Here is a 113,489-nt window from a genome sequence, read left to right as displayed (position 1 = left end):
AAGTGTGTTATATAGATAATTATCTATGGATGTTTTTGTAGATCTGGTAGGAAGAGGGCGCAATGGACGTACGGCAATTAAGTTTTCGCTTGTTGCAGGTGTATATCAAGGTAGTGCAACTGGGCAGTGTTTCCGCGGCGGCGCGGGCACTGCATTTAACCCAGCCGACGGTATCCTTGCAGTTGAAAAAACTGTCTGAGGTGTTAAACGAGCCGTTATTGCAAAGCCACGCCGGTGCCTTACAACCCACGGCTGCGGGCCAGGCGTTGTATCAGGCGGCCTGTGATGTGCTAAGCCGGTTTGATGATTTAGATAGTGAAATAAGTGAGCTGCACGCCGGGCGGCGCGGCAGCTTAAGCATAGCGGTGGTGAACACCGCGCAGTATTTAATGCCGCGCATTTTAGGGCCGTTTTACCGCCGTTTTCCACAGATTGAGGTGACCCTGCATATTGGCAATCGGGCGCAAATTTTAAGCCGTTTTGAGCAGCAACAAGACGATATTTACCTGTTTAGCCACCCGCCCGGTGGTGAGCATGTGCTGGCCACGCCGATAGTGAAAAACCCGCTGCAGCTTATTGCGCCATCAGAGCATTGGGCGGTGGGGCAGCGGCAGCTGAGTTTTGTACAGCTAAAGCAAGAGCGGTTTTTACTGCGCGAGCCCGGCAGTGCCACCCGGATGATGTTTGAAGCCTGGCTAAGCAGCCAGGGCATACAGCTTAGCCACAGTATGCAGATTGAAAGCAACGAAGCAATACGGCTGAGCGTAGCGGCGGGGCTGGGGTTGTCGGTGATTTCCGGCCATACCTTGCTGGAGGGGCGGGAAAAACTGGCGGTGCTGGATGTGGCGGGTTTTCCGCTTAACAGCCATTGGTATCTGGTACGTAATGCCGATAAGCGCTTATCTTACGCGGCGCAGTCGTTAACGCAGTTTATTGCTGCACATTTGCCGGACTGTATTGAGGCCGATTGGCTGTTAGACAAGGTTAAACTGTAACAGCGCTGCCGCGCTAAATGGCGGCAGCGCTAAAACAGGCGTTCAGCTATTTAAGTAGCTCATCAACCGAGCCCTGCGCCAGCGGGTGGTAACCGGGCCGGGCTTTTTCGTACACGGCACGGGCAAAGGCCAGGCCTTCCGGGATGCTGGCCAGCTGTTTATACAGCGGAATAATCAGCTTACGCCGGCCGATATTAACCAGATATTGCTCCAGCGCGGCGGCAATGTCCTGGTAACCGGTTTTCAATGCCAGCAAATACCAGGCATGAGCAATTTCGCTGTTAGTCGATTGCGTCAGGTTAAAGGTGGCGTCCAGCTCTGCCAGTTGCTCCGGTGTAATAGTCAGCGGCAGGTTATTAATAAAATACAGCCATTCGTGCACTGTCCAGTTGGCAGTAGGCAGGCTGCTGAGTTCGCTGTTGCCGGCCAGCCAGTTGTTAGCCTGTTGCTGCACCTGATTAAACGCATCCGACTGCGGATCAGGTGTGCCCGCGGGCAAGCCAGGCTGGTAAATCCAGCTTTTTGCCTCATCCAGCGACACTATGCCCGGGTGTTTTTGCAGTAAGTGGGTATTTAAGTAGGTTACAAAGCGTGCGGTGTCCAGGCTTTGAAACGCATGGTCGTCAAAGTACTGCCGTACGAACGGATCAAACTTATCGCGGCCGAACTTTTGCTCCAGGTAGATTAAAAACAGCTGGCCTTTGGTGTAAGGCACGCCGCTAAAAGCATCGTCCGGATCACGGCCATGCAAGTCAAGGTGCAAAATACTGTCGTTAGCGGCTAGCTCTGCCAGCTCGTCTTTTAAGCCCTGCACCGATAAGGCCTGTTCCATAATGGCGCGATCGGTACCGAATACCTGCTCCATAATGCGGTTTTCGACATAGGAGGTAAAACCTTCGTTCAGCCATAGGTCGCGCCAGGTAGCGTTAGTTACCAGGTTGCCGGACCAGGAGTGCGCCAGCTCGTGAGCAATTAAATTCACCAGGCTGCCATCACCGGCTACTACGGTGGGGGTAATAAAGCTCAGTACCGGGTTTTCCATACCGCCAAACGGGAAGCTGGGCGGTAAAATCAGTAAGTCGTAGCGGCCCCAGCGGTAGTCGCCATACAGCTGTTCTGTGGCGTCGATCATTGCCTGGGTGCTGGCAAACTCTTCGGCTGAGGCGTTAAGAATATAAGGCTCGGCATAGACGCCGGTTTGCTCACTCATGGCTTTAAATTGTAAGTCGCCGGCGGCTATAGCAATTAAATAAGCCGGAATGGCTTGCGGCATCACAAACTGGTAATCACCATCGCGGCTCATGCCAGGTTCATTATTGGCGCTCATAATAGCCAGTACGTCGTCGCGGGTTTGGATCCTGGCGCTGTAGGTCATGCGTACGGCAGGGGTGTCCTGAATGGGGATCCAGCTGCGGGCATGAATTGCCTGGTTCTGGCTGAACATAAAGGGCGTGGTTTTACCGGCGGTTTGCTCTGGCGTTAACCACTGCAGGCCGGAGGCCTTGTCGGTCGAGCTATAGTAAATACGCAGTGTTTGCGCCTGAAAGGTCGGGCTGATTGTGAGCTTGCTGCCCAGCACCGCATCGCGCTGCCCCAGGCTAAAAGGCACTTTTTGCCAGTTGCCGTCGGCCCTTTTGGCGTAAATACGCTCTATAACCAGATCGCGCGTGTCCAAATATACCCTGTTGTCGCTGCTGTTTAGCCAGTTAAGTTGTAAATCGGCAAAGCCGGTTAAGGCTTTTTGCTCAAAGTTAACGGCTAAATCCAGGTGCAGGTGCTTTACCGTTACCGCATCAAAGTTGGCGTAGGTGTAGGCATCGGTTGCGGCCAGAGTATTTGTAGCAACAAAAGCATAGCTGCTGCAGAGCAAAGCAGTGCCAAGAGTAAGCAGGCGTGCAGACATGGTGTTTCCTTAGAAGCGAAAGAGAGCAGAGTGTAAAGGCAAACTCAGGCCAAATACAACTCTACAAATAATGACAACTTAACGGCAGCAGTTTTGCTGTAATGGGCATTAAATCCTGTTCAATAACGAGGTATATATGAAGTTAACTATTTTAACCACAGCTTTAACCACTGTTTTAAGCTTGGGCCTGAGCGCTGCTGTGCAGGCCAGCCCGTTACCGGATTTTCCGTTTATTACTGTCAGTGGTGAAGCCAAACTGGATGTGGCACCGGACAAAGCGCGTATTCAGTTTGTTATCCGCCACACGGCAGCTAAAGCCGATGCCGCCACCGAAGCGGTATATAAGCAAGGCCGCGATCTGATGCAATTTCTGGCCGCGCAGGGCGTTAGCGAAGCCGATATAGATGCCTCACAAATTAATAAAGAAGCGCTGTATAAAGATTATAACGACAGAACCATTACCGGCTATGAAGCCAGCCAGCCGATCACAGTAACGCTGAACCAACTGGGCAACTATGTGGCAGTGATGGACTACTTGTTTAAGCAGCCGCAGATATTCTCGATTCAGGGCAGTTTTGACAGCAGCCAGCGCGAGCAGCACGAGCTTAAACTAAGCGAACAGGCCGGTGCTGATGCCCGCCGCCGTGCTGATCATCTGGCCGCCGCCCAGGGCGTAAAGATCAGTAGCGTATTTGCTATCAGCGACAGCGCAGGCTGGGGCGCGCTGGCCGGTGATTTTGGTTTTGCCGGCAGTGCCGTCAGCTTTGGTGCTATGCGTAAAAATGCTGAAATGGCCGACAGCAGCGCCAATTTAGTGTTGCCACGGCATATTACGCTGCAAAAATCAGTGAATGTGATCTACAAAATTAAACCCTGAACCGTTTTGAATAACGTACGCCCTGCCTTGTGATCCGGCAGTGCTTTGGGTATGTTGTTATTTATCTTCGTTAATTGTACTAAAAGGCCCGAATCATGGTATCAAAGTGGGGCTGGCAATTATTACAGTTAAGCCGCAAGTTGTGGGTTCGTACTGTATCTTTTGCCGTGCTGGCGCTACTATCGGCCGGGCTTGCGGTAGTGCTGCAGGATCACATTCCTGACGCCTTAGCCGATATTATCGGTGCCGGTGCGGCCGGGGAAATACTGACGATTCTGGCCTCCAGCATGCTTACCGTTACCACTTTTTCGCTTAGTGTAATGGTAGCTGCTTACAGCGCGTCTACCAACAATGTGTCGCCGCGTGCCACCAGGTTGTTAATGGAAGACAGCACTACGCAAAATGCGCTGGCCACCTTTGTCGGCTCGTTTTTATTCAGTATTGTCAGCATTATTTTGTTAAACACCGAACTGTACGACAAACGCGGCGAAGTGGTGTTGTTTCTTACTACCATCCTGGTGGTGGCATTAATAGTAGTGATGATGCTGGTGTGGATCAATCACTTATCCGGCCTTGGCCGGGTGGGCGAAACGGCAAATAAAGTAGAAGACGAGGCCTATGCGGCGTTAAAGCGGCACAACGCGGCGCCCTGGTTGCAAGCCGCGCAGCTGAGCAGCCTTGACGATATACCGGCGAACGCCAAACCGCTGTTAAGCAACTGCATCGGCTATTTGCAGCACATTGATATTAAAGCACTGAATAAATGGGGTGCTGAGCATAACTGCCAGCTGTATGTCAGTGTGCGGCCCGGGGTGTTTATTGAACCCAGCCGGCCGTTGTTGTGGCTAAGCCCGGCTCCGGCAACTGACAACACGGCGCTGTTGGATGCATTTTGTATCCGCGATTACCGCACCTTTGACCAGGATCCGCGTTTTGGCTTGCTGGTACTGGCCGAGATTGCTTCGAAAGCCTTATCGCCGGCCATTAATGACCCCGGCACGGCGATTGAAATTATCGGCCGCGGTATGCGGGTATTAAGTAACTGGCAACAAACTGCGCCGCAGCAAGCCGAAGTGACATATCCGCAGGTATTTGTGTTGCCGCTGCAACTGAGCGAGCTGTTTGACGATTTTTATACCCCGATAGCCCGTGATGGTGCCGCCATGCTGGAAGTACAAATTCGCCTGCAAAAAAGCCTGTTGGCGTTATCCGGCCAGCACAGCGAATTTCGCCCGCATGCACTGCGCCAGTCTGCTGCGGCCCTGGCCCGCGCCGAACATGCGATGGCTTATAGTGAAGATATTAAAACGCTTAAAGCGTTGCACCAGCAACTGCGTGACAGCTAGCGCTATAGCTTATGCCCCATTTAGCGCCATAAGCGCACTGCATCGCCCCACTGCAACTTGCGCTGCAGTATCTTCAGGCTGCGCTGCTGCCCGGCCGAGCTGTCATTTAACCAGTAAATAAATACAGCGACAAACAGGCTGCTTAATGCCAGCTCCTGGCCAATCCTCGCTGTGCCGCTGGCAGTTAAGCCGGCCGCCTCACGCAGCCACTGCACAGTGCGGCTGATGCGTAAAATACCGTCCAGTTGCAAATGAATATGGCCCGGTTCCAGTTTATACAGCAGCATCTGGCCGGTAAGTTTATGGTAGGGCGCAAGCGCCGCCAGCCAATGCTGTATTGCCTGTTGCAGCCGGGTTGTGGCAGGTAACTCTTTACTGATCTGTGCACTTAGCAGCGCCAGATCGGCCCGGTCAAACCAGGCATCGACTAAATCATCCTTTTGCCGGTAATGCCGGTAAATATCCGCCAGGCTGATATGCAGCGCAGTGGCAATCTGTTGCAGCGTTAGCTGCTCCCAGCCGGTTTTCGCTGCCAGTTGCAGTGCGGTATCAAGGATCTGTTGGCGCATAAGCTTTACCTTTATCTGCTGCAGCTTTTAAGTATAGATATGTCTGCGTAAACGGCTGGTAAAGCCATATAAAAGCGCTATAGTTTTGCTGTGTCTACGCTAACAAGAACAATAGGTTATGCAAAAATATCTGACAGAAATACGCTGGGGCTTTATTTTTACTGCGGTAATGCTGCTATGGATGTGGGGCGAGCAGTTAGTCGGCTTACATGGCCGGCATATTGCGCAGCACGCTACTTATACCAACCTGTTTGCCATACCGGCGATACTGGTTTATGTACTGGCGCTTAGGCAGAAAAAGACACGCGATTATAACGGCACTATGAGCTGGAAACAGGGCATGCAAGCGGGGCTGCTAATTACGCTGGTGGTGGTGCTGTTAAGCCCGGCAGCGCAGTGGCTAACCCACAAGGTAATTACCCCGGACTATTTCCCCAACGTGCAGGCTTATGCCATAGCACAGGGCATGATGAGCACAGAGCGGGCTGCGGAGTATTTCAGCTTAAACAACTATATGCTGCAAAGCGTGATAGGCGCTGCCATTATGGGCGTGCTAACCTCAGTTATCGTCGCGTTTTTCCTGCGCAGTAAAGGTTAACCCTGATGCTTAATATCGCTCAATTAATGAGTACCAAACCGGTTAGCGTATCGCCGGATGATGCGCTGACGGTGGTAAAGCAGATTTTTGACCATGTAAAGTTTCACCATGTGTTGGTGGTGGAAAATGGCATTTTACTTGGCGTGTTATCTGATCGTGATTTGTTTAAAGCGCTGAGCCCGCATATAGGCACTGCCGCCGAGACGCCGCGTGATTTAGCGACGCTAAACAAGAAAGTGCACCAAATAATGCTACGCCAGCCGGTTACCTTGCAGCCGCAGGCTAAGGTAATGGATGCCATTCAGCTATTTAATACGCATGGCGTATCTTGTATTCCGGTGGTAGACAGCCAGAACCGGCCGCAGGGTATTTTAAGCTGGCGCGATATTATCCGCGCGCTGGACCGCACCGATAAGCGTACTGCGTCATAACCCTTTTACAGCTTTCCCGCCACCCGGCAGTGAATAGCGCATAATCCTCAGAAATACCGTGCTGTACTGGCGCACAAAGCTGCCGCTGTTGTACGGAATAGCATATTTTGTCGCTATAGCCTGCACCTGTTTCGCCATAGCAGGGTAGTGCCGCGCCGGAATATCTGGAAACAGATGGTGCTCTATCTGGCAGCTTAAATGGCCGGTTAAAATATGCAGCCAGGTAGGGCCGGTAAAGTTTGATGAACCCAGCATTTGGCGATAATACCACTGACCACGGCTTTCGCCTTCGCACTGTGCAGCGTTGAAGGCATACACTTCTTTGGTAAAATGGCCGCAGAAAATTACGGTTGAAGTCCATAAGTTGCGGATTAAATTCGCCAACAAATTGCCACACAATACCCACAGCCACATTGGCCCCGCGATAAGCGGGAAGAACAGATAATCTTTTATCAACTGGCGGGCACCCTTGCCAAAAAAGGCTTTTTTTAGTTCGCTGTCGCTAACCTGTGAATGGCGATCAGCCTTCTTTTTGCCGGCGAATACCCGCTGCGCGGCCAGCTCGTGATACGACACGCCCCATTGAAACAACATGCTTAGCAGCAGGTAAGTGCCGCCTTGCCATAAGTTACGCAGCCGCCAGCGAAAATCGTTACTTAAGCGCAGCAGGCCGTAACCAAAGTCGCGGTCTTTGCCAATAATATTGGTGTAAGTGTGGTGCTCAAAGTTATGTGTGCGCTGCCAACTTCCGGCATCGCAGGCAATATCCCATTCATAGCGTTTGGAATGCAGCACCGGGTCGTTCATCCAGTCGTATTGACCATGCAGCACATTGTGACCAATTTCCATATTGTCGAGTATTTTTGCCAATGCTAACAGCAACACACCTGCCAGCCAAAGCCAGGGCGTAATAAAGCCCAGCACCAGCAAAATACGCCCGCTTAGTGCACTTAAGCGCTGCACCAGCAATACCCGACGGATATAGCGCGCATCGGCATCACCCAGTTGCTGTTGTACCTGTTGTTTTACGCTATCCAGCTCTTGCTCAAGCGCGGTAAATTGTGCAGTGGAAAGTTTCATCAATAATCCTGTTACAGCTTAATCACTAATTCGGTTACCGGTTGGCTTACACACAGCTGAATTTGCTCTGCACCATGCCCGCTTAGGGCGCCGCTGCGCAAATCGCGCACCTGGCCGGATACTTTGTCGCACACACATTGAAAACATACGCCCATACGACAGCCGAAGCGCGGCGCCAGGCCATGCTGCTCGGCGTTTTGCAATAAGCTCTGCTGTGGGTTCAGTGTTACCTGCGTGCTGATGCCGGCGCGGATAAAGCTGGCCGTCAGTGGTGTTGCATCATTGCTGTGTCCGGTTGCTAAAGGCATGGCCAGGCCAAATTGTTCCTGCTGTATTTGCGCCGGTTTAACAGCGCTACTTAGCAGCGCAGTGCGTATTTGTTGCATAAAAGCCGCCGGGCCGCACAGATAAAACTGCTTGTCGTTGCTATCAGTGAGCAGCTGTTGTTGCAATGTTTCCGCCGGCTCAGTGCGGCTGTCAGACAACATTAAGCTAAACAGCGGCTGGCGGGCTGCCAGTTGTGTCAGTTCGCTTAGCAAGGCCGCGTTTTCACTGCCGCGACAGCGGTAGTACAGCGTTACCGGTGCCAGCCAATGGCGTTGGCTCAGCAGCATAGAGGCGATGGGCGTAATGCCGGAGCCGGCGGCGACAAACAGGGTGGGCAGTGTAGGTTGCTGCCGGCAAAAATCGCCCTGCGCCGCGCTGATATTTACTACAGTGCCGTTTTGCAGCTGTTGCAACAGCGGGGTAAATTCACCCGCGCTGTTGATTTTGCAGCACAGCTGTATCTGCCGGTGGCTTTGCCACAGGCTAAACGGCGAGCAAATACTGAACGGCCGGCTGATATAGCGGCCCTGGTGCTGCAGCGTTATTAACAGATGTTGGCCTGGCAGAAAACCCGGCCAGCGGCCGGATACCTGAAAGCTTAATTGCAGCATATCTGCGGTTTGCCACTGCTTGCCAACCAGCCTTGCGCGGTATTGCCCCGGTAAAAAGCCCGGCCAAAGCCGCTGCAGCAACGGCAAAAAATACAAGGTTAACGAACTCTGGTTGCCCAGCATTAAACAAAAGCTGCGCCAAAGGCGGCTGAAAAATGGCTTCACTACAGGTTCACGCTATCAGTTTATTTCAGCGCACAGTTGTACACTAAGTTATCTGGTTTGGCCAGTTTTGGTTTTTGCTTTATAGTTTAAATTTTGTTATCTGATTGAATTTAAAAATAATTAAATTTTGCACTGAAAATGGTTCAGGGGTTTATTCAGTGAACACTTGTACACTTTGTTCCGGTTTGGTTAAGCGGGTACTGCGTTATTTACGCTCTGTGCGATAACGCACAGTAATCTTAGCCGGCAACTTGTATGCTCAGGCCATTTCAAGCCGCGCCGGCAAGGTCTGTCGTGACAGCGTTAATTAAGAGGTATTGAAATGTCAGCAGAACCCAAAGTGAACAGAGATAAACGCACCGGCAAACGCTTGTCGCTACACAGTGTGCTGAAAAAAAACGAAGCGATAAAGAAAGATATCAGCACAGCGGCAGGTGAGCTGGGTTCGGTTAATGATGCGCTGAATCAGGACCAGGCGCCGGTCGCTGTGATACAGCAGGCGCTGAAGCAGAATGAAGATGCGGAAGTTATTGTGGCCAAAGCAGCCAATGACTTAAAACGGGTGAATATAAAACTGACCAATGAAATAGCCACCCGTATTGGTATTGAGTCGGAGCTGGATGAGGTGAAAACCGATCTGGCAAGCATGCGCGACGATTTACTGTTATCGAAGCAGACTGAAAAAGCCGCATTGCACAGTGCGCTTACCGACAAACTTACCGGCTTGCCTAATCGTGCCTCCTTTGACCAGGCGCTGGCCCATGGTCTGGCGCAGGCTAAGCGGCATGGTTGGTCGTTGGCGGTATTATTTATTGATGTCGACAAATTTAAGGGCATTAATGATGCCTACGGCCACGAAGCCGGCGACCAGGTATTGCTGGCCGTAGCCAGCCGGTTACAGGCCTATATTCGCGACGGCGATATAGTAAGCCGCTGGGGCGGGGATGAATTTGTCTGCTTGTTACTGGAAGTAAAGCAGGAAAACGACGTATTGCGCCTCGCTAAACAGCTGGTTGAGCATGTGGCGCAGCCTTTTGCGCTGCATCAGCAAACCCTGCATATTCATATCAGTATAGGTATTGCCATAGCGCCGCAAGATGGCGACACCGCACAGGAGCTGTTAAAGCGCGCCGACAGTGCGATGTACCAGGCCAAAGCAGATACACAGCAGGTTGCACTGTTTGGCCAACACTGAGCTGGCACAACTGAGCAGTTAGCCTGCCGCTTGCTGCTCTGCCTGCTCCAGAATAACCGGCCCGGTACCTTCAGCGCCCAGTACATCATCCGGGTTATACAGCGGGCATTTGCTCATGCTTAAACAACCGCAGCCAATACAACCGGTGAGGTAATCGCGCAGCCGTTGCAGGTAAGCAATGCGCGCATCAAGCATTTTCTGCCAGTTGCTTGATAACAGCTGCCAGTCTTCCACCGTGGGTGTACGGCTGTCGGGCAGGGATAAAAACGCTTGTTTTACTTCTTCCAAACTAATGCCGACTTTTTGCGCCGCTTTAATCACCGAAATACGCCGTAGCACCTCCGGCTTGTAACGGCGCTGGTTGCCGTCATTACGCCAGCTTTTAATCAGGCCCTTTTGCTCGTAAAAGTGCAGTGTACTGACCTTCACGCCGCAGCGTTTTGCTACGCGCCCGACACTCCAGGTTGCATCAGTCATCTCAAGCCCCTTCATTTTTCTGCCATTTTTTTCAAAAAAACACTTTACCTTAACTTAGGTTAAGGTTTTAACCTACCGGTCGACTTAATGCAAGGAGACAACCTATGTACTTAGAACACGTTAATTTGGTGGTGGCCGATATTGATGCCATGCTGCATTTTTACCGCGCGGCCTTTCCGCACTGGCACATTCGCGACGAGGGCCGGGGTGAATGGTATGGCAAGCCGCGCAAATGGCTGCACTTTGGTGACGATTCTCACTATCTGGCACTGAGCGATCATGGCGAAGGTGAAAACCGCGACTTGGCCGGACACAGCGTTGGTTTTGCCCATTTTGCCTATGTTACTAACAACCTTGATGCGGTTATCGCCAGGTTGAATACCGCCGGCTATGCCATTGCCAAGCCTGGCGCCGATGACCCTTATCGTAAAAACGTCTACTTTGTTGACCCGGCCGGGTTTGAAGTAGAATTTGTGCAATACCTCAGTGATCTGCCGGCCGAGCGCAACTTAAACCAGGACAAAGCCCGCAAGGAGGTGTTATGAGAATTCTTGCATTTGCCGCCAGTAATAATCCGCAATCTATTAACCAGCAACTGGCGCTTAGCGTGGCGCGGTTGCTGCCGCAGGCAGAGGTTATCAGCTTAAATATTGATGATTACGAGCTGCCGATTTACAGCGAGCAGCGCGAGGCTGAGCTGGGCGCACCGGCAAAGATAGCCGCGTTTTTGCAGCAAATAGCCCAAGCTGACGGCCTGATCGTATCTTTTGCCGAACATAACGGCACCTTTACCGCTGCGTTTAAAAATTTGTACGACTGGGCTTCGCGCAGCCAACGGCATATTTTTCAGCATAAACCGGCGTTGTTTCTCTCTGCTGCACCCGGGGCAGGCGGGGCACAAAGTGTGCTGCAGGCGGCGGTGCAAGCCGCACCTTTTATGGGTGCCAAGCTTACCGGTACAGTGTCGGTGCCCAACTTTCACCAGGTGTTTGATGCGCAGTACCAACAGGTAAAACACACTGCGCTGTTTTTGCAACTGCAGCAAGCGGCCCTGACACTGCACCAGCATATTATGCAAAGCAAAGCCGCTTAACTACGGCTTTTTTAAACCAGCTAATGGAGCAATAACGCTTTGATAAAGATCGCATTGATAAGGATGGCAGTGATAAGGAGGATTCAGTGATAAAAGTCGCAGTGGTGTTTCACTCCGCCGGCGGTACCACCAGGCAACTGGCCACAGCGGTGGTAGCAGGTGCAGCTACGGTGCAGGGTGTTACTGTTATGCAGGCTGAAATTGCCGGCGCCGATATTAGCGCAGGGCGGTTTCGCAATAACCCATTGCTTGAGCAATTAGACAGTGCCGATGCAATAGTATTTGGCTCACCCACTTATATGGGCTCTGTGTCGGCGCAGTTTAAAGCCTTTGCCGATGCCACCAGCGAGCGCTGGGAGCAGCAATTGTGGGCCAATAAAATTGCCGCCGGCTTTACCATTGGCAGTAATTTCAGCGGTGATCAGCTGCATACCCTGCAGTACCTGCAAATTTTGGCCAATCAGCAGGGTATGTTATGGGCGGGGCTGGATCTTCCCGGCAACCACAACGCCGCCGGACTTAACCGGCTGGGGGCGCAGTCCGGTGTTATCGCCCAATCCGCCGATGGGTTGTTAAATGAAACCGATTTACTCAGCGCACGCTACCTGGGCCAGCGCGTCGCGCAGCTCAGCAAAAGGTTTGCCGCATAAAGGCGCAGATATGCGCCAAGCGGCGGTGTTTTTAAAATAAGGGGAAAATATGTCTGAAGCATCTGCTGGTCAGCTCAGGTAGGCTGATGAGTGATGAACACTTGACCGGGACATAAAAAAACCGCTGCAGGGCAGCGGTTTTTGCGTTACTTGCAGGAGATTATAAACCCAGCTTAGTCGGCATGGCCGGAGCTTTGCTGTGATCTTTTGGCGGGTTGGCTTTGAGCTCTGCCAGGGTGTGCTCAACAGCACGTTCCAGCTGCACATCAATGCCTTTATTTACCGCTATCGGATCCAGCTCTACCTCGATATCCGGTGCTACGCCTTCGTTCTCTACCCGCCACTGCCCATCCGGCGTGTAGAAGCGGAAAAACGGCACAACGTGGAAACCACCGTCGATCATCGGCGGGTTGGCCGAAATACCAATTAAGCCACCCCAGGTGCGGGTGCCGATGGTTTTACCTAAACCCAAACGCTTAAAAGCCCAGGGCAGGAAGTCGCCGCCTGAGCCGGCGTCTTGATCGATCAACATGGTTTTCGGGCCGTAAATACCGCCGCCCGGTGTGGTAAACACTAAGCCGTCACGGTCTTTCCAGCCGGATAAAAACGGCCGGCCGAGAATTTCGGTAATGTAGTTTGCCGCCTGGCCGCCGCCGTTTTTACGCTCGTCCAGAATAACTGCCGGTTTGTCGGTTTGCGCGAAGAACATGCGGTTAAAGAAGTAGAAACCACCATCGGCAGTGTTAGGCAGGTAAACGTAGGCGACTTTGCCGTCGGTTTTTTCTGCCACCAGTTGGCGGTTTTGCTCTACCCAGTGCCATAAACGCAGTTGGCTGTCGTTGGCCACCGGCTCTATGGTGATATTGCGCCGGTTTAAGCCTTTGGCATTGTCGGCAATGCTCAACACCACTTGTTTACCCAGCGTATTGTCGAAAAAGGCAAACACATTATCTTTGGCGCTAAGCTCACGGCCGTTTACTGCTAACAGGTAGTCACCGGCTTTGGCGGCGGCGCCGGGCACATTTAGCGGAGCTTGCAGGAACGGGCTCCAGCGATCACCCCGATACACGGTTTTAAACTGATATTTGCCGTTGTTGATCACAAAATCAGCTCCTGGCAGGCCCACTTTGCTGGAGCCTTCCTGGTGCACATCGCCACCGCCAATGCGGTTGTGGCCCACCTGCAGCTCGGCAATCATCTCTACCAACACCTCGTTTAAATCTTCGCGGCGTTGTACATGCTTCAGCATTGGCTGGTATTTGTCGTAAATAGCCTGCCAGTTAATGCCGTGCATTTTTTCATCATAAAAGTACTCTTTTTGCATGCGCCAGGCGTCGTTAAAGATTTGCTGCCATTCCTGCGCCGGGTCTACAAAGCTGCGTACTTCAGCCAGGCTTACGGCTTTGGCGTCCGGTTTGGTTTTGGCATCGCCTACCTGCAGGCTGTTAGGGGCGCTGAGCAACAGCAGCTTTTTACCGTCGTTGCTCAGGTTGTAACCGGCCAGGCTGTCTTTAACCAGCTCGGCTTTTTTCTCTTCAAAGTCAAAGCGGTATAAGCTGCCATTGTTGTCGTTGCGCTGTGCCGGCGGTTCGTTACTGCTGCCCGGCTGGCTGCGCTCGACATAAAACAGCGCGCCGTCTTCGGCCACGCTTAAGCTGTCGTAGTTACGTTCGGCCAACGGCAGGGCAATAATGCGGTTTTGTAACCCGGCAAGGTCGATTTTCACTGCTTTTACTGCTGGTTTATCCTCGTCCTTATCTTTTTTCGCTGCTTTATCTTCAGCTTTTTTCAGCGGTTCATCACCGGTTTTCGGCAGTAACGGCGATTTACCATCGTTTGCCAGCACATAGCCATAGATGGCTTTACGCACCGGCCGCTCGCGGGTGGATAAGTCCAGCCCCACCTGAGACGGGCCGGTATTTACCGAGGCGGTAAAATACAGATAGTCTTGGGTAAATACCGGGTCGTCGGCATGGCTCATGCCATCGGTAATAGCTGTAGTTTTATTACTGCTAAAATCAAATAATTTGATTTGGCTGAAGTAGTTAGCCGCAGATACGGTATAAGCTAAGTAACGGCTGTCCGGCGAAAACGACACCTTAAAGCCGTCGCGCCGCGCGGACGTGTCCAGCTTTTGGCTGCGTTTGCTTTTCAGATTATACGCGTACAGGTTTAAATGGTTGTCGTGATAGACAATAAGGTTGCCGTCCGGCGAGAAGCTCAGCAGATTAAAGTAGCCGCTGTCGGCCAGGGCAAATACCTCGGGCTGGCTTAAGCCATCCTGGCTTTGCAGCACCAACTGGTGTTTATTGCCGGCGTCAGAAATGTAGGCTACTTTGCTGCCGTCCGGGCTCCACAGGCCATCGAATTCGCGCACACCGCTGCTTTGCGTCAGGTTGCGCGTGCTGCCGTCTTTTACCGGTACAGTAAATATATCACCACGGGCGCTCACCACTACACGCTGGCCGGTAGCGGACAAGCGGGCAGCAGTGAGAGTTTTGCCGGCATCTTTCCATTGCGGCCGCAGCTGGGCCGATTGGCTGTTTATGTCAACGCGAATAGGCGTGCTTTGGCCGCTGGCAACGTCAAAGCGGTGCAGGTAGCCACCGGCTTCGTACACTATGCTGTTACCATGGCCGGTCGCGCTGCGTAAATCCCAGTCGGTGCTGTTAGTCAGTTGCTGTACTTGTTTATTGGCGTAGCGATACAGGTTTACGGCGGTGTTGTCGCGATCTGACAGGAAATACACGTTATCACCAAGCCAAAACGGGTTAAATTCATTGGCATTAGGGTGGGGGATCTTCTCCAGCTGCTGTTTTTCCAAATCGATGATCCACACCGGTGGCGTGCTGCCGCCACGATGTAAACGCCAGCCACTGGCGCCGCTGTAGGCCATATTGTTGGGCCGGTACGCCAGTTTTTTGCCATCGCTGCTTAAATCGCCCTCAAAGGCCACGGCTTGCATCAGTTTTTGCGGGTAACCGCCGTCAACACTTACCTGGTATAACTGGTTGCTGCGGCTGTTGGCAATTTCGCGGTTAGAGGCAAAGATCACACTTTTACCATCCGGGCTCCAGCCGTTTACCGTATCCACGCCCGGGTGGAAGGTCAGCCTTGTGGCCGCGCCACCGCTAACCGGCATAACGTACACATCAGTGTTGTTGTCATACGCGGCGGAGAAGGCAATCCAGTTGCCGTCCGGCGAAAATTTCGGTGCAAATTCACTGGCCGGGTGGCTGGTTAAACGGCGCGGATTTTGCCCGTTGCTGTCGCTCAGCCAAATATCGCCGCCGTAAACAAAGGCTAAATGCTCTGCCGAGATATCCGGCTGGCGCAGTAAGCGCGTGCCGTCGCTGGCAAAGGCAGAGCCGCTGGCCAGCGCGTAAAGCAGCGCAATATAACGTGGTTTAAACATAAGAATTCCTTGTTGTTCTGGTTCTGAATCGACAACAAGTAAAGCACAGAGCGTGCTGATGGCAAAATATCTGTTTGTAACATGGTGTTGCAAAAACAAAAGCAACGCTGGGAGCGTTGCTTTTTTATATCGGAGGCCTGATTTACTGCGTTAGCAGTGACCAGATTGCAGTCCAGTCATCGTCTGCGCTTACGGCGCCGATAAAGTCAGTGCTGCTAAAAAAGTTATCATCAGCCGCTAAATTATAGGGTACCGTGTCAGTTATACTGTAGATGTTGTCCAGCACCATATCTCGGCCGGACATAACGGCATTACCCGGTTGTGACAGGAACCACTGTTCAGTATCAAAACCGGTCACCGATTTAAAGTTTTCGCTATTTTCACAGGCCATCACACTGTGGCTAATGCTGGTTAAACCGGCATTGGCCGCGGCAATGCTGCTGTCGTCTATTTCCAGGCATTCGCCCATCCCGGAGGTGCCGGTGACAATGACGTTGGTGAAGTACGCCTGGCTGCCATATCGCAGTAATATGCCCTCGGCATCATCATCCCCATCATAGTTATTGCCGATGATCGTCAGGTTGGCGATGGTGGGCCTGGAGATAGGTGTTGCTGCCGGGTCAGTTTGATAGTTGTCCGCTTCAATAGCGCGGTTGGCGGCAGAGTGATCTTCCGCATGGCGCAGCAGCACATATTGCATTTTACCGCTGTAGCCATGTTGCCAGTCCACGCTATCGTCTATCGCATTGGTAACAATAATATGGCTTAAACGCGCCGTGCCGCCATATATGGCGATACCGTCGCCTGCTACTGCATCGACATGAATATGCTTGAGCGAGGTACCTGCACCTACACCAAATAAACCAAGCCCTGCATGCGTTGCACTAAGAAAAGCATCTTCACCACCGGCATATTTAATTCGTACATATTGCAGCTGGCCTGAATTGTCATTTTGTTCAGCGCCGCTATAGTAGATACCGGAAATGCCGATAGGGGCCTGCAGATCGCAAGCCGTATCCGGCCCGCATAAATTGGTAGATGCTTTGCCCAGCACTAAAATGCCACCCCACTGTGCTGCGGTGGTTGTCAGGCTATTGACGTCTTCATCTGAAGTAAAGGTAACAGGGCTGTGGTGATAGCCGGCGGCGATTAATTGAGAGCCGCGGCTGATGAGCAGCGTATCTGCCGGATTTTGTATGGCGACAGTACTGCCCGGGCTTACGCGCAGTGTAGCGTTGGCGCTGTTATCCAGACCAACCTGTAAGGTTTTCGCCAGTAGATACCAGGCATTTTCTGCTGTGGGCGGTAAATGCACTTCGCCGCCACGGATAATAATACGCTCGCTATCTTCGGTAATGGTGACACCGGCAGGGGCGATGCTTTGCAGATAAGCCTGGTCCAGATTGATAACCTGGTCGCGATAGATAACAGACTGTAAATTGTCATCTTCAGTATCTGCGATGCCGTCATTATCGCGGTCGGTATCAGCATTATTGCCAATGCCGTCACTGTCGTAATCTGATGATTCTGCAGGGTCCAATGGGAACGAATCGTCAACGTCGGCTACGCCGTCACCATCATCATCCGGATCAGCATTATTACCAATGCCATCGCCATCGGTATCCAGCCATTCTGTGGTATCTAACGGAAATGCATCTTCAGTATCCGGGTAGCCATCGTTGTCATCATCCGGATCAGTGTTATTGCCAATGCCATCACTGTCGGTATCCAGCCACTCAGCGGCGTCACGCGGGAAGGCATCCGATTCATTGTTGTAACCATCGCCATCAATGTCTGGATCCACACTGTCCGGATAGCCATCATTATCTAGATCGGCGCCAAAAGAGCGAATGGCCAATTGCGTTGCAACTGCGTTTAGCGCGCTGGTTTCAATCGGGCTGTTAAGTTGTGTAGCTTCAGCTTGCAGCAGCACTGGCAATTGCTGCAGAGTAAGGTCTTTGTTGTCGGCAGATAATGTAGCAGAGCCCGGAATCGTTAAATGACGCATAGCCGCTGTTTGCCAAAAGGTGGTGTAATTTGGCAGTTGACTAAGAATACTCAGCGCTTCGCCATGCTGCCGGCCGTCTAATTCGGCATCGGAAATGTCTTGTGCTAAGGCATTCAGGGCAGCTGTGAAGCTGACATCTGTGTCTTTGATCTGATGAAACAGCATTACTGCTACCGTTTCGTTGGCTTGCCGGAAACGAAAGTCGCTTTGTAATGTCGCATTGCCGATAACCAACGGTGATGCGCTTAGCAGATCGTCTGCGGCGGTAAGGTTAAAACCAACGGTAGATAAAATGTTGTCTGTGGCGTCAGCCAGTAGTGCCGACACTGCGGCATCAGCGTTATCTGCCAGGCGTAATGACACCAGCTGTGTTAGTAACGTTGACAGCGGCGTAATGTAAACAGCGCTGTTAGCTTCCAGTTGAGCACGGCTTACGATAGTGCTCAATACGTTGGTATACGGTACACCACCGATGGCCAGTTCAGTAGTTTGGGCGTCAGTTGTTGCTTGCAGTAAGTAATAATCGGCCTGTAAACCGGTAACAGTGAGGCCCTGAAAGCGTGCATCTGCACCGGAGCGGCCACTGGCCACTGCTGTGCCTTTTAAATCTGCGGCAGTGCTGTTGAGTTCATATAACCGAACAATGGCATTCTGCCACGGGCCTTTAACTGCCGCACCTGACAAGGTATAACTTGTTGGTTGCGGAGTAGGCGGGGTACTGGTGTCAGGGTTGTTGTCAGTGCTACCGCCAGAACCACCACAACCCGTTAACGCCAACGCTACCGCAATGGCTATCGTTCGATATAACAACATTCTCTGATTTTCCTTATAGTTTTGAGGCACCTATTTTGTTAATGGCAGATGACATTAAGATGACAGGGTGCAGGGTGACAGAGCGTTTTGATGGAATTTTTTGTAGTGAACAGAGTCTGAGCAATGGATATAAATATTAAGAGGCAAGATGATGAATACAAAAGGATTGCTGGATCAGTTATTGCAACAGGGTTCGCAGTTACTGTCGGGTACCGGCAACAGTGGGCTAAGCAGCGGTGGTTTGGGCGGCTTGTTATCCGGTAAAGCCGGCGCTGCGCTGGGTGGCGGCGCTTTGGGCTTGCTGCTGGGCAGTAAAAAGGGCCGCAAAATGGGTGGCAAGATCCTCACCTACGGTGGTTTGGCCGCGCTGGGCGTGGTGGCGTATAAGGCCTACAGTAACTGGCAGCAACAGCAGGGCAGTGCTGTGTCTCAGGCCCAGCCGCAAACTATAGATCGCTTGCCGGCGCCGCAGGCCGAACAGCACAGCCATGCTATTTTTCGCGCTATTATTGCTGCGGCAAAAGCCGATGGCCATATTGATGAGCGTGAGCGTGAACTGATTGATAACGAAATAGCCCGGCTAACCAGCGACGGCGAGCTGCAGCGCTGGTTTGATAACGAACTGAAAAAACCGCTGGATCCGGCAGAAATTGCCCAAAGCGCTACGACTCACGAAATGGCGGCGGAAATGTATCTGGCCAGCGTATTGGTGGTAGACGAAGAAAACTTTATGGAACGCAGCTACTTAACCGAACTGGCACGGCAATTAAAGCTGGAGCCGGCATTAAAAGCTGAGCTGGAGCAACAAGCCAGACAAGCGGCAGCTTAACTAACATATCCAACCTGCTTTACTGTCAAACCGGCTTTGACGCGTAAACCGGACCCCGGCGACAAATTTTCTGTCGCCGGGGCTTGTGCTGTAACACAATAGTGCCCATTATGCCTGAACGCTGTACTGCCTTGCAGATCGCAGCTGATAGTGGCAATGAGGTGTTATGCGCTGGCTGAGTAGTGTCGCCATACTGTTTTATCTGAGTTTATTGTGTACGCCGCAAGCCTTTGCCGTGCACGATGTGCGCTTATCACCATTGGCCGACAGCCAGCTGTATGCTATATCGCCGGCGTTGCCGCAAGCACTTTTGAGTGTCACGCCGGATGCGGATGATGCCCCACCGGCCGCGTTGCTACCGGCAGCGCTTAATGTGGCGCACTATGGCACTTCCATAGTAACTGTTAGCCCGGTAACGCCGGTTAACAGCCAAGTTCTTACCAGTCCGCAAGCACGGGCGCCACCGCTGTTTTCTTCACGTTAAACCCAAAACCCGCGGCAGCATAGCTGCCTGTGTTTTTGCTTATCCGGTATGGCAAAGCTGTACCGGCTAAGTCTATGTGAAGGAACAACCATGTTGAACAAAAACCCGCTTTGGCGCTATATCCTGGTGCCGGGCTTACTATTACTGGCGCTGCTGTACGCCTTGCCAAACTTATACCCGGAAGACCCGGCCTTACATATCAGCGCCAGCCGCGGCGGCGTGGTAACAGAGCAAACACGGCAGCAACTGCAGCACAGTTTCACTGCACAGGGCATAACGGTAAAATCGCTTGAGCTTAGCAACGGCCAGTTGCTGGCGCGCTTTAACAGTACCGAAGCGCAGCTGCAGGCGCGTGAAATTGCCAATAGAGAGCTGGGAGCCAATTATATAACGGCGCTGAACCTGGCTCCGGCCACCCCGCACTGGCTTGCCGCTATCGGCGCCAGCCCGATGAAACTGGGGCTGGACTTACGCGGTGGCGTGCATTTTTTACTGGCGGTAGATATTAACGCGGCGCTGGAGAAAAACCTTACCGATATGCAGCAAAGCTTTCGCGCCGATTTGCGTGAAAACAATATCCGTTATCGCAGTATTCAGGCCGACCCGGTCGCAGGCCAGGTGCAGTTGTTGCTGCGCTCGGCAGAGGATGTAACCAAAGCCGAAGCACTGCTGAAACAGCGCGACCGCGAGCTGGTATTCAGCCTCAGCGCCGACGAGACGAGCTTACAGGTTGGGATCAGTGAGCTGCGCATTAAAGAGATCCGTGACTACGCGCTGGAGCAAAACATTACCATTATCCGCAACCGCGTCAATGAAATTGGCGTAGCCGAACCCTTAGTGCAGCGCCAGGGCGCAGACCGCATAGTAGTGCAGCTACCTGGTGTACAGGATACGGCGCAGGCAAAAGAAATTCTCGGCGCCACCGCCTCGCTGGAATTTCGTCTGGTGGATACCGAAGGTGATATCGGTGCTGCTATAGCCGGCAGAGCTCCGGTGGGATCGTCGCTGTTTTACAGCCGCGATGGCCGGCCGGTATTGCTGGAAAAACGCATTATGCTGACCGGCGATCATATTACCGGTGCCAGTTCGGGTTATGACGAATACAGTCGGCCGCAGGTGCTGATTAAGCTGGATGCCAAAGGCGGCGCTATGCTGTCCGCGGCCAGTAAAGATGCTGTGGGCCGGCGTATGGCGTCGGTGTTTACTGAGTACAAACCCGGCACTGAGATAGCGGCTGATGGCAACCGCGTACTGTTGAAACAGCAGGAAGTGATTAATGACGCTACCATCACCATGCGGTTAGGCCGCGATTTTTCCATCACCGGCATTAACACATCGGCTGAAGCACAAAACCTGGCCACGTTATTACGCGCCGGGGCGCTGATAGCACCGGTGCAAATTATTGAAGAGCGCACCATAGGGCCCAGCCTGGGCCAGGAAAATATCAGCCTGGGCCTTACCGCTATCGGCTGGGGTATGGCGGCGGTGCTGGTATTTATGGCGGTGTATTACAAGGCCTTTGGCATGGTGGCCAATGTGGCACTGCTGGCCAATCTGGTGTTGATCATCGGGCTGTTGTCGTTGATCCCTGGGGCCACCTTAACCTTACCCGGCATGGCCGGCATTGTATTAACGGTGGGCATGGCAGTAGATGCCAATGTGCTTATTTTTGAGCGGATCCGCGAGGAGCTGGCGGAGGGTAAGTCGGTGCAGCAAGCCATCCATTTGGGCTACGACCGTGCCTTTGCCACTATTGCCGATTCCAACATAACCACCTTATTAGTGGCGTTGGTGCTGTTTGGTATTGGCAGCGGGCCGGTAAAAGGTTTTGCGGTTACCCTGGCAATCGGCATTTTAACGTCGATTTTTACTGCGGTAGTCGGCACACGGCTGTTGGTTAACTTAATTTGGGGTGGCCGCCGTTTGCAGTCACTGCCGGTATAAGGAGCGTTGTATGCAGGTATTTAGCTTTACCCGGCCACTGAATTTTATGCGGCTGAAATGGCCGGCGGTGCTGTTATCCATGCTGCTGTTAGTTGGCTCGCTGGGCTCTTTTGCCCTGAACGGTATTAACTGGGGGTTGGATTTTACCGGCGGTACCGTCATTGAAGCCGGTTTTGCCCAACCGGCGGATCTCGTTGCCGTGCGGCAAACGCTGGATGGTGCCGGCTATGGTGATGCGGTAGTGCAGCTGTTTGGCACCAGTCGCGATGTGCTGATCCGTATACCGCTGCGGCCCGATATTGCCCAAGCGGTGGTAGGTGATACGGTATTGCAGGCGCTGAATGCACAACAAGCAGAACCAGTAACCATGCGTCGGGTGGAGTTTGTCGGCCCCAGCGTAGGCGAAGAGTTAAAGCAAGACGGCGGCCTGGCCATGTTAGCCGCGCTGGTCGGTATTTTGCTGTATGTGGCGATGCGTTTTGAATGGCGCTTATCGGTAGGTGCCGTTGCGGCGCTGGCACATGACGTGATCCTGACGCTGGGGCTGTTCTCTGTACTGCAGTTGGAGTTTGACTTAACCGTGCTGGCGGCCATTTTGGCGCTGATAGGTTACTCGATTAACGATACTATAGTGGTGTTTGACCGCATTCGTGAAACCTTTCGCAAATTGCGTGACGGCAGCACGGCGGAGGTGATCAATACGGCCATTACCTCCACACTTAACCGCACCGTTATTACCTCGTTAACCACCATTTTGGTGCTGGTAGTGCTGTTTTATCTGGGCGGGGCGCTGATCCATGGTTTTGCTACCGCGCTGTTGTTCGGCATTGCGGTGGGCACGTACTCGTCAATTTATGTCGCCAGCGCCATTGCCGAAATTCTCGGCATCAGCAGGGAAGATATGTTGCCGCCGCTGCCGATAGAGGTGGATGGCGAAAACGGCCACGGCCAGCCGTAATCTGTACTGCAAAATGCCGGCCTGCGCCGGCATTTTTTTACCGCTGCAATAGAGTTAGTGCTAACAAACAACAGCTTGCGACCCGGATGCGGCGGGCACATTTTTTTACAATTCTTCATATTTATTCCATTCCGATCGGTAAAAAATATGTTATTTTACTGCGATCCATTCTTATTACCGCTGTTTATTGCATAACAATACCCTGTGAACCTGCCGGCGCCTGTCTTATTGCCCGGTACGGACACCGGCCAGCTCAAAGGTGCTTTTATGACAAGCAAGTCATTCTGTTCGCGTACGGTTTTAGCCGGCGCTGTGCTGTTTTCGTTAGCCGGGTTAGCCGGTTGTTCTGAGCCCTCTGCTGCAGCCGATCCCGGCATGGCTGGCATGCCACCGGCCACCGTAAATGTGCTGACGGTTACCCCGCAAAGCGTACCTTTGTTAATTGAATCACCGGCATTACTGGCCGGCTCACGCGAGGTAGAAATTCGCGCCCGGGTATCCGGCATTTTAGAACAGCGTAACTTTAACGAAGGCGCCACGGTAACAGCAGAGCAAAGCTTGTTTAGCCTGGATGCGGCGCCGTATCAGGCTGCGGTTAACCGCAATAAAGCAGAATTGGCCGCAGCGCAGGCGCGTCAGGCCCAAGCCGGACGCACGTTAAAACGCCTGGAGCAACTGAGTAAAGACGGCGCGGTATCACAGCAAAATTATGATGATGCCTTATCTGCCGTTGATGTAGCCAAAGCAGATGTGAAAACCGCGGAAGCTATTTTGCAGCAGGCGCAGTTACAGCTGAATTACACCGAAGTGCGCTCGCCTATCGCCGGTGTGGTTAGCCGAGAACTGGTATCTGAAGGCACTTTGGTGCCGGGGCCGGAGCTACTGCTGACTAACGTCACGCAATTAAACCCGATGTATGTGCGCTTTTCGGTTGCAGAGCGTGACCAACTGCAACTGCGTGGCGAAGCAAAAAATGGTGCGGTAGACCTGCCGCAGCAGTGGCAGGTAAAGCTGCTGGCCAACGGTGAGGTATATGACCAAACCGGCGTGGTCGATTTTTCTGACGTACGCATTAACAGCCAAACCGGCACCAGCGAGATGAAAGCAGAAATTGCCAACCCCGATTTATTACTGCGTCCGGGCCAGTTTGTCCGTATTCAACTGGAAGGTGCCGTGCGGCATAACGCCATAGTGGTGCCACAAAAAGCCGTACTGGACGGTGGCAGCGGTAAGTTTGTCTATGTGCTGGCCGACGGTGAGCAGGGTGGCAAAGTCGCCCTGCCGGCACCGGTAGAAGTGGGGGAATGGGTGAAGTTAAACGGCGACAATGGCTGGGTCATTAAAAGCGGCCTTAAAGCCGGTGATGTGGTGATCACCGAAGGTATGGCGCGTATTTTCTTCCCGGGCATGCCGGTGCAACTGGCGCAAGATACCGCGGCTAAAGGCTAACAGGCAAGGATCAAGCATATGTTCTCCCGTTATTTTATCGACAGGCCTATTTTTGCTTTTGTGATAGGTATTTTTATATGTTTGGCTGGTTTAGCTGCCATGCGCAGCCTGCCGGTAGCGCAGTACCCTGAAATTGCGCCGCCGGTGGTACAGGTGATGGCAATGTACCCGGGCGCGTCGTCAGAAGTGCTGGAGCAAACAGTGGCGGCACCGTTGGAAAACGCCATTACCGGGGTGGAAGGCATGATGTATATGTCATCTACCTCTACCAGCTCCGGCGTTACCACCATTTTTATTACCTTTGAAATTGGTACCGATGTAGATCAGGCCGCAGTTAACGTGAATAACCGCGTTAGCAAGGTAGAAGCGCGCTTGCCGGAAGAAGTACGCCGCCAGGGCATTACGGTAGAGAAGGGCTCATCCAGCTTTTTGCAGGTACAGGCGTTTTATTCGCCTGATGGCAGCCGCGATGATTTATGGACCTCAAACTATGTCACCCTAAACGTGCTGGACCGGCTAAAGCGCATTCCCGGCACCACCAATGTGCAGATTTTCGGTGCTAAAGACTATGCCATGCGCATTTGGCTGCGGCCGGATCAAATGAGCCAACTGAAAATTACCGTACCGGAAATTGCTGCGGCGCTGAGTGAGCAAAACGCCCAGTTTGCCGCCGGTAAAATTGGCGCTACGCCCACGGCCGCTGCTGCCCAGGATATGGTGTATACGGTAACGGCACAGGGCCGTTTTTCCAGCGTGGAAGAGTTTGAAAATGTGATTATCCGCGCTAACCCCGACGGCAGTACGCTGCGGATCAAAGACATTGCCCGGGTTGAGCTGGGCTCGCGCGATTACGACTTTATCGGCCAGTACAATGGCCAGTCATCTACCCTGGTGGGTATTTTTCTGCAGCCCGGTGCCAATGCGCTGGATGTGGCGGCCGAAGTTAACCGTACCGTGGCCGAATTAGCCGAACGTTTCCCCAGCGGCCTGGCGCAGGCCACCCCTTATGACACCACGCGTTTTGTTGAAGTGTCAATCAGTGAAGTGGTAAAAACCCTGGTTGAAGCCATGTTGCTGGTGTTCCTGGTGGTGTACTTATTCCTGCAGAACTGGCGCGCTACTTTAATTCCGATACTGGCGGTGCCTATCTCTTTACTGGGTACCTTTGCCGGCTTGTATATGCTGGGGTATTCCATCAATACCCTGACGTTATTTGGTATGGTGCTGTCAATTGGTATCGTAGTAGACGATGCCATAGTGGTACTGGAAAACGTTGAACGCATTATGCACGAAGAGCATTTGTCGGCGCGCGATGCGGCCATTAAAGCGATGCAGGAAGTGTCCGGCCCGGTAGTGGCAATAGTGATGGTGCTGTGTGCGGTGTTTGTGCCGATCGCATTTTTAGGCGGTTTAACCGGCGAGTTATTCCGCCAGTTTGCAGTAACGATCTCCATTGCCGTCAGTTTGTCCGGTGTGGTGGCGCTGGTAATGACACCGGCATTGTGTGTCGCCATTTTGCGCCATGAACACAAGCAAACGGCGAAGTTTTTCCTCTGGTTTAACGATTTTTTCCGGCGCATTACCGGCAAATATGTGGCGACGGTAGGGTTTTTCTTACGCCGTGGCTTGCTGGCACTGCTGCTGGTAGGCGGCATGATTTTTATCACTGCAGGGCTGTGGCAGGCCACGCCCGGTTCATTGGTACCTGATGAAGATCAGGGCTTTTATATAGCAGCGATTTTTTTACCGGACGGCGCGTCGCTGGAGCGTACCCAGCGTGTTACCGACGAGGTGATCGCCGCTATTCGTTCTAATCCTGCCAACAAAGATGTGATCAGCTTCGCTGGTTTCGACTTTATCGGCGGCGGCTATAAAAACAGTGCCGCGACGATCTTTGTTACGCAGCAAGATTGGAGCGAGCGCGATATCAGTGCCAGTGATCTGGTGAACGAACTGTTTATGAAAACCGCCAATATTAATGAAGCCCTGGTACTGGCGTTTAACCCGCCACCTATTTTTGGTTTGGGTAATACCGGCGGCTTTGAGTTTTATCTGCAAAACCGTGGTGACGGTGGTGCAGAAAAACTGGCCGAAGCCATGGGCATCATGCAGGGCGCGGCAGCACAAAGCCCGGTGCTGGCCGGAGTGCAAACGCTGTGGCGGCCCAATACGCCGCAGCTGAAAGTAGACCTGGACCGTGAACGCGCCAAGGCGCTGGGCGTGCCGGTAAATGATGCCTTTAATACCCTGGCCGGTACTTTGGGTACTTACTACGTTAACGACTTTAATAAGTATGGCCGTGCCTGGCAGGTGCTGATGTCGGCGGATGCTGAGTTTCGGATGAAGCCGGAAGACATTAAGCATATTTATGTTAAAAGCCAAAGCGGTGAGATGATCCCGATGTCAGCGCTGGCGAATATTCAGTACAGCTCGGGGCCGGACAATATGGAACGCTACAACAACCTGCCGGCGGTAAAACTGCTGGGTAATGCTGCGCCGGGTTACAGCTCGGGCCAGGCTATTGCTGAGGTGGAGCGGATTGCCAATACCATGTTGCCACCGGACATCAGCTACGACTGGACCGGCAGTGCCTTCCAGGAAAAACGCAGTGGCGGTACCACCGGGCTGGCGTTGGGTATGGCGGTGGTGATGGTATTCCTGATTTTGGCTGCCTTGTATGAGAAATGGTCGCTGCCGTTATCGGTGTTGCTGGCGATGCCGTTTGGTATTTTCGGCGCTCTGGTGGCGGTGTGGATTGCCGGCTTAACCAGTGATGTGTACTTTCAGATTGGCCTGGTCACCTTGCTTGGCTTAGCGGCAAAAAACGCCATCTTAATAGTGGAATATGCGCTGATGAAAACGCAGCAGGGCTGGAGCACCGGTACTGCGGCCCTGGAAGCGGCACGGTTGCGGTTCAGGCCGATTATTATGACCTCACTGGCGTTTATTCTCGGCGTAGTGCCACTGGCGTTTAGCAGCGGCGCCGGTGCCGGAGCCCGGCACAGCGTGGGTACCGGGGTTATGGGCGGCATGATGGCAGCAACCTTCCTTGCAGTGTTCTTTGTGCCGTTGTTTTTCTTCTGGTTAACCGAGCGGCGTATTCGCGAGCAGCGCTCTAAACAGCAGTTAGCCGATGAAATTGCTGAGCATCACCGTCAGGAACATTTGGATACCCAAGAGGGGCTGCTCTGAACTGTGCTGATACAGTGAACAGTTGACCCAATGGCGCTGCCTTATGCTAAGGTAGCGCCATTGTTTTTCCCCAACCTGCTAACTATGCCAAATCACTCTCAAGCAAATTACTCTGAGCCAAATCAATCTCCGCAATCTGAATCGCAGCAACGGGGCTCAGCGCAAAAACAATCGCTGTTTGGCCCTGCCACCTTAGTTACCGCCGCTTTTATCGGCCCTGGCACTGTTATTACTGCCTCGCTGGCCGGGGCAAACTATGGCTACGCCCTGGTATGGGCGCTGTTGTTTTCGGTGTTTGCCACTATGGTGTTGCAGGAAATGGCCGCCAGGCTGGGCATTGTTACCGGCCGTGGCCTGGGAGAGAACCTGCGCGACCTGGTACAGCAGCCGCTGCTACGCTGGCCGTTACTGCTGTTGGTGATTGCCGCTATTGTGGTTGGCAACAGTGCTTACCAGGGCGGCAATATCAGCGGTGCGGCGCTGGGCGCCGATGCACTGTTTGGCGATGTCGACGTGATTAACAGCTGGCGCAAAGCCACCGGCATTAACTTGTGGGCGCTGCTGTTGGGTCTTATTGCCGCAGCGGTATTGTGGTTTGGCCAATATAAACTGATTGAACGCTGCCTGATTGCGCTGGTCTTGCTGATGAGCCTGGCGTTTATCGGCACTATGTTGCTGACACGGCCGGATATATTAACCTTGCTGCAGGGCGCATTTTGGCCGGTTATTCCGCCCGGTGCCGTGCTTACCGTAGTGGCGCTGATAGGCACTACAGTGGTGCCGTATTCACTATTTTTGCACGCGGCCGCCGCGGCGCAAAAGTGGCCGCAGGCCGGCATTAATACCGGGCAGGCGCTGCGTGCCTCGACGCGGGATATTGCTGTTGCTATTCCGCTGGGGGGCTTGATATCGATTGCCATAGTGTCCACCGCTGCCGCGGCATTTTTCGGTAAAGAGCAACAGCTGGATAATGTGGCGCAACTGGCACAGGCGTTGTCGCCGTTATTCGGCAGTGCCGCCACCTGGTGTTTGGCGCTGGGGTTGTTGGCGGCGGGGCTATCATCGGCCATTACTGCGCCGTTGGCGGCGGCGTATGCCTTAGCCGGTATTTTCGGCAAGCCACTGGATTTACAACAACCACTGTTTCGCCTGACCTGGCTGGTTATTATTATCTGTGGTGTAACGCTGGCATCAATGGGCGTGCGGCCGGTGAGTGTAATTTGGTTTGCCCAGGTAGCCAACGGCATTTTACTGCCGCTGATTTGCCTGTGTTTATTGCTGGCAATGAACTTCAGCTTGCCGGCGCAGTATCGCAATAACCGCCGGCAAAACGTGCTGGGCACAGTAGTGTTGCTGGTAAGCCTGGTGCTAAGCGGCCGCAGTTTGGCGCTGGCGTTTGCCTTGTTATAGCGCCGCTCTGTTACAGATAAAACGGATGCAGCCCGGCGGGTTTTAAGCGCTGTACTACGCTACTGTAACGCCAGACTTGTTGCGTGGCCGGCTTAGCAGCCAATATTGGCCAGGCTTGTTGCGGGCCGTCCAGCCAGTCGGGGTGTTGCAATACATCCAGCCGGCTGTGGAAATACGCCGCTAAGGTGCCGACATCACGCCAGTAATGCGGCAGGCTTTGCTCGCAGGGTAAACGGTTGCTACTGAAATCGTAAACACAGGCTTGTTGTCGCGCAAACAGCGCCGGTAACAGATCATGGCCAAAATCACAGGGCACGGAGGGGTCGATATTATCCAGCAATTGATACAAGCTGACAGCGTTAAATAAGTAGTTACCCATTGATGCCAGGGCAAAGCCCGGCCGGCCCGGGATCTGTGGCACCGCGCCCTGCGGTTTTTCGACGAAACCGGTGATAGTAAAATGATCATCTACCACAAAAATACCAAACTGCCGCGCTTGCGCCACCGGCACGGCGATAGCGGCAACGGTAACGGCAGCCTGCTGCTGTTGATGCCAGGCCAGCATTTGGCGGTAATCCATTTTATACACATGGTCGGCACTGAGTACGGCGATAACATCGGGCCGGTAATCGCGAATTTTGCTTAATTCGGCAGCCACAGCACCGGCGGTGCCCTGATTTAGTTGTTCAGCGGCCTGACACAGCTGTAAAAAGCCATCGCGGCCAAATACCGGTTGCCACAGTTGTTGCAAATGCCGGAGCAGGCTATGTGGTTTGTATTGGGTTAGCACCAGCAATTGTTTAAAGCCGGAGTGCCACAGGTTACTTAATACAAAGTCGATAATACGGCGGCGCTGTACAAAGGTTAACGCCGGCTTGGCCTGCTTTAATGTTAACGGTTGCAATCTTTTACCGGCACCGCCGGCCAGCACTACACTCAGCACTTTTGTCATGATGAGCTCCGTGTTTGTGGCTTGGTTGATAAATGTACACTATGGCAGGCAAGACAGCTTGATATGTATCAAATGAAACTATGATAACGCCAACAGCACGGCTGTAATGCTGTTGGCGCCGGTTAATTTACTCGCCGATACGGGTTTTTATCACATCCACCAATGCTGAGGCTTCGAGACCGTTGCTACCGGCCCAGGCGGCATAATCAAACTCAGCCAGAGTTTTCGACGGCATTTGTTTAACAATAAAAGAGCCGCTTTCAAAGGCGTCATGGCGAATGGCAAACTGCAGCATAGACTCGTTATTGCATTTAATGCTGCTGTATATATTACGCACGTTAAGTTTGTTTTCAGACAGGGTTTTGCGCAGCTGATTACGGTTGTCTTCTTTTATATAACCGCACAGGGTTTCGGCTATCTGCTCATTTGCCATTGCTGTGTTTATAACGCACAGTGCCGCCAGGGTTAACACGATTTTTTTCATAGTACCGCTCCGTGATGGTAGTTGCAGCTGAAGTATAGCCAGCACTACAAAAACTGCGCAGGGCAGGATACATTTATTTCTGTTTGATTATTTTCAGTTAGTTAGCACGATTAACGGTCAACTGAGGCTATAATGGCGCAATACATCAGCGCAGTATGCTGAAGCAGATTTGCAGGAGAACACATGTCGACGCCGGAATATATGTTGTTAATGTTATTGCTGGTTGCCAGCAGTGCGTTTTTTTCTATTTCAGAGATTGCGCTGGCGGCGTCACGTAAAATGCGTCTGCGTTTAATGGCGACCGAAGGCAATGTGAATGCGGAAAAAGTGCTGGCGTTGCAGGAGCATCCGGGAAACTTTTTTACCATAGTACAAATTGGCCTAAATGCGGTGGCTATTCTGGGGGGTATTTTGGGCGAGTCGGCCTTTACACCTTATTTCAGCTCATTATTGGCATTATTTTTTCAGGGTAGCTGGGTCGCCAACGCCGGCTTTGCCTTATCGGTATTCTTTGTTACCTCGTTGTTTATCTTATTTGCCGACTTAATGCCCAAGCGGTTGGCGATGATTGCGCCGGAAAAAATAGCTACCCGGGTAGTAAGCCCGATGCTATTTTTAATTACCCTGCTCAAGCCTTTTGTCTGGTTATTTAACGGCCTGGCAAATTTGTTTTTCAGCCTGTTTAACGTGCCGACGATGCGTAAAGACGATATTACCCCTGAGGATATTATTGCCATGATGGAAGCCGGCGCTCAGGCCGGGGTGTTACAGGAGCACGAGCATCAGCTGCTGGAAAACGTGTTTGATATGGAGTCGCGCACGGTAACCTCAGCGATGACGGCACGTGAAAGCTTAATTTTCTTTACCAATAATGAATCCCAGGACAATATCAAAGCCAAAATTGCCGAGCATCCGCATGCCAAATTTATTGTCTGCGACGAGGTGCTGGATAAGGTAGTGGGCTATGTTGATACGCGCGATATTCTGATGCAGGTATTGCACGATCAGCCCATTTCGCTGAAAAAAGAAGGCATAGTGCGGGCGCCGTTAATCATTCCCGATACGCTGTCGCTGTACGAGGTGCTGGAGCACTTTAAATCGGCGGGGCTTGATTTTGCCATTATCATGAACGAATACGCGCTGGTAGTAGGTATTATTACGCTGAAAGACGTAATGAGCATAGTAATGGGTGAGTTGGTAAACTCGGAGGAAGATCAAATAGTAGCGCGTGATGCCAATTCCTGGCTGGTGGAAGGCTTAACGCCGCTGCAGGATGTAATGCGGGTGCTGGATATTGATACGTTTCCCAGCCCGGAGAATTACGAAACCATCGCCGGCTTTATGATGTACACGCTGCGTAAAATCCCGAAACGGACCGATTTTGTGCTGCATGGCGGCTACAAGTTTGAAGTCGTCGATATCGACAGCTATAAAATTGACCAGTTGCTGGTAACCCGGATAGCGACAGCCGAGCCGGCAGATAAACCCTAAGCTACAGCACCTGCAGCCTTAGCCTTAAGGCTGCTGTCAGGCGGTGTCTTTATTGCCATTGTCGGCATTGTCATCAGCAGCAGGCGGGTTAGTGGCCATCTCCAGCATCTTTTCACGGAAGCTGGTTAAACCCTGCATTACCAGGCTGTAGGTTTTATCCACGCCGCTTTCCACTTCGCCTTCATACACTTTTAAGCCTTTAAGAATGTCTTTGGCGTCGTTAAAGCCGGTTTCAATGCCACCGCCGATGATGCCGAGAAATTTATCCAGCGTTTCTTCCTCTGATGCGCCCGGGTTGAGTTCTTTATAGCGGCTGTAAAAACCGGTAGCAAAGGCCACGATGCGATCGGCGGTGGCTTCTGGTGAGGTATCAATACCGGAGTCATAGATTTTTTGCGCGGCGTTTTCACCCAGTACCGGTTCCAGTTCGGCGTTAATGCCTTCCAGTGCGGTTTTGTAGAGTAAACTGAGCGAATCGTTATTGCTGCGCAGCGACACCTGCTCGTTGGCGCGCAAAATCGCGGTGTTTTGCGCCTGTTTAGCCTGAGCCGCAACATCTTTAATGCCACGGTTATCTTCGGTTTTTGCCGTTGCGCTATTTTGCTTTGCTGCGCCAATAGCTGCGGCGTTGTTAGCTGAAGTGCTGCCGGAAGAAATACTCATATCGTGACTCCTGAAAGTGTGGCTTTAGTATAGCCCGTAGCCGGTTATCGGCCGCAGCAGTTGAAACTTTAGTCAAAATGATGCTTTTTTGCTGTCGGCTACCGCGGCGTTGGTAGCTAACTCGTTTGTCTGCAGAAATAGCTTTATACTGGCCGCCATTGGCAACAGCTAAACTGATAAACCAAGGCCCTGTGTTGTGATCGAGTATAAAAGCCCGGCGTTTTACCGTACCACTTTTGCTCTGTGTTTAGCGGCAATGGTGGTGTTTGCTAATTTGCATTTGCTGCAGCCTTTATTGCCGGTGCTTAGCCGCGAGTTTGGTTTAACACCGCTGCAAACCAGCTGGGCCTATACCATCGGCACCTTATGCCTGGGCTTGTCGCTGCTGGTGTATGCTGCGTTATCCGATGCGCGCGGGCGCAAGAATATCCTGCTGTTAACGCTTAGCGGTATGACGCTGAGCACCCTGGCGCTGACACAGGTAGAGAGCTATGGTGCTTTATTGTTTTGGCGCGCGCTGCAGGGCATTTTTCTCGGTGGCCTGCCGGCCGTGGCGATTGCCTATATGGGCGAAGAGTACAGTAAGCCGGCGCTGGTTGCGGCAGTGGGGTTTTATATCAGTGCCAATTCGTTAGGCGGTATCAGCGGGCGTTTAATGGCCGGTGCCCTGGCCGATATTGGCCACTGGCAATGGGTGTTCTGGCCGATGGCAGCGCTTGGGGCATTAAGTTGTTATCTGATTTGGCACTATTTACCGGCGGCAAAAGGCTTTAGCGCCAAGCCGTTTCGCTTGCGTCAGGCATTGGCCGATAACCTGTTCCATTTACGCCAGCCGCTGTTATTACTTACTTATCTGATTGGCGGCCTGAGCTTTTTTATCTTTTTAAACCAGTACACCTATATTGCTTTTGTGCTGTCGGATGCGCCTTACAATTTGTCCAGCTTCTGGATTGGCCTGCTGTTTATAACTTATTTTACCGGCACCGTCGGCTCGGCCATTTCCGGTAAGGTAGCGCTTAAAATGCCGGTACCGCTGGCAATGGCGCTGGGGGTGCTGATCTTAATGTTGGGTACCTTACTTACCCTGGGCAACAGTTTATGGCTGATTGTCTGCGGCTTTTTTATTAATGCCTTTGGTTTTTTCTTGTGCCACTCGCTTGCCAGCAGTTGGGTAAACCAGTGTGCCAGCCGTGCTAAAGCCAGTGCCAGCGCGCTGTATCTGGTGTTCTATTATGTTGGTGCCAGCACAGGTGGCCTGTATTTGCAGCCATTCTGGCAGTGGTTGCAGTGGCACGGTGTGGTAGTGGGGGCGTTGTTAATGTATGGCGTTACTTTACTATTATGCCTGTGGTTGTGGCAGCGTGCCAGGCTGGCGCAGCTATGTTAAACCGGCGCAGCTGTGCTAAGCAGTTGTGTTAGCTCAGTTTCACTTAGCTCGCGCAGCTGTGCAACTGCCAGCCCGTTCAACTGTAAATTAAGCAAACGCTCGCGCTGCAGCGCGGCAACCTGGTAGCCCAGTGCTTTGCACATATAGCGGATTTGCCGGTGCAGGCCTTGCGTTAAGGTTATATAAAATTGCTGCGCGCCGCTTTGCTCTACTTTACAGGGCCTGGATTGGTACAGCTTTTCACCCAATTGCCAGCTGACACCGGCGGCCATGTTGGCAATAAAATTTGCTGTAATGGCTTTGTCGGTATCTACGCGGTAGCCTTTCTCGTGATCATAGTCCGGGTGCAGCAGGCGTTGGCACAGCTCACCGTCGTTGGTTAACAGCAGTAAACCGCTGGAGTCTTTATCCAGCCGGCCAACGGCAAATAAGCGCTGCGGCAACAGCTTTAATACCTGATACAAGCTGGCCGGGTCTTGCGACCGGTTGTTGCAATCTACCCCCACCGGTTTGTGATACAGCATATAGCACAGTGGCGGCGGGCCGGCCAATGGCTCATCGTTAATACAGACCCTATCCAAAGCGCTGACGGCATCGGTATGTTTGGCCACAGCGCCGTTAACGCTTACAGCGCCGGTCGTGATTAAGCGCTCAGCCGCGCGGCGCGAGCAATATCCGCTTTGCGCTATCCATTTGGCTATGCGGTGTGTGGCCCGGGTAGTCATGTCGTTGCCTTACAGTGTAGTTATTGAAGTGGCTAATGGTAACCGATATGACGCAAACAAATCATCAGCTTGTAACATAGCTGCGGCAAAGTGAGCTGGCCTTTACAGGCAAATCTGTTCCTCCAGTGCTTAACGTTTGCCGGATCTGTGTATCCGGCTTTTTTTCGCCGCTAATTTCATAAAACGGTCGCGCTTTTGTAACACAACTGACATTGGCCAGCGTCATACTGCGTGCCGTTACACCTTCCTTCCTGGATTATTATTCACTATTTAGTGGCGGGAGCCTGGCTCCCGGTTTTCTTTTCCCCCGACGTTTAAAAAATATCAACCCCGTTTAAACCTTTCGCTATACGCTATCGACTAACCTGACAATAGCAACAATAACAGCAGCCAATTAAGGGCGTTTATGGCAATGGAGCTTGCGCAAGCAATCGCAGCGGCACAAAACGGCGATAAGCAGGCGTTTTACAGTGTGTACCAGCAGTTTATCGGCAGAGTCTATGCAGTGTGTTGGCGCCTGCTGGCCAATAAACAAAAAGCCGAGGACGCCAGCCAGGAAGTATTTATTAAGGTGTGGCAACAACTGCCGGGTTTTCGTGGTGACAGCAGCTTTGCCACCTGGTTACACAGCATTGCCACCCGCACTGCGATAGATTTATGGCGTCAGGAAAAGTACCTGCGCCTTACCGACAGCAATGACGAGTTGGCATTGGCAGAGCCAAGCGTGGCCTGCAGCAGTGATGACGCGCCGTTAGAGCAGGCGATACAGCGTTTACCGGCCCAGGCTCGGGCCGTATTTGTGCTGTTTGCGCTGGAAGGCTATCAGCATCAGGAAATAGCCGCACTGCTGGGTATCGCTGAGGGCACCTCGAAAGCACAGTATTTTCGGGCCAGACAATTGTTACAGGAGTGGTTAGCTGATGAATGAACACCAACTTGACCAGGCAATTAACCGCCTGACACAGCAAATTGCCCCGCAGCGTGATTTGTGGCCGGAGCTTGAAAGCCGGCTGGCTGCGCGCAGCACACCAGAGAAGCCGCCACTGTGGCAATGGGCCACCGCAGCCATGTTGGGCCTGGTCAGTTTAATTGGCTGGCAACTGGCGTTATTGCCAGATGCAAACAACAAGCAGGCCAATATGCCCACCGCCGAGCTGATGCTGCTGCAGGTGTACGAACAGCAAAAGGCCAGCCAACTAAGCCAGGTAGTAGCAGTAAGCGAGGGTTTTGATAACTGGCAGCAGCAACTACATATTTGGGATCAGGCCATAGCGCAGGTACGCCAGGCATTACAATTTTATCCGGATGAACCGCAGCTGTTAGCGCAGTTGCAAAGCTTATATCAACAGCAGCTTAGCTTTATTCAGCAAGCGACACTGCAACAACCTTTAATAATCAGTTAGGAGAGTAGCATGCAAACAGTAACCAAAACCCGGTTAACCGGTCTTGCAGGATTAGTATTGCTGGCCGTAAGCCAACTGGCCTGGGCCGATGCGCGGGAAACAGTCGATGAAAGCCGCAGCGTAACGGCGAATGAGAAAATTTACCTTGAAGTAATGAGCGGTGAAGTAACGATTAAAGCCGTTGACAGCAACCAGTTTAAAATTGTGGGCAAACTGGATGAAAAGGCCACCGGTTATACGTTGGATTCAAAAGATGGCTTTACCCGATTTGAAATGACCATGCCACGCCAGGTGAATTACCGCGGCAGTGAGAAATCTAACGGCGCTGATTTACGTGTCGAAGTACCTATCGGCAGTACCTTAGAGTTTAAAGGCGTAAACAGTGACGTAAGCCTGAGTGGCATTACCGGTGGCAGCAAAATAAGCACAGTGAATGGCAAAATTGCCGCGACTAAGCTGGAAAATCTGGTGCAGTTAAGTACGGTAAACGGTGAAATTGGCAGCAAGGACAACAGTGGCCAAATTGAACTGAGTTCAGTAAACGGTGAAATTGTTGACGTAGGCTCATCCGGCCGGTTGGATTACAGTGTGGTAAACGGTAGCATTGAAGCCAGAACCAGTGCAGAAGAAATCAGTGTGAGCACGGTAAACGGCGATGCCGAATTAAAAATGACCGGCACGCAAAGCCTGAAGCTGAGCACTGTTAACGGTGAAATTGATGCCGAACTGGCTAACTCAGTTAGCCCACGTATCAGCGGCAGCAGTGTAAGCGGTGATATCGAGCTGAAACTGGATACTACTGTCAGCGCGCGGTTTGATATTAAAGCCTCTGCCGGTGGCAGCATCGACAATAAACTCAGTAACGACAAAGCCACTAAAGCCAAATACGGCCCGGCCCGCAGCCTGCAGTTCACCCTGGGTGGTGGAGATGGCAGCGTAGAGCTAAGCACAGTAAGCGGTGATGTAGAGCTGGATAAGTTATAAGCTTAGCTAGTATGTTATGTTGCTCAAACAACCAAAGGCTGCTGTTGCAGCCTTTGCATTTACAAAGGAATGAACATGAAAAATCTGATTCTGCTGCTGGGGCTCGTACTTATTACGTTTGGCTTTCAGGCAGTGGCGGCTGATGCTAAGAAAATTTTGATCGTCGCTTCAAACCTGGAGGACATGGGCGACCCCGATAAGCACGATGCCAGGAACAACCTGTGGGAATACGCGCCGCCGTATCATATCTTTGTTTCGCATGGTTATAGTGTCGACTTTGCCTCTCCTGATGGAGGCACAGTGCCGTTTATGATGGACCCGTTGGGCATCAGCAGTTACACGATAAAATATGAAGGGTTTTTAGATAAGGCTAATAGTTCATTGGTACCGGCGCAGGTTAAGGCTGCAGATTACGCAGCGGTTTATATTGGTGGTGGCTATGGCACCTTATTCGATGTGGCGGCCAATAAGCCGCTGTTGGATATTATGGCGGCTATTTATCAGAACGGCGGAGTAATCGGCAGTAGTGGGCACGGCGCCGGCGCTTTTGCCAATGTAAAGCTGCGTAACGGTAAGTTTTTGGTGCAGGGCAAACGCGTGGCGGGCTTTCCGGATTCTACCGAGAAAGAAAAAACCTGGGCGAAGCAGGGCAGCTTGCTGCCGTTTTTGGTTGAAGCACAGCTGCGCAAAAATGGCGCAGTTATAATCAACAAAGACAATATTGCCGATAAGCATGATGTGATTATTGATCAGCGCATTGTCTCGACCATGTTTTTGCCATCAGCAGCCCTGGTAGCAAAAGAAATGCTTATCTTGCTGGAGCAAGACAGCAAGCCTGATAGTTCAGCGCAAGCCCTGGCTGATGTAGAGCGGAAGCGGTTATAGACGGCTCTTTAGCTTGATAAAAAACCACCTGCGGGTGGTTTTTTGCTTTGTTACTTATTTATCTTCAGCGGCGTAGTTCAGCATCAGGCGGCTGAAAAAGCCGAAATACACGATGCCAATGATCGCAACAAATAGTTTTTCGCTGTTATCAGTGTCTGTAGCTTGGTAAAGCTGCACGCCTTCGTAAGCAACAGCTATAAGTGCAGCACCTAATAACAGATACCAAAACTTGCCAAAACCAATAATCTTGCGCCAGGCATAACCATAACCGGCGGCTGCAGTTAGTACGGCAAATGCCAACATCAACAACCAACCAAGGATTTCGCTGCTATCCATAGCGACAGGTTGTTGGGTTGCTTGCAGGAAGCTGAAAGCGCCGAGCAGCAGGTAAATCAGAGTGAGAATAAAGAATAGCTTCCAGCCGGTGCGATTTGTCATTAATGGTCCTTAGTGCCAGTGGCCAAACAGGATGTCACATATAGTTCTGTTTGGGTTCGGTAGCTACAGCATCTTTTATGCGACAAAAAGTACCATTCCTGGTTATCTGCCTCAACAGAAAATTAGGTATAGCGACAAAAGCTGATACAAGTTAAAAATGCTTGATTTACATTTAGATAGCAGCATAGACTGGATTCAATTTTGGAACTTTCCTCGGCTGTTATGAGCTCTCCGTTCCTCAGAGTGTTACCCTGAATGGCAAGTTTTTAATCAGGTTTATTGATGAATATTGAAAGTGTAAATAAAACAGAGTACCCAAAGCTTATCAAAATTTGGGAAGCGTCGGTTAGAGCAACGCACGACTTCTTATCTGAAGACGATCTGCAGGCACTTAAGCCGCTAATTCTTGGGCAGTATTTTGATGCTGTTAACCTAACCTGCGCTAAAACCAACACTGGTGCTATAGCAGGATTTTGCGGTGTGCATGATGGCAATATTGAAATGCTGTTTATCGCACCGGAAATGCGCGGCCAGGGTATCGGCGCCTTGCTGGCGTCTCATGCTATTGCCGCGCAGAATGCCACAAAAGTGGATGTGAACGAACAGAACCCGCAGGCATTGGGGTTTTATCAGCGTATTGGCTTTGTTGTAACCGGGCGCTCGCCAACTGATGGCCAGGGTAAGCCGTATCCGTTGCTGCATATGACATTACAAAAAATGCAGAAGCCGGCATGGTAGAAAAAATCTCTGAGCAGCATATAGCCCGTAAGTCAGTTTGCTGGCGCATCTATGCATGGGTTATTGTGGTTCAGGCCGTTGGTGCCACTATCGCCACCCTTTACTACGACGATTATGGTGTTAAGGATGTAGTGGACCTGGCTTTTATTGTAACCGGCGTTGTTGGCTTGATGGCATATGCCTATGGTTTGCGTATTGGCGCGGCAGGATTCTGGCGGCTATTTCTGCCAATGTTTGTGCTGTGGGATCTGTTTTTTCGGTTGGTCATAATGAAACCGGCCCCTGAGGGTGACAGTGTTTCCCATTACTTACTTTTATGCGCGCTGTTGTTGTTACTTGTTCCGCAGTACATCGCCATCTATCGCTATCAGCAAAATATAGCCTTGAGTTAACGAAGAGTAATTAAAAGAACATGCCGCAGCCGCAAGGGTTAAACCAGCGCACTTATGCGGCGCGTGCTGTGAAGAATCAGAAAATGGAGTTTGCTATGAAAAATAAGTTACTTGCCGCTTTTGCGGTTGTTATGTCGCTATCGGTATCCGCAACCGGGACAGAAATAGACTTGAATGCTTTTGCACAGCAGTACTTTAAGGCGATGGTGGCGACCCAGGCACCTGACGCGACAACACAGGATCTGGAAAATTACCTGGCGCTGCTAACCGACGATATCGGCCATTCTCACTTACCTTATGTAACCGACGATTCGCGTGAGCCCGGTGGTAAACAGGCGATGCGAAAGGGCATGACGTTTTATTTAGGCGCCCACACCGAGCACAAAGCTGAACTGCTGGATGTATTTACCTTTAATCAGTCCGCTGTTGCCATCCGCTATAGCAACAGCGCCAAAGGTATTCACCCGCAGCATAAGCAAGCCATTTCTTACAGCCAGATCATGATGGAAGTACTGGAGATGGAAAACGGTAAGGTGGCGGTGATCCGTAAGTATCATCAGTAATATACAAGGTTTAAAGCAATAGCAGTTGAATTAGTGTTGTGCTTAGGAATACACCATTGAAGTATATATTTTTGCTTAGCATGCTTTTTTGTAGTCAGCTTGTGGCAACAGAATATCAGGTGCTTAACGACACTCAAACACAGCGGGATATTCCCATTCACATCAGTTACCCGCAGAACACTGCTGTCTGCAGCAGAAAAAGTCCTTGCCCTGTGGCGCTGTTAAGCTCCGGTTATGGTGTGGCTTATAACAACTATATTAACAGTGGTCTCTCTGTAATAAAAACGCAGGGAGACGTGGTTCGGCGTATTGTTATATTACACAACTTAATAATGATAACGCAGTTGCGCTATCAGCAGGCTGTCTGCTGACACGGCATATACCATACGATGTTCATCATTGATCCGCCGTGACCAATAGCCTGATAATGCGTGTTTTAAAGGTTCAGGTTTGCCGACACCGCTAAAAGGTGAGCGCATTACTTCTTTGATTAGGTTGTTGATACGCTTTTGCAGTTGCTTGTCGGTTTTTTGCCAGTACAGGTAATCTTCCCAGGCTTGCTCTGAGAAAATCAGCTTCACTCCTGTAATTCCCGCACCTGACCTTTGCCTTGTTCCAGCTCTGTTATTGCAGCAATAAGCCGGCGGGCGTTTTTCGGGCTTCTGAGCAGGTAAGCTGTTTCTTCCAGGCTTTGATAGTCTTCCATAGAGATCATCACTACGGCGCCTTCGCCTTTACGGGTAATGGCAATAGGGGCATGGTCCTCGCAGACCTTGTCCATAGTTTTTGCCAGATTACTTCTGGCTGCAGTGTAGCTGATACTTTGCATGGTTTAACCTGTACATGTACATAAAAACGTACCGATGTTACAGTGTGCCGCCCGGTGAGTCAATCGGCCAAAATACCGGTAGTGTAGTCGTAGCAGGGGCCGCAGAAGCAAACCTTGGCTTTAACAGTTTAAGCGGCTCCGTCGTGCAACAACGGCATTGGTGGAGGGACTTTTTTTAATAAAGTAAACGGAGAATTCCTGTTTTTAGTTTATTTGTTTAATCCTGCAGAAGTTCGGGGGAAGATAATGCTCGGAAATGAGCGATATGACGTCGAACGAGGCAGATGAATATGGCTTTTTTCAATAATTATCGTGATGTTACAGATTGTCTTGCAGGCGGGTAAATAAGTTGTTTCCTAATATCAGGAATTCTATTAGCATTTGTTTTGGAACGAAAAGGTCAAACTTAGCCGTTCGCCAGGCGTTTACCTTCGGATAAATGGCCTGTCACATTATCAGAAAAAGCATCATATATTTATCAAAGGAAATAAAATGATAAAAAACATCCTGCTGTTAGTGTTGTCTTGCTGTTTGGCTGCCTGTAGTTCGATGAAGGTTGCCCAGCTTGATCCAAATACCGGGCGCTTTCCAACTAAAACGACAGCCACCGTTATTAAAAGTGAAAAAGTTGATCTGGATTCTTTTAAATCTTTGCTGTTACTGCCTGACAACGATTTTGTAAAAGGACAGATCGCCAACGTGAAGTACTTCGACAAGACCATGACGCGTGATGACTTAGAAACTTTGGTTATTACGAATAATCTTACTGATAAAGTACCTTCTGTCAGAGATAAAATAGGAATTAATAAGGCGTATCATGCTTATAAGCCATTTTTGTGGCTTCGGTTTGAAACACGCGAAGATAATGGGAAAACGTACGGTCAATTCGTACTTACCAAGCCTGATACTTTAGAAGATATTTTTATTGTTGAAAAACATTTCGATTATGTTTGGGCTGGTGTAAACGATCAAAACACTTGGTACCCAATGTTTAATGCAATAGTTGATTATATTGATGAAAACTCCAATACGTGGTCATTTAAATAGCCGGTAAATTCAATTTGCAAAACAGGCCCGCAGCAGCGGGCTTTGTTTTAGCAGTGTAACGCGGCTTGCTCAGCTGTTCATTGGACTATCAGGCCGTAGTCTTTATCCAGTACGGCGATAATCTCTGCCTTAGGATCGGCTGATAAGGTAATTTTACGGCCGATCACTTTTTCAGCAATACCCAGATAAGTGCGGGAGATATCCAGCATCACGCTCGTGGGCAGGGCGTTATCACGTGCCAGCGCTTCGCGCTCGGGCATGCGGTCTTTATTCAGCAGAATGTCCGGTTCGGGGAAGTTGTTCAGCAGCCACTGGCGGAAGCCTTCTTTAGATTGCTCAACAATGTTGCCGTTACGCCAGCCGGAACCATCCCAAATACGTGAGCTGTCCGGTGTGCCGACTTCATCCATATAAATCAGTTTGCTTTGGCCGTTGGCATCTTTAACGTAGCCAAACTCAAATTTGGTATCGACAAATATCTGGTCCAGTTTCGCCAACGCGTCGCTTATTACGCCAAAGCCTTGTTTTAACAGCTTTTCATACAGGTCGATGTCAGACACTTGCTCAAAACCAAAGGCTGCGCTGTGGCGCTCGATATCGGCGCGGGAGATATTAACGTCATCGGCTTCGGGTACACCGGCCAGCCCGGTCAGAATGCCTTTGGTAGACGGGGTAATTAAAATCTCCGCCAGTTTTTGATCTTTCTTCAGGCCTTCAGGCAGGGTAATGCCGCAAAACTCGCGCTCGCCCTTGCTGTAAGCGCGCCACATTGAGCCGGTAATGTACTGCCGCGCTATGGCTTCAATTTTCACCGGCCGCGCTTTTTGTACTATCCATACCAGCGGGTGCGGAATATCCAGAATATGGCTGTCGGCCAGGCCGTGTTGTTTAAACAGCGAAAACCAGTGATTGGATATCGCATTTAACGCGGCGCCTTTGCCGGGCACCCCGTTTAAGCCGTTTTCGCCATGCCAGATGCAGTCAAAGGCTGAAATGCGGTCACTTATTACCATAATGGCCAGCGGGGTATCAGGGGCGACCGGATAGTTTTTTTCACGGATAAGCCTGGCGCTGTCAGCAGCGGTTAACCAGTATACGCTGCGCACCTTGCCGGAATGTACCGGTAAGTCTGTACGAATTGGCAGATCGTCATTGACCGCCAGAACCTGAGTTGCAAGAGTCATCTTCACTTCTTCTGAGGCTGAGAAAGGCGCGCAGAGTGTAGCAGAATCTGTGGCTTAACTGAATCGGTCTGCGCGTTTGTTTGTTGCGGCAATTGCGGTGCACGTGCCAGGGTGGGCTATAAAAATGCCGGCATTTGTAACTAAGCGTAACCAACTGTTTTGAATGGTAAAGCGCCATGGTGTTCTGCATGGTAAATCCTTACCCTGAGCCGGTATTACACTACCCTCAGGAAGGATCACATGAAATCAGTTTATTCCGTATCGCTGCTGGCCTTAGCCACCGTATTTGGCCTGGCCGGCTGTGGTGGCAGTAGCAGCAATGACGATGCTACTGCAGACAGCTACATTCAGTTTTATAACGGTGCTGCAGTATCGGCGAACACCTTACTTAAAGCCGGTGACACTAATGCCGGCACGGCAACCTTTGGTGATGTCAGCACCCTTACTGCTTTTAAACCGGATACTTACACTGTAGAGCTGAGCGATGTGGCCAGCAACAGTGAGCTGCTTAGTGATGAAATAACCCTGAGCAAAGGTGATAAAACATTGTTGCTGTTAACGCAAACTGATGAGCAGTACGACTATTTAAGCCTGAGCTTTAAGCGCGATCAGGAGCTGGATAAGCAATTTAACCTGTATTTGGTGAATTTATCCGATCAGTATCCGCAGTTAGATGTGCATTTTGCTGCTGAAAATAAGCCCTTTGCTGATGCGGAATTAGTTGACTCATTAAGCCGGCATGAAATCAGTGCTGTAGTAACCAAAGACACCGGCAAGTTTAATATCTTCCTTACCTTGGGCGGCGCAACCACCCCGTTATTTATGGCTGAGGCGGTAAACTTTGCTTATGAGAACAGCTATGTGTTGGTTATTCGTGACAAGCATGGCCCTTTAGCAGATCAATTGTCAGTAGATTTGGTGCTGAATTCATCCAGTGTACTGGCGTATAACCATGTTGATGCCGGTGCGCAATTCCGGGTTTATAACAGCCTGGCACAGCCGTTAGAGGTGGCACTGGATAACAATGCCGTTGCCAGTCTGGCTGCGGGTCAGTTAAGTGATTATATTACCGCAGAAAAAGGCGATTACAGTGTGTCTGCACGCGATGGCGCCGATGCATTGTTATTAAACAGTGCGTTGCTTAGCCTGGCGGCGGGCGAGAGTAAAACGGTGCTACTGTACAACGACGCTGATGCCAATACCGAAGCGCTGAGCGTAACGGAAAAAGACAGCCCGCAACTGCAAACTCATGATGTCAGCGTAGCCAACCTGGTGCCGGATTTTGAAAAGTTGCAGGTGTATTTTGTGCGCCAGAATGAAACCATTGCCAATGCTAAACACCACATTAAAAACCTGGAGTTTAAAAAGCAGCAATACATCAGCCTGGCAAAAGATTATTACGCTATAGCGCTGGTGCATGTGGCCGAAAACGGCAGCACCACGTTGCTGGATAAAACCGACAGCATGATGCTATCGCCCGGTGAGCATTATTCTCTGCTGGCCGAGCAAGATGCTGCTGCGCCATCCGGTTATAAGTTAAAGCTGGTGCATTAAGCCGGCTGCTTAACAACAAAAAAGGCGATCAGATGATCGCCTTTTTACTTTTTATAACCAGTCAGGTTTAGAAGCTGTAATTAGCCTGAATAGCAAACAGCTGGCCTTTATTGCTGTAATCAGCCTGGTAGCCGCTGTTATACAAGGCTTGGTCCTGCACATTGTACTCACGCTCATTTACGTTAACATCGCCGGTAAACAGGTAACCGTAAGCAAAGTCCAGGCTCAGGTTATCAGCAAGTTGCCAGTTGGCACCAACCGTTAGCCATACGCGGTCATCGGTGGGGATGCGGGCGGTTTTATGGCTTTGGCCAATCGGGTTTTCATCATAAGCGACACCGGCTTTTAACGTTACATCGGCTTGGTAGACATAGGTAGCACCAACTGCGAACGACCAGCTGTTTTGCCAGTATTCCGGAATATAACCAATGTAGCCTTCACTGTTCAGGTTTGGTGGCAATTGCGTATTTAAAGAAATGCTTGGGTTGGCATCGGTGCTGACAATATCAATGCTCTGAAACTCGCTCCACTGGGTCCAGGCGGCGCTGAACTGTAAAGATAACGCTTCGGTAACCTGCTGATCCAGGCTAAAGGCAGCGCTGGCCGGTGTAGTCAGGTTAAGCTGGCTGCTTTCGGTCAAACGGCTGTTGGCAGCCAGTTTACCGGTGCTCAGATCAATCGCCGGCAGGTTAGGCGCAACTACAGCAAAGTTTGGATTGCCAACCACGTTGGCACCGGTAATCGGCGTATTGGTGATCACTGAATCACCTTTTAATGTATAGCGCACCGCTGAGTGCCAGGTTAAGGCTAACCGTGTGCCTTTTACCGGTTCACCATGAATGCCCAAGGTGTAACCAAAAGCAATATCGTCGCCTTCCACTTCGTAGTGGCTGTTGCAGTACGCATCGTTATACACCGGCATACCAAACATGGCATTGGTGGTGGCTTCACCCAGTTCACATAAACCGCTGTGATCTTTAAATTTAGATAAGGTACCTTCAGCGCGGTTGATGGAAATACCGGCACCAACCGACCATTGCTCATTCAGTTTATAACCGATGGCAGGTTGCAGGCTTAATACCTGTACGGCGGTTTCATCGGCAAAATAGCGGCCGACAAAGTCGTCGTCGTAATCAGATGACAAACCAAAGGGCACATAAAAACCGATACCCCAGCTTAATTGTTCTGACACTTTGTCGCTGTAAAACACAAAAGGTACCAGTTCGTTCAAACTATTTGCGCCGTCAGTACGACCAACTACAGACTGGCCGTTAGCGCTTTGTGCGCTGGCATTGCGGTAATTGGTTTTAGCGCTGATCAGGTTTAAGCCTCCGGATAACTGCGCACCGTCCAGTTGGGTAAGGGCCGCAGGGTTGGAGTACACCAGACTGGCGTCGGTAATTTGCGCGCCACGGCCGGCGTAAGCATTACCCATGCTGCTGACCGATTGTTCAAACAATTTATAGCCTTCAGCGTGCGCCGGCACACTGACAAGCGCGGAGATAACGGCTAAGGAAACGGCGGTTTTTCTAATCATATATACATACCCTGTTGAATGTAAAAAGACGGCAGTATAAACAGGTCAGACCTTAGAGTACATGCTCCAGCCCGCAATTATTTGTGGCTTGGTCCCGGTAGCAAATGTAAATGTTATCAGCCTGATAATGATTTAAACGACTAATAGTTAGTGATTTTGACCAAATTTAATTGGCAGACTAAGCGAATATAAAAATGAATTTATTTTATGTAGTTGAAATTATTAATGAATTAGCGATAATCACGGCTGGCACGGCTGCTGCATTAGCAATCTTAACTTGCTCAGTTTTTTGTTTTCCAAAGGATGAATAATGAAAACTTCACACCATTTTAAACTTACCGCTGCTGCTGTGATGCTGGCCAGTGCGTTATTAACCGGCTGTAACCAGGCTAACAGCTCAACCAATGCTACCGAAGCCGAAGCAATAGTGGCGATTCCGGTTGAAGCCGCCCTGGCACGGCGTGGCGAGATCAGCAGCAGTTACCACACCACCGCCACCCTGGAAGCCCGGGCTGAAGCAGAAGTGATCAGCAAAGCTACCGGCATAGTGCAGCACATTTTGGTGGAAGAGGGCGATAAAGTAGAAGCCGGCCAGTTGTTGGCGCAGTTAGATAATGAACGCCAGCAATACAGCCTGAACAAAGAAAAAGCCGAATTAAGCCGCCTTGGCAGCGAGTTAAAGCGCATGGAAGAAATGTATCAGCGCAAACTGATCAGTGCCGATGTGTTTGAAAAACTGCAATGGCAATATGATGCGCTGCAAGCCACGGTAAATATGGCCGAACTGGCCTTAAGAGAAACCGACATTCGCGCACCGATCAGCGGTGTTATTTCGCGCCGTTATGCCAAAGTAGGCCAGCTGGTTAATCAGCATGCTACGCAGTCGTTATTTCATGTGGTGTCGAATCAGCAGTTAGAGGCCGTAGTGCATTTACCGGAGCAGCAACTGGCGCAAGCACGGGTTGGCCAAAACGCGGTATTACAGTTTGCCGGCATGACACCGTTTAACGCAGAGTTGATCCGTATTTCTCCGGTAGTAGATGCGTCATCCGGTACCGTGCGTGCCGTGTTAAAAGTGGCCAACACCGGCCAGCAGTTAAAACCCGGTATGTTTGCTCAGGTGCAGTTGCAGTTTGATGTAAAAACTGATGCCTTGTTACTGCCCAAGCGCGCACTGATGACTACCGACAATACGCAAACCGTGTTTGTGATCAGCAGCGACAATAAAGTAAGCCGCAAGCAGGTGCATTCAGGTTATCAGTCTGACAGCGCAGTAGAGATTTTATCAGGCCTGGAGCAGGGCGACCAGGTGGTCATTGCCGGCCAGTCAGCGCTGAAAGATGAGGCGCTGGTGAATGTGGTTACCGTAAGAGAGTTCTGATCGTCTAAACCGGTTCTTAGTTAAGTGATTTAATTAAACAACAAAAACAATAAACTACGCTCACAGGACATGACGCTATGAAGCTGGTAGATACTGCCGTAACCCGCCCCGTTACCATCTGGATGTTTACACTGGGTATTTTACTTTTTGGTCTGGTGGCCGCCGGCCGCCTCGCCGTGAACTTGCTGCCGGACTTATCTTATCCGTCGTTAACCGTGCGTACTGAGTTTATCGGTGCCGCCCCGGCCGAAGTGGAACAACTGGTTAGTAAACCTATTGAAGAAGCAGTCGGCATTGTTAAAGGTGTGCGCAAGGTACAATCGGTATCGCGTTCCGGCCGCTCTGATGTGGTAATGGAATTTGAATGGGGCACAGATATGGATCTGGCCGCGCTGGAAGTGCGCGAAAAGCTGGATGTGTTGTTACTGCCGCTGGAAATAGACAAACCACTGCTGCTGCGCTTTAACCCCAACCTCGACCCGATAGTGCGCCTGGCATTAAGCCGTGAAAATGCCGGCGAAGCCTTAAACCCGGCGCAGCTGGTTAGCTTGCGTACCTTTGCCGAGGAAGATTTACGCCGTGCACTGGAATCCTTACCCGGCGTGGCAGCCGTGCGGCCCGATGGTGGCTTAAGCCAGGAGATCCAAATTCTGGTCGACCCGCAAAAGCTCAGCCAGCTGCAGTTGGACATCAGCCAAATTACCAACCGCTTACGCGAAGAAAACCTGAATCAGGCCGGCGGCCGGTTGGAAACACCTGCCTATGATTACTTAGTGCGCACCATTAACCAGTTTGCCGATTTACGCCAGATTGAAAACCTGTATGTCGCTCAGGTTAATAACAGCCAGGTGCGGTTAAAAGATATTGCCGAAGTACGCGACAGCTTTGTCGACCGGCAAAGTATTACCTATGTTGACGGCAAAGAAGCAATAGAAGTCGCCATTTATAAAGAAGGCGATGCCAATACAGTACAGGTAGCGAAAACCCTGTTGGCGCAACTGCCGCAATTGGAAAAAGCCTTACCGGCTGGTTACCGTTTAACCCTGGTGTATGACCAGTCAGAATTTATCAAGCAAGCCATAGACGAAGTAAAATCTGCCGCTGTTATCGGCGGTTTACTGGCGATGCTTGTGCTGTATCTGTTTTTGCGCAATGTTTGGGCCACGCTGATCATCTCGGTATCGATCCCCGTGTCGGTTATCGCCACCTTTAATTTGATGTACGGTCAGGGTATTACGCTGAATATGATGAGCCTCGGTGGTATCGCACTGGCAGTGGGCTTGTTGGTGGATAACGCCATAGTGGTGCTGGAAAACATTGCCAGGCATAAAGAGCAGGGCAAAGGTGCCTTTGAGGCGGCAAAAGCCGGTACCAGTGAAGTAGCGATGGCGATTACCGCATCTACTTTAACCACGGTAGCGGTGTTTTTTCCGCTGGTGTTTGTCGAAGGTATTGCCGGCCAGCTGTTTCGCGACCAGGCCTTAACGGTAACTTTCGCGTTGTTGGCTTCCTTAGTGGTGGCGTTAACTCTTATTCCTACCATGGCGGCGCGTGAGCGCAGCGCTAAAACTAACGCTGAAGCTGCGGTTTCGCAAAGTAATGCAGTTGAAATACGTCGCTGGTATTACTGGCCAACCTGGCCACTGCGGATGCTGGGGAAGGCTTTACGCGGCCTGCTGTTGCTGCTGGTTACCGCCTTAACGCTGCTGTTTCGTTTGATCAGCCGCAGCTTAGCGCTGCTGTTTAAACCTTTGCTGATAGCTGTACAATGGCTGTTAACCGGGCTCGAAGCCATCTATCGCCGTGCTCTGGCCGCTGCGCTGCAGTTAAAAGGCCTGACCATTGCTGTAACGCTGTTGGCAGCCGGATTGTGCTTTGCGTTGTTACCGCGGCTGGGCGCAGATGTGATACCCGCCATGAGCCAGGGCGAGTTCTATGTTGAAGTGCAGTTACCGGTAGGCAGTGCCATTGAGCAAACCGATAAAGTACTCAAGCAGCTGGCAGTCATCGCCGGCGAACAAAGCGTGGTAAAACGCAGTTATGCCCAGGCCGGTACCGGCGCGCAGATGACAGTAGACCCGGGCATTGGTGGCAGCCACTGGGGCCGGCTGAATATTGTCTTGCAGCCGGGCAGCAGCACTGAGCAGGAGCAAGTGGTGGTTGCTACGCTGCGTGATTATTTGGCGCAGCAGCCGGATATTACGGTGAAAATTGACCGGCCACAGCTGTTTAGTTTCTCTACACCATTGGAAGTGGAACTGTCGGGCTATGAGCTGCCACAACTGAAAAGCGCCGCTGATAACCTGGTGGCGGCACTGGAAGCGGACGGCCGTTTTACCGATGTTAAAACCAGCCTGCGGCCGGGCCAGCCTGAGATCACGTTGTATTTTAACCATGGTCTGTTATCCCAGCTGGGGATGAACTCGCATGATGTCGCCAAACGGGTGGCGGCCTATGTCGGCGGTGAGCTGGCCGGGCAGTACTCGGTGAACGATCGTAAAGTGGATATCCGCGTGCGGTTAGCCGAGCAGTATCGTCAGACTGAGCAGCAGCTGGCGCAGCTGATCATTAACCCGGGCAGTGATAAACCGTTGCCGCTGTCGGCAGTAGCTGAAATAAAACGCGAAACCGGCCCCAGTGAAATTACCCGCATTGGCCAGCAGCGTGTAGCTGTGGTTAGCGCTAACCTGGCCTTTGGCGATTTAGAACAGGCAACACAAAGCGCCACGGCTATAGTAGCAGCGCAAAGCCTGCCATATGGTGTAACGGCAGCAGTAGTGGGCCAAAGCGAAGAGATGCAGCGCGCTTATACCTCCTTGACCATGGCGTTATTGCTGGCGGTGTTTCTGGTGTATTTAGTTATGGCGTCGCAGTTTGAAAACCTGCTGCAACCGCTGCTTATTCTGTTTACAGTGCCACTGGCCGGCGCCGGCGCCATTTTGGGCCTGTGGCTTACCGACACGAGGTTATCGGTCATTGTGTTTATCGGTTTGATTATGCTGGCCGGTATAGTGGTGAATAACGCCATTGTATTGATTGACCGCATTAATCAACTGCGTGCAGAGGGTGTAACGCTGACGCAGGCGATTATTGAAGCCGGTGCCAGCCGTTTGCGGCCGGTATTAATGACCACTTTAACCACCATATTGGGCCTGTTGCCGATGGCACTGGGTACCGGTGATGGCAGCGAAATTCGCGCGCCTATGGCCATTACCGTGATCTTTGGCCTGGCGCTGGCGACGATGCTGACATTGTTGTTTATTCCGGTGCTGTATGCGCTGGTCAGCCGTGACGAGGCCGTAAAAGTGCACGCAGCGGAGGCGACAGTATGAATCAGCAACCGTTGTGGCTGACACGGCTGGCGCTGACACGGCCGGTCACTATTTGCATGCTGTTTTTGTCGATGCTGGTATTTGGCATTATCGCCAGCCGCATGCTGCCACTGGAGAAGTTCCCGGGCATTGATATACCGCAGATTTTTATCAATGTGCCGTACAACAATGCCACGCCAACCGAGATTGAGCGGCTTATAACGCGGCCGGTGGAAGAAGCGCTGGCCACGGTAACCGGGGTAAAGGAAATGCGCTCCTGGTCAAATGAAAACAGCGCTGAAGTGTCGCTGGAGTTTAACTGGGAAGAAAACATTAACAGTAAAAGCATTGAAGTGCGCGAGCGGCTGGACAGCATCCGCCATTTGTTGCCGGACGATGTTGAACGGGTACTGGTGTTTCAGTTTAATACCAACGATATGCCGATTTTTCAGCTGCGTATTTCCAGTGAACGCGACCTGGCCATGGCCTATGATTTGCTGGAGCGACAAATAAAACGCCCGCTGGAGCGGGTGCAGGGCGTGTCTAAGGTTGAACTGTACGGTGTGGAAAAACGCCAGGTGATTATCCGGCTGAACCCGGACAAGATGCGCGCGTTAAATATTGATGCGCAAAGCATAGTGCGTACCTTGCAAAGTAATAACTTTGCCATGACGGCCGGCGAGCTGCGTAACAGCGAAAACAGCATACTGATTAAGCCGGTGGGCGAATATCAGCAGTTGGAAGAAATCGCCTCGTTACCACTGCGGCCGGGCTTGAGCCTGCGTGAGGTAGCCACGGTGCAACTGGAGCTGCCGGAGCGCGAGGATGGCCGCCATCTGGATCAAACCTATGCCGTGGGCATGAACGTGTTTAAAGAGTCCGGCGCTAACCTGGTCGAGGTTGCCCGTGCGGCGCTGGCGGTAGTAGAAGCGGCAGATAAAGATCCGGCGTTTAACGGTATCAGTTTATACATTATGGATGATACGGCCGATGGCGTAACCACCTCGCTGGCAGACTTACTCAGTGCCGGCGGTATTGGCGCCTTGTTATCTTTTGCCGTGCTGTATCTGTTTTTACGCCATATCGGTACTACCATGGTGGTGGTGCTGGCGGTGCCGGTGTCGATTTGTATTGCGCTTGGCGTGATGTATTTCTTTGGTTACAGCCTGAATATTTTAAGCATGATGGGCCTGATGCTGGCCATAGGTATGCTGGTGGATAACGCTGTGGTGGTAACCGAAAGCATCTTTCGTGAGCGCTCACTGGGCGGCGATGTAAAAACCGCCACTGCACGCGGCGTGCGCCGTGTCAGCCTGGCTGTGGTAGCCGGTACTGCCACTACGGCTATTGTGTTTTTGCCTAATATTGTCGGTCAGAAAATGGAGTTGACCATCTTTTTAGAACATGTGGCCATTGCTATCTGTTTGTGTTTGGCGGTCAGTTTACTGATGGCGCTAACCTTGATCCCACTGTTAACCACGCGGTTAAATATGCAGGCACAAAAAGAGCATCAGGCCGGCGCTTTTGAACGCGGCTATCGTAAGGTGCTCAGTTGGGTGATGTACCACCCGCGCTGGTCGGCATTTTTTGCCATAGTGCTGCTACTCAGTATTGCCATTCCTATGGGCGGTGTATCAGGCGGCGATGAAGACAATGAAGATAGCGACCGCATCTTTTTAAATTACAACGTGCAGGGCAATTATGCGCTGGCAGAAGTGGAAGCGGAAGTCAGCACCATGGAAACCTATCTGTATGCCAACAAAGACAAGTTTGATATTGAGTCGGTGTACAGCTATTACCGCTCCGGGCATGCCATTTCTATCATTATTTTAAAACCGCAGCTTAGTCAGCCGATGGCCGGGTTAAAAGAGGCGATTCGCAAAGACTGGCCGCCGCTGGTGCGCTCGAAGCCGTCCTTTGGGTGGGGCAACAATGGTGGTATGCAGGTGCATCTGCTGGGCAGCTCCACCGAAGTATTGCTTGAACTGGCGGGCGATATAGAGCCGATGTTAGCGGCCGTTACCGGGCTGGAAGATGTCAGCTCGGAAATTGCGTTGGGCCAGCAGGAGCTGCAAATAACGCTGCAGTTAGAGCAACTGCAGCGCCATGGCTTAACCGCGCAGCAGGTCGCCGGTGCGGTAGCGTTGGCACTGCGCGGTACTAATTTGCGTACCTACCGCAGCCAGGAGCAGGGCGAGCTGTTAATGCGGGTGCTGTACGATGAAAAAGTCAGCCATTCGCTGGCAGAGCTGTCGGCGTTGCCGATTTTAAATAAAGATGGTGTGGTAATAAGCCTGGAGCAATTGGCGAAGCTGACGTTTGCCCCCAGGCTGGATCAGATCCGCCGCTTTGACCGCCAAACCGGTATTGCTATCCGGATGAACCTGGCTAAAGACTACAAAATGGATACCGCACGCGAAGACATCAAAAAGGTGATGGATCAGTTAGCGCTACCTGCCGGGTATCGTTGGTCGTTTCAGGGCAGTTTCCAAAGTCAGGACGAGTCGCAACAGGTGATGCTGGTGAATATGTTGCTGGCGGTGGCAATGATTTATATCGTGATGGCCGCCTTATTTGAATCCCTGCTGTTACCTACGGCAGTAATTGGCTCATTGTTGTTTTCGCTGGTGGGGGTGTTCTGGACCTTCCTGTTTACCGGCACCACCATGGGTATTATGGGCATGATAGGCATGCTGGTACTGATGGGCATAGTGGTAAACAACGGCATAGTATTGGTAGACCGGATAAACCAGGACCGGCAGGAGCAGCCGGAGGCGTCACTGCGAGAGCTGATTATTCATGCCAGTGAGTCGCGCTTACGGCCAATACTGATGACGGTATCCACCACAGTGCTGGGCTTACTGCCACTGGCGCTGGGCGGTACGCAAATTGGTGGCGACGGCCCAAGTTATGCGCCAATGGCAATTGCCATTATCGGTGGCTTGCTGTTTTCTACCTTAACCAGTTTGGTGCTGGTGCCGCTAACCTACTGGGGCCTGGTTAACCTGACCGCCGGCTGGGCTAACTGGCGCGGCCATGCCAAACGTTGGGCCGATAAAGTCTGGGCCTGAGGATAGCTCTGTCCTGATTAAGCATGACCGGTTTGCTCTAAATCAACCGTTGGAGGCCATGGATGGCCGGAATCGAGCCTCATGGATGATTTATGGCGTGTTGATGTGAGCAAACCGCGTCATGTGCGACCTGCTGATTAGCGCTTTACAGCAGTGGGCAGACTGATTAGAATGCGCGCGTCCTTAAGGGAGTAATCTGCTGCTGTGTTACACCGCAGCGCTATGGTCAACATACTTGTGCCACCTGCACATGGCCTTAGCGTTCAGCGCCTGCTGAATTGATGAGACTTAAGACACAATACCGGCCCACTGCGGGAGCCGGTGCTGTGTCTTATAGTTATTCCCGCTAAGGTGTTGTAGATGGAAGCCTTATTCTCCTCGTTTACTGCTGTTGCTATTGCCGAAATCGGCGATAAAACTCAGTTATTGTCGTTATTTCTCGCCGCCCGGTTTCGTGCCAAAGGCGCTATTATTGCCGGTATCTTAGTCGCAACTTTACTTAATCATGCTGCGTCAGCCTGGCTGGGTGTTTGGGTAGCGCAGTTTATTCCGGCCAACTGGCATAACTGGTTGCTGGGCGGCAGTTTTATCGCGGTTGCGCTGTGGTTGCTTATTCCGGATAAAGACGACAGCGAAGACACCGGCGTATTGCGCTATGGTGCCTTTGCCGCCAGTTGTATCTTGTTTTTCCTGGCTGAAATTGGCGATAAAACCCAGATTGCCACCGTGTTGCTGGCGGCCAGCTTTAACGATGCCGTCTGGTGGGTCATTTGGGGTACCACTTTGGGCATGTTGGCGGCAAATGTGCCGGTAGTGTATGCCGGCAGTTGGTTGATGCAGCGCATACCGTTAAATATCGCCCGATACTGCGCCTGTGCTGTGTTTATGGTTATTGGTTTGCTGATTATTGTTCTGTGAGAAAAATAGCAGGCGTGCTGCGCTGCGCCTGCTTTATTTGTTACATTTTTCGTCATAATCTTATCGTTATCTTGTTGTAGAATAGCGGCCGCTATTATTGTGCTGATCTTGTTACGCATTAGCGCTGTATTAATGCAAACACCCTTGTCTATTAGGTACTATCTGGTTGAATTTATGAATAAAATCAAAGCTTTTTTTATCGCTGTTGTACTGCTGCTTGTGGTGTTTGCTGTACTGGCCGGTGTAAAGGCTAATCAAATTATGATGATGATTGAGTCGGGTGAGCAATTTGTGCCGCCACCGGAGTCGGTTAGTGTCACCGCAGTAGAGCGGCAAAGCTGGAGCAATCATTTTTCGGCTACCGGCACGGTATTGGCAGACGAAGGGGTAATGATTTCTGCCGAAGTGTCCGGCAAGGTGAAGAAAATCAGCTTTAAAAATGGCGCTTACGTTGAGGCTGGCACTGTACTGCTGGAGCAAGAGTCCGGCAACGAGCAGGCTCAGCTCAGAGCCGCATTGGCAAGACTGACGTTGGCGCAACAAAACTATAATCGTTTGCTGGAGCTGCGCCGCGATAAAATTGCCACCCAAAGCGAGATGGATGGCAGTAAACAACAACTGGATTCTGCGCAGGCCGATGTGGATAGTTTGCGCTCTACCTTAGAGAAAAAAGTGTTGCGTGCGCCGTTTTCCGGCCGGTTGGGCATTCGGGTGGTGGATGTGGGCGCCGATTTACAGCCCGGCTCAGAGGTTGTATCGCTGCAAGCCAGTAATGCCGTAAGGGTTAACTTTCCGGTACCACAGCATAAGCTGAAGCAAATACGCATCGGCCTGCCGGTTAGCGTCAGCATTAATGACGCCGCTGTGGTGCTGCAAGGTGAGGTTACGGCCGTTGCGCCTGAGCTTAACAGTGCCAGTCGCAATGCTATTGTGCAGTCGGTGTTAGCTAACAAAGATAATGCGTTGGTGCCCGGTATGGCGGTTGCGGTGAAAGTGACGTTAGCGCAGCCTTCGGATGTGTTGGTTGTGCCTGCGACAGCGCTGATTTATGCCCCTTACGGTGACACGGTATTTATTGTCGAAAAAGCGGCAGAAGGCGAAGGCTTGGTGGCCAGGCAGCAGTTTGTGCGCTTGGGGGCATCCCGCGGCGATTTTGTTGAGATCCTCGACGGCGTAAAAGCGGGCGACGAAGTGGTGACATCAGGTGCCTTTAAACTGTTTAACGGCCAAAGTGTGATTAAAACAGACAGCCCGGCACCAAAGTACAGCACCACACCTGCACCGGCTGATGCCTGATATCGGTTAGCTTAAAAGTAGAGCATTGAGATAATTATGAAATTCACCGATATTTTTATAAAAAAACCGGTATTGGCTATAGTGGTAAGCCTGCTGATCTTACTGGCGGGTTTTCAGTCGATGAGCAATATGACGGTGCGGCAGTATCCGCGCTCTGATATTGCCGTGATTAAAATTACTACTGTGTATGTTGGCGCGAATGCGGAACTTGTGCGCGGCTTTATTACCACGCCGATAGAGCGGGCTATAGCCTCAGCCGGTGGCATAGATTACATCGAATCGCAAAGCACCATGGGGGTGTCGACGGTTACTGCTCACTTGCAGCTGAATTATGATCCGCTAAAAGCGATGACGGAAATCAGCGCCAAGGTAAACCAGGTACGCGGTGAGTTACCGCCGGAGTCTGAACTGCCGTCTATTGCCGTAGAAGCCGCAGACAGCCAGTTTGCCTCGGCGTATTTAAGTTTCTCCTCCGATATTCTGGAGCAAAACCAGATTACCGAGTTTTTAAGCCGCTCAGTGCAGCCGCGTTTAATTGCCATTGCCGGGGTGCAAAAAGCAGAAATTTTAGGCGGCCGCACCTTTGCTATGCGGATTTGGTTAAAGCCGGAGCAAATGGCGGCGTTTGGGGTAACGGCGTCAGATGTGCGCCAGGCGCTGGGCGACAACAATGTGCAGGCTGCCATTGGCCAGACGCGCGGCGCTTATACCCAGGTGAACTTGCGCGCCAACACCGACATGAAAACCGTGGATGAATTTAAGCGCATAGTGTTACGCCAGAATGCCGACGGTGTTATCCGCCTGTCCGACGTGGCAGATGTCGAGCTGGGGGCAGACGATTACAACACTAACGTTAACTATTCCGGCGAGACAGCGGTGTTTATGGGCGTGTTTGTGGCGCCTACTGCAAACTCGCTGGATGTGATTAAAGCGGTTACCGAAGAGATGGCGCTGATCCAGTCGGAGTTACCCTCCGGTCTCACCGGTGAAGTATCTTACGATGCCACTAAATACATTCAGGCCGCAATTGATGATGTGCTGAAAACGCTGGCCGAAACCTTGCTGATTATCGTCATAGTGATCTTTTTGTTCCTCGGTTTCAGCCGTTCAGTGTTAATCCCGCTGGTAGCTATTCCACTGTCACTGATTGGTGCGGTGTTTATTATGAAGGTGTTTGGCTTCTCGCTAAACTTGCTGACCTTATTATCCATTGTGTTAAGCGTAGGCCTGGTGGTGGATGACGCCATTGTCATGGTAGAAAACATTGAGCGGCATATTCAGGATGGTTTAAGGCCGTTTAAAGCCGCCATAGTGGCTGCACGCGAGCTGGGCGGGCCCATTATTGCCATGACAGTTACCCTGGTGTCTGTTTATGTGCCTATTGGCCTGCAAGGTGGTTTAACCGGTACCTTATTTCGTGAATTTGCCATTACGCTGGCCGGTGCCGTGACTATTTCCGCCATTGTGGCGATTACGTTATCGCCGATGATGGCGTCGAAAATGCTCAAGCCGCACAGCAGCTTAAAAGCACCGTTGGATGGCATTTTTAACCGCTTTAAGCACTTTTACAGCCGGCAGTTGGATAAAAGCCTGAATAACCGTATCGGCGTTTATGTGTTCTGGATTGGCATCAGTGCGCTTTGTGTGCCGTTGTACAGCATGTCACCAAAAGAGCTGGCGCCAACCGAAGATCAGGGGGTTATTTTCGGTATTGTCGACTCGCCGGCCAACTCCACGGTTGATCAGTCTTCCTTCTATGGTAAGGCGGTAAATGAAGCCTTTATGTCGGTAGAAGAAACCGACTTTACCTTTCAAATTACCTTCCCCACCGGCGGCTTTGGCGGCATGGTAACCAAGCCCTGGGATGAGCGTGAGCGCACGGTATTTGACATGATGCCGGAGGTGCAGCAAAAACTGTCGCAGATTGCCGGGGTACGAATTCTGCCTATCACGCCGGCAGCATTGCCCGGCGGCGGCAATTTTCCGGTTGAGTTTGTTATTACCTCCACCGCCAACTCAAAAGAGATATACGAGTATGCGTTGCAGCTGGAAAAAGTGATGCGTGAAAGCGGCACCTTTCCGTTTCAGCTGATTGATATGAAGGTGGACCAACCCGAGTATCTGCTGAATATCGACCGCGAAAAAGTGGCCGATTTAGGCCTGAATATGCGCGATGTAGTCAACGATCTGGGTACCTTATTAGGCGGTGGTTATGTAAACCGTTTTAATATGGCCGGGCAAAGCTACAAGGTGATACCTCAGGTAAAACGCAGCGAGCGGTTAACGCCGGAAAGTTTAACTGATCTATACATTACCGGCCCGGCCGGAGAGATGATTCGGGTAGATCAAGTAGCCAGCCTTAGCCACAGCACAGTGCCGCGCAGTATTAACCGCATGCAGCAACTTAATGCAGTTAAAATCAGCGCCGTGACAATAAAACCGCTGGATGAAACGCTGCAATACCTGGAAGCGGAAGCGAAGAAGATTCTGCCGGCCAATTATTCTGTTGACTATACCGGTGAGTCGCGGCAGTTAAAGCGTGAAGGTAATACCTTTTTGCCGGCGTTCCTGTTAGCCATTACGATGATTTTTCTGGTGTTAGCGGCGCAGTACAATAGCTTCCGTGACCCTATGGTTATTTTGTTAGGCTCAGTACCAATGGCATTATTTGGTGCCCTGGTATTTACCTTCTTAAAAATACCGGCGCCGATGCCGCACTTTACCGATGCCTTTACCAGCACGTTAAATATTTACTCCCAGGTAGGGTTGGTGACGTTAATCGGCCTGATCGCCCGTAACGGTATTTTGGTGGTGGAGTTTGCCAATAAGCTGCAAGAGCAGGGCAAAGCCAAGCTGGACGCTATCCGCGAAGCATCAGTATTACGCTTGCGTCCTGTTATGATGACCAGCCTGGCAACCATTGCCGGCCATACCCCGCTGATATTTGCCACCGGTGCCGGTGCCGGCGCGCGTAATTCAATTGGTATAGTGTTGGTACTGGGTATGACTATCGGTACCTTGTTTACGCTGTTTGTATTGCCGTCGGTATATATGTTGATTGCCAAAGATCACAGCAAAGACCGCACAGTAACAGAAGATGAAGCGCAGCTGAGCGCAGACTCTGTCTGATACCGCTTTAGCTCTGAACAGCCCGGCAATGCCGGGCTGTTTTATTTATCCGGCGCTAAATATTCCCGGTCATAAAAGGTACGCAGCCAGTGCGGCCGGTAAATGGCCATCAGGGTAACAGCACTGCCGTTGAGCAGCGCTTCGGGAAACCAGATCAGCAGGGATAACAGGGTGTAGTTATCCCAAATAACCCGCCAGCTGTAACGACCTTCCAGGCCAAACCACAGTGATGTCAGGCCAATTTGCAGTACTATCGTCAGCGCTGCGGCGAGAAAACCGGCGACAAAAATATACACAAACAAGTGCCGGCTTAAATAGCGGTAACTGGCCAAAAACACACCATAGCTAAATAGCCCGGGCAAAATAAAGCCGCTGAGGGCAAATAAGCCGGCGTCCTGCCACGGCAGTTTGGCAAAGCCAATCAGCATCAGGGTTGGCAGCAGGCAAATCCATATTGCAATACGCCAGCCATGGCACAGCACCAGGCTGGTTAACAACAGAAAATGCAAATTAAGCCCATCTTTAATACCGGCCTGCACACTCCAGAGTAAACTCAGCGCCACCACCGATGCGAAGACAAAATGCTGATAACCGGGCTCAGTACGCAGTTTTGTCAGCAATTCCCGCGGGTAACAATACAACATTAGCGCCAGTGCCAACACGGCACCGGCAAGTTGCCAACTGCTCATCGCTTGTTGCTCCGCTTATATCTGATGCAACTATTGTAACGGCAGCGGCGGGTTCAGTCACCGGCCTTATCGTTATCAGCCGGCTCCAGATAGCGGCCAACGCCGAATGCTGTACTGAGCAATAACACCGGTATGGCGAAAAAATGCATCATCAGCGATAACTCAGCGGCGAAGTTAATCCAGAAAATCAGCAACCAGCTGAGGGCCCAGACTGCAATGGTCAACCATTTGGTTGTTAGGTTTTTCATACTGCCTCCTGCATTAAGTGATTAGATACTGCAGTGCCAGTCTAGCGCTTGCCAATTGTTGCTTGCAGTGTCACTATTGATATAAATAAGGTGGATAGTGACAAAGTGCATAGCAGGATAAAACATGAAGCAGATAGCCATTCTGGCGCATCACAACAGTATCAGCAGCGATTTATTTGCCTTACTGGATTATTTCGAATACTGCAATGTGCTGTGGGCATTGCAACAGCCGCAAGCGGTAGCCCCGCTGTTTCATTGTTATCTGGTGTCACCCGATGCCAGGCCGCTGACGCTGAAGCAGGGCGTGCAATTGATGGTACAACCGCATGCCTGGCAGCAAGCCGATGCGCTGATTTTACCTGCAGCCTATGCATACCGGCGCACTGAGTTGGCGGCATTAGCGGCGCAGTCGGCAGCCTATTACCCGGGATTACGCCAGGCGGCGGCAAACGGCAGCTTAATTGCCGCCAGTTGCACCGGTACTTATAGCCTGGCCGGCAGCGGTTTATTGGATCATCGTAGCGCTACCAGCAGCTGGTTTTTTAAAGACGTGTTTCAAAGCCTGTTTCCTGCAGTGCATTTACAGCTGAATAAATTGCTGGTGCAGGATGGCAATCTGCTGACAGCCGGCGCCACCACCTCTTATATTAATTTATGCCTGGCGTTAACCGAGCAGTTAGCCGGCGAGCAGTTTGCCAGACAGATGGCGAAAATTATGCTTACCGATCCTAACCGCACCTCGCAGGTGCCTTATATGGATTTATCCATCGGCCAGCAACATAACGACACCCTGATTAAACAGGTACAGGCACATCTGACAAGCCACCTGGCACAGCCTTTTGCATTGGAGAGGCTCTCAGAGCAATTTCATCTGACCAAGCGCACTTTGCTGCGGCGTTTTAAAGCAGCACTGGATGATACACCGCTGAATTATCTGCAGCGCTTACGGGTAGAGCAGGCCAAGCGCCTGCTGGAAACCACTAATGCGCCGATAGAGCAAATTGTGCTGCAGGTGGGTTACGAAGATGTCAGTTCGTTTCGTAAATTGTTTTTGCAATACACAGAGTTAACCCCTGGCCAGTACCGGCAAAAGTTTACTCAGGGTGAGAGTTTTAATTGTTGCCCTGCAGAACAAGTTAGCCGCATCGGCAGAAAATAATTTAATCAGCAGCTTGCATGCATCAATTACATCTGTAATAGTAGTTGTATTACAGGCGTAATCGATGGGGCAACTTATGATCGAAATCAGCAATGCCGAGCTTAGCGTAATGCAGGTACTGTGGCAGCGTCAGCCGTTATCCGCCAATGAAGTGGTGGCGGCGCTGGGCAACGCGAAAGACTGGCATGAAAAAACGGTAAAAACCCTGCTGAACCGCTTGGTGAGCAAAGGCGCTTTGGGTTTTGATAAAGATGGCCGCGCGTATTCGTATTATCCGTTAATTGCACAACACGATTACCAACTTGAGCAAAGCCGCTCTTTTGTTGAGCGCTTGTTTGCCGGTCGCGTTGCGCCGCTGGTGGCGGGGTTTGCCAGCCAGAACAAACTCAATGCCGATGATGTGCAGCAGTTAAAGCAATTAATTGCTGATTGGGAGCAGGAGCAGAATAATGACTAATTATCTGCTGCAACTGTCACTGCCTTTATCGCTATTGTTGCTGTTATTATTGCTGGCGCAGAAAGTGTTACTTAAACCCATTGGTGCCCGCAGCGTTTATGCATTGTGGGCGGCGGTGCCGCTGTTGTTACTGAGCAGTGCTTTCACGCCGTTGCTACCTCAGGTTGTCAATACTAACGCCATTAAGCGCTATCAGGTGGGAATACAGCAACTGACAGCCGCAGCAGATACAGTTAACTGGTTGTTCTGGTTGTGGTTGGCCGGCGTATTACTGTGTAGTGGATTTTTGCTGCTGAGTTATATCAGCGGCCGCGCACAGTTTAACCGTGCAGCAGCCTTAACCGGCAACAGCATGCCACCGCACTGCCGCCAGGCCAACTGCAATGCAGGGCCTTATATCACCGGTTTAATCACACCGCACATTTTGCTTCCGAACGATTTTTTCCATCGCTTTGATGCCACCCAACAGCGGCTTATTTTGCAACATGAGCTGACACACTGGCGCCGTGGCGACTTACATCTGAATTACCTTGCGCTTGCCATTGTCAGCCTGTTTTGGTTTAACCCGCTGGTGTGGCTGGGCTATCGTCAATACCGCCATGCGCAGGAACTCGCCTGCGATGCGTTGGTAACCCAAGATGCCGGTAAGGCAGAAAGAATTGCTTATGGTTATGCCTTACTAAGCAGTACACAGCAGGCACCATTGTATTGGTCGCCGCTTACTCATCATTACGGAGACTTTAATACTATGAAACAACGTATTATGCAGCTGCAACGCCAGCAGGGCTTTGCTAAAACATGGGTGCTTAGCGCTATGGCATTGGTAATTACGGCGACGTTTTTACTGCAACAGCCGGCATTGGCCGGCGCTGACAAAACGCAACAACTGACGGCGGTGATGCGCATTGAACCGCGTTACCCCATTGCCGCCGCGAAGGACGGTATCGCCGGTTTTGTCCAGCTTAAATATGACGTTAGCGCTGATGGCAAAGTAGAAAATGTTAGCGTGGTTAAATCGAGCCCGACAGGCATATTTGACAAAGAAGCTGTATATGCGCTGCAACAATGGCGGTATACCGCTACCGGCCAGCGGCATCAGGCACAATTGGTTCAGCTGGATTTTGAACTGGATCCGGTGCAGACAGATATGGAGCGGATTAGCGTAACACCGCCAGCGAAAAAAGGCTGATACTGTAGCAAAGATGTTGTGCCGGATGCGGTACTGAAAGTGCAATAAAGCAGCGTTAAAACCGCAGTGCTATTTAATGGTGCTGCTTTATTGCATTTTGGCGACGGCGTTTTTACCAGCCAAATGCCAATACGGTCTTGTGCAGCACTTTGTTGTTAAACAGCACCTGTGCGGTACTACCTTTGGCGGCACCAAAGCACACGTGCAGCGGTAGCAGGTGCTCTTCGCGCGGGTGCATTAACCGCGCGTCAGGCGCTTGCTGCCAGTTAATCAGCCGCTTCGCCTGTTCAGCATAACTGTACTGTGGTTGCAGACTGTCGATAAAATATTGATTAAATGCCTCTAACTGCGAATCACTAACCAGGTTGGCATTAAAAAACGCCTGCATATTATGAAAGCTCATACCGGAGCCAATAATCAGCACGTTTTGCTGCCGTAAAAAGCTGATTGCTTCACCCAGGGCAATATGCGTTTTGGCGTCAAGCCCCTTTAGTAATGATAACTGCAGCACAGGAATATCAGCCTGCGGCCGCAGTAACAGTAGCGGCACAAAAACACCATGATCCCAACCGCGGCCGGGGTTTAATTCTGCCGCAAAACCGGCTTGCTGCAGTTGCTCTGCTATTTGAACGGCCAGTTGGGGGGCGCCCGGGGCAGGGTAGCTAAGCTGATAGCTTTGCGCCGGGAAGCCGGAGTAATCAAACAACAACGATGGGTTTTCCGCGGCAGTAAGCGCCGGTTGGGGGCTTTCCCAATGCGCACTTATTACCAGTATGGCCGCCGGAGTGGCCAGCTTATCGCCAAGCTGAGTCAAGAATTGTGTCAGCGCCCGGTGGTCTGGATCGCCAAGTAAGGGTAACGGGCCGCCGCCGTGCGGCAGATATAATACCGGAGCCAAAGAAGATGTCATGGTGTTATGCCGTGTGGCTAAAGAGTAGGGCTAGGCTACGCGCCGCCACCTTGCGATGCAACAGGTTAAATGCTGCGAAATATCTGCGTATCTTACAAACAAAATCGAACGGTCTGTCACTGCTAAACCAGGCTGGACTCGGCCTGGTGCGCTGTGTTTTTTAACTGTGTTAACCAGTGGCCTACCGGCATAGGCTTGGAAAAAAAGTAACCTTGCATAATTTGTGCGCCTAGCCGTTGCAAAAAACGGCGCTGAATATCGGTTTCCACACCTTCGATCACCAGTTGCAGCTTCAGTGTTTTCGCCATTTGCATTACCGACTGAATTAACTGCGTTTGCCGTTGGTCATCCGGTACCTTATGCAAAAAGCTTTTATCTAATTTAATGCAGTTTACCGGCAGCTTGCTGAGAATACTCAGGGATGCCTGGCCGATACCAAAGTCATCCAACGCCAGTTCAAACCCCAGCCGGTTTAACACCTGCAACTTATTAAATAACGGCTGTTGATGGCTGACAATACTGTTTTCGGTCAGCTCCAGCGTTAGCATGCGCAGAACTTCAGGTTTATGGGTGGCGACATCAATCAGGGCGTTATAAAACTCGTTCGACAACAAGTCAGAGCCAGCCAGGTTAATAGCAATCGGGTAACGGATATTCTGTTGCTTAAACTGCTCAATGATCTGCAGCACCTTGCGCAATACACAGCCGGATAGCTGCACAATAAGGCCATACTGCTCTGCCAGTGCCACCAAAATGTCCGGCGCCACATAGTTGCCGTCCTTGTCTTGCCAGCGTAATAAGGCTTCAAAACTGATAATGCGGCCATCCGGGTGCACTTTGGGTTGGAGCCACAGCTCCGGCGTATCGAGCTGTAAGGCTTTTTTCAGCTCGGCCAGTAAGCGCAGCTCATTGTTGCGCTGCTGCAGTATGTCGGCCTGATAAAACGACAGCGGGTGAATGTAAGCCTCTGCTGACTCTAATGCCGACTCACACTGCTCGCGCATAATCTCCGGCACCGGCAGCGGCTGGTTCGAGATGCTCACGCCCATTTCATATATCGGTTGTATAGTGCCGACAGACAGTTCTATTACTTTGGGTAATAATTGGCTGATGCGCTGAGCTTCTTCGCTAAATGAGGTGCTGTGCTCAGACAGCGGGCACCATAAAATAAACTTTACGCCACGCAACCTGGCACAGATAACATTCTCCGGCAATGCAGAGCGCAGTTGCCGGGCGAAGGCGGCTAACAGTTCATCGCCCTCATGGTAGCTGTGCTGATGGTTAAAGGCTTTGATATGACACAACCTTACTATCATCATCAGGCTGCCGGCCGGGCATTCGGCATATTGGCTGACCAAATGCAGAAAAAAGCTGTGGCAGGGCAGCGTAGTAAGCGGATCGTAGTTACGCCACAAATCTTCTTTTTGCGTATCGGCAGACAGCTTTTGGTGCAGCTGTTTTAACGGCGTAATATTGTCCAGTTGCACCAGATGATGTTGCTGCTGCGTATGACAAATATGGTCCAGCAATATATAAGTTGCCGGGCTGGTACGCAGGGTGCTTTCGGTTTCATGCCCCAGCCAAAACGCGCCCTGGCCTGGTTCGGTGGCTTTTAGCAATTCAATAATATTGCGGTGTTCGGCATTGGTTATGCCAAGAATATTTCTGGCTCTGGCATTGGCTTTTAAAATAATGCCGTCGCTGGTTAGCAACAGCGTGGCTTTGCTATGGTGATTAAAAATATCCTGGTACAGCTGATTGCTCTCATTCATCAGCATATTTTGCTGTTGCAGTGTGGCAGCATTACGTTTTAGGGTGCTGATCACCCTCATTACCGCAAGCGGAATACACAGATTAAAAAACAGAAACAGCAGGCTATGTAAATATTCTGCTGTGGCCGGCAGGGTAATAGAAATATTAAACAGGTTGACCGGGCTGGTGCCATACAATAAATACAGGTAGGGCAACACATTCAGCAGCATTACCGCCAGGGTGATACGGGCGGAAAAAAACAGCAATGCAATTAGCGGCGCGGTATAAACAAAAATAACACCGAGTTTAGACAGCTCGAAGTTATCAATAAACAGCAACATACAAAGCCCGGCGCAGAACACTGTGGTAAGTAACAACAGTTTACTTAATGCTAAAGACTGTGCGGAGAAGTAAAGCGCCAGCAGCAGTACCAGATAAAAAACAGAGGTAATAGCGATGATATACCAGGCGCCAAGCTGGTAAGCTTGCCACGAGCTGTGCAGGGCAATGCCGAGCACCAGCAACAGGCCGGAGGTTAAAATAATTCTTAAGGTACTTTGCTGTAACAGCGCAACAGAGGTGGAGTTAAGATCTGACTCAGTTAAAAACAACAACTGCTTAATACGACTTAACATAGTATTTCCGTTATAAAGGGCTCAGGCCAGATCCGGATAGCAGCTGTTCCCGGTAAAATATGCAACTATTTCCTTGTTTATCTTAGCTATCCTAATAAAAACACTGTAATGATACAACTTGTTCTGTGCTGTTTTTCGCTACAGTGTTTATTTAAAACGCTTGTATGATATTGGCGAAGTTTGCAATAAAAATGCGGCCATGGTGACAAAGTGGTGATTATTTTGCGTATTTTCAGTGTTTAATTTTGCCATATTGCAGAAGATGTATTGTTAGAGTTAAAAATAAAGTGAGAGTGCTATGACGCCGGCAATTGAACTGCTAAGAAAACACGCGATAAACCACCAGCTGCATCAATATCAGCATGACGCGGCCGCCGCCTCTTATGGTTTGGAAGCGGCAGAAAAACTGGGGTTGTTGCCACAGCAGGTATTTAAAACCCTGGTGCTGAGCCTGGATGCAAAACAGTTGGCGGTAGCCGTGTTGCCGGTAGACCAGCTGTTGAGTATGAAGCAGGTTGCCAAAGCACTTGGCGTGAAAAAAGCCGAAATGGCCACTGCCGCCGATGTAATGCGCAGCAGCGGCTATGTATTGGGTGGCGTAAGCCCGCTGGGGCAAAAAAAGCTGTTACCCACTTTAATTGACAGCTCGGCGCAGCAGTTCGCTACTGTTTACGTTAGCGCCGGGCGGCGTGGGTTGGAAATTGAGCTTAGCGCTGAGGATTTACGCCGGCTGCTTAATGCGCAGTTTGTGCCCTTGTGTCAGCAATAATGTTGCGCCAATAAAAACGGGCGCAGTATATGCGCCCGTTGTTTCAGCTGCGGCTAATTTGCCACAGCATTAGTGCTGTTAGCGCAGATCAAAACGATCGGCGTGCATTACTTTGGTCCAGGCTTTAACAAAGTCTGTGACAAACTTCAGTTTAGCGTCGCTGGCGCCATATACTTCGGCGATGGCGCGCAGTTGCGAGTTAGAGCCAAATACCAGGTCAACACGGCTGGCGGTCCATTTAACCTGACCGGTTTTACGGTCGCGGCCTTCAAACCGCTGCGCCTCTGCTGATACCGGTTGCCACTGCGTATTCATATCCAACAGGTTAACAAAGAAATCGTTGCTCAGCGTGCCGGGCTTATCAGTAAAGACACCATCTTGCGTCTGGCCGTAATTGGCGTTAAGTGTACGCATACCACCGACCAACACTGTCATCTCCGGCGCGGTTAGAGTAAGCAGTTGTGCTTTATCCAACAGCATTTCTTCCGCCGATACGGTGTAAGCTGTTTTCATATAGTTTCGGAAGCCATCTGCCACCGGCTCCAGTACATCGAACGATTCGGCATCGGTTTGCTCGTCTGTGGCATCAGTGCGCCCCGGGGCAAAAGGCACGGCCACGGTTACACCAACGTCCAGAGCGGCTTTTTCTATGGCAGCGGCACCTGCCAGCACAATAATATCGGCCAGCGAGACCTTTTTATTGCCGCTTTGTGCAGCATTAAAGTTCTGCGCAATGCTGCCAAGCACACTCAGTACCTGTTGCAATTGAGCCGGCTGGTTTACCTGCCAGTCTTTTTGCGGCGCTAAGCGGATGCGGGCACCGTTGGCACCACCACGGCTGTCAGAGCCACGGAAGGTCGACGCGGACGACCAGGCGGTATACACCAGTTGCGATACGCCTAAACCGGACGCCAAAATAGCGCTTTTCAGCCTGGTAATATCGGCATTGTTAATCAGCTCATGATCTACTGCTGGCACCGGATCTTGCCAAATCAAATCTTCTGCCGGCACTTCCGGCCCCAGGTAGCGTGATTTTGGCCCCATGTCGCGATGGGTTAATTTAAACCAGGCGCGGGCAAAGGCGTCGGCAAATTCGGCCGGGTTTTTGTGAAAATGCTCAGAAATTTTGCGATAGGCTGGGTCTTCACGCATTGCCATATCGGCGGTTGTCATCATAATCCCTACGCGGACACTGGTGTCTGCCGCATCCGGCGCATGATCTTTGCCTGCCAGATTAATTGCTGCCCATTGGTGAGCGCCGGCCGGGCTTTTTACTAATTTCCACTCGTAACCAAACAGCACGTCAAAATAGCTGTTGTCCCATTTGGTTGGCGTCGGGGTCCAGGCACCTTCAATACCACTGGTAATGGTGTCGCGACCTTTGCCGCTTCTGAAGCTGTTTTTCCAGCCAAAGCCCATTTGTTCAATAGGCGCGGCTTCCGGCTCGGCGCCAACATGGGCGGCATCACCGGCACCGTGCGCTTTACCAAAAGTGTGGCCACCGGCGGTTAGCGCAACGGTTTCATAGTCATTCATCGCCATCCGGGCGAAGGTTTCGCGCACATCACGGCCGGAGCCCAGCGGATCCGGGTTGCCATCCGGGCCTTCCGGGTTAACGTAAATCAGGCCCATTTGTACCGCCGCTAGCGGGTTTTCCAGGTCGCGCTCGCCGGAATAACGGCTGTTGGCCTTGTCGCTGGTGGCCAGCCATTCGGTTTCCGCACCCCAGTAAATATCTTCTTCCGGCTCGAAAATGTCGGCACGGCCGCCACCAAAACCAAAGGTTTTAAAGCCCATAGATTCCAGTGCTACGTTACCGGCCAGAATAAATAAGTCGGCCCAGGATAGCTTGTTGCCGTACTTTTGTTTTACCGGCCACAGCAGGCGGCGGGCTTTGTCCAGGTTGCCGTTGTCCGGCCAGCTGTTTAGCGGTGCAAAACGCTGGTTGCCGGTAGCGGCACCGCCACGGCCATCACCCATGCGGTAGGTACCGGCAGCATGCCAGGCCATGCGGATCATAAAAGGCCCGTAGTGGCCGTAATCTGCCGGCCACCAATCTTGCGAGTCGGTCATCACATGCTCAAGGTCTTTTTTAACTGCCGCCAAATCAAGTTTGTTAAATTCTTCGGCGTAGTTAAAATCCTCCCCCAGCGGGTTCGATTTTTTGTCATTTTGGTGCAAAATTTTCAGGTTCAGCTGGTTAGGCCACCAGTCCATATTTTTCGTGCCGGCGCCGCCCACTTTGGTATTGCCGCCATGCATCACAGGGCATTTTCCGCCTGAGTTGTTGTTGTCCATATTTTACTCCTTGCAACGTGGATTTTCGTAGGGTGTACTGCATATACCCGCTTTGACAGTGCATTGACTATAGACCTGAACATCAGGCGGCGAAAGCCGGATTTGCCTATCGTGTTAATCGCTTTTTTGAATCAGGAATTGCAATGTCAGTTAATAATTGCAGTAAGTTGGTCTGTTACAGGGCGGGATGGTTCAATTAAAAAGCCTTTGCTTTATAACGTAAAAACGGTTGCAGCTTACTGCGTTGCCGGTTAGCTTAGCTGTTTTGCTATCAGAGGCCTGCCATGATCGGCGTTACTATCCTGGTAGATGTACAAAACATCTACTACACCAGCCGTGAGGCGTATCAGCGCAATTTTGACTACAACGCTTTTTGGCGCCGCGTAACGGCCGGGCGTACTGTAATTAAAGCTATTGCCTATGCTATTGATCGCGGTGATGAAAAACAGCGCCAGTTTCAAAACATCCTGCGCGCCATTGGCTTTGAGGTAAAACTTAAGCCGTTTATTCAGCGCGCCGATGGCTCTGCCAAGGGCGACTGGGATGTGGGTATAACGCTGGATGCTATTGAATATGGCCAACACAGCGATGTACTGGTATTGGCCTCCGGCGATGGCGATTTTGGCCTGTTGGCAGACAAACTTACCACTAAGTACCAAACTGAAGTAGAGGTATATGGTGTGGAGGGTTTAACTGCCCAGGCCCTGGTAAAAGCCGCTACCCGTTTTATTGCTATTGACGAAACCTTGCTGTTGCCGAAGTAAATAAACGTTTGCTGAATATAAGCAGTAATAACAATAAGGCGCCCATTCCGATACTGCCGCCGCTGTAACCACGCTGATAGCTGAGTTGTATATCTTGTGGTTGCTGCTTTAAGCGTTGTTTAAATTGTTCTAACTGCAATTCAAGGTTCGCTGTCATGTTATTGCTGGCTTGCATAAAGCCTTGCAGACTATCCTGACGTAATTCTTCCTGCAGATTAACCGGCGTTGAACGGCCTTTCAGTTGACTGGTACCCGGTGCCCGAAACAATAATTTGCGACTGTCTATCGCATATACAGCGGTGTCCATCAGCGTATTACTGTCATTTTTCTGACCAGCCACCAGATAAGCTCCCACCAATGTCCAGTAACTCAACGATAACTTACTGTCGTCAGTAAATTGCACCTGATCGTAGGATACCAGCGCAATTACATCTATATTAAACATAGCTTTAAGCTGGTCCAGATTAGCAAAGCTACCACCTGGTGTCAGATAAGCAGAGGGGATAATCTCGATATGCTCAACGAAAGACTGAGTAGTAAAATGTGCGGCAATATTATTTAAAATCTGTACTTTGTGATTCTCTGTCAGTTCATTATTGTGCACCTCTACCCAGGGTATTGATGTGCTGCTGCGGCGAGCGGATGACGCAGGAACAAATGCAATACCCATGCGCAGTGGCAGCGTAAGGTGGGGGATCCCGGTTGAATTTTCCGGCACGGTTTTATCCGGATATAAATAGTTCACCACGCTGCTGCGGCTGCCGGTTTGCTGCGTAGCACAAGCGTTCAGAGTTAGTATGATAATCAACACCACTAATAAACGGGTTTGGTTGTACATAGAGCATTTCCTTTGTGCGATGAATAATTGCTATGCAGCCTAATTTGAATAAATATAAATTAATACTTTATATGCTAAAGTAGTGCGTTATCACTGTTTTGGTATCGCATTTTGATACCTTTGGAGATGTGTGTCGCAAATTGACCTAATGCTTAGCTGTGTGAAAAAAGCACTTAAACAACACGGCATAAGCTATGTGCAGGTGGCTGTGCATTTACAACTGACAGAAGCCAGTGTGAAAAGGCTGTTTTCACAAAAGCAGTTCACAATGCAGCGACTGGAACAGGTTTGCCAGCTGATGCAACTGGAGCTGGCAGACTTACTGCAGTTGATGAGTGAACAACAGCAGCAATTGCAGCAGCTAAGCTATGAGCAGGAAGAAGAGATCACGCGTGACCTTACGTTGTTGCTGGTTGCGGTGTCAGTACTTAACCGCTGGAGCATGCAGGATATTCTGGACTGGTATCAGTTGTCCGAACACGAATGTATCCGTAAGCTGGTGCAATTAGACCGGCTTAAGCTGATAGAGCTACTGCCAAACAATAAGATCCGGTTACGGGTATCCGCCAATTTCAGCTGGCGTGAAGGCGGGCCGATACAGCGCTTTTTTCAACAAAAAATTGCTCAGGAGTTTTTTCAGGCCCGCTTCAACAGCAAAGCCGAATGCCTGCTGGTACTAAATGGTATGTTATCCGCCGCCGGCAACGACGAATTTCAGCGCAAGCTCAGGCGGCTGGCCAGTGAGTTTAATGAACTAAACCGGCAGGAAGCCAGTTTGCCACTGGCGCAGCGCAATGGTGTTAGCATAGTGCTGGCGATGCGCGACTGGCGGTTTGGCTTGTTTAAACCACTGTTGAAAAAGTCGTGAACCACGGATTACGCCTGGTTGATGAAAGGAGCTGATATGACAGACGGAATAACTAACATTGCCGGCAATTTGCCGGAATTATGCGCTGTTGCTATTGAGCTGTTGGGGATTGCTATTATCAGCGTTATTGCGCTTTACGCGCTGATGCATGGTGGTTGGCGGCTGCTCAAAGGTGATTCGCTAAGTGATATTCAGCAACAGATGCGCCAGCAACTGGGGCGCGGCATTCTGCTGGGGCTGGAATTTTTAATCGCGGCCGACATTATTCATACCGTCGCCGTGGAGTTAACATTTGAAACGGTGGGCGTGCTGGCGCTGGTGGTGCTAATCCGTACCTTTTTAAGCTTTACGCTGGAGCTGGAATTAACCGGTAAATGGCCCTGGCAGCAGGGCCGTTCCGGCAAAGAATAATTACGCCGGCTGTTTTAGCAGGGCATCATCCAGTTCATTAGCCTTAATGGCCGCTTTGCGCGCTTGCAGCCGTTGTACATAGCGGGTGAAAGCCGGCCGCGGCTCTAAGGTTTCAAACATCATGCCCCATTCAATATGGCTGCCCACATACACATCAGCAGCGGTAAATTGCTCACCACAAATATAAGGGCCGTTAGCTAAGGCGGTTTCCAGCGCGTTCAGTGTGTCCGCGTATAAGCCAGCACCCACGGCTGCTGCGTTGTCGGCATCAATACGCCAGCCAAAGGCTTTGGCGCTGGTGGCCATTTCCAGCGGGCCAGCGGCAAAAAACAACCAGCGATAATAGCTGGCGCGCTCTGGGCTATCCGGCGCCGGGGCCAGTTGCTGGTCGGCAAACTGATCGGCCAGGTAGGCACAAATGGCGGCCGCTTCGGTGACTACCACATCGCCATGGGTAATTACCGGCACTTTGCCCATTGGGTTCAGCGCTAAAAAATCGGCGGCTTTCATTTCAGGGCCATACTGCAGCACCTTTACCTCGTAAGGCACACTCAGCTCTTCCAGCATCCAGCGGATAATGCGGCCACGCGATTGAGGGTTGGTATATAAGGTTAATGGTTTCATGTTGTTTATTCCTTGTTGCCACTAAAAGTCAGGGTATTGGCGGATGTTTTCCGCCGCCAAGGCAGAATAAAACCCATATAGGGCAGAATACGTCCTAATTATCGGTTATATTTTGTAACTTGTAGCAACAGCGGCAATAACAGTGACTACAACAGGGGCAACTGATGAAAAAGCGCAGCTACCGATGAGCGGCCCAACTATTCGCGTGCTTAGCCTGCTTGAGCTGCTGCAATCTCACGGCCGCTTAAGCGGCACTGAGTTAGCGACAAGGCTGGGCGTAGATAAGCGCACGGTGCGCCGTTATATTCAGGCGCTGGAGCAGCTGGGTATTCCGGTGACTACCGAGCAGGGCTGTGACGGCGGCTATATGCTGGTGGCCGGTTTTAAATTGCCGCCAATGATGTTTACCAATGACGAAACCCTGGCGTTGTCGCTGGGCTTGTTAGCCGCGCATAATCTTAATCTGGCCGATACACAAGCGGCTATCAGCAGTGTTCAGGCCAAGCTGGAGCGGGTAATGCCGGCTAAGCTGAAATCCCGCTCCCGCGCTATTGCCGATACCATTAAGTTAATATTGCCTGCATCTGACGCTGAAACACCGGGCCAGCATTTAGCACCATTGTTAGATGCACTGGAGCAACAGCGCTCGGTCACTATCCGTTATGCCGCTTATCAGCAAGCGCCGGTGGCCAGGCAAGTTGACCCTTATGGTTTGCTGTTTCGCAGCGGACGCTGGTATATGAGCGGCTATTGTCATCTGAGGCAGGAGCTGCGTACCTTCCGGCTGGACCGTCTGCAGCATATCGGGTTACTGGACCATAGCTTTACCCGACCGGACAGTTTTGATTCGGCTGAACATTTCACCCAAAGCCTGTATGGCATGCCGGGTAATATAGATGTGCAGGTTGTGTTGCATACCGATAAACACACAGCAGCACAGGCGATGGGTGAAACGGCATCAATGTTAAAGCCACTGCCAGAGGGCTTACTACTTAGCACCCGTACCGACAGCTGCTATTGCTTAGCACAATGGTTAAGCCAGCTGCCGTTTGATTTCAGCATTATTGCACCGCCGGAACTAAAGCAGGCGTTAAAGCAGCAGGCAGAGCGCTTAATGCTTATCGCCGGGCGTTAAAGTCAGCGAAAATATGTTTAACATTGCACTTGGATAACCGGCGGCGAAAAATTATTTTGCCGCAGTAAATCCAAAGCGCATCCGGCGTGCATCTAAGTTTCAGATTAACTCACCGGAACTTATTATGACGCTCAAAACATCTGTTACCCGTTATTGCGCTGTTTTATCCAGCAGCCTGCTACTTACCACCGCCGTGTTTGCCGCACAGCTGTCGGCTAAGCCGGCAATCCAACCACACCAAAGCTTGCACGACGAGTTGGCATTAAAAGATGCTGAGTTTTTTCAGCGCGGCTTTAACCAGTGCGATTTGGCTTACCTGGATGCCACCATCAGCCCGCAGCTGAAGTTTTATCATGATCAAGGCGGCTTTCAGGATAAAGCCTTGTTTATGCAAAACACGCAAAAATACATTTGTGGTGATATGGCGCACAAGCCCATTCGCAAGTTAACCGTGGGCAGCTTGAGCACATTTCCGCTGTATCGTGACGGCATCCTGTATGGTGCAGTGCAACATGGCCGGCATCAGTTTTATTTGCGTGAAGAGGGCAAGCCAGACCAGCTAACCGGTACCGCGCGCTTTACTTCGGTCTGGTTAAAACAAGGGGATGCCTGGCAGCTTAGCGATGTGCTGAGTTATGACCATCAGCCGGCTGAGGCCGGATAACCTGTACTTGAACAACTGCTGTCGCAGCTGTACCTTGGTGCAGAATTGTGGCAACGAAATTAAGTAAATAAGTATGAATGGACAAGAATGGGCAGAAATTTTGGTGCCGCTTATCGTCTTCAGCGCCCTGGTCGCGCTGATGGGGTTAATACTGCTGTATAACTACAAGAAAAAGCGCCTGTTTTTACAGATGGTGGAACGCTCATTACAACAGCAGCTAACCTTGCCGCCAGAGACGATCCGTGAAGTGGCGCTGCACTTTTTTTCCGCCAACCGCGATACCCGTAAAGGGGTATTCTTGTTGGTGCTGTCAGGCAGTATTCTGGCGTTTTCGTACTTTGCCGATTTTCGCCAAAATGGCAATTTGGACTTAAACGACGCATTAAACGGCATTGCCATTCTACCGGCGTTGTTGGGGCTGGCGTTTTTACTGCTGGCCCGGCTTGATCGGCAAAGGCTGAATTAAGATCATGCTGTGTCGCTAACACAGGCCTCGGTTGAGCAACTGGTTGCCATAGTGCAGGTGTCGGGAGATGCGGCGGCATTTAATGAGCTGTTCAGCCGCTATGACACTAAGTTGCGCGCCTTTCTGGCGTTTAAATCTGCCGGTCAGCGCCACGACATCGATGATTTGGTGCAGGAAACTTACGTTAAAGCCTTTTTAAATATTCAGCAGTTTCAGCAACAAGCGCAGTTTTCTACCTGGTTACTGCGGATTGCTATCAATGAAATGCTGCAGGCTAAACGCTCGGGTAATATTTTCTCCAGGCTCAAAGATCGCTGGTTCGCTGCAGAGCCCGGTGCGCTAAGCCATACCGACAACACTGCCGCGCAGCTGGATGCCGCTACGCTGATTGCGACGTTATCAACTATTCAACAACAAGTTTTTGTTTATGCTGAGTTTTATGGATATTCACAAACTGAAATCGCAGCTAAACTACAGATCCCGCTGGGCAGTGTAAAAACCTATATGCTGCAGGCACGCAATACGCTGGACAGGAGTAACGCCTCATGCTGAAACTGACATTACGGCAAAAAATCAGGCTTTGGCTGTGGCAGCACCGGCGCAGCCTGGTCATCACGCTGTTTAGCCTGCCGGCAGCGGCACTGTTGTTTGGCTATAACAGCTTGCTTACGCATGACACTACGCTATTACCGCTGCTGACGTTAGCGCAATTGGCCGCCGGTGCGCTGCTTGTAGTAGTGGTTATTATTCTGAGCGACTAGCGGGCAGGGTAGTCTGTAACAGGCTATTTAGTCTTAGGTTTATTAAGCAAAGCTTTTAAATCAGCAAAAGGGTTATGGGTAGCCGCAGCCACTTTTTGCTCTGTAGTACCGCCATACAGCACAAATTCGTGGAATTTATTGTGCTCGTTATCATGGCAATAAATACACAAAAGCTCCCAGTTGCTGCCATCTGCAGGGTTATTGCTGTGGTTGTGGTCGATATGGTGCACGGTTAATTCACGCAAATTGGAGTGTACAAACTCGCGGGCACAGCGGCCACATACCCAGGGGTACATTTTCAGCGCTTTATCGCGATAACCTTGTTCCTGCTGCTGATAAGCCTGGGCGCCGCTGTTGGTTTTGCTCATACTTGTCCTGTTTAAACGTGGTTGCACGGCAGCCTTACCGCTCTTGCACAGATAATGACGCTTTGTACACTGCCGGTCAATTTTAACAGTCTTGTTTGTTCAGGCAATGCCATAGGCGTCTAGAAAAGTTGCTGGAGCCTGCGAATGTTATCTATTTGAAGGTTGATGATATTTGTTACAGGCATTATTTCGATTGGGGAATAATTTTTTGGCGCCCGGAACAGGACCCTCCAAAAGAGTATGCTATGGAAGAACTGGATTTATATGTCAAAGTCACTGATTTAGCCGGACTGTCCCATGCTCGGTGCTAAAACTGATTTAGTAGCCGTCTTAGCGGTCAGTCTATGTGCAAATCCCAATTTAACTTAACCCCCCCCTTGAAATGCCGTTACACTAACCCTATATATCGTTTTATCGCGATATTTAAATTTAACGATGAACAACAAATGACACTTACCCCAAAACAGCTGGACGACATTATTAAGGCGCTGGCGCATCCGGTGCGGCGTGACATTTTGCACTGGCTGAAAACGCCGGAGCAGTATTTTGCTGATCAGGAGCATCCGCTTAGCCTTGGCGTGTGTGCCGGTAAAGTGGAGCGTAAAACCGGCTTGTCGCAAAGTACCGTATCGGCGCATTTGGCTACCTTGCAGCGCGCGGGGCTAATAAGCAGCCAGAAAGTAGGCCAGTGGCATTTTTTTAAACGTGATGAAGCGCTGATCCAACAGTTTCTGGCGCAAATCAGCAATCAACTCTGACATACATCAATTCAGTATTAACCAACAGGATCACATTATGACCAGTTTATTCGAGCCGATAAAAGTAGGCGATTTACAGTTACCTAACCGCATTATTATGGCGCCGTTAACCCGCTGCCGTGCCAGCGAGGGCCGTGTGCCAAATGAACTGATGGCGGAATACTATGTGCAGCGCGCCAGTGCCGGCTTAATTTTAACCGAGGCTACCTCGGTTACCCCTATGGGCGTAGGTTACCCCGATACGCCGGGTATTTGGTCTGACGAGCAAGTTGCCGGCTGGCGTAAGATAACGGCTGCGGTGCAACAGGCCGGTGGCCGTATTATGTTGCAACTGTGGCATGTGGGCCGTATCTCGGATCCGCATTATTTAGATGGCCAACTGCCGGTGGCACCCAGTGCTATTGCGGCGGATGGCCACGTTAGTTTAATGCGGCCGAAAAAAGCCTATGTTACGCCGCGCGCGCTGGAAACTGCAGAGATTGCCGGTATTGTCGAGGCGTACCGCAAGGGCGCAGAAAATGCGAAAAAAGCCGGTTTTGATGGCGTGGAAATTCATGGTGCTAACGGTTATTTGCTTGATCAGTTTTTGCAGGACAGCACCAACAAACGCAACGACAACTATGGCGGCAGCATTGAAAACCGTGCCCGCTTAATGCTGGAAGTAACCGATGCGGTAGTTGCCGTATGGGGCGCCGGCCGCGTAGGTATGCATTTAGCACCGCGCGCCGATGCGCATACTATGGGCGACTCACACCGGGCCGATACCTTTGGCTATGTGGCGCAGCAACTGGGCAAACGTGGTATTGCTTTTATATGTGCCCGTGAAGCACAAGGCGACGATAGCCTGGGCCCGCAACTGAAGCAGCAGTTTGCTGGTGTGTATATTGCCAATGAAAAATTCACTAAAGCCTCAGCTGAAGCGGCACTGGCGGCGGGCACCGCAGATGCAGTGGCCTTTGGTATACCTTATATTGCTAACCCGGATTTGGTGCAGCGTTTTGCCAAAGATGCGCCATTAAATACGCCTAAACCAGAGCTGTTTTATGCCAGCGGGGCAGAGGGCTATACCGATTATCCTGCGCTGTAATCTATAAGAGGTTACGGATACAAAAACACCGGCGCTTGCCGGTGTTTTTTATACAGCATCAGCCCCGGTACGGGTTATTGCTGATACGGGCAAACTGCGACAGCAGCAATACCGCGGCAACAGCGGCATAGCCCCATAGTGCAAATGCACTCCAAAACGCCATACTTTCACCTAAAAACTGCCAGCTGGTATCGCCACAGCTGCCGGTAGGCTCAAACACCGCCGGTAGCCATTTATCCAATGGTAACCAGGTTGGAAACTCGGCAAAGAGGGCACAGCTGAAAAAGCCGCCTTCAGCCAATAATTGTTCAATTTCAAGCAGTTCGTACGCTTGCAGTATGCCAAATATTGCAGCGGCCAGCATACCGGCCAAAGCGACAATGCGCAGCAGGGCAGTCTTGGGTGCCAGCAAGCCAATAATGCCGGCCAATAAGACGCCGGCAAAGGCACTGCGGACATAGATGCACTTAATGCAGGGCTGCATATTCAAACCATACTGAAAATACAGCGCGGTGCCCAGCAAGGCCAGGCAAGACAGTACCACCAGGCCCCAACCCCAGGGTTGCATAGATAAACGTTTGATTTTTTGAAGCATTTTATATCCTTCTGACGGGAGTTTTTTATCTGCCAGCGTTAATCTACGGCATTTGCTGTTAATGTACAATCGGGCTGAGTGGGAGCGCTATTTTAGGGCGGTGACTTGTTAACTGGCAGCGCTCTGGTACAATCAGTCCAAATTTTTTTGACCAAGAAGACGGACAGATCCGCATGACTAATCTGATTAAAGCGCAAAGCCCGGCCGGGTTTGCTGAAGAGTATATAGTAGACTCTATCTGGAACGGTAAATTTGCACCCGGGTCTATTTTGCCTGCAGAGCGCGAACTGTCTGAGTTAATCGGTGTTACCCGCACTACTTTGCGTGAAGTATTGCAGCGGTTGGCCCGTGACGGCTGGCTGACTATTCAGCACGGTAAACCAACCAAAGTGAACAACTTTTGGGAAACCTCAGGGTTAAATATTTTGGAAACCCTGGCGCGGTTGGATGAAGATCAGATGCCGAAACTGGTGGATGATTTATTGTCGGCCCGGACTAATATCAGCGCCATTTATATTCGTGGCGCGATAAAAAACCATTCACCTCAGGTGATCGAGCTGTTTGCCGGTGCAGAAGCACTGGAAGATACGCCGGAAGCCTTTGCCGAGTTTGATTACAACCTGAACCATGAACTGGCACGTTACTCAGAAAACCGCATTTATGTACTGATTTTGAACGGCTTTCGTGGTTTGTATAACAAGATTGCACGGTTTTACTTCTCGCACCCTAAGGCGCGCGAATTGGCGCGTAAGTATTATCACCAGATTAAACTCTATGCTGAAAACGGTAAGTTTGATGAAGTGGTATTGGCGGTGCGCAAATACGGTAAAGAAAGTGGTTTGGTGTGGTCAGAGTTACGGCCGCAAATTCCCAAAGATTTGGTCGAGTAACCTGCTGCAAACAAACCGCCTTTTGGCGGTTTGTTGTTTTTGGGCGTTGAACAAGGCGCAGCGTGAGCTTAGCTGTGCCCTTGAGCTTAGTCGTATTGCCGGTTATTATTGCGCGGAATAACATATTCTTTTGAGTTATAACGGGAGCCGGTAATGTCCAGCCAGTCGCATCGCGAAATTTACCTCGATAATAATGCCACTACGCCGGTGTTACCGGTAGCGGCAGAGGCCGCCATGCATGCTATGCAGCGCGGTTTTGGTAACCCCAGCAGCAGCCATGCAACCGGCATTAAAGCCAAGGTCGAACTGGAACGCACCCGCGCTTTGGCCAGGCAGCTTATCGGCGCCGACACCGGTGATATAGTCTTTACCTCCGGCGCTACAGAAGGTATTCAAACCTCTATTGTGTCGGCGTTATTAGCGGCGCGGGAACGCGGCCTTAGCGGCGCGAATACACTGCTGTTATATGGCGCCACAGAGCACAAAGCCGTACCCGAGAGCCTGAAGCACTGGAACAAGGTATTGCAGCTTAACGCCACGGTGCAGGCTATTCCGGTGGATCAGCACGGCCGGCTTGACTACAACTTTATCAAAACGGCCTTGCCACAGGCGGCGATGATTTGCACCATGGCCGCTAACAATGAAACCGGTGTGAAGCAGGATTTATGGGCGCTGGAGCAGCTGATCCGCAGTGTTAACCCGCACGTGTACTGGATGGTAGATTGTGTGCAGGCGCTGGGTAAGATGGCGCTGCATATTGCCAACACCAGTATTGATTACGCGCCGTTCAGCGGCCACAAACTGTATGCGCCCAAAGGTGTGGGGTTTTTATATGTGCGCCAAAATACACCTTATCAACCGTTTATTGCCGGCGGCGGCCAGGAAAGCGGCTTGCGCTCCGGCACGGAAAATCTGCCCGGCATAGCGGCGTTACATGCGGTGTTTACTGAGCTGGCAAAGCCTGTGGGTTCGGTGTTTCAGCGCGAAGAGGTGTTGTGGCAATACCGGCGCGACATACTGGCGGCCTTGACACAGGTGTTTCCGGGCTTAGTGCTGAACAGCGATGTGCCGCATGTGGTGCCCACTACTATTAATTTCTCGGTGCCGGGTTTCTACAGCAAAGACATTATGGACTTATTTGACGCCGCCGGTATCCGTGTCAGCTCCGGCTCGGCCTGCAGCTCTAAAGTGCCAACCAGCTTTGTATTAGACGCGATGGGGCTGGAGAGTTGGCGCTCGCAGGGCGCTATCCGGCTGTCTTTTGGCCCGGCAATGACAGCGGCAGAATGCCACCAGGCCTGTGAGGCCATCCGTGCGCTGGCTGCTGTGGTGTCAAAGCACTGTTTGGTATTAACCGATGCTACACCCACGCTGGAAATTCATGCCCGCGGTTTGCTGCAGCTAAAACACGAAGCATTATGCAGCTACGTGCTGATTTGCCCGCATAGCCGCGAGGCGGTGGTAATAGATCCGGTGTTACCGCTGGCCGGGCGTATTGCCAATATTATTCAGGGCCAGGGTTTAGCGCTTAAAGCCGTGCTGGATACGCATTTGCATCGTGACCATGTATCGGCGCGACAGGAGTTGTTAGTGTTGCTGGGTAACCCTTGCGGCCAGATACCCTGTGATGTATTGGGCTGGCCGCAGCACAGCGACGCTGTGGCTTGTGGTCAATACCGGCTGACAAAGCTGGCAACGCCCGGCCATACGCCTGAGGCAGTAAGCATTTTGCTGCAGCGGCAACAGCAATTAGTGGCGGTGTTTACCGGCGATGTATTGCTGCCGGGTGGGGTTGGCCGCACCGATTTAGCCGGTGGCGATATGGCTGCTCTGGCCGGCAGCATTCGCTTGTTGGCGGCTAATGTCAATGCCGACACGCTGATCTTATCCAGCCATGATTATGCCCAGCGCTTTTTTACCCATCTGGTATTGGCGCAACAAGAGCAACCCTTGTTGCAGGCCTTGCTGCACAGCAGTGCCGACAGCGATTGGCAACCACAACTGCAGCAGCAAGCGATTACATTACAGCAGCAACATCAGCATTTGTGCGGTTTGGTGGAAGTAAGTTTATCTGATGCCACTGATGTTATTGCACCGCAGCAACTGGCAGCTTTTATGCAGCAGTGGCCGGATTTACAGATAGTGGATGTGCGTGAGCCGCATGAACAAAGTGCCGGCGCCTTATCGCAATATTTAAGCCAGCCTTATCCGGTACTGGAAATTCCGCTGTCGAAACTGGCCGATGCCCTGATTAACCAACAGTTGCAACGCCAACAAGCTTTATTGCTGGTGTGTCGCTCCGGTAACCGCAGTTTGGTGGCCTGTAAAGTGCTGGGCCGGATGGGCTTTACCAAGGTGTTTAATCTTAAAGGCGGCACAGCGCTGCTAAAATAAGTAAAACAATAAAAAAACGCCGGCAAACGCCGGCGTTAAACTACTTCCTGCTAACTTACAGTGTTGTTGCTCAGTAGAAGAACTGTTGCAGCGGGTTGAGTAACCGCGTCAGACCCTTTTTAAACTGCAGCGGGGCGCTCAGTACTGACAAACATAAACAGTCCTCGTTTGCCAAAGTGCGCGGCGTGTGCGTGTCATCGGGCGAATTAATCAGTAAATCGCCGGCGCAGTACTCGCCGTTTTCATCGACAATTTTGCCGGCTAACACCAACGTCATTTCCAAACCCAGATGGGTATGCTGCGGCACTTCAGTATCTTTGCTGATGTAAAGCAGCGACACATGATGCTCAGCGCCGGCCGGCAGTTTTGCTGTGGCAATACCGCCTAAATGCAGCCATTTACCATGGTTAGCGGCAAGGCGCTGCAGAGCACGGGGCAGCACAAACTCGCGCTGGTTTACTATTATCGGCTGCGTTGCTGCCGGCATAGCAGGGCCGGGTTTGACTTGCTGTGGCTGGGCAGTAATAGCGGCCAGCATATCACTCCAGTCGTCAGTGCCGGCTTTCACCGGTTGTTTTTCCAGCTGAGCCGCCAGGTCAACGGTAATATCGTGGCTTAAACGCTGGCAATGCGGACACAAATCTATATGGGCGGCAACCGCCAGCGCTACATCGGCCGTTAAAGTGCCTTCGGCATATTGTTCCAGCAAAGACATGCCCGGGTGAAATTTAATTGCGTGTGCCATCTAATGCCTCTCTTAATCTGTCCAGCGCCAGGCGGATGCGTGACTTTACCGTGCCCAGTGGAATGGCCAGTTCGTCTGATACTTCCTGATGTGTTTTTTCCTGTAAGTAAACTTTTTCCATTACTTCACGCTGCGCAGGCGGCAAGCGGTTGAAGTGCGGCGCCAGTTTTTCTGTCAGCAATTGGTTGTCCCATTGCCCGGCATCACTGTCAGACTCCGGCTCGGGGTATTCACCGTTGAGCCATAAATCGTCGGCACTGATATCGTCTTTGCGGCTTTGCTTTTTGCGCAACATATCAAAACGTACGTTGCGCGCTATGGTAAAAATCCAAGTGGAAGCGCAGCCGCGCGATGCATCAAATAAGGCGGCTTTTTTCCACACATTGAGCATGGTGTCCTGCACCATTTCCAATGCCTGCTGTTCATTACCAAACATCTTCATGCCAAAGGCTTTGAGCCGTGGCGCAAAGTAACTGAACAAATCAGCATAAGCGCTTTTGTCGCGTTGCAAGGCAACAAACGTCAGAGCGTCTTCCCATTGCGTATTGCTGCTTTGTTGCTCTGTCATAGCGGCCTGAGTATCCGTAAGAGGTTTAAGCCCTCTATCATGCCTTGGTACGCTGACTGACTTCAACATGTTTCATGTTCCCGATTAGGTCGCTCGCCGACGTTGATACTGCATTGTGGCTTTATTTACGCGCCAGCCGCGGCGGTGGATTGGTTATTTTATAAATTAAAAAATAGAAAGATATGTGCGTTTTAATCTGATTTTCATCCTAAAAAATTACTTTATTATGAGCTAACTGAAAAGCAGGAGATTATGATGAAACAGATTTTAGTAATTAACAGTTCTATAAACGGTGATAAAGGCCACTCAGCTCAGTTAGCGCAGCAATTTATTGCACAGTTACCGCAAGGCGGTTTTAAACTGGATACGCTGGATTTAAACGCCACTCCGGTACCACACCTGGAGATGAGCGAAATTGCCGCCTGGATGACGCCGGCAGAACAGCGCAGCAGCGCTCAGCAACAGCTGGCCGCCATCTCAGACGACATTATTGCCCTTATTAAAGCGGCAGACGTGATTGTTGTCGGCGTGCCAATGTACAACTTTGGCGTACCATCGCAGTTAAAAGCCTTGTTGGACCGCGTTGCCCGTGCCGGTGTGACCTTTAAATATACCGAGCAGGGACCGGTGGGTTTGCTGGACGACAAACCGGTGGTTATTTTTGCTACCCGCGGTGGTGTGTATCAGGGCACCAGCCTGGACAGCCAGACCCCGTTTTTACAGACTTTCTTTAACTTTGTCGGCTTAAAAGATCTGCATTTTGTTTATGCCGAAGGACTAAATATGGGAACTGACGCACAACAGGCGGCGCTTACCGCAGCCAGTGCCCGTTTGGTGCAGATCAGCGCTAACATAGCGGCTTAACTTCTCCACAGCTGTTCGAATACCTGTTATTCACGCTGTTTTTGACCGGCCCGGTTTGGGCCGGTTTTTTTTATGCCGTTTAATCTTATCTGCTCTGCTGTCAGCCGCATTATTGCACTGCTGTGTTGCGTTAAAGCGCCGGGCTTTGTATAACAGGGCGTCTTTTATCATTATAAGAATCTTGCTATGAACATGACCCGCTACTCTGCGCTGGCTGTGGCAATGTGCAGCCTGGTGCTGGCCGGCCCGCTGCAGGCAAAAAAAGCCGAATCGCAAACCTACACTACCACCAGCATCAGTGTTCCTGCTGTGTATCAGGCCGACAATAGTATTCAGCTGACGCTGGAACAAATTATGGCCGACCCCGATTGGTTAGGCCGCCAGCCGGAAAGTGCGCACTGGAGTGCAGACAGCAGCCTGGTGTATTACCAGCGTAAACGCGAGGGCAGTGAGCTGCGTGACTGGTATGTCAAACCTGTTGCAGCAATTAATGCGGGGGCAAACGGCGATACAGCAAACGGCACTGCCGTAGCGCTGGCCAACCTGCATGAAACCGGCAGCGCTCAAGCGGTGTATAACAAAGATCGCAGCTTGCAGGCGTGGGTATTTGAAGGCGATGTATTTGTCCGCGCTGTTAATAACGGTGGCAACGGTGCTGTTACTCAGCTTACCCGCGACAATGCCGTACAAAGTGCGCCGGAGTTTTTGTTGGATGGCCGGCTGGCCTACCGCGAAGGCTGGACCTTTTATGCTCAGGATCTGGCCGGCGGCACGCGTACAGAGCTTGCCAGCCTGAAACTGGCCGATAAACCCAAAGCTCCGGCAATACCTGGCGGTTATCTGGCACAGGAGCAGCAAAAGCTGATTGAATTTGTTGCGTTGCAGCAAAACGCTGCACAGCAGCGGTATCAGGCTAAGCTGCAATTACAACAGCAAAATGCCAGCCTGGCGCCAACCGCGTTTTATTTAGGTAAAGATATGCAGGTGGTAGCTGCCAGTTTGTCGCCTAAAGCCAACTATTTAATGGTAGCGGTACGCAAGGCGACTAAGCGTAACGATAAAGACATTATGCCGAACTATATTACTGCCAACGGTGATATTGCCGCCCAGCCGGTACGGGCGCGGGTAAACGATGTAACGCCGCAGCCACAGCGTATTTTATTGCTAAACCTGCAGGATGGCAGCAGCACAGAGCTGAGTTACACCAGTTTGCCGGGGTACAACGAAGATGTGCTGGCAGAGGTGAAAGCCGAAAATGCCAAAGCGCGCGGCGAAAAGTACAAATCGGCTAAAGTTATCCGCGATATCGGCCTGATGACCGACTGGTACTGGAGCCAAAGTGCTATGCGCTGGCACAGCTCCGGCGACCAGGTGGCGTTGATGTTAAAAGCGCTGGACAATAAAGACCGCTGGATAGCGACGGTAGACTTAGCAAAGAAAACCCTGGTACCGCAGCACCGCTTGCACGACACTGCCTGGGTTAACTATGCCTTTAATGACTACGGCTGGTTAAATAACAGCGACAGCCTTTACTATTTATCAGAAGAGAGCGGTTACTCGCATCTGTATGTTAAACCGGTGAAAGGCAAAGCTAAAAAGCTGACCAGCGGCACTTTTGAAGTAAGCGATCCGGTGCTGAGCAGTGATGATCAGTTTATTTATTTCAAAGCTAACGTAGCACACCCCGGTAACTACGAAGTTTACCGTGCCGTGCTGGCCGACGGTACAACCGAACAGTTGACGCAGTTAGGTGGCCACACCGATTTTACCCTGTCGCCGGATGAGCAAAAGTTACTGTTAAATTTCTCCACTAACTTACTGCCAAATGAGTTGTATCTGGCAGATGCCAAACCGGGTAGCACGATAACGCGGCTTACCGATACCGTTTCAGCGCAGTTTAAACAGTTGCCGTTAGTGGCACCCCAGGTAGTGGCTGTACCATCAAGCCATGGTAAGCAGCCGGTATTTGCCAAGGTATATTACCCGGCTGATTATCAACAGGGCGAAAAACGCCGTGCAGTTATTTTTAACCATGGCGCCGGCTATCTGCAAAACAGCGATTTAGGCTGGTCGGGTTATTTCCGCGAATTTTTGTTCCACAATTTGCTGACGCAGCAAGGCTATGTGGTAATGGATATGGATTACCGCGCCTCTAAAGGTTATGGCCGTGATTGGCGTACCGCCATTTACCGTCGCATGGGCACGCCGGAAATTGAAGATTTAGCCGATGGCGTAGACTGGCTGGTGGCTAATGCTAATGTTGACCGCAACCGTATTGGTACTTACGGTGGCTCGTACGGTGGTTTTATGACCTTTATGGCATTGTTTACCCAACCGGATTTATTCCAGGCCGGCGCTGCGCTGCGGCCGGTAAGTGACTGGGCCTACTACAACCATGCCTACACCTCTAACATTCTGAACACCCCGGCGATTGACCCTATTGCTTATGAACGCAGCTCGCCGATTTACTTTACGCAGGGCCTGAAAAAACCACTGCTGATCAATGCACCTATGGTAGACGACAATGTGTTTTTCCAGGATGTGGTGCGGTTGGTGCAGCGTTTAATTGAGCAGGAAAACAGTAATTTTGAAACGGCAATTTACCCGGTAGAGCCGCATGGCTTTCGTCAGCCCAGCAGCTGGCTGGATGAATACCGGCGGATTTATAAGTTATTTGAGCAGAATTTATAACGCTGTAACTATACGGTCGCAATACCCGCTCTGGCTCGCCGCAGCAACTCGCCCTACTGCCTGCGGCAGGGCTCAGACACTCTGCGCCGACCAGATCGGGTTTCCGACCTCCTTTCCGGGCGCATCGAACAATAAAAAACGTCTCAGCAAGAGACGTTTTTTATCCAACCAACATCACTTAAGCAACGTTACGGCTTTTTCAGCAAATCACGAATTTCGGTCAGTAATTTAATATCTTCCGTTACTTCAGCAATTGCTGCCGGCTTGGCTTCTTCTTTTTTCTTCATCGAGTTCATCGCTTTAACGCCGACAAATACAGCAAAAGCAATAATGATAAAATCAATAATAGTTTGCACAAACATGCCGTACTTGATCACTACCTCGGCCTGAGTTTCTGTTGCTTGCTGAATTACCAGCGCCAGATCGCGAAAGTTAACGCCGCCCAGTAATACGCCAATCGGCGGCATAATAACGTCATTAACAAAGGACGATACAATTTTACCGAAGGCAGCACCAATAATAATACCTACCGCCATATCCACTACATTGCCACGCATGGCAAAAGCCTTAAACTCGTGCAGCATACTCATTGCTAAGCTCCTGTTTTATTATCATTATGCACTGCCGGTTTGCTGATATCGCGCCAGTCAGCAGCTTAAAACACTATAGCTGGCAAAATACAATTTACCATTACCACGGCAGGCAATTTTGTTGCTGGCCCGGGGTATTAACTCAGAGGATCAGTACACCTTGGGCGCTGACAAAATCGCTGTCGGCGTCAAAGCGCAGCCTGCTGCCGTTATACGGTTGGTTCAGCTCCAGGCTGGCAGCATGCAACATCAGCCGCGGCGCGGCGGCTAAGGCCTCTGGCGTGGCATAAAACGCATCGCCCAGAATAGGGTGGCCAAGCTGCAGCATATGCATACGTAACTGGTGCGAGCGGCCGGTAATTGGGATTAATTCTACCAGGGCACGGTCGGCCAGTTGTTGCAGTACTTTATAGTGGGTAATAGCGGCTTTGCCGCCGTTAAAGCAGACTTTTTGTTTTGGCGGGTTATTGCTGTCGGCGATCAGCGGTAAATCGACAGTGCCTTCGGCCGGTACGGGCTTACCCCAGACCAATGCCAGATAACGCTTGCTGACCCGGCGTTCGGCAAATTGCTGCTTCAGCGCCGCTTCGGCTTTGCGTCGCAGCGCCATTACCACTATGCCGGAAGTGGCTAAGTCCAGCCGGTGCACCAATAACGCCTGTGGATATTGCTGCTGCACGCGGCTGAGCAAACAATCGGCCAAATGCGCGCCGCGGCCCGGGTTAGTTAGTAAGCCGGCGGGTTTATTCAGCACAATAAGGTCTTTGTCCTGATACAGGATATCCAGCGGGATGCCGGTGGGCGGGCGATAAATAAAGGCGTCGGTCATGGCATGGTAAACTTAGCAATAAAGTGAGTAGCTTAGCTGAATTTATCCGGCAGACGAAGGGCTTTTACGGCATAATGGCCGGTGTTTATCCAGCGGAGAGCCTTATGAGTAACAGTGTAGAAGAATTGGTAGTATTGCCAGCCAGCAGTGAGCCATACCAGATAGTGTATGAAGATGATGTGCTGCTGGTGGTAAATAAACCGGCCAAACTGTTAACGGTGCCCGGTCGCCATCCGCAAAATCAGGATTGCCTTATCCGCCGTGTACAGCGCGAATTTCCCTTTGCTGAGGTGGTGCACCGCCTGGATTACGACACCTCAGGGTTAGTGGTATTACCGCTGACCAAGCGGGTGTTGTCGGATATCAGTAAGCAGTTTCAGGCCCGTAGCGTGCAAAAGCGCTATGTTGCCGTGGTAAACGGTAAGTTGGACAAAGCCAAAGGCGTGATTGATTTACCGCTGGCCGCCGACGAGCAGCAGCGGCCGTTGTATAAAGTGTGTCAGCAACAAGGTAAGCCGTCGCAAACCCGCTATCAGCTACTCAGTTATAACACGGCGACTAATCAAAGCCGTGTGCAATTGGAGCCGGTAACCGGCCGCTCGCATCAACTGCGGGTACATATGCTGGCACTGGGCCATGCCATGCTGGGCGATACCTTATATGCGCCGGCTGATATCGTAGCAAAAAGCCCGCGCTTACTGCTGCATGCAGAATATATCCGCTTTGTGCACCCGCTGAGTAAAGCGGTACTGGAGTTTAACGCGCTGGCGTCGTTTTAAAACTGCGTTGGTGTAAGTTGCAGCGTTAGCAGGAGCAAGGATGAGCCCATTACAACTGATCACTGCGTTAATGCCGCTGCTCAGCGTGTTTAGCTTATTGGTGCTGCTGCGCTTACCGGCGCGCAGGGCGATGCCGCTTAGCCTGGTGTGTACCGCCTTATTAGCATTCTTTGTCTGGCAGATGCCCTTACTGCAACTTAGCGCAGCTATTGCCGAGGGGCTGGTGATAGCGCTGACTATTCTCTGGATAGTGTTTGGCGCCATTTTACTGCTCAAAGTGCTGCAACAAACCGGCGCCATTGACACTATTAAACAGGGCTTCAGCCGCATCAGCACCGATAAACGGGTGCAACTGATTATTATTGCCTGGTTGTTTGGTAGCTTTTTGGAAGGCGCGGCCGGCTTTGGTACTCCGGCAGCTATTGCGGCGCCATTATTGGTAGCGCTGGGCTTTAGCCCGCTGGCGGCCGTGGTGCTGGCATTAATTGCGGATTCCAGCGCGGTGTCTTTTGGTGCTGTGGGCACACCGGTGTTAGTGGGATTGGCGCAGGGCGTGCCCGGCATCAGCGCGACAGAGCTGCAACAGGTGGCGGTGCTGGCCATCAGCATTGATATTATGGTGGCCTCAGTGCTGCCACTGATTATGTGTGTATTGTATTGCCGTTTTTTCAGCGCTACGCCGGGTTGGCGTGCCGGTTTTGCGATGGGACCCTTTGCGCTGCTAAGCGGCCTGGCGTTTACGCTGCCGGCCTATGGCGTGGCGGTATTGTTGGGGCCGGAGTTTCCCTCGGTGTTGGGGGCGTTAATTGGTTTGGCGTTAGTTTGCACTATGGCAAGGCGCGGCATCTTACTGCCAGCGCCATCTGAACCTGCCGCAGTGTCTGCAGTTACCTCTAACCAGGCAGTGCCCGGCCTGCTGCGGGCCTGGCTGCCTTATATTATCGTGGCGTTATTGTTGGTGCTGAGCAGAGTGCCGCAATTGCCGTTTAAGGCGGCATTGCAAAGTGTCAGTGTCAGTTGGCCGGATATTTTCGGCTCGGCCATTTCGGTTAGCGTTATGCCGTTATATTTGCCGGGCAGTTTATTTATTGTTACAGCGCTTATAGCCATGTTGTTACAGAACGGCAGTGTGCGGCAACTGAAAACCGCCTTGCAACAAAGCAGTACTATGCTGTGGCCATCCTTTATTGCGCTGGCGGCAGCGGTGCCGATGGTGCGGATTTTTCTGCACTCGGATATTAACAATGTCGGGCTGGCGGCAATGCCGCTGGCACTGGCAGAGCAGGCAGCCGTGCATTTGAGTGGTGTCTGGCTGCTGATAGCGCCGTTAGTTGGCGCGCTGGGGTCTTTTATTGCCGGCTCGGCGACCTTTTCTAATTTAATGTTCGGTAGTTTTCAGCAAGCAATGGCGCAGGATGCCGCCCTTGACGGGGGCTTAGTGCTGGCGCTGCAAATGCTCGGCGCTAATGCCGGTAATATGATTTGTGTGGTTAACGTTGTTGCCGCGGCCAGTGTGGTAGGGCTGAACGGCCGCGAAGGCGAGATTATCCGCTATACCCTGGTGCCGATGTTGTATTACTGCCTTGCCGCCAGCCTGGTTGCCTGGCTATTATTTCTTTAACCGCTGTTGCGCTGCAGCGGCCAAGCCAATAACAATGCCGCTTAGCAAGCCATATAAATGCGCATCAATAGCAACGTCGGCGTTAATCAGTGCAGCCAATTCGGCGTCCGGCCCTTGCCATTGCTCCCACAGTACCTTGCCCGCGAGGCCGGCCAGCAGCAACCAGCCACTGAACAGTTTACGCTGAATATCCTGCAGTGCGCCCAGCGTCAGCATGGCGTGTAACAGCCCGGACAGCCCGACATAAATCTGCAGTTGCGGGCTGAATGCATACATTAGCAGGCTGATGGCCAATGCACAGAGCAACCAATAGCACAGCAGTTGACGGTAACTGCAGTAACGGCCGTGCAGCAGCATGGCCAGCAGTAAACCGCCCAGGTTCAGCAGCAAGTGCCAGTAATTTGAATGCAGCAAATGGCCACTGAGTAAGCGCCAGTATTCGCCCTCAGCAATAGCGCCGCGATGGTACTGCAGCAGTTGTTGCCAGCCGGGCGGTAATATTGCCAACAGCACTATTACAGCGCTGAGTAACAGGTAAGGCCAATAGCGGGATGGTAACGGCAAAAAGCTGGGCAAGGTCAAGGTCGTCTGGTTAGGGATCAGGGAGCCTATGCAAAACGATCCGCTGCTTCGGGTCAAGTAAAATCTACACCTGCGCGCTGTACTGCCGGGTTAAACGGCAAAGCGTCAGGCTAAGCAGACCAGTGGCACTGACGCATATTGATCTTACGCGGCTAACCGGGTAGGGTGTGATCACTTCAGTTTTACCAGTGTATTTGCTATGAATGTTGCTCCGTTACTGTATCGCGCTGCTGTTGTGGTGTGTAGTTTCAGCTTTTTTGCGTTATCTGCCCAACAGGAAACCCGTGAGCCGGAAGCGGCAACCGGTATTTATCAGCAACAACTGGTCAGCGCCAAAAGCTATATGGTGGCAGCCGCCCATCCGCTGGCGGCAGAAGCCGGCCGTGCAGTGTTGGCCAAAGGCGGCAGTGCGGTAGATGCAGCTATTGCCACCCAGCTGATGCTGGGCCTGGTCGAGCCGCAAAGCTCCGGTATCGGTGGTGGCGCCTTTATGCTGCACTGGCAAGCCAAACAACAACAGCTTACCACCTTTGATGGCCGCGAAACGGCACCGGCAGCGGCGACGCCGTTGTTATTTACTGAGCAGGGCAAGCCAATGAATTGGCGTGAGGCCTATGTTGGCGGTAAATCGGTTGGCGTGCCCGGGGTGGTCGCTTTGTTAGCAGAGGCGCACCGGCAATATGGTAAGTTGCCCTGGGCTGAGTTGTTTGCTGACACCATCAAGGCTGCGGAACAGGGCTTCCCGGTATCATCGCGCACTGCTAATCAGCTGGCAAAGGGCTGGAACAAAGGCATAACGCAGTTTTATGACAGCAAGCAGTATTTTATGCCCAACGGCCAACCGCTGCTTGAGGGCAGTTTGCTGAAAAACCCCGCTTATGCCACCACGCTGAAGGCTATTGCCAGCCGGGGGCCGGATGCTTTTTATCGCGGTGAGCTGGCCAAAGCTATCAGTGAGCGGGTGCAAACAGCGCCGGTAAATCCTGGCTCGCTTAGTGTTGATGATTTAGCCAATTACAAGGTGCTGCAGCGCGATGCGGTGTGCATGGCGTATCGGGTGTACAAGGTATGCGGTATGGCGCCGCCCAGTTCCGGTGGTATAGCGGTGCTGCAAATATTAGGCATATTACAGCAGTATGATTTAGCTAAAGTAGCGCCGGACAGCGTGCAGGCTACCCATGTGCTGGCGCAAGCGGCAAAGCTGGCGTTTGCTGACCGGGAGCGTTACCTGGCCGATCCGGCTTTTGTCCAGGTGCCGGTAGAGGGCATGTTAGCGCCGGATTACCTGGCGCAGCGGGCGGCTTTAATTACGGCCAATAAAGCCGGTAAGCCGGCACAAGCCGGGATACCTCAAGGTGCGCCGGCGTTACTGTCAGCTAAATCGCCGGAGCTGCCCAATACCAGCCATTTCTCTATTGTTGACAGTGACGGCAATGCGGTAAGCATGACCACCAGCATTGAAAACGTATTTGGCTCCGGCCTGATGGTGGGTGGCTTTTTATTAAATAACCAGCTGACCGATTTTAGCTTAAGCCCTGAAGTTGACGGCCATTTGGTGGCAAACCGGGTGGAAGGCGGCAAACGGCCGCGCTCGTCAATGGCACCAATGATGGTGTTTGATGGCAATAATAAACTGAAACTGATAATAGGCTCGCCCGGCGGCAGCCGCATTATTAACTATGTGGCACAAAGCATCGTAGCGGTGCTGGACTGGCAGTTAGACGTGCAGCAGGCACTGAATTTACCGCGTATTACCCATCGTAACGATTATCTGGCATTGGAAAAAGGCACTGCGCTGGCGCAGCAACAGGCAGTGTTGGAAGATATGGGCTACAAAGTACAACTACAGGATTTAAACAGCGGCCTGCATGCCATCATGGTTACCGCGGACGGCTTACAAGGTGCCGCCGATCCGCGCCGTGAAGGCAGCGTAGCGGGCAAATAATCAGGGATTAATCAGGGAATAAGCATGAGTGATATTGTACTGCAGCGCCATAACAGCGTGCTGCAAATTAGTCTGAACCGGCCGGCGAAGAAAAATGCTTTAAGCCAGCAGATGTACCGCGAACTGACCGCCGCCCTGACGCAGGCGGCAACAGATAGCAGTATTAATGTGGTGTTGCTGCAGGGCAGTGCCGACTGTTTCAGTGCCGGTAATGATTTACAGGATTTTCTTGGCGCCGGTGAATTAAATGCGCAGCACCCGACGGTGCAGTTTTTGTATCAGCTGGCACAATTTCCCAAGCCGTTAGTGGCCGCCGTAGCCGGGTTGGCCATAGGTATCGGCACCACAGCCTTACTGCATTGTGATCTGGTGTACGCCGCCGATAACAGCCGGTTTCAGCTGCCGTTTACAAAACTGGGGTTATGTCCGGAAGCCGGCTCCAGCGTGTTATTGCCCAATGTGGCCGGTTATCAGCGCGCGGCGCAGTATTTATTGCTCGGTGAAGCCTTTGATGCCGGGCAGGCGCAGCAAATGGGGCTGGTGAATCAGGTAGTAAGCTCTGGTGAGGTTGTGGCCTTAGCGCTGGAAAAAGCCACTGCGCTGGCGGCCTTACCGGCAGATGCGGTACAAAGCAGCAAGGCGCTGCTCAAGCCGCAGCAGAGCCTGACCTTGCAAACTATTGCCAATGAGTTAGTTGAATTTCAGCGTTTGTTAAACGGGACTGAGTGTCAGCAGCGTATAGCGGCGTTCTTTCAGCGCTAACGGGCGCTGCTGGCAAACTTATCTACTTTAACGGCCTGCACGACCCAGCGGCCGTTATCTTTGATCATCTCAACCACGCGCAATTCGTCAACCTGTTTACCGTCGTGCGGGCCGGTAAGTAGCAGTGTAATATCGGCGCGATTATCATATTGCTCGCGTAAATTGCCGCCACTGCGGTTTACGCGAATATCCACCTGTTCAAATGACATATTCATTAAGGTGCGGCCAACCTGGCGCACAGTGCCATAAGATTCCATTAAATCGGCGTAGTCTTTGGTGCACAGTTGTTTGGCTTTATTCAGATCTTTCTCGTTGTACAGCGCATGAAAAAACTCGGTTGCTATGTACTCCGGTGTACCCCACTGGGCATTCACTTTGGGGCTATCGTCGCCGCAAGCAGCCAACAACAGGAACAGCGGTAGCAGAAAATAGAACTTCATCGGTACAATCCGGTTGGTAAATATGCTCCTCAGTGTGGAACCTTTTGCCCGTGCTGTAAAGTAAAAGGGCTGCAAAAGCAGCCCTTTATTATATCTAAGCGCTTGATTAAGGCTGTAATTCCTGTTCGGTAAACACTTCAGCAAATAACGGGCTGGTTAAATAACGCTCGGCGGCGCTGGCCAGAATGACCACGATATTTTTACCGGCGTTTTCCGGTTTTGCTGCCAAACGCTGCGCGGCCACCAGGGCTGCACCGGAGGAAATACCGGCCAGAATACCTTCTTCGCGCATTAAGCGATGCGCACCGGCAATGGCTTCGTCGCTGGTAACGCGCTCAACGTCATCCACCAGAGCTAAATCCAGGTTGCCCGGAATAAAGCCGGCACCAATACCCTGAATTTTATGCGGGCCGGGTTTTAACTCTTCACCGGCTTTGGCCTGAGTGATCACCGGCGATTCTGCCGGCTCTACGGCTACGCTTAACAGTGGCAGCTTTTTCTCGTGTTTCAGGTAGCGGCTTACACCGGTAATAGTACCGCCGGTGCCAACACCAGCAATGAAAATATCGACCTTACCGTCTAAGTCATTAAAAATTTCCGGTCCGGTGGTATCAAAGTGAATTTGCGGGTTAGCCGGGTTTTCAAACTGGCCTAAAATTAAATATTTATCCGGGTCAGATGCCTGAATTTCTTTGGCTTTTTCAATGGCGCCTTTCATGCCCTTAGGGCCTTCGGTCAGCACTAAATTGGCGCCTAACGCTTTTAGCAGCTTGCGTCGCTCTAAGCTCATGGTGGCCGGCATGGTTAAGGTGAGTTTGTAGCCGCGGCTGGCCGCCACAAACGCTAAGGCAATACCGGTGTTGCCGGAGGTAGGCTCGACAATTTCTTTATCAGCCGTTAAGGTACCTTTTTTCTCGGCATCCCAAATCAATGCAGCGCCCAGGCGGCATTTTACGCTGAAGCTGGGGTTGCGTGCTTCAATTTTGGCGTAGACATTAGCACCGCCTTCAATAGTCCGGTTTAATTTGACCAGCGGGGTGCGGCCGATAGACAATGAGTTGTCTGCATAGACGTTTGCCATAAAAAAACTCCGTTTACGATAAATTGGTTATAAGAATACGCCAGCGTGGCAAAAATTACAGTAGCTTTTGGCTATAAGATATTACGTTTCACCACAAGCCTGACGGGCTTTAAAATAACAGTAGAGGGTAGTAATGGCTTTTGTAAGCACCGACAACTATATAGTGTCTGACGAGCTGGCATTAGCGGTAAATGCCGCAGTAACGCTGGAAAAACCGCTGCTGATAAAAGGCGAGCCGGGTACCGGTAAAACGCGGCTGGCAGAGGAGCTGGCGGCAAGCCTCGGTACAGAGCTTATTCAGTGGCATGTTAAATCTACCACCAAGGCACAGCACGGCCTGTACGAGTACGATGCGGTGTCGCGCTTGCGTGACAGCCAGTTGGGCAGCGACAAGGTGCACGATATTAATAACTATATTCGCCCCGGCAAACTGTGGCAGGCCTTTACCGCCGCTAAACGCCCCGTGCTGCTGATTGATGAAATAGACAAAGCCGATATTGAATTCCCCAACGACTTACTGCACGAGTTGGACCGGATGGCGTTTTACGTGCACGAAACCGGCGAGCAAATAAGCGCGGTTGAGCGGCCGATAGTGATCATCACCTCAAATAACGAGAAAGAGCTGCCGGATGCGTTTTTGCGCCGCTGCTTTTTTCACTATATCCGCTTTCCGGATGCCGATACCTTGCGCGCTATTGTCGCTGTGCATTTCCCGCAGATCCAACAGCAGCTGTTAAGCACAGCGCTGGAGGTGTTTTTTGAACTGCGCGAGCTGCCCGGGTTAAAGAAAAAGCCATCCACGTCAGAGCTGCTCGACTGGTTAAAGTTATTGCTGGCCGAAGATATTCCGGCAGAAGTACTAACCGATAAACAGCAAAAAGGCGGTTTAATGCCGATGTTTGGCGCGCTGCTGAAAAACGAGCAGGATGTGGCTCTGGTAGAGAAACTGGCGTTTTTGGCAAAAAGGCAGGGACGCTAGAGGATGTTTGTGTCAGGAGTTTTATTCGCCGTGGTCGACTATGGCAATCATGCCAGCGAAGGATCAGAACCTTGTTTCGGTCGGCGCAGAGTGTCTGAGCGAGGGCGCCAGCCCGAACGAGTTGCTGCGACGAGCCGGGGCAAGTGTTGTGAGCCGCAGCGGGAACAATACTGCGGAACCTGCACATGCTAATCGACTTCTTTTTTACGCTGCGCAAATACGGCTTAAAAACCAGCATTACCGAACTGCTGGATTTACTTAATGCGTTAAAACAACAGGTGATCTTTGCCGACACCGAAGCCTTTTATCAACTGTCCAGGCTGTGTTTGGTAAAAGATGAAACCCAGTACGATAAATTCGACCGCGCCTTTGCTGATTACTTTGAGGGTGTCGCCGAAGTGGACATAGCCGCCGGCATATCGCCCGAGTGGTTAGTGCCGGACGTGCTGCGTAAACTCAGCGAGGAAGATAAAGCCAAACTGCAGGCTTTAGGTGGGCTGGACAAACTGCTGCAAACGTTGCGCGAGCGCTTGGCTGAACAGCAGAAAAAACACAGCGGCGGCAATAAATGGATTGGTACCGGTGGTACCTCACCCTTTGGCGCTTATGGTTATAACCCGGAAGGTGTGCGCATAGGCCAGCAGGGCAGTGGCGCGCGTCGCGCAGTAAAGGTTTGGGATAAGCGCGAGTTTAAAGATCTGGACACCGATAGCGAGCTTAATAACCGCAGCATTAAACTGGCACTGAAACAGCTGCGTAAATTTGCCCGCAGTGGCGCAGAGATCGAGCTGGATTTACACGGCACTATTCAGGCTACTTCGGAGCAAGCCGGTTGGCTGGATTTACGCTTTATGCGCGAGCGGCACAATGCCATTAAACTGCTGGTGTTTTTTGATGTCGGCGGTTCAATGGATGACCATATAGAGCAATGCCAGAAACTGTTTGCTGCGGTGAAAAGTGAATTTAAGCATTTGGAATTTTTCTACTTTCATAACTGTGTGTATGAAGGTGTATGGCGTGATAATAAGCGCCGCTATACCGAACAGGTAAAGGTAGACGATATTATTCATACCTATGCCAGCGACTACAAACTGATTTTTGTCGGCGATGCCACTATGGGGCCTTACGAGATAGACTACCCGGGCGGCAGTGTCGAGCATTACAACGAGCTGCCGGGCAAGGTATGGCTGCAACGGTTGTTAACGCAATATCCCAAAGCGGTGTGGCTCAATCCGCAGCCGCCGCAGTGGTGGGAGCACTATTATTCGATTGATATTATTGAGCAGTTGATGCAAAAGCGCATGTATGCCCTGACACTGGAAGGCTTGGGGCAGGCAATAAAAACATTGTTGTAATATCGGCGTGCTGCTGGACAGCACGCCGGCCCGGTCTTATATTGGCCGCGTTTCGCCAAACTGTATTGTTGTAAGGACAGGATTTGACCCGCCAAACCATCGACACCGACAAAACTACGGACATACAGCAGTTGTATGCTGCCCAACCTATTTTCGACCGTAAGCAAAAGCGCTATGCCATTGCCTTGCTTAACCGCAGTGGTGCCGGTGTCAGTACTTTGCTGCTTAGTGATGCCGGGCTCTGCGACGCTCAGTTGCAGCAGTTATGTGCTGATATCAGCGCGCAAAGTGCGGTATATAAGGCGCCGTTGTTTGTTGCGCTGGCCGCTGATTTTGTCTTATCAGGCCGTGCTCTGCCGCTGGCACCGGACACTGTTGTGCTGGAGCCGGTAATTCCGCCGCAGCCGGATGCAACTTATATTGGCGCACTAAAGACATTAAAAAAGCAGGGCTTTCGGCTGGCATTGCATGATATTGCACTGACAGAGGCCGCTGCGCAGCAGTTGTTGCCGTTGGCTGATATTGTCCGGCTGAATGTGCTAAACAGCAACCTGGCCGATACAGAGCGCTATAAAGCCCAATTTGGCCGCCCCGGCTTGTTGTGGTTGGCCGAGCCGGTAGAAACGGACGAGCAGTTCGCGATTTTTAAAGCGCTGGGCTGTGATTTATTTCAGGGCTATTTTTTAACCAAATCGCTGCTGGTGGCCGGCAAAAAAATGGAACCCAGTGCACTTAAAGTAGCAGAGATCATCAGTTGTTTGTTTGCTGCCGAGCCTGATATTGCTCAGTTGTCGGCACTGCTGAAAAACGAGCCAAACATTGTCATGGGCTTGCTGAAAATTGCCAACAGCCCGCTGTACCGCAGAACGCGTGCAGTGAGTTCTGTTAAAGAAACCGTTACCCGGCTTGGCCTGGAGCTAACCCGCAAATGGCTGCTGATGTGCGCAGTGCTCAGCGGCACTTCACCTGCGGCAGCAATAACGGTATTAACCCGGGCCTATACCGCACAGCATATCGCGCAGCAGTGGCAACTCAGTGCCGTGCAGTGCCAGCAGTACTTTTTGGCGGCGTTGATCTCCGGCACAGATCTGCTGTTTGATATCCCGTCAGAGCTGTTTTTACGCCATGTTAATCTGCATAAAGATATAAAAGCTGCGATTAAAGGTAACCGCGGCCGCATGGCAGGGGCGCTGGCAATAGTGCGCAGTATAGAGCGGGGCTATGCGCTGAAGCTGGCAGCCAGTGACGCTGAGCTGCCCTATATAGCGCTGTATAACCAGCAGTTATCTGACGTGCAGCAGCGCTTGCTGACACTGGAGTAGTTGCTGGCACAGAATATGAAAAAGGCAGCTGAAGCCGCCTTTTTCATTTCGCTACAAGGTTATTACAGCCGTTATTCTGCAACTGAGGCCCAAAGGTCATATTCATCGGCTTCTTCTACCACGGCCTCGATAATATCGCCCGGTTTTACGCTGGTTAAGCCGTTCAGGTAAACGGCACCGTCAATTTCCGGCGCGTCGGCATAGCTTCGGCCAATAGCACCTTCGTCGTCAACTTCGTCGATCAGCACCTTAATGGTTGTACCAATTTTTGCCTGTAGCCGTGCGCTGCTTATCGCTTGCTGGGTTTGCATAAAGCGGTGGTAACGCTCCTCCATTACTTCTTCTGCTACCGGGTCTGGCAAGTCGTTCGCTTTGGCGCCTTCTACCGGGCTGTATTTAAAACAGCCGACACGGTCCAGCTGGGCTTCTTGTAACCAGTCAAGCAGCATTTGGAAGTCTTCCTCGGTTTCACCCGGGAAGCCAACAATAAAGGTAGAGCGGATGGTTAACTCAGGGCAAATCTCACGCCATTTTTTAATCCGCTCTAATACGCGGTCGGCCTGGCCAGGGCGTTTCATCAGCTTTAAAATCCTCGGGCTGGCGTGTTGAAACGGGATATCTAAGTACGGTAGTACTTTGCCCTGCGCCATCAGCGGAATAATGTCATCCACATGCGGGTAAGGGTATACATAGTGCAAGCGCACCCAAATACCCATCTCGCCTAAGGCTTCACACAGTGATTGCATTGAGGTTTTTACCGGTGAACCGTTCCAAAAACCGGTGCGGTGTTTTACGTCAACGCCATAGGCGCTGGTGTCTTGCGAAATAATCAGCAGCTCTTTAACGCCGGCATTTTTCAGGCGCTGGGCTTCATCCAGCACTTCACCTACCGGCCGGCTGACTAAGTCGCCGCGCATCGACGGAATAATGCAGAAGGTACAACGATGGTTACAGCCTTCAGAAATTTTTAAATAAGCATAATGCTTCGGCGTTAGCTTAACGCCATGGTCCGGTACCAGCATGGTAAATGGATCGTACTTTGGCTTAGGTACAAATTCATGCACCTGCTTTAATACGTTTTCATAGCTGTGTGGGCCGGTAATGCCCAAGACATTCGGGTGTACCTGGCGGATTTCATCTTCGCGCGCGCCCAAACAGCCGGTCACAATCACTTTGCCGTTTTCGGCCAGGGCTTCGCCAATGGTATCTAATGACTCTTGCACCGCAGAGTCGATAAAACCACAGGTGTTAACAATAACCAGCTGCGCATCGTCATAGCTTGGCACTATGTTATAACCCTCGCTTTTCAGCTGGGTAAGAATGCGCTCTGAGTCGACGAGGTTTTTCGGGCAGCCCAATGACACAAAACCTATGGTGTTACCTTTACCGGCACCGGCTTTAGCCTGCTCTGCTAAGGCTTTGGCAGGAGTGTCCAGAGTGGTGGTTTGTGTCGGGTCAAAGGTTTGTACTGTCATAGTGTCTCTTAAAGTTGGCCGTGCCGGAAAAAAGTCGGCGGATTATACCTGAAAGCTGCGCAAGAAACAGGTGTTGCTGTACAAATAGTGAGCGCCTTGCGGTTATTTCCGGGCAGGCGCACAGATCTGGTCAATACTGTTAGCTGTATAGCTACACAAAGTGCTACACCGTAACCTTGCAGGAGAGAATATGATTAACGCTTACGCCGCACCGGAAGCTAATGCCAAGCTGGTGCCTTGGCAATATGAGCCCGGGGCACTTGGCCGCGATGACGTGGAAATAGACGTCGATTACTGCGGCATTTGCCACTCAGATGTGTCAATGTTAAATAATGAATGGGGTATGTCGGCTTACCCACTGGTAGCCGGCCACGAAGTGGTAGGCCGTATCAGTGCGGTGGGCTCTGCTGTCAGCCATCTTAAAGCCGGTCAGGTGGTGGGTTTGGGCTGGCATTCAGATTACTGCAAAGTGTGCAGTAGCTGCGGCAGCGGCGACCATAACCTGTGCAATAAGGCGCAAGGTACCATAGTGGGCCGCCATGGTGGCTTCGCCGACAAAGTAAGGGCTAATGCGGCCAGCGTTGTGCCATTGCCGGATGGCATGGATGCGAAAACAGCCGGGCCGCTGTTCTGCGGCGGTATTACTGTATTTAACCCGCTGGTGCAGTTTGATATAAAACCAACCGATAAAGTGGCAGTAATCGGTATTGGTGGCCTTGGCCATATTGCGCTGCAGTTTCTACGCGCCTGGGGCTGTGAAGTGACCGCTTTTACTTCAAGCGACAGTAAAGCCGCAGAAGCACAAGAGCTGGGTGCGCATCAGTGCATTAATTCACGCAGCAGTACCGAAATTGAGCAGGCGGCAGGGCGCTTTGACTTTATTATTTCTACTGTCAATGTGGCGCTGGATTGGAATTTGTACCTGTCGACATTAAAGCCCAAAGGCCGGTTGCACTTTGTTGGCGCCACGCTGGAGCCGCTAAATATCGGCGTATTTGGCCTGATTATGGCGCAGCGCTCTGTGTCTGGCTCACCGGTTGGCAGCCCGGCTACCATTGCCAAAATGCTGGAGTTTGCCGTGCAACACAATATTAAACCGGTAGTGGAAATGTTTAAGTTTGCGCAAATAAACGAGGCACTGGCGCATTTAAAAAGTGGTAAAGCACGTTACCGTATCGTGTTAGAACGCTAACACGGTTGACACCTGAAACAACAACGCCGGGTTATTTGCCCGGCGCTTTTATGTTAGGCGTTAAGATTTATAAGGCATGGCACCAAGATAATCTTTTTTACCGACCTCAACACCATTGTGGCGCAAAATGGCGTAAGCGGTAGTGATATGGAAGTAGATATTCGGCAGTACATGCTGCATTAAAAACTCTTCACCGGTTACATATTTACCTTCCCAGCGCGGTTGGCTGATTTTCTGCGTGGCGGCGTTGGCAAAATCAGCTTCGCTGAACGTTGCCAGATAAGCCTGAGTGTCGCTGATACGTTGTTTTAACTCTGCCAGGGTGGTTTCGTCATCGGCATGTTTTGGCGCGCTATCTACCGTGTTGCTTAGCCTTGCTGCACCGAGCTTGGCGGTATCACAGGCAATCTGCACCTGGCGGGTCAGATTAAACTGGTCCGGTGCCAGCCTGGAGTTTAACAGTACCGCCATCTCTACTTTTTTGCTGTCGGCAAAGGCGGCACCTTTATCCAGGATATGCTGTAAGTTTTGTAGCATTTTGCTCATTTGTACGATGCTGAGTTGATAAAACATGGTGTGGCCCTCTGGCTCGGTTGATAAAACGTCTGGTTGCTGAGTTTGGGGTGATTGCCGTGGCTGACAATGGGGGCAGCGGATTATATTTTCGCGATGTTGCTTTTATCGCAGCTTGCTAATATAACTGATATTAACCTTAGTGCGTTTACAGCCGTTGTCGCAGGGATGCAAAATATGTTGATGGAACAAGTACGCTGATGGAACAAGAAGAACTCACCGCTTATGATAAGTTAAATGTACTGATCATTGATGATCAGGTACTGGTACAAAACGTCATTAAATCGGCGTTACTTGAATTGGGCATTGTGAATATTAAATATGCCGAGAACTCTTATTATGCCCTGCGTTTATGTGAACAAACCCTGTTTCATGTGGTGATCTGCGCCTTTAATGTCAAAAGTGATAAAGACGGCTTTCATTTACTCGAAGAGCTGAAGTTTAAGCGGTATGTCACTAAATGCACGGTACTGATTTTCCTCAGTGCGGAAACCAGTGAAGATTTGGTCAACAGCATAGTTGAGCTGCAGCCGGATGATTTCTGGGTTAAACCGTTAAACAGTAAGCATGTGCAAACGCGACTGCCTTTGACATTGGAAGTAAAGCGCACCTTGTTTAACGTATATCAGGCGATTGACCGCCAGGATTATAGCAAGGCGGTGTATTTTGCCGAACGGCATTTGCTTAATCCGGCGCTGAGTAAATACCATCTGCAGATGAAACGGTTAAAAGGCGAATGCCTGCTGAATTTACGCGAGTTTGCCGACGCTGCTGTGTATTACGATACCTTACTGCAAAATCATAAGCTGTCATGGGCTTATCTGGGTTATATCAAAGCCTTGTTGCAACAAGATAAGCTGGCAGAAATTCAGACGCTGTTGCAGCAACTTACCGACAAAACCGACACGCGGTTTGCCACTTACGATATGCTGGCGCATTACTACATAGGTAAGCAAGACTATGAACAGGCCTATGAAGAAATTAAAAAGGCCACGCGACTGGCACCGCGTAACATTGAGCGTAACAAACGCCTGCTGGATTTAGCGCGGTTAAATCATGACCATATCGGCCAGTATCAGGCCACTATTGCTATGGCCAAACATGCGAAAAACTCGATTCATGACTCGCCCTTGCTGCGGCTTAATGTGGTCCGTGCCGGCATTGATTATGCTACTACGCTGGAAAAAGCCGATGCGGTAAAAGTGCTGAGCCAGTCTGATTTGCTGCTAACCGAGTTGGAAAAACAGCTGCCGTTAGCCGCGCAATTAAAAGATCAACTGTTGGTGGTGCGGGCCAGGTTACATACGGCCAGGGAAGAGCGCAGCAAAGCAGAGGGTATTGTTGATAATCAGGTTAGCTTGCGGCCGGGCACCTCGGTAGAAGATAACCTGGATAAAGTGAAAGCCCTGCACGAGCTGGGCCGGCGTGAAGATGCGGTATCGCTGCTGGATGCGATTAAACGGCAAATCAGCGGCACCGGCCTGACCAATCAGGTAGTGGGAAAATACATTGAACAGGAAGCCGCTGAGCGCAGTGCAGTGCACTTTACGCCGCAGCAGTTAAATCGGATGGCGGTGGAGTTTTTTAAACGCAATAAATTTCATGCGGCGCTGAATTCGTTAGAGCAGGCGTTCTCATTAACGCCGAATAATATGAGTGTGGCATTAAATATTTTAAAAGTGCTGGTGGCATTGCGTGGCCAGGAGGCGCTGGATGAAGGCCATATTGCGCTGGCAAAAAGCCTGCAGCAACAACTGCAACACGCTGACCTGGATGCTGAACAGCAGGAAAAATTCGCTGAGTATCAACAACAGTTACAGGCAACATTAGGCTGAAGTAAGCGGTTTTAACAGCCGTTGTTATAAGGCACTGAATAACAAATTGATGGCGTCGGCTTGTTGGTCTGAGAAATGTTCGCGCTGGCCGTACATATTAATAATGGCCAACAGATCGCTATGCTCAGCTTGATCCAGGCTGTGTTTTAGCCCCATATGCCAGTTTGGGAACTGACGCTGTGTGGTATTGCGGCTGAAAATCAGTCGCACATTTGTATGGCGGCTATCCTGGCGGATGCGCTGATAGGTTTGCTCTACCTGCTGTGGTTCACCTTCCAGTAATTGCATAAAATGCTTGTCGGTGGTCAGCAATACCCCGGTGACGTTATTTAACGCATTATTACGCTTTGCCTGCTGATGAATACCGGCCACTGCGGCAGGGGTTATCCCGCTTTGGCAGTCGCTGATGTAAGCCAGTTGCATCAATGCGCTTTGCGTCATATCAAATCCTGTTAGCGGTATTTTCGTTGTGCTTTGCGTTTGCGTTCGGCTTCACGCTCGGCTTTTTCTTTTGCTTTAGCGCCTTCTTCAGCTTTAGCGTCAATTTGCTCCTGGCTCACCATTTCCGGCGTTTCCAGTGTAATGGGGCCGAGGTTACCGGCGCGCAGTTCGGTGATTAAAATGCTGCCGGCTTTTTCCAGATCGACTATACCACCTTTGCGCATAGCGCCGCGCTTGATGCCGATAGCATCCATTAATGCCAGATCGTTCTGTGGTTGTTCAGTTAAGCCAAAGCGTTGCATTACCGCCTGCGGATAGCGTTGCAGCAGGTAATCTGCGGCGAACATAGCGATGTCCGCGTAGTCGAACACGGTATCTTTAATGGCACCGGTTACGGCCAGGCGATAACCACAGGTAGGCGGGCTGAGTTTAGGCCAGAGAAAACCCGGCGTGTCGGTCAGGATCACATTGTTATCCAGCTTAATGCGTTGCTGCATCTTGGTAACACCGGCTTCATTACCGGTTTTGGCAATAGTTCTGCCGGCCAGGGTATTAATTAAGGTGGATTTACCGACATTGGGGATGCCCATGATCATGGCGCGGGCACCACGAATATCCAGATTACGCTGTGGCAGCATGTCGTTACACAGTTGCAGCAGGGCGCGGATTTGCTCCGGGTTTTGTTGGCTGATAGGAATGGCCTTCACGCCGGACTGGGCATCAAAATGCTCAATCCAGCGCCGGGTTAATTCCGGGTCGGCTAAATCGGCTTTATTTAATACTTTAATACAGGGCGTATTGCCGCGTAGTTGCGGCACCAGCGGGTTTTCGCTGGAAAACGGAATACGGGCATCCAGCATTTCGATAATAATATCAACCTGCGGCATGACTTCGGCAATTTCTTTACGGGCTTTGTGCATATGGCCCGGAAACCAGTTAATCGACATCCGTTGCTAAACCTTAACGAGAATAAAATGAACACAACAAGGTACCGGCTATATTAAGCTTAGTGACGCTGTGCAGAGTATGTGGGCGCTATAATAACGCAAAAATGGCAAAAGAGTGGGTTATTGCAGGATAAACTGATAAAAACTCAACAATGATAATGGCGCCAGAATGGCTGAGTAGCAGGCTACGCCCGGCAAATTAATGATGCCCAGGCTGCGAAACAGCAACAGCAACTGATATAAACCAAGCAAAGGTGGCAGAAAAGTAAGCCAAACCGTACCGACCAGGGTGGGAAATAACCAGCCCAACACCGGGCTGCAACTGGTTGCCAGTATTAACAACGCCAACAACAGCAAATACTGTTTCGGAGTAAACTCCGGCATTGGATTCAGCTCATTCATAATATTCAGTGATGCTCTGATACGGTACGGGTAATATAAGAAAATAACATGTTGTTTACCCGTACAGTTTTGTATAAAGATGTAAAGACGGCAGAAGCTTAGGCACTTAATGCAGCTTTAGCAATAGTTTTATTAGAAAATTATCATTCCGTTAGCAAGTTAGCCTCAATATCTTCTGCCTGCGGTGGCTCAAACCGACGAATTTGCAACACTATGCCAAGGTAAGGGTGATCCAGATAATGAATTTCGCCACTGATCACCCGCCGGCTTTGCCGCACATACACCGTTTGCAGCTTATCTTGCTGCGCCAGCCGCAGATTAAATTCGGTATTAACGAACAGGTAATGATCTAAATGCAGTTTGAACAAGCCATCCAATTGCCATACCTGGTCCGGCAGGCTGGCTAACGCCAAACTGTTGTTTGTGACGATATCCAATGGTGCTACAGGTTGTTCAGGTAACTGGTTGTTGGCCGTTAATTGTTGCAACAATTGCTCAATATTGGTCAGTAGCTCATTTGCTGTGGCCGGGTTGTCGCTGCCGGCTGGCTCTGCTGCAGTAATTCCGGCGTTTAACACATCGGCAGGGTGGCGTGGCTGGCCCCAATAATCAAACTGAGCGCTTAAGTTTTGCCCGGCAAACCAGCGGCTGGCAATAGCCCTGCGTTCTGTAACCGGCGCCTGGCGCCAACTGGTGTGCAACAGCAGTTTGTTGCCGGGCTGGCGTTGAATTTTAGCAGCGATATCGCCCAGCTGCAGTGCTTCAGCTTCGGCCAGGTAGGGCACACTCTGGTGCACGGCGTCGCCGCTAATCACTACAGCGGTTTGCTGCGGATAAGGCACGGTGCTGATGGTTAAGCGCGGCTCGAACAAGTTACGCTGTTGCCAGGCATCAGGCTGGGGTTCAAAAATACACAGCAGGTTGGCGGCTAATTGTGGCACGGCATATTCGATACTGAACTGCTGCGGTACAGGGCACAGCGGTAATTCAGCCAGCAGGTTTTTCAGTGGTGGCTGGTAGCGCGAAGTTAATAAATCAATGGCGCGGCCGGGTTTAACCGGGGTAACCACCGTATCAAATTGCTCCTGCAAGGCGGTAGCCGGGGTTTGACTGAAGACAATCATTTCCACTTCAAACCAGCGTTGTTCCTGCTCTTGTGCACTTATAGCGCAACTTAACATAGCTGCTGCCAGGCAACAGAATTTAATGGTGTTACTCATCTTTCTACCTTATGTCGGGCAAAGTCAGACAACATGTTGGCTATCAGGCTCAGGCGTTCTGCCGTGTCGTTCGAGGCAATAGCAAAACGCAACTTTTGCCCACCTTCGAGTTTAAATACCCGCGATTGTTTTTGAATAAGCTCAATAATATACCCCGGTGACACAGCGGTTTTTTCGCCGAATTCCACCACGCCGCCTTTATTGTTGGCTTCAATACGGCGAATTCCCAGCGCCTGGGCCTGTAGTTTAAACTCAGACAGCGCCACCAGATTTTTAGCCGCATCGGGTAATAAACCAAAACGATCGATTAATTCTACCTGTACTTCATCCAGCTCGTCGCTGCTTTGCGCCGAGGCCAGCTTTTTATAACAGGATAAGCGTAAATTTACATCCGGAATATAGCTGTCGGGTAGTAGGGCCGGTATGCGCAGTTCCATTTCGGTTTGCTGGCTTAGCATCGCATCCAGGCTGGGTTCGCGGCCGTTTTTCAATGCCTGGACTGCCTGTTCCAGCATATCCATATATAAACTGAAACCGACTGACTCTATCTGGCCGCTTTGTTCATCACCTAATAATTCGCCGGCACCACGGATCTCTAAATCGTGCGTCGCCAGCGCGAACCCCGCGCCTAAGTCTTCCAGGCTGGCAATAGCCTCTAAACGCTTTTGCGCATCTTTAGTTAAGCGTTTCGGTGGTGGTGTTAACAGATAGGCATAAGCCTGGTGATGCGAGCGGCCAACGCGGCCACGAAGTTGGTGTAACTGCGCCAGGCCAAAGTTGTCGGCGCGGTTAATCACTATAGTATTGGCGGTGGGCACGTCGATACCGGTCTCAATAATGGTAGAGCACAGCAGTACGTTAAAGCGCTGGTGGTAAAAGTCCGACATAATTTGCTCAAGCTCGCGCTCGCGCATCTGGCCGTGCGCTATGCCTATCATAGCTTCGGGCAGTAATTCGGCTAAATCGGCGGCGGCTTTTTCAATAGAGGCGACATCGTTGTGCAGAAAGTACACCTGGCCACCGCGCAGTATTTCGCGCATTACCGCTTCCCGGATCAGGCCGTGTTCGTATTGCCGAACAAAGGTTTTTACTGCCAGCCGCCGTGCCGGTGGCGTGGCGATAATGGATAAGTCGCGCATACCGGACATCGACATATTCAGCGTGCGCGGAATGGGCGTGGCGGTAAGAGTTAAAATATCGATGTTGGCACGCAGCGCTTTAACTTTCTCTTTTTGCCGTACACCAAAGCGGTGCTCTTCATCGACAATCAGCAGGCCTAAATCCTGCAGCTTGATATCATCCTGCAGCAGTTTGTGTGTACCGATAAGGATGTCGACTTTACCGTTTTGTACATCCACCAAAATAGCTTTTTGCTGTTTCGGGCTGACAAAGCGCGACAGCACTTCTACCCGCACCGGCCAGTTGGCGAAGCGGTCTTTAAAATTGTCAAAATGCTGTTGTGCCAGCAGCGTGGTCGGCACCAGAATAGCCACTTGTTTGCCGTCGTTTACCGCAACAAAGGCCGCGCGCATCGCCACTTCAGTTTTACCAAAGCCGACATCGCCGCATACCAGCCGGTCCATTGGTTGCGGGCTTTGCATATCACGCAATACCGCGTCGATAGCGTCTTGCTGGTCGGCCGTTTCTTCAAATGGAAAGCTGTCGGCAAAGGCCAGATATTGTTGCTCATCCAACGCAAAAGCATAACCCTGGTGGGCGGCGCGTCGGGCATACACATCCAGCAGCTCGGCGGCGACATCGCGCACTTTTTCTGCCGCTTTACGTCTGGATTTTTCCCAAGTGTCGTTACCCAGCTTATGCAGTGGGGCATGCTCGGTATCGCTGCCACTGTAGCGGCTTAGCAAATGTAGCGAGGTAACCGGCACATATAACTTACTGCTGCCGGCATATTCAATGGTAACAAACTCAGCAACGATGCCGGCGGCATCCAATAGCTGCAAGCCCTGATAGCGGCCGATACCATGCTGTAAATGCACTACCGGCTGGCCCGGGCTTAACTCCGCCAGATTGCGGATCACGGTGTCTGACGACACCTGCTGGCTGCGCTTACGCCGCCGGCGCTGGCTTATTTTCTGGCCGAATAATTCGTTTTCGCTGATCAGCGCCAGTTTAGCCGGTTGCTGAATAAAGGCGCCTTGCTCCAGCGCGCCCACCACTATGCCAAGGTCGTCTTTGCTGTGGCTAAAGGCGTCTAAGTCATCAAATTGCGAAATATGGATGCCGGCTTTATGCAGCAGCTGCAGCAGGCTTTCACGCCGGCCTTCACTTTCAACAAAAAACAGCGCACGGCCCTGTTGTTGCTTTAATTGTAAAATAAACTGCTGCAACGCTTGCAGCGGGTTCTTCAGCTGGTGGTTAACGCTCAAATCCGGCAACGTGGCTAAATTGGCATTGGCCTGGCCGGCTTTTGCGCTCAGCTGTGCCTGGCTTAAGCGGATACGACCATACTGCTTCAGCCGGGCAAACAGCTGGTCTACCGGCAAATACAGTTCGGCCGGGCCAAGGATTGGCCGCAGCAGGTCGATGGCTCTGTCGTCAAAGCGACGCTTCAGCTCTAGCCAGAACTTATCTGCACTGTGTTCAATATCACCTAACAGCAGACAGCGGCTGTCGGCGGGTAAGTAATCAAATAAGGTGGCGGTTTTTTCGGTAAACAGCGGCAGATAGTATTCGATACCGGCCGGCAATATGCCCTGGCTTACCTGCTGGTACAGTGATTCTTTTTCATTGCGGGCGGCAAAGCGCTCGCGATAAGCCATGCGAAAGCGCTCAATGGCGGCTTTGTCGGTCGGGAATTCGTGCGCCGGTAGCAGCTCTATATAGTTAACCTGCGCCAGGCTGCGTTGGTTGTCCGGGTCAAAGGTGCGGATACCGTCAACGTCGTTATCAAAAAAGTCGATACGGTATGGCGTAGTCGCCCCCATAGGGTACAGATCCAGTATAGAGCCGCGGGCAGAGAACTCGCCGTGCTCCATTACCTGGTCGACACTGCGGTAGCCGACCGCGGTTAACTGACGTTTCAGTGCAGCTAAATCAACCTGTTGGCCTTTTTTAATCAGAAAGCTGTTTTGCTCGAGATAATCGCGATGACATATGCGCAGTAACAGCGTGCTGACCGGTACTATCACCAAACCACGTTTTAGCCGTGGCAGTTGATACAGGGTTTTTAAACGCTGGGAAATAATATCCTGATGCGGAGAGAAAACGTCGTACGGCAGGGTTTCCCAATCGGGCAGCGAGAGCAACGGGCAATCTTCGCTTTGATAAAACACGCTTAATTCCTGCTCCAACCGCAACGCTGTGGGCGTGTCCGGCACCAGCAGCAAATAAAGCGCGGCTTGTTGCTTTAACAGCTGCGCAATAGCCAGCGGCAGGGCCGCGCCCTGTAAATTGCCCCAATGTAACTGGTCGGCAGGTTGTTTCAGCTGTGGTAAAGAGGAGATCAGATCCATGTAAAACGACAAACCCTTAATAACGCTTGAATACCGTAGTTGCCGGTTCAGCCCGGCGTAGTGTGTTGCCGCAGTTCGGCTTTTTGCTCAGCTTTTTGTTTTAACAGTCTGGATTGCTGATGCAAACTGGCACGCACTATCAGCTCACGATCTTCGTCTCTGATGCAGGCAAATACAACCCTTATCTGCCATTTTTCTGCCTGTGGCTCACAGCTTAACACCTGGCCATAGCAAAATACTGCGCCATCGTTGTTATCCAAAAACAGTTTTAATTCAACTATCTGTAGCGGTTTCAGCGGGCTGTCGGCTAAATAACAACAGCCGCTGCCACCATAGCTTTGTGTAACGAAGCGTTGTGCGGCGTCATCTTGCTGGCGTAATACGTAATGCAGCAGCATATCGATTTTACGCGCTTGTTGTTGCAGGTAATTGGCCAGTTCTTCTGCCAGGTCTCCCAGCCGGTGTAAAGATCGCAGGGCTGAAGGGTTCAGGCCGCCGGCATCGGAAGCCAGTAAAAATGCCGGTGGAATAGCTGCTGCCAGCGCGGCTTTGTCCGGCAACGCCCCGCTAATTGCTTTGGCATTGATGCTGATACAGTGTTCAACGCTGAAATAGTCCTGATAGGCATCAGCTAACTGCTGTACTGTTAACTCATTCATGGCGCTACCTTTGCAAGCTGCTTGTCACGACAAACAATAATCTCTATCATCGTCGCCACTTTACCATCTAACGCAGGTCTTGTCCTGAAGAATAGGATGCAGTTACCAGTCAGCTTATTTATCGGCTTACGCTACAGCCAAAGCCGCAAGGGTAATGCCTTTATCTCCTTTATCACGCTGTTTTCTGTGGCCGGTATTTTCCTGGGCGTAATGGCGTTGACCATTGTCAGCTCGGTGATGAATGGCTTTGAAGGTGAGTTGAAGAAACGCATCTTGGGTGTGATCCCGCACTTAGTGGTGACCACTGACGCAGATCACCCGGACGATTGGCAACATCAGGTATTACAGCGACCGGGTGTGGCGCAAATCAGCCCGTTTTTGCAAGCTGAAGCTCTGGTGCAATCACCCCGGCAACTCACCGGCGTGTTGCTGCAGGGCGTCACTAACGATGCATTGCCGGCTTTTATGCAGCAAGCGTTAATTGTCGGCAGCTGGCAACAATTTGCACAGCAGCGCTATGCTGTCGTGCTGGGTAGAGCGCTGGCGGAGCAGTTGGAGGTGTCAGTGGGGGATAAACTGCGCTTTATGCTGCCTCAGGCCGGCAGTTATACGCCTATGGGTTGGGTGCCGCGCCAGCGCTTATTTACCGTTAGTGGTATTTTAGATACCGGCTCTGATGTGGATAAACTGATAGCGGTAACGGCGCTGGATGATTTAAGCCGTTTGCTCAGCAGCACAGTACAGCAACAGCAGTGGCGCATCACGCTGGATGAGCCTTTTGCTGCACCGCAATTTGCGCAGCAGTTAGCGGCCGACAGCAGCCTGCAGGTTCAGGACTGGCGCCAAAGCCATGGTAAATTGTTTGCCGCGGTGGCAATGGAAAAAGCCATGATGTGGCTGATGTTGCTACTGATAGTGGCCGTGGCTGCTTTTAATATTGTCTCGGCGCTGGTGATGATGGTTACCGATAAACAAGCTGAAATCGCCATTTTAAAAACTCTTGGTATGACAGATCAGCAACTGTTTAATGTGTTTGCGGTGCAGGGGCTGAGTAACGGTGTGGCCGGAGCTGTAGCTGGCGCTCTGGCAGGTGTGTTGTTGTGTTGGCAGTTAAACCCGCTGTTGGCAGCACTGGGCTTACAATTGGCGCCCGGTATCATCTTGCCGATAGATATTCAGTTTGATCAACTCTTGTTTATTTTGCTCAGTGCTGTTGCACTGACTGTGTTGGCGGTGTGGTATCCGGCCAAACGGGCTGTGGGCATTAATCCGGCGGACATTTTGCGTGATGAGTAATGTATTAACGGCAGAGAAAATCTGCAAAAGCTATCGTGACGGCCAGCAGGTTACCGATGTATTGCATGGTGTAGATCTGTGCATTAACCGCGGCGATATGCTGGCTATAGTCGGTAGCTCCGGCTCGGGTAAAAGCACTTTACTGCATATTCTCGGTACTCTGGATCAAGCTGACAGCGGCGCGCTGAGTATTTTGGGTAAAGATATTAAGCAGCTGAGCGCCCAACAAAAAGCGGCGCTGCGCAATGAACAGCTGGGGTTTATCTATCAGTTTCACCATTTGCTGATGGATTTTACCGCACTGGAAAATGTGGCCATGCCGCTGTTAATCCGCGGTTTGTCGCAAGCTGCAGCGCAGCAGCGTGCTGCTGTAATGCTGGATAAAGTCGGCTTATCGCATCGCGCCGGCCATCGTCCGGCAGAACTCAGCGGCGGTGAGCGCCAGCGTGTTGCCATTGCCAGGGCTCTGGTGGGCGAGCCGGCGTTAGTGCTGGCTGATGAGCCAACCGGTAATTTGGATCAGCACACGGCGGAGTCAGTGTATCAGTTGCTGCGAAGCCTGAACCGTGAGCTGGGCACCAGTTTTATTGTGGTGACCCATGATATGGAGCTGGCGTCAAAGCTGGACAGCTACGTGCTGATGCGTGCCGGCCACCTGGAGATGGCGCATGGCTAGTTTAGCCTGGCAGCTGGCACGGCGTTACCGTTCAACCCGACACAGCAGCGGTTTTATCCGCTTTATTTCTGCCAGTTCTACCTCCGGCATTGCGCTGGGCGTGGCGATATTAATTTTGGCTTTGTCGGTAATGAATGGCTTTGAACAAGCTTTAAAACAGCGGTTGTTGTCGGTGATCCCGCATGTAGAGCTGGAAGCGGTGCAGCAAAGCATTCATGACTGGCAACGTAAACAACA

At 51.3% G+C, this 113,489-nt stretch carries 104 protein-coding genes (1 of these 104 only partly in view); 63 read left to right on the top strand and 41 right to left on the bottom strand.

The window, feature by feature from the left end:
- Window positions 1-62 precede the first annotated feature (62 nt).
- A complete protein-coding gene (locus tag Q8O77_RS02975; protein ID WP_305551382.1) occupies window positions 63-995 on the top strand; it encodes a LysR family transcriptional regulator in 933 nt (310 codons plus the stop codon).
- A gap of 46 nt (window positions 996-1,041) precedes the next feature.
- On the opposite strand, the gene Q8O77_RS02970 is transcribed toward Q8O77_RS02975, so the two are convergent.
- Window positions 1,042-2,898: a M1 family metallopeptidase gene (locus tag Q8O77_RS02970; RefSeq protein ID WP_305551381.1), complete on the bottom strand. Its 1,857-nt coding sequence runs from the start codon at window positions 2,896-2,898 to the stop codon at window positions 1,042-1,044.
- Between the two features lie 136 nt (window positions 2,899-3,034).
- Here Q8O77_RS02970 and Q8O77_RS02965 point away from each other — a divergent pair, with 136 nt between their 5' ends.
- Window positions 3,035-3,775: an SIMPL domain-containing protein gene (locus Q8O77_RS02965; RefSeq protein ID WP_305551380.1), complete on the top strand. Its 741-nt coding sequence runs from the start codon at window positions 3,035-3,037 to the stop codon at window positions 3,773-3,775.
- Between the two features lie 95 nt (window positions 3,776-3,870).
- Window positions 3,871-5,121 carry a DUF2254 domain-containing protein gene (locus Q8O77_RS02960; RefSeq protein ID WP_305551379.1) on the top strand — a complete coding sequence of 417 codons (1,251 nt, stop codon included), beginning with the start codon at window positions 3,871-3,873 and terminating at the stop codon, window positions 5,119-5,121.
- Window positions 5,122-5,141: 20 nt separating this feature from the next.
- On the opposite strand, the gene Q8O77_RS02955 is transcribed toward Q8O77_RS02960, so the two are convergent.
- Complete coding sequence (locus Q8O77_RS02955; protein WP_305551378.1) at window positions 5,142-5,690, bottom strand: TetR/AcrR family transcriptional regulator; 549 nt, start codon at window positions 5,688-5,690, stop codon at window positions 5,142-5,144.
- 118 nt (window positions 5,691-5,808) lie between these two features.
- Between Q8O77_RS02955 and Q8O77_RS02950 the strand changes: the two genes are divergently transcribed.
- Both Q8O77_RS02950 and Q8O77_RS02945 read left to right on the top strand, forming a co-directional pair.
- Window positions 5,809-6,288 (top strand): DUF4199 domain-containing protein, encoded by a 480-nt coding sequence (locus tag Q8O77_RS02950; protein WP_305551377.1) that lies wholly within the window; start codon window positions 5,809-5,811, stop codon window positions 6,286-6,288.
- Window positions 6,289-6,293: 5 nt separating this feature from the next.
- Window positions 6,294-6,719, top strand: coding sequence for a CBS domain-containing protein (locus Q8O77_RS02945; protein WP_305551376.1), 426 nt, complete (start codon window positions 6,294-6,296; stop codon window positions 6,717-6,719).
- Here the strand turns inward: Q8O77_RS02945 and Q8O77_RS02940 are convergent.
- Entirely contained in the window at window positions 6,714-7,799 is a 1,086-nt protein-coding gene (locus tag Q8O77_RS02940; RefSeq protein ID WP_305551375.1) for an acyl-CoA desaturase, read from the bottom strand. The two genes, Q8O77_RS02945 and Q8O77_RS02940, sit on opposite strands and share 6 nt — an antisense overlap.
- Window positions 7,800-7,810: 11 nt before the next feature.
- Window positions 7,811-8,902: a flavin reductase family protein gene (locus Q8O77_RS02935; RefSeq protein ID WP_305551374.1), complete on the bottom strand. Its 1,092-nt coding sequence runs from the start codon at window positions 8,900-8,902 to the stop codon at window positions 7,811-7,813.
- 322 nt (window positions 8,903-9,224) lie between these two features.
- Between Q8O77_RS02935 and Q8O77_RS02930 the strand changes: the two genes are divergently transcribed.
- A complete protein-coding gene (locus Q8O77_RS02930; protein ID WP_305551373.1) occupies window positions 9,225-10,097 on the top strand; it encodes a GGDEF domain-containing protein in 873 nt (290 codons plus the stop codon).
- A gap of 18 nt (window positions 10,098-10,115) precedes the next feature.
- Here Q8O77_RS02930 and soxR read toward each other — a convergent pair whose 3' ends face one another.
- A complete protein-coding gene (gene soxR, locus Q8O77_RS02925; RefSeq protein ID WP_305551372.1) occupies window positions 10,116-10,574 on the bottom strand; it encodes a redox-sensitive transcriptional activator SoxR in 459 nt (152 codons plus the stop codon).
- A 104-nt stretch (window positions 10,575-10,678) separates the two neighbouring features.
- Here soxR and Q8O77_RS02920 point away from each other — a divergent pair, with 104 nt between their 5' ends.
- The 3 genes from Q8O77_RS02920 to Q8O77_RS02910 all read left to right on the top strand — a co-directional run bounded on the left by Q8O77_RS02920 (window position 10,679) and on the right by Q8O77_RS02910 (window position 12,317).
- Window positions 10,679-11,119: a VOC family protein gene (locus Q8O77_RS02920; RefSeq protein WP_305551371.1), complete on the top strand. Its 441-nt coding sequence runs from the start codon at window positions 10,679-10,681 to the stop codon at window positions 11,117-11,119.
- Window positions 11,116-11,667 (top strand): NADPH-dependent FMN reductase, encoded by a 552-nt coding sequence (locus tag Q8O77_RS02915; protein ID WP_305551370.1) that lies wholly within the window; start codon window positions 11,116-11,118, stop codon window positions 11,665-11,667. The genes Q8O77_RS02920 and Q8O77_RS02915 overlap by 4 nt, the downstream gene beginning before the upstream one ends.
- An 86-nt stretch (window positions 11,668-11,753) precedes the next feature.
- A complete protein-coding gene (locus Q8O77_RS02910) occupies window positions 11,754-12,317 on the top strand; it encodes a flavodoxin family protein (RefSeq protein ID WP_305551369.1) in 564 nt (187 codons plus the stop codon).
- Window positions 12,318-12,477: 160 nt separating this feature from the next.
- Here the strand turns inward: Q8O77_RS02910 and Q8O77_RS02905 are convergent, their stop codons facing one another.
- Together Q8O77_RS02905 and Q8O77_RS02900 are read right to left on the bottom strand one after the other, a co-directional pair.
- Window positions 12,478-15,732: a S41 family peptidase gene (locus tag Q8O77_RS02905; RefSeq protein ID WP_305551368.1), complete on the bottom strand. Its 3,255-nt coding sequence runs from the start codon at window positions 15,730-15,732 to the stop codon at window positions 12,478-12,480.
- Window positions 15,733-15,874: 142 nt separating this feature from the next.
- Window positions 15,875-18,553 carry a hypothetical protein gene (locus Q8O77_RS02900; RefSeq protein ID WP_305551367.1) on the bottom strand — a complete coding sequence of 893 codons (2,679 nt, stop codon included), beginning with the start codon at window positions 18,551-18,553 and terminating at the stop codon, window positions 15,875-15,877.
- A 148-nt stretch (window positions 18,554-18,701) separates the two neighbouring features.
- On the opposite strand from Q8O77_RS02900, the gene Q8O77_RS02895 reads away from it, so the two are divergent.
- The 7 genes from Q8O77_RS02895 to Q8O77_RS02865 all read left to right on the top strand — a co-directional run bounded on the left by Q8O77_RS02895 (window position 18,702) and on the right by Q8O77_RS02865 (window position 28,819).
- The gene (locus Q8O77_RS02895; RefSeq protein ID WP_305551366.1) at window positions 18,702-19,382 is read left to right on the top strand and encodes a tellurite resistance TerB family protein; all 681 of its coding nucleotides are present in this window, start codon (window positions 18,702-18,704) and stop codon (window positions 19,380-19,382) included.
- A 166-nt stretch (window positions 19,383-19,548) separates the two neighbouring features.
- Window positions 19,549-19,866, top strand: coding sequence for a hypothetical protein (locus Q8O77_RS02890; RefSeq protein ID WP_305551365.1), 318 nt, complete (start codon window positions 19,549-19,551; stop codon window positions 19,864-19,866).
- Window positions 19,867-19,956: 90 nt separating this feature from the next.
- Window positions 19,957-21,810 (top strand): protein translocase subunit SecD, encoded by a 1,854-nt coding sequence (gene secD / locus Q8O77_RS02885; RefSeq protein WP_305551364.1) that lies wholly within the window; start codon window positions 19,957-19,959, stop codon window positions 21,808-21,810.
- 10 nt (window positions 21,811-21,820) lie between these two features.
- Window positions 21,821-22,768 (top strand): protein translocase subunit SecF, encoded by a 948-nt coding sequence (secF, locus tag Q8O77_RS02880; RefSeq protein WP_305551363.1) that lies wholly within the window; start codon window positions 21,821-21,823, stop codon window positions 22,766-22,768.
- Between the two features lie 267 nt (window positions 22,769-23,035).
- Window positions 23,036-24,217, top strand: coding sequence for an efflux RND transporter periplasmic adaptor subunit (locus Q8O77_RS02875; RefSeq protein ID WP_305551362.1), 1,182 nt, complete (start codon window positions 23,036-23,038; stop codon window positions 24,215-24,217).
- An 18-nt stretch (window positions 24,218-24,235) separates the two neighbouring features.
- Entirely contained in the window at window positions 24,236-27,409 is a 3,174-nt protein-coding gene (locus tag Q8O77_RS02870) for an efflux RND transporter permease subunit (protein WP_305551361.1), read from the top strand.
- 30 nt (window positions 27,410-27,439) lie between these two features.
- Window positions 27,440-28,819 carry an Nramp family divalent metal transporter gene (locus Q8O77_RS02865; RefSeq protein WP_305551360.1) on the top strand — a complete coding sequence of 460 codons (1,380 nt, stop codon included), beginning with the start codon at window positions 27,440-27,442 and terminating at the stop codon, window positions 28,817-28,819.
- A gap of 10 nt (window positions 28,820-28,829) precedes the next feature.
- Here Q8O77_RS02865 and Q8O77_RS02860 read toward each other — a convergent pair whose 3' ends face one another.
- Together Q8O77_RS02860 and Q8O77_RS02855 are read right to left on the bottom strand one after the other, a co-directional pair.
- Entirely contained in the window at window positions 28,830-29,771 is a 942-nt protein-coding gene (locus Q8O77_RS02860) for a sugar phosphate nucleotidyltransferase (protein WP_305551359.1), read from the bottom strand.
- Window positions 29,772-29,898: 127 nt separating this feature from the next.
- Complete coding sequence (locus tag Q8O77_RS02855) at window positions 29,899-30,255, bottom strand: DUF3718 domain-containing protein (RefSeq protein ID WP_305551358.1); 357 nt, start codon at window positions 30,253-30,255, stop codon at window positions 29,899-29,901.
- 183 nt (window positions 30,256-30,438) lie between these two features.
- Here Q8O77_RS02855 and Q8O77_RS02850 point away from each other — a divergent pair, with 183 nt between their 5' ends.
- Window positions 30,439-31,746 carry a hemolysin family protein gene (locus Q8O77_RS02850; RefSeq protein WP_305551357.1) on the top strand — a complete coding sequence of 436 codons (1,308 nt, stop codon included), beginning with the start codon at window positions 30,439-30,441 and terminating at the stop codon, window positions 31,744-31,746.
- Between the two features lie 36 nt (window positions 31,747-31,782).
- Here the strand turns inward: Q8O77_RS02850 and Q8O77_RS02845 are convergent, their stop codons facing one another.
- Window positions 31,783-32,409 (bottom strand): DUF5610 domain-containing protein, encoded by a 627-nt coding sequence (locus Q8O77_RS02845; protein WP_305551356.1) that lies wholly within the window; start codon window positions 32,407-32,409, stop codon window positions 31,783-31,785.
- Between the two features lie 196 nt (window positions 32,410-32,605).
- Between Q8O77_RS02845 and Q8O77_RS02840 the strand changes: the two genes are divergently transcribed.
- On the top strand, window positions 32,606-33,796 hold the full coding sequence (locus tag Q8O77_RS02840; RefSeq protein WP_305551355.1) for an MFS transporter: 1,191 nt from the start codon (window positions 32,606-32,608) through the stop codon (window positions 33,794-33,796).
- Here the strand turns inward: Q8O77_RS02840 and Q8O77_RS02835 are convergent.
- Window positions 33,793-34,521, bottom strand: coding sequence for a pseudouridine synthase (locus Q8O77_RS02835; RefSeq protein ID WP_305551354.1), 729 nt, complete (start codon window positions 34,519-34,521; stop codon window positions 33,793-33,795). The two genes, Q8O77_RS02840 and Q8O77_RS02835, sit on opposite strands and share 4 nt — an antisense overlap.
- Before the next feature lie 64 nt (window positions 34,522-34,585).
- On the bottom strand, window positions 34,586-34,747 hold the full coding sequence (locus tag Q8O77_RS02830; protein WP_305551353.1) for a hypothetical protein: 162 nt from the start codon (window positions 34,745-34,747) through the stop codon (window positions 34,586-34,588).
- 180 nt (window positions 34,748-34,927) lie between these two features.
- Between Q8O77_RS02830 and Q8O77_RS02825 the strand changes: the two genes are divergently transcribed.
- The 4 genes from Q8O77_RS02825 (at window position 34,928) to Q8O77_RS02810 (ending at window position 37,793) form a co-directional block, all read left to right on the top strand.
- Window positions 34,928-35,449 (top strand): RNA polymerase sigma factor, encoded by a 522-nt coding sequence (locus Q8O77_RS02825; RefSeq protein ID WP_305551352.1) that lies wholly within the window; start codon window positions 34,928-34,930, stop codon window positions 35,447-35,449.
- On the top strand, window positions 35,442-35,924 hold the full coding sequence (locus Q8O77_RS02820; protein ID WP_305551351.1) for a hypothetical protein: 483 nt from the start codon (window positions 35,442-35,444) through the stop codon (window positions 35,922-35,924). Before Q8O77_RS02825 ends, Q8O77_RS02820 begins: the two co-directional genes overlap by 8 nt.
- Before the next feature lie 9 nt (window positions 35,925-35,933).
- Entirely contained in the window at window positions 35,934-36,908 is a 975-nt protein-coding gene (locus Q8O77_RS02815) for a DUF4097 family beta strand repeat-containing protein (protein ID WP_305551350.1), read from the top strand.
- A 75-nt stretch (window positions 36,909-36,983) separates the two neighbouring features.
- Window positions 36,984-37,793 carry a type 1 glutamine amidotransferase domain-containing protein gene (locus tag Q8O77_RS02810; protein WP_305551349.1) on the top strand — a complete coding sequence of 270 codons (810 nt, stop codon included), beginning with the start codon at window positions 36,984-36,986 and terminating at the stop codon, window positions 37,791-37,793.
- Window positions 37,794-37,847: 54 nt separating this feature from the next.
- Here Q8O77_RS02810 and Q8O77_RS02805 read toward each other — a convergent pair whose 3' ends face one another.
- On the bottom strand, window positions 37,848-38,231 hold the full coding sequence (locus tag Q8O77_RS02805; RefSeq protein ID WP_305551348.1) for a hypothetical protein: 384 nt from the start codon (window positions 38,229-38,231) through the stop codon (window positions 37,848-37,850).
- Between the two features lie 282 nt (window positions 38,232-38,513).
- Here Q8O77_RS02805 and Q8O77_RS02800 point away from each other — a divergent pair, with 282 nt between their 5' ends.
- The 3 genes from Q8O77_RS02800 (at window position 38,514) to Q8O77_RS02790 (ending at window position 39,924) form a co-directional block, all read left to right on the top strand.
- Entirely contained in the window at window positions 38,514-38,969 is a 456-nt protein-coding gene (locus tag Q8O77_RS02800; RefSeq protein ID WP_305551347.1) for an acetyltransferase, read from the top strand.
- Window positions 38,963-39,361, top strand: coding sequence for a hypothetical protein (locus Q8O77_RS02795; protein ID WP_305551346.1), 399 nt, complete (start codon window positions 38,963-38,965; stop codon window positions 39,359-39,361). The genes Q8O77_RS02800 and Q8O77_RS02795 overlap by 7 nt, the downstream gene beginning before the upstream one ends.
- 95 nt (window positions 39,362-39,456) lie before the next feature.
- A complete protein-coding gene (locus Q8O77_RS02790) occupies window positions 39,457-39,924 on the top strand; it encodes a nuclear transport factor 2 family protein (RefSeq protein ID WP_305551345.1) in 468 nt (155 codons plus the stop codon).
- 326 nt (window positions 39,925-40,250) lie between these two features.
- On the opposite strand, the gene Q8O77_RS02785 is transcribed toward Q8O77_RS02790, so the two are convergent.
- Window positions 40,251-40,505 (bottom strand): Txe/YoeB family addiction module toxin, encoded by a 255-nt coding sequence (locus Q8O77_RS02785; RefSeq protein ID WP_305551344.1) that lies wholly within the window; start codon window positions 40,503-40,505, stop codon window positions 40,251-40,253.
- On the bottom strand, window positions 40,502-40,753 hold the full coding sequence (locus tag Q8O77_RS02780; protein ID WP_305551343.1) for a type II toxin-antitoxin system Phd/YefM family antitoxin: 252 nt from the start codon (window positions 40,751-40,753) through the stop codon (window positions 40,502-40,504). Before Q8O77_RS02780 ends, Q8O77_RS02785 begins: the two co-directional genes overlap by 4 nt.
- Before the next feature lie 492 nt (window positions 40,754-41,245).
- Here Q8O77_RS02780 and Q8O77_RS02775 point away from each other — a divergent pair, with 492 nt between their 5' ends.
- On the top strand, window positions 41,246-41,800 hold the full coding sequence (locus tag Q8O77_RS02775; RefSeq protein WP_305551342.1) for a hypothetical protein: 555 nt from the start codon (window positions 41,246-41,248) through the stop codon (window positions 41,798-41,800).
- Between the two features lie 77 nt (window positions 41,801-41,877).
- Here Q8O77_RS02775 and Q8O77_RS02770 read toward each other — a convergent pair whose 3' ends face one another.
- Window positions 41,878-42,984 carry a phosphoribosylaminoimidazolesuccinocarboxamide synthase gene (locus Q8O77_RS02770; RefSeq protein ID WP_305551341.1) on the bottom strand — a complete coding sequence of 369 codons (1,107 nt, stop codon included), beginning with the start codon at window positions 42,982-42,984 and terminating at the stop codon, window positions 41,878-41,880.
- Window positions 42,985-43,224: 240 nt separating this feature from the next.
- Here Q8O77_RS02770 and Q8O77_RS02765 point away from each other — a divergent pair, with 240 nt between their 5' ends.
- Window positions 43,225-44,538 (top strand): DUF4397 domain-containing protein, encoded by a 1,314-nt coding sequence (locus tag Q8O77_RS02765; RefSeq protein ID WP_305551340.1) that lies wholly within the window; start codon window positions 43,225-43,227, stop codon window positions 44,536-44,538.
- A 67-nt stretch (window positions 44,539-44,605) separates the two neighbouring features.
- Here Q8O77_RS02765 and Q8O77_RS02760 read toward each other — a convergent pair whose 3' ends face one another.
- The gene (locus Q8O77_RS02760; RefSeq protein ID WP_305551339.1) at window positions 44,606-46,075 is read right to left on the bottom strand and encodes an OmpP1/FadL family transporter; all 1,470 of its coding nucleotides are present in this window, start codon (window positions 46,073-46,075) and stop codon (window positions 44,606-44,608) included.
- 310 nt (window positions 46,076-46,385) lie between these two features.
- Here Q8O77_RS02760 and Q8O77_RS02755 point away from each other — a divergent pair, with 310 nt between their 5' ends.
- From Q8O77_RS02755 to Q8O77_RS02730, 6 genes are all read left to right on the top strand, one after another.
- Complete coding sequence (locus tag Q8O77_RS02755; protein ID WP_305551338.1) at window positions 46,386-47,456, top strand: efflux RND transporter periplasmic adaptor subunit; 1,071 nt, start codon at window positions 46,386-46,388, stop codon at window positions 47,454-47,456.
- 77 nt (window positions 47,457-47,533) lie between these two features.
- Window positions 47,534-50,788, top strand: coding sequence for an efflux RND transporter permease subunit (locus Q8O77_RS02750; RefSeq protein ID WP_305551337.1), 3,255 nt, complete (start codon window positions 47,534-47,536; stop codon window positions 50,786-50,788).
- Window positions 50,785-53,838: an efflux RND transporter permease subunit gene (locus Q8O77_RS02745; RefSeq protein WP_305551336.1), complete on the top strand. Its 3,054-nt coding sequence runs from the start codon at window positions 50,785-50,787 to the stop codon at window positions 53,836-53,838. Before Q8O77_RS02750 ends, Q8O77_RS02745 begins: the two co-directional genes overlap by 4 nt.
- A 360-nt stretch (window positions 53,839-54,198) precedes the next feature.
- Window positions 54,199-54,756: a TMEM165/GDT1 family protein gene (locus Q8O77_RS02740; RefSeq protein WP_305551335.1), complete on the top strand. Its 558-nt coding sequence runs from the start codon at window positions 54,199-54,201 to the stop codon at window positions 54,754-54,756.
- Between the two features lie 174 nt (window positions 54,757-54,930).
- Entirely contained in the window at window positions 54,931-56,052 is a 1,122-nt protein-coding gene (locus tag Q8O77_RS02735) for an efflux RND transporter periplasmic adaptor subunit (protein ID WP_305551334.1), read from the top strand.
- Between the two features lie 36 nt (window positions 56,053-56,088).
- On the top strand, window positions 56,089-59,181 hold the full coding sequence (locus Q8O77_RS02730; protein WP_305551333.1) for an efflux RND transporter permease subunit: 3,093 nt from the start codon (window positions 56,089-56,091) through the stop codon (window positions 59,179-59,181).
- A gap of 41 nt (window positions 59,182-59,222) precedes the next feature.
- Here Q8O77_RS02730 and Q8O77_RS02725 read toward each other — a convergent pair whose 3' ends face one another.
- Both Q8O77_RS02725 and Q8O77_RS02720 read right to left on the bottom strand, forming a co-directional pair.
- Window positions 59,223-59,870 carry an energy-coupling factor ABC transporter permease gene (locus Q8O77_RS02725; RefSeq protein WP_305551332.1) on the bottom strand — a complete coding sequence of 216 codons (648 nt, stop codon included), beginning with the start codon at window positions 59,868-59,870 and terminating at the stop codon, window positions 59,223-59,225.
- A gap of 53 nt (window positions 59,871-59,923) precedes the next feature.
- A complete protein-coding gene (locus tag Q8O77_RS02720; protein ID WP_305551331.1) occupies window positions 59,924-60,118 on the bottom strand; it encodes a hypothetical protein in 195 nt (64 codons plus the stop codon).
- Window positions 60,119-60,242: 124 nt separating this feature from the next.
- Here Q8O77_RS02720 and Q8O77_RS02715 point away from each other — a divergent pair, with 124 nt between their 5' ends.
- The 3 genes from Q8O77_RS02715 (at window position 60,243) to Q8O77_RS02705 (ending at window position 62,923) form a co-directional block, all read left to right on the top strand.
- On the top strand, window positions 60,243-61,277 hold the full coding sequence (locus Q8O77_RS02715) for a GlxA family transcriptional regulator (RefSeq protein ID WP_305551330.1): 1,035 nt from the start codon (window positions 60,243-60,245) through the stop codon (window positions 61,275-61,277).
- 64 nt (window positions 61,278-61,341) lie between these two features.
- The gene (locus tag Q8O77_RS02710; protein ID WP_305551329.1) at window positions 61,342-61,734 is read left to right on the top strand and encodes a BlaI/MecI/CopY family transcriptional regulator; all 393 of its coding nucleotides are present in this window, start codon (window positions 61,342-61,344) and stop codon (window positions 61,732-61,734) included.
- Entirely contained in the window at window positions 61,727-62,923 is a 1,197-nt protein-coding gene (locus Q8O77_RS02705) for a M56 family metallopeptidase (RefSeq protein WP_305551328.1), read from the top strand. The genes Q8O77_RS02710 and Q8O77_RS02705 overlap by 8 nt, the downstream gene beginning before the upstream one ends.
- A gap of 112 nt (window positions 62,924-63,035) precedes the next feature.
- Here Q8O77_RS02705 and Q8O77_RS02700 read toward each other — a convergent pair whose 3' ends face one another.
- Complete coding sequence (locus tag Q8O77_RS02700; RefSeq protein WP_305551327.1) at window positions 63,036-63,833, bottom strand: class III extradiol ring-cleavage dioxygenase; 798 nt, start codon at window positions 63,831-63,833, stop codon at window positions 63,036-63,038.
- Between the two features lie 122 nt (window positions 63,834-63,955).
- The gene (locus Q8O77_RS02695) at window positions 63,956-66,220 is read right to left on the bottom strand and encodes an EAL domain-containing protein (protein ID WP_305551326.1); all 2,265 of its coding nucleotides are present in this window, start codon (window positions 66,218-66,220) and stop codon (window positions 63,956-63,958) included.
- 298 nt (window positions 66,221-66,518) lie between these two features.
- Between Q8O77_RS02695 and ybaK the strand changes: the two genes are divergently transcribed.
- On the top strand, window positions 66,519-66,989 hold the full coding sequence (gene ybaK, locus Q8O77_RS02690) for a Cys-tRNA(Pro) deacylase (protein ID WP_305551325.1): 471 nt from the start codon (window positions 66,519-66,521) through the stop codon (window positions 66,987-66,989).
- Window positions 66,990-67,067: 78 nt separating this feature from the next.
- Here ybaK and katG read toward each other — a convergent pair whose 3' ends face one another.
- On the bottom strand, window positions 67,068-69,287 hold the full coding sequence (katG, locus tag Q8O77_RS02685) for a catalase/peroxidase HPI (protein ID WP_305551324.1): 2,220 nt from the start codon (window positions 69,285-69,287) through the stop codon (window positions 67,068-67,070).
- A 284-nt stretch (window positions 69,288-69,571) separates the two neighbouring features.
- Here katG and Q8O77_RS02680 point away from each other — a divergent pair, with 284 nt between their 5' ends.
- Window positions 69,572-70,051, top strand: a complete 480-nt coding sequence (locus Q8O77_RS02680) for an NYN domain-containing protein (RefSeq protein WP_305551323.1) — start codon at window positions 69,572-69,574, stop codon at window positions 70,049-70,051.
- Here Q8O77_RS02680 and rhlP read toward each other — a convergent pair.
- Complete coding sequence (gene rhlP / locus Q8O77_RS02675; RefSeq protein WP_305551322.1) at window positions 70,020-70,889, bottom strand: rhombotarget lipoprotein; 870 nt, start codon at window positions 70,887-70,889, stop codon at window positions 70,020-70,022. The two genes, Q8O77_RS02680 and rhlP, sit on opposite strands and share 32 nt — an antisense overlap.
- A 148-nt stretch (window positions 70,890-71,037) precedes the next feature.
- Between rhlP and Q8O77_RS02670 the strand changes: the two genes are divergently transcribed.
- Window positions 71,038-71,757, top strand: coding sequence for a helix-turn-helix domain-containing protein (locus Q8O77_RS02670; protein ID WP_305551695.1), 720 nt, complete (start codon window positions 71,038-71,040; stop codon window positions 71,755-71,757).
- Window positions 71,758-71,793: 36 nt separating this feature from the next.
- The gene (locus tag Q8O77_RS02665; protein WP_305551321.1) at window positions 71,794-72,168 is read left to right on the top strand and encodes a DUF1622 domain-containing protein; all 375 of its coding nucleotides are present in this window, start codon (window positions 71,794-71,796) and stop codon (window positions 72,166-72,168) included.
- On the opposite strand, the gene Q8O77_RS02660 is transcribed toward Q8O77_RS02665, so the two are convergent.
- Window positions 72,169-72,792, bottom strand: coding sequence for a glutathione S-transferase family protein (locus Q8O77_RS02660; RefSeq protein ID WP_305551320.1), 624 nt, complete (start codon window positions 72,790-72,792; stop codon window positions 72,169-72,171).
- A gap of 184 nt (window positions 72,793-72,976) precedes the next feature.
- On the opposite strand from Q8O77_RS02660, the gene Q8O77_RS02655 reads away from it, so the two are divergent.
- From Q8O77_RS02655 to Q8O77_RS02635, 5 genes are all read left to right on the top strand, one after another.
- Entirely contained in the window at window positions 72,977-73,927 is a 951-nt protein-coding gene (locus tag Q8O77_RS02655) for a YafY family protein (RefSeq protein WP_305551319.1), read from the top strand.
- Window positions 73,928-74,051: 124 nt separating this feature from the next.
- A complete protein-coding gene (locus tag Q8O77_RS02650) occupies window positions 74,052-74,591 on the top strand; it encodes a nuclear transport factor 2 family protein (protein WP_305551318.1) in 540 nt (179 codons plus the stop codon).
- A 73-nt stretch (window positions 74,592-74,664) separates the two neighbouring features.
- Window positions 74,665-75,057: a DUF6249 domain-containing protein gene (locus tag Q8O77_RS02645; protein ID WP_068230632.1), complete on the top strand. Its 393-nt coding sequence runs from the start codon at window positions 74,665-74,667 to the stop codon at window positions 75,055-75,057.
- Between the two features lie 9 nt (window positions 75,058-75,066).
- Complete coding sequence (locus Q8O77_RS02640; RefSeq protein WP_305551317.1) at window positions 75,067-75,609, top strand: RNA polymerase sigma factor; 543 nt, start codon at window positions 75,067-75,069, stop codon at window positions 75,607-75,609.
- Window positions 75,603-75,818 carry a hypothetical protein gene (locus Q8O77_RS02635; protein ID WP_305551316.1) on the top strand — a complete coding sequence of 72 codons (216 nt, stop codon included), beginning with the start codon at window positions 75,603-75,605 and terminating at the stop codon, window positions 75,816-75,818. The genes Q8O77_RS02640 and Q8O77_RS02635 overlap by 7 nt, the downstream gene beginning before the upstream one ends.
- A gap of 23 nt (window positions 75,819-75,841) precedes the next feature.
- On the opposite strand, the gene Q8O77_RS02630 is transcribed toward Q8O77_RS02635, so the two are convergent.
- Entirely contained in the window at window positions 75,842-76,186 is a 345-nt protein-coding gene (locus Q8O77_RS02630) for a YajD family HNH nuclease (protein WP_305551315.1), read from the bottom strand.
- A 446-nt stretch (window positions 76,187-76,632) separates the two neighbouring features.
- Here Q8O77_RS02630 and Q8O77_RS02625 point away from each other — a divergent pair, with 446 nt between their 5' ends.
- Window positions 76,633-76,944 (top strand): helix-turn-helix transcriptional regulator, encoded by a 312-nt coding sequence (locus Q8O77_RS02625; RefSeq protein WP_305551314.1) that lies wholly within the window; start codon window positions 76,633-76,635, stop codon window positions 76,942-76,944.
- Between the two features lie 37 nt (window positions 76,945-76,981).
- Window positions 76,982-78,031 carry an alkene reductase gene (locus Q8O77_RS02620; RefSeq protein WP_305551313.1) on the top strand — a complete coding sequence of 350 codons (1,050 nt, stop codon included), beginning with the start codon at window positions 76,982-76,984 and terminating at the stop codon, window positions 78,029-78,031.
- Window positions 78,032-78,089: 58 nt separating this feature from the next.
- On the opposite strand, the gene dsbB is transcribed toward Q8O77_RS02620, so the two are convergent.
- Window positions 78,090-78,626: a disulfide bond formation protein DsbB gene (dsbB, locus tag Q8O77_RS02615; RefSeq protein ID WP_305551312.1), complete on the bottom strand. Its 537-nt coding sequence runs from the start codon at window positions 78,624-78,626 to the stop codon at window positions 78,090-78,092.
- Between the two features lie 173 nt (window positions 78,627-78,799).
- Between dsbB and fadR the strand changes: the two genes are divergently transcribed.
- Window positions 78,800-79,516, top strand: coding sequence for a fatty acid metabolism transcriptional regulator FadR (gene fadR / locus Q8O77_RS02610; protein WP_305551311.1), 717 nt, complete (start codon window positions 78,800-78,802; stop codon window positions 79,514-79,516).
- 153 nt (window positions 79,517-79,669) lie between these two features.
- Window positions 79,670-81,910, top strand: coding sequence for an aminotransferase class V-fold PLP-dependent enzyme (locus Q8O77_RS02605; protein WP_305551310.1), 2,241 nt, complete (start codon window positions 79,670-79,672; stop codon window positions 81,908-81,910).
- A 70-nt stretch (window positions 81,911-81,980) separates the two neighbouring features.
- Here the strand turns inward: Q8O77_RS02605 and Q8O77_RS02600 are convergent, their stop codons facing one another.
- Together Q8O77_RS02600 and Q8O77_RS02595 are read right to left on the bottom strand one after the other, a co-directional pair.
- Window positions 81,981-82,655, bottom strand: coding sequence for a ChrR family anti-sigma-E factor (locus tag Q8O77_RS02600; protein WP_305551309.1), 675 nt, complete (start codon window positions 82,653-82,655; stop codon window positions 81,981-81,983).
- Window positions 82,639-83,223 (bottom strand): sigma-70 family RNA polymerase sigma factor, encoded by a 585-nt coding sequence (locus Q8O77_RS02595; protein WP_305551308.1) that lies wholly within the window; start codon window positions 83,221-83,223, stop codon window positions 82,639-82,641. Before Q8O77_RS02595 ends, Q8O77_RS02600 begins: the two co-directional genes overlap by 17 nt.
- 255 nt (window positions 83,224-83,478) lie before the next feature.
- Between Q8O77_RS02595 and Q8O77_RS02590 the strand changes: the two genes are divergently transcribed.
- Together Q8O77_RS02590 and Q8O77_RS02585 are read left to right on the top strand one after the other, a co-directional pair.
- Entirely contained in the window at window positions 83,479-84,087 is a 609-nt protein-coding gene (locus Q8O77_RS02590; protein WP_305551307.1) for an FMN-dependent NADH-azoreductase, read from the top strand.
- 186 nt (window positions 84,088-84,273) lie between these two features.
- Complete coding sequence (locus Q8O77_RS02585; RefSeq protein ID WP_305551306.1) at window positions 84,274-86,778, top strand: prolyl oligopeptidase family serine peptidase; 2,505 nt, start codon at window positions 84,274-84,276, stop codon at window positions 86,776-86,778.
- Between the two features lie 188 nt (window positions 86,779-86,966).
- Here the strand turns inward: Q8O77_RS02585 and mscL are convergent, their stop codons facing one another.
- Both mscL and Q8O77_RS02575 read right to left on the bottom strand, forming a co-directional pair.
- A complete protein-coding gene (mscL, locus tag Q8O77_RS02580) occupies window positions 86,967-87,368 on the bottom strand; it encodes a large-conductance mechanosensitive channel protein MscL (protein ID WP_305551305.1) in 402 nt (133 codons plus the stop codon).
- Between the two features lie 142 nt (window positions 87,369-87,510).
- Window positions 87,511-88,197 (bottom strand): RluA family pseudouridine synthase, encoded by a 687-nt coding sequence (locus tag Q8O77_RS02575; RefSeq protein WP_305551304.1) that lies wholly within the window; start codon window positions 88,195-88,197, stop codon window positions 87,511-87,513.
- 104 nt (window positions 88,198-88,301) lie between these two features.
- Here Q8O77_RS02575 and Q8O77_RS02570 point away from each other — a divergent pair, with 104 nt between their 5' ends.
- Together Q8O77_RS02570 and Q8O77_RS02565 are read left to right on the top strand one after the other, a co-directional pair.
- Window positions 88,302-88,976 carry an RluA family pseudouridine synthase gene (locus Q8O77_RS02570; protein ID WP_305551303.1) on the top strand — a complete coding sequence of 225 codons (675 nt, stop codon included), beginning with the start codon at window positions 88,302-88,304 and terminating at the stop codon, window positions 88,974-88,976.
- 40 nt (window positions 88,977-89,016) lie between these two features.
- Window positions 89,017-90,597: an L-lactate permease gene (locus Q8O77_RS02565; protein ID WP_305551302.1), complete on the top strand. Its 1,581-nt coding sequence runs from the start codon at window positions 89,017-89,019 to the stop codon at window positions 90,595-90,597.
- Here the strand turns inward: Q8O77_RS02565 and rrtA are convergent.
- The gene (gene rrtA / locus Q8O77_RS02560) at window positions 90,586-91,236 is read right to left on the bottom strand and encodes a rhombosortase (RefSeq protein WP_305551301.1); all 651 of its coding nucleotides are present in this window, start codon (window positions 91,234-91,236) and stop codon (window positions 90,586-90,588) included. The two genes, Q8O77_RS02565 and rrtA, sit on opposite strands and share 12 nt — an antisense overlap.
- 142 nt (window positions 91,237-91,378) lie before the next feature.
- Between rrtA and ggt the strand changes: the two genes are divergently transcribed.
- Complete coding sequence (gene ggt, locus Q8O77_RS02555; RefSeq protein WP_305551300.1) at window positions 91,379-93,124, top strand: gamma-glutamyltransferase; 1,746 nt, start codon at window positions 91,379-91,381, stop codon at window positions 93,122-93,124.
- Window positions 93,125-93,148: 24 nt separating this feature from the next.
- Window positions 93,149-93,886 (top strand): enoyl-CoA hydratase, encoded by a 738-nt coding sequence (locus Q8O77_RS02550; protein ID WP_305551299.1) that lies wholly within the window; start codon window positions 93,149-93,151, stop codon window positions 93,884-93,886.
- On the opposite strand, the gene Q8O77_RS02545 is transcribed toward Q8O77_RS02550, so the two are convergent.
- Together Q8O77_RS02545 and cysK are read right to left on the bottom strand one after the other, a co-directional pair.
- Window positions 93,883-94,326 carry a hypothetical protein gene (locus Q8O77_RS02545; protein WP_305551298.1) on the bottom strand — a complete coding sequence of 148 codons (444 nt, stop codon included), beginning with the start codon at window positions 94,324-94,326 and terminating at the stop codon, window positions 93,883-93,885. The genes Q8O77_RS02550 and Q8O77_RS02545 overlap by 4 nt on opposite strands.
- Before the next feature lie 106 nt (window positions 94,327-94,432).
- On the bottom strand, window positions 94,433-95,407 hold the full coding sequence (gene cysK / locus Q8O77_RS02540; RefSeq protein WP_305551297.1) for a cysteine synthase A: 975 nt from the start codon (window positions 95,405-95,407) through the stop codon (window positions 94,433-94,435).
- Window positions 95,408-95,540: 133 nt separating this feature from the next.
- Between cysK and Q8O77_RS02535 the strand changes: the two genes are divergently transcribed.
- The 3 genes from Q8O77_RS02535 to Q8O77_RS02525 all read left to right on the top strand — a co-directional run bounded on the left by Q8O77_RS02535 (window position 95,541) and on the right by Q8O77_RS02525 (window position 99,063).
- Window positions 95,541-96,386, top strand: a complete 846-nt coding sequence (locus Q8O77_RS02535) for a MoxR family ATPase (protein ID WP_305551296.1) — start codon at window positions 95,541-95,543, stop codon at window positions 96,384-96,386.
- A gap of 185 nt (window positions 96,387-96,571) precedes the next feature.
- Window positions 96,572-97,741, top strand: coding sequence for a VWA domain-containing protein (locus tag Q8O77_RS02530; protein ID WP_305551295.1), 1,170 nt, complete (start codon window positions 96,572-96,574; stop codon window positions 97,739-97,741).
- 83 nt (window positions 97,742-97,824) lie between these two features.
- A complete protein-coding gene (locus Q8O77_RS02525) occupies window positions 97,825-99,063 on the top strand; it encodes an EAL and HDOD domain-containing protein (protein ID WP_305551294.1) in 1,239 nt (412 codons plus the stop codon).
- 71 nt (window positions 99,064-99,134) lie between these two features.
- On the opposite strand, the gene rimO is transcribed toward Q8O77_RS02525, so the two are convergent.
- Window positions 99,135-100,538 (bottom strand): 30S ribosomal protein S12 methylthiotransferase RimO, encoded by a 1,404-nt coding sequence (gene rimO / locus Q8O77_RS02520; RefSeq protein WP_305551293.1) that lies wholly within the window; start codon window positions 100,536-100,538, stop codon window positions 99,135-99,137.
- A 190-nt stretch (window positions 100,539-100,728) separates the two neighbouring features.
- Between rimO and Q8O77_RS02515 the strand changes: the two genes are divergently transcribed.
- Entirely contained in the window at window positions 100,729-101,730 is a 1,002-nt protein-coding gene (locus Q8O77_RS02515; RefSeq protein WP_305551292.1) for an NAD(P)-dependent alcohol dehydrogenase, read from the top strand.
- A 60-nt stretch (window positions 101,731-101,790) separates the two neighbouring features.
- Here the strand turns inward: Q8O77_RS02515 and Q8O77_RS02510 are convergent, their stop codons facing one another.
- Window positions 101,791-102,303, bottom strand: coding sequence for a DUF1993 family protein (locus Q8O77_RS02510; RefSeq protein ID WP_305551291.1), 513 nt, complete (start codon window positions 102,301-102,303; stop codon window positions 101,791-101,793).
- A 200-nt stretch (window positions 102,304-102,503) separates the two neighbouring features.
- On the opposite strand from Q8O77_RS02510, the gene Q8O77_RS02505 reads away from it, so the two are divergent.
- Window positions 102,504-104,138: a response regulator gene (locus tag Q8O77_RS02505; RefSeq protein WP_305551290.1), complete on the top strand. Its 1,635-nt coding sequence runs from the start codon at window positions 102,504-102,506 to the stop codon at window positions 104,136-104,138.
- A 24-nt stretch (window positions 104,139-104,162) separates the two neighbouring features.
- On the opposite strand, the gene Q8O77_RS02500 is transcribed toward Q8O77_RS02505, so the two are convergent.
- The 6 genes from Q8O77_RS02500 to Q8O77_RS02475 all read right to left on the bottom strand — a co-directional run bounded on the left by Q8O77_RS02500 (window position 104,163) and on the right by Q8O77_RS02475 (window position 111,280).
- Window positions 104,163-104,579 (bottom strand): BLUF domain-containing protein, encoded by a 417-nt coding sequence (locus tag Q8O77_RS02500; RefSeq protein WP_305551289.1) that lies wholly within the window; start codon window positions 104,577-104,579, stop codon window positions 104,163-104,165.
- An 11-nt stretch (window positions 104,580-104,590) separates the two neighbouring features.
- Complete coding sequence (gene ylqF, locus Q8O77_RS02495; RefSeq protein WP_305551288.1) at window positions 104,591-105,526, bottom strand: ribosome biogenesis GTPase YlqF; 936 nt, start codon at window positions 105,524-105,526, stop codon at window positions 104,591-104,593.
- 120 nt (window positions 105,527-105,646) lie between these two features.
- Window positions 105,647-105,928: a hypothetical protein gene (locus Q8O77_RS02490; RefSeq protein ID WP_305551287.1), complete on the bottom strand. Its 282-nt coding sequence runs from the start codon at window positions 105,926-105,928 to the stop codon at window positions 105,647-105,649.
- Between the two features lie 143 nt (window positions 105,929-106,071).
- Entirely contained in the window at window positions 106,072-107,148 is a 1,077-nt protein-coding gene (locus Q8O77_RS02485; protein ID WP_305551286.1) for a CsiV family protein, read from the bottom strand.
- Complete coding sequence (mfd, locus tag Q8O77_RS02480; protein WP_305551285.1) at window positions 107,145-110,621, bottom strand: transcription-repair coupling factor; 3,477 nt, start codon at window positions 110,619-110,621, stop codon at window positions 107,145-107,147. Before mfd ends, Q8O77_RS02485 begins: the two co-directional genes overlap by 4 nt.
- 47 nt (window positions 110,622-110,668) lie before the next feature.
- Entirely contained in the window at window positions 110,669-111,280 is a 612-nt protein-coding gene (locus Q8O77_RS02475; RefSeq protein WP_305551284.1) for a PilZ domain-containing protein, read from the bottom strand.
- Window positions 111,281-111,376: 96 nt separating this feature from the next.
- Between Q8O77_RS02475 and Q8O77_RS02470 the strand changes: the two genes are divergently transcribed.
- The 3 genes in view from Q8O77_RS02470 to Q8O77_RS02460 are tightly spaced (each overlapping or abutting the next) and all read left to right on the top strand, a layout consistent with a single transcriptional unit that may run on beyond the window.
- The gene (locus Q8O77_RS02470; protein ID WP_305551283.1) at window positions 111,377-112,576 is read left to right on the top strand and encodes a lipoprotein-releasing ABC transporter permease subunit; all 1,200 of its coding nucleotides are present in this window, start codon (window positions 111,377-111,379) and stop codon (window positions 112,574-112,576) included.
- Window positions 112,569-113,252 (top strand): lipoprotein-releasing ABC transporter ATP-binding protein LolD, encoded by a 684-nt coding sequence (gene lolD, locus Q8O77_RS02465; RefSeq protein ID WP_305551282.1) that lies wholly within the window; start codon window positions 112,569-112,571, stop codon window positions 113,250-113,252. Before Q8O77_RS02470 ends, lolD begins: the two co-directional genes overlap by 8 nt.
- Window positions 113,245-113,489: the start of a lipoprotein-releasing ABC transporter permease subunit gene (locus Q8O77_RS02460; RefSeq protein ID WP_305551281.1), read on the top strand. It continues 994 nt past the right edge of the window; 245 of the gene's 1,239 nt are visible here — the first part of the coding sequence; its start codon is at window positions 113,245-113,247; the stop codon falls past the right edge of the window. The genes lolD and Q8O77_RS02460 overlap by 8 nt, the downstream gene beginning before the upstream one ends.

Origin of the sequence: Rheinheimera sp. (assembly GCF_030690345.1) — a bacterium.
In the GTDB taxonomy this organism is placed as follows: domain Bacteria; phylum Pseudomonadota; class Gammaproteobacteria; order Enterobacterales; family Alteromonadaceae; genus Alishewanella.
Note: the sequence above shows the minus strand (reverse complement) of the source record. Positions and strands in the feature narration are given on the sequence as shown.

What these genes read in the sequence shown, in the direction of transcription:
- mscL (WP_305551305.1), bottom strand. Translation starts at nt 87,368, where the DNA reads ATGAGTATGCTGCACGAGTTTAAGGCTTTTGCCATGCGTGGCAATGTA.
- Q8O77_RS02865 (WP_305551360.1), top strand. Translation starts at nt 27,440, where the DNA reads ATGGCGCTGCCTTATGCTAAGGTAGCGCCATTGTTTTTCCCCAACCTG.
- Q8O77_RS02655 (WP_305551319.1), top strand. Translation starts at nt 72,977, where the DNA reads ATGAGCGGCCCAACTATTCGCGTGCTTAGCCTGCTTGAGCTGCTGCAA.
- Q8O77_RS02490 (WP_305551287.1), bottom strand. Translation starts at nt 105,928, where the DNA reads ATGAATGAGCTGAATCCAATGCCGGAGTTTACTCCGAAACAGTATTTG.
- Q8O77_RS02805 (WP_305551348.1), bottom strand. Translation starts at nt 38,231, where the DNA reads ATGACAAATCGCACCGGCTGGAAGCTATTCTTTATTCTCACTCTGATT.
- Q8O77_RS02625 (WP_305551314.1), top strand. Translation starts at nt 76,633, where the DNA reads ATGACACTTACCCCAAAACAGCTGGACGACATTATTAAGGCGCTGGCG.
- Q8O77_RS02570 (WP_305551303.1), top strand. Translation starts at nt 88,302, where the DNA reads ATGAGTAACAGTGTAGAAGAATTGGTAGTATTGCCAGCCAGCAGTGAG.
- Q8O77_RS02820 (WP_305551351.1), top strand. Translation starts at nt 35,442, where the DNA reads ATGAATGAACACCAACTTGACCAGGCAATTAACCGCCTGACACAGCAA.
- Q8O77_RS02660 (WP_305551320.1), bottom strand. Translation starts at nt 72,792, where the DNA reads ATGAAACCATTAACCTTATATACCAACCCTCAATCGCGTGGCCGCATT.
- Q8O77_RS02970 (WP_305551381.1), bottom strand. Translation starts at nt 2,898, where the DNA reads ATGTCTGCACGCCTGCTTACTCTTGGCACTGCTTTGCTCTGCAGCAGC.
- Q8O77_RS02755 (WP_305551338.1), top strand. Translation starts at nt 46,386, where the DNA reads ATGAAAACTTCACACCATTTTAAACTTACCGCTGCTGCTGTGATGCTG.
- Q8O77_RS02815 (WP_305551350.1), top strand. Translation starts at nt 35,934, where the DNA reads ATGCAAACAGTAACCAAAACCCGGTTAACCGGTCTTGCAGGATTAGTA.
- Q8O77_RS02760 (WP_305551339.1), bottom strand. Translation starts at nt 46,075, where the DNA reads ATGATTAGAAAAACCGCCGTTTCCTTAGCCGTTATCTCCGCGCTTGTC.
- Q8O77_RS02550 (WP_305551299.1), top strand. Translation starts at nt 93,149, where the DNA reads ATGAGTGATATTGTACTGCAGCGCCATAACAGCGTGCTGCAAATTAGT.
- Q8O77_RS02920 (WP_305551371.1), top strand. Translation starts at nt 10,679, where the DNA reads ATGTACTTAGAACACGTTAATTTGGTGGTGGCCGATATTGATGCCATG.
- Q8O77_RS02915 (WP_305551370.1), top strand. Translation starts at nt 11,116, where the DNA reads ATGAGAATTCTTGCATTTGCCGCCAGTAATAATCCGCAATCTATTAAC.
- Q8O77_RS02710 (WP_305551329.1), top strand. Translation starts at nt 61,342, where the DNA reads ATGGGGCAACTTATGATCGAAATCAGCAATGCCGAGCTTAGCGTAATG.
- secD (WP_305551364.1), top strand. Translation starts at nt 19,957, where the DNA reads ATGTTGAACAAAAACCCGCTTTGGCGCTATATCCTGGTGCCGGGCTTA.
- cysK (WP_305551297.1), bottom strand. Translation starts at nt 95,407, where the DNA reads ATGGCAAACGTCTATGCAGACAACTCATTGTCTATCGGCCGCACCCCG.
- Q8O77_RS02830 (WP_305551353.1), bottom strand. Translation starts at nt 34,747, where the DNA reads ATGACGCTGGCCAATGTCAGTTGTGTTACAAAAGCGCGACCGTTTTAT.
- Q8O77_RS02745 (WP_305551336.1), top strand. Translation starts at nt 50,785, where the DNA reads ATGAATCAGCAACCGTTGTGGCTGACACGGCTGGCGCTGACACGGCCG.
- Q8O77_RS02850 (WP_305551357.1), top strand. Translation starts at nt 30,439, where the DNA reads ATGTCGACGCCGGAATATATGTTGTTAATGTTATTGCTGGTTGCCAGC.
- Q8O77_RS02630 (WP_305551315.1), bottom strand. Translation starts at nt 76,186, where the DNA reads ATGAGCAAAACCAACAGCGGCGCCCAGGCTTATCAGCAGCAGGAACAA.
- Q8O77_RS02595 (WP_305551308.1), bottom strand. Translation starts at nt 83,223, where the DNA reads ATGACAGAGCAACAAAGCAGCAATACGCAATGGGAAGACGCTCTGACG.
- Q8O77_RS02695 (WP_305551326.1), bottom strand. Translation starts at nt 66,220, where the DNA reads ATGTTAAGTCGTATTAAGCAGTTGTTGTTTTTAACTGAGTCAGATCTT.
- Q8O77_RS02765 (WP_305551340.1), top strand. Translation starts at nt 43,225, where the DNA reads ATGAAATCAGTTTATTCCGTATCGCTGCTGGCCTTAGCCACCGTATTT.
- Q8O77_RS02635 (WP_305551316.1), top strand. Translation starts at nt 75,603, where the DNA reads ATGCTGAAACTGACATTACGGCAAAAAATCAGGCTTTGGCTGTGGCAG.
- Q8O77_RS02510 (WP_305551291.1), bottom strand. Translation starts at nt 102,303, where the DNA reads ATGTTTTATCAACTCAGCATCGTACAAATGAGCAAAATGCTACAAAAC.
- fadR (WP_305551311.1), top strand. Translation starts at nt 78,800, where the DNA reads ATGACTAATCTGATTAAAGCGCAAAGCCCGGCCGGGTTTGCTGAAGAG.
- Q8O77_RS02600 (WP_305551309.1), bottom strand. Translation starts at nt 82,655, where the DNA reads ATGGCACACGCAATTAAATTTCACCCGGGCATGTCTTTGCTGGAACAA.
- Q8O77_RS02575 (WP_305551304.1), bottom strand. Translation starts at nt 88,197, where the DNA reads ATGACCGACGCCTTTATTTATCGCCCGCCCACCGGCATCCCGCTGGAT.
- Q8O77_RS02965 (WP_305551380.1), top strand. Translation starts at nt 3,035, where the DNA reads ATGAAGTTAACTATTTTAACCACAGCTTTAACCACTGTTTTAAGCTTG.
- Q8O77_RS02530 (WP_305551295.1), top strand. Translation starts at nt 96,572, where the DNA reads ATGCTAATCGACTTCTTTTTTACGCTGCGCAAATACGGCTTAAAAACC.
- Q8O77_RS02825 (WP_305551352.1), top strand. Translation starts at nt 34,928, where the DNA reads ATGGCAATGGAGCTTGCGCAAGCAATCGCAGCGGCACAAAACGGCGAT.
- Q8O77_RS02715 (WP_305551330.1), top strand. Translation starts at nt 60,243, where the DNA reads ATGAAGCAGATAGCCATTCTGGCGCATCACAACAGTATCAGCAGCGAT.
- lolD (WP_305551282.1), top strand. Translation starts at nt 112,569, where the DNA reads ATGAGTAATGTATTAACGGCAGAGAAAATCTGCAAAAGCTATCGTGAC.
- Q8O77_RS02875 (WP_305551362.1), top strand. Translation starts at nt 23,036, where the DNA reads ATGACAAGCAAGTCATTCTGTTCGCGTACGGTTTTAGCCGGCGCTGTG.
- Q8O77_RS02650 (WP_305551318.1), top strand. Translation starts at nt 74,052, where the DNA reads ATGACGCTCAAAACATCTGTTACCCGTTATTGCGCTGTTTTATCCAGC.
- Q8O77_RS02565 (WP_305551302.1), top strand. Translation starts at nt 89,017, where the DNA reads ATGAGCCCATTACAACTGATCACTGCGTTAATGCCGCTGCTCAGCGTG.
- ggt (WP_305551300.1), top strand. Translation starts at nt 91,379, where the DNA reads ATGAATGTTGCTCCGTTACTGTATCGCGCTGCTGTTGTGGTGTGTAGT.
- Q8O77_RS02665 (WP_305551321.1), top strand. Translation starts at nt 71,794, where the DNA reads ATGACAGACGGAATAACTAACATTGCCGGCAATTTGCCGGAATTATGC.
- Q8O77_RS02940 (WP_305551375.1), bottom strand. Translation starts at nt 7,799, where the DNA reads ATGAAACTTTCCACTGCACAATTTACCGCGCTTGAGCAAGAGCTGGAT.
- Q8O77_RS02590 (WP_305551307.1), top strand. Translation starts at nt 83,479, where the DNA reads ATGAAACAGATTTTAGTAATTAACAGTTCTATAAACGGTGATAAAGGC.
- Q8O77_RS02720 (WP_305551331.1), bottom strand. Translation starts at nt 60,118, where the DNA reads ATGAAAAACCTAACAACCAAATGGTTGACCATTGCAGTCTGGGCCCTC.
- Q8O77_RS02680 (WP_305551323.1), top strand. Translation starts at nt 69,572, where the DNA reads ATGATCGGCGTTACTATCCTGGTAGATGTACAAAACATCTACTACACC.
- Q8O77_RS02475 (WP_305551284.1), bottom strand. Translation starts at nt 111,280, where the DNA reads ATGAATGAGTTAACAGTACAGCAGTTAGCTGATGCCTATCAGGACTAT.
- Q8O77_RS02795 (WP_305551346.1), top strand. Translation starts at nt 38,963, where the DNA reads ATGGTAGAAAAAATCTCTGAGCAGCATATAGCCCGTAAGTCAGTTTGC.
- Q8O77_RS02470 (WP_305551283.1), top strand. Translation starts at nt 111,377, where the DNA reads ATGCAGTTACCAGTCAGCTTATTTATCGGCTTACGCTACAGCCAAAGC.
- Q8O77_RS02790 (WP_305551345.1), top strand. Translation starts at nt 39,457, where the DNA reads ATGAAAAATAAGTTACTTGCCGCTTTTGCGGTTGTTATGTCGCTATCG.
- Q8O77_RS02770 (WP_305551341.1), bottom strand. Translation starts at nt 42,984, where the DNA reads ATGACTCTTGCAACTCAGGTTCTGGCGGTCAATGACGATCTGCCAATT.
- dsbB (WP_305551312.1), bottom strand. Translation starts at nt 78,626, where the DNA reads ATGCTTCAAAAAATCAAACGTTTATCTATGCAACCCTGGGGTTGGGGC.
- Q8O77_RS02735 (WP_305551334.1), top strand. Translation starts at nt 54,931, where the DNA reads ATGAATAAAATCAAAGCTTTTTTTATCGCTGTTGTACTGCTGCTTGTG.
- Q8O77_RS02645 (WP_068230632.1), top strand. Translation starts at nt 74,665, where the DNA reads ATGAATGGACAAGAATGGGCAGAAATTTTGGTGCCGCTTATCGTCTTC.
- ybaK (WP_305551325.1), top strand. Translation starts at nt 66,519, where the DNA reads ATGACGCCGGCAATTGAACTGCTAAGAAAACACGCGATAAACCACCAG.
- Q8O77_RS02505 (WP_305551290.1), top strand. Translation starts at nt 102,504, where the DNA reads ATGGAACAAGAAGAACTCACCGCTTATGATAAGTTAAATGTACTGATC.
- Q8O77_RS02930 (WP_305551373.1), top strand. Translation starts at nt 9,225, where the DNA reads ATGTCAGCAGAACCCAAAGTGAACAGAGATAAACGCACCGGCAAACGC.
- secF (WP_305551363.1), top strand. Translation starts at nt 21,821, where the DNA reads ATGCAGGTATTTAGCTTTACCCGGCCACTGAATTTTATGCGGCTGAAA.
- Q8O77_RS02705 (WP_305551328.1), top strand. Translation starts at nt 61,727, where the DNA reads ATGACTAATTATCTGCTGCAACTGTCACTGCCTTTATCGCTATTGTTG.
- rimO (WP_305551293.1), bottom strand. Translation starts at nt 100,538, where the DNA reads ATGACAGTACAAACCTTTGACCCGACACAAACCACCACTCTGGACACT.
- Q8O77_RS02780 (WP_305551343.1), bottom strand. Translation starts at nt 40,753, where the DNA reads ATGCAAAGTATCAGCTACACTGCAGCCAGAAGTAATCTGGCAAAAACT.
- Q8O77_RS02835 (WP_305551354.1), bottom strand. Translation starts at nt 34,521, where the DNA reads ATGACTACCCGGGCCACACACCGCATAGCCAAATGGATAGCGCAAAGC.
- katG (WP_305551324.1), bottom strand. Translation starts at nt 69,287, where the DNA reads ATGGACAACAACAACTCAGGCGGAAAATGCCCTGTGATGCATGGCGGC.
- Q8O77_RS02955 (WP_305551378.1), bottom strand. Translation starts at nt 5,690, where the DNA reads ATGCGCCAACAGATCCTTGATACCGCACTGCAACTGGCAGCGAAAACC.
- soxR (WP_305551372.1), bottom strand. Translation starts at nt 10,574, where the DNA reads ATGACTGATGCAACCTGGAGTGTCGGGCGCGTAGCAAAACGCTGCGGC.
- Q8O77_RS02700 (WP_305551327.1), bottom strand. Translation starts at nt 63,833, where the DNA reads ATGACATCTTCTTTGGCTCCGGTATTATATCTGCCGCACGGCGGCGGC.
- Q8O77_RS02515 (WP_305551292.1), top strand. Translation starts at nt 100,729, where the DNA reads ATGATTAACGCTTACGCCGCACCGGAAGCTAATGCCAAGCTGGTGCCT.
- Q8O77_RS02845 (WP_305551356.1), bottom strand. Translation starts at nt 32,409, where the DNA reads ATGAGTATTTCTTCCGGCAGCACTTCAGCTAACAACGCCGCAGCTATT.
- Q8O77_RS02945 (WP_305551376.1), top strand. Translation starts at nt 6,294, where the DNA reads ATGCTTAATATCGCTCAATTAATGAGTACCAAACCGGTTAGCGTATCG.
- Q8O77_RS02905 (WP_305551368.1), bottom strand. Translation starts at nt 15,732, where the DNA reads ATGTTTAAACCACGTTATATTGCGCTGCTTTACGCGCTGGCCAGCGGC.
- Q8O77_RS02485 (WP_305551286.1), bottom strand. Translation starts at nt 107,148, where the DNA reads ATGAGTAACACCATTAAATTCTGTTGCCTGGCAGCAGCTATGTTAAGT.
- rhlP (WP_305551322.1), bottom strand. Translation starts at nt 70,889, where the DNA reads ATGTACAACCAAACCCGTTTATTAGTGGTGTTGATTATCATACTAACT.
- Q8O77_RS02605 (WP_305551310.1), top strand. Translation starts at nt 79,670, where the DNA reads ATGTCCAGCCAGTCGCATCGCGAAATTTACCTCGATAATAATGCCACT.
- ylqF (WP_305551288.1), bottom strand. Translation starts at nt 105,526, where the DNA reads ATGTCGATTAACTGGTTTCCGGGCCATATGCACAAAGCCCGTAAAGAA.
- Q8O77_RS02860 (WP_305551359.1), bottom strand. Translation starts at nt 29,771, where the DNA reads ATGACAAAAGTGCTGAGTGTAGTGCTGGCCGGCGGTGCCGGTAAAAGA.
- Q8O77_RS02975 (WP_305551382.1), top strand. Translation starts at nt 63, where the DNA reads ATGGACGTACGGCAATTAAGTTTTCGCTTGTTGCAGGTGTATATCAAG.
- Q8O77_RS02740 (WP_305551335.1), top strand. Translation starts at nt 54,199, where the DNA reads ATGGAAGCCTTATTCTCCTCGTTTACTGCTGTTGCTATTGCCGAAATC.
- Q8O77_RS02810 (WP_305551349.1), top strand. Translation starts at nt 36,984, where the DNA reads ATGAAAAATCTGATTCTGCTGCTGGGGCTCGTACTTATTACGTTTGGC.
- mfd (WP_305551285.1), bottom strand. Translation starts at nt 110,621, where the DNA reads ATGGATCTGATCTCCTCTTTACCACAGCTGAAACAACCTGCCGACCAG.
- Q8O77_RS02775 (WP_305551342.1), top strand. Translation starts at nt 41,246, where the DNA reads ATGATAAAAAACATCCTGCTGTTAGTGTTGTCTTGCTGTTTGGCTGCC.
- Q8O77_RS02725 (WP_305551332.1), bottom strand. Translation starts at nt 59,870, where the DNA reads ATGAGCAGTTGGCAACTTGCCGGTGCCGTGTTGGCACTGGCGCTAATG.
- Q8O77_RS02870 (WP_305551361.1), top strand. Translation starts at nt 24,236, where the DNA reads ATGTTCTCCCGTTATTTTATCGACAGGCCTATTTTTGCTTTTGTGATA.
- Q8O77_RS02855 (WP_305551358.1), bottom strand. Translation starts at nt 30,255, where the DNA reads ATGAAAAAAATCGTGTTAACCCTGGCGGCACTGTGCGTTATAAACACA.
- Q8O77_RS02895 (WP_305551366.1), top strand. Translation starts at nt 18,702, where the DNA reads ATGATGAATACAAAAGGATTGCTGGATCAGTTATTGCAACAGGGTTCG.
- Q8O77_RS02730 (WP_305551333.1), top strand. Translation starts at nt 56,089, where the DNA reads ATGAAATTCACCGATATTTTTATAAAAAAACCGGTATTGGCTATAGTG.
- Q8O77_RS02535 (WP_305551296.1), top strand. Translation starts at nt 95,541, where the DNA reads ATGGCTTTTGTAAGCACCGACAACTATATAGTGTCTGACGAGCTGGCA.
- Q8O77_RS02670 (WP_305551695.1), top strand. Translation starts at nt 71,038, where the DNA reads ATGCTTAGCTGTGTGAAAAAAGCACTTAAACAACACGGCATAAGCTAT.
- Q8O77_RS02585 (WP_305551306.1), top strand. Translation starts at nt 84,274, where the DNA reads ATGAACATGACCCGCTACTCTGCGCTGGCTGTGGCAATGTGCAGCCTG.
- Q8O77_RS02950 (WP_305551377.1), top strand. Translation starts at nt 5,809, where the DNA reads ATGCAAAAATATCTGACAGAAATACGCTGGGGCTTTATTTTTACTGCG.
- Q8O77_RS02500 (WP_305551289.1), bottom strand. Translation starts at nt 104,579, where the DNA reads ATGACGCAAAGCGCATTGATGCAACTGGCTTACATCAGCGACTGCCAA.
- Q8O77_RS02620 (WP_305551313.1), top strand. Translation starts at nt 76,982, where the DNA reads ATGACCAGTTTATTCGAGCCGATAAAAGTAGGCGATTTACAGTTACCT.
- Q8O77_RS02890 (WP_305551365.1), top strand. Translation starts at nt 19,549, where the DNA reads ATGCGCTGGCTGAGTAGTGTCGCCATACTGTTTTATCTGAGTTTATTG.
- Q8O77_RS02800 (WP_305551347.1), top strand. Translation starts at nt 38,514, where the DNA reads ATGAATATTGAAAGTGTAAATAAAACAGAGTACCCAAAGCTTATCAAA.
- Q8O77_RS02900 (WP_305551367.1), bottom strand. Translation starts at nt 18,553, where the DNA reads ATGTTGTTATATCGAACGATAGCCATTGCGGTAGCGTTGGCGTTAACG.
- Q8O77_RS02750 (WP_305551337.1), top strand. Translation starts at nt 47,534, where the DNA reads ATGAAGCTGGTAGATACTGCCGTAACCCGCCCCGTTACCATCTGGATG.
- Q8O77_RS02960 (WP_305551379.1), top strand. Translation starts at nt 3,871, where the DNA reads ATGGTATCAAAGTGGGGCTGGCAATTATTACAGTTAAGCCGCAAGTTG.
- Q8O77_RS02545 (WP_305551298.1), bottom strand. Translation starts at nt 94,326, where the DNA reads ATGAAGTTCTATTTTCTGCTACCGCTGTTCCTGTTGTTGGCTGCTTGC.